Below are 114153 nucleotides of genomic sequence, written 5' to 3' on the forward strand. Positions count from 1 at the left end.
CTTGATGATGCAGCAGCCGCTGCTGGTCGCTGCGCTGCTCACGCACGCGGAACGCCATCACGGCGAACAGGAAATCGTGTCGCGACGCGTGGAAGGGGACATCCATCGCTATTCGTATCGGCACCTCGCACAGCGCGCGCGCCGCATGGCCAACGCGCTGTCGACGCTCGGCGTCGCTCAGGGCGAGCGCGTCGCGACGCTGGCGTGGAACGGCTATCGCCACATGGAGCTGTATTTCGCGGTGTCGGGCTCCGGGGCCGTGCTGCATACGCTGAACCCGCGTCTGCACGTCGACCAGCTGGCGTACATCATCGAGCACGCTGAAGACCGCGTGGTGTTCTTCGACCTGACGTTCCTGCCGCTGATCGAGAGCGTCGCGCCGCGGGTGAAGAGCCCCAAGGTGTTCGTGGCGATGACCGATCGCGCGCACATGCCGCAAGGCCACGATCTGAACGGCATGCTGATGTGCTACGAGGACCTGCTCGAACTTCACGACGACGTGTTCGAGTGGCCGCTGCTCGACGAGAACAGCGCTTCGTCGCTGTGCTACACGTCGGGTACCACCGGCAATCCGAAAGGCGTGCTGTATAGCCATCGCTCGACCGTGCTGCACACCTATGCGGCGGCGCTGCCCGATTCGCTGAACTGCTCCGCACGCGACGTGATCCTGCCGGTCGTGCCGATGTTCCATGTGAACGCGTGGGGCCTGCCGTACGTGGCCTGCATGGTCGGCGCGAAGCTGGTGTTTCCGGGCCCGGCGCTCGACGGCAAGTCGCTCTACGAACTGATCGAAACCGAACACGTGACGCTGTCGGCCGGTGTGCCGACCGTGTGGCAAGGACTGCTTGCGCATGTCGATGCCATGGGCGAGACCTTCTCGTCGATGCGGCGCACGGTGATCGGCGGCGCGCCGTGTCCGACCGCGATGACCGAGGCGTTCCAGAAACGCCATCGGGTCGAGGTCCTGCACGCGTGGGGCATGACCGAATTGAGCCCGATCGGCACGGTATGCAGCTTCAAGACTCACCAGCAGTCGCTGCCGATCGCGGAGCAGTACGCGGTTCAGGCGAAGCAGGGACGTGCGCTGTTCGGCATCGATATGAGAATCGTCGGCCCGCAAGGCCATGAATTGCCGTGGGACGGCGAGACGGCCGGCGATCTGCAGGTGCGCGGCCACTGGGTCACGCAGGAGTACTTCGGCGGTGACGATGCGTCGCCGCTCGCCGACGGCTGGTTTCCGACCGGCGACATCGCCACGATCGACCGGCACGGCTTCATGCAGATCACCGATCGCAGCAAGGACGTGATCAAGTCCGGCGGCGAATGGATCAGTTCGGCGGCCATCGAAAACGTCGCGTATCTGCATCCGGAAGTCTCGACGGCCGTCTGTATCGCCGCGCGGCACCCGAAGTGGGACGAACGGCCGCTGCTGCTGGTCGTGAAGAAGCCCGGCAGCGAGCTGGCGAGCGACGAACTGCTGTCGTTCTTCAACGGCCGCGTCGCGCGCTGGTGGACACCCGATGCCGTGGTGTTCGTCGACACGGTTCCGCTCGGTGCAACGGGCAAGGTACTCAAGAACCAGTTACGCGATCAGTTCGGGCGCTACTACCTGCCGGCCTGATCCAACGCTTTCGCAGCAACGTAGTTTGATTCACGCAACACGGCGTTCGGGGGAGTCCGGCGCTCACATAACCACCAACCATCTTGAAGCGACCGCAGCAAGGGCTTTTGCGCCAACGCCGGTACGCGTAGGAGACACCATGAAGTTGAAGTCAAGCAGTGCCATCGTGTTGGCAATTTTCGCCACCGCGGCTCATGCGCAATCATCAGTAACGCTGTATGGCGTTGTCGATTCCGGTGTGCTGTATCAAAGCACCAACGCGGCCAATTTCTCGGGTACCGCGAAAAACCTGGGCAGTGTCTGGCAACTCAAGGATGGCGGCATCTATTCCAGCATCTGGGGTATGAAGGGGTCCGAGGACATCGGCGGCGGCTACAAGATCAATTTCAAGCTGCAAGGGTCGTTCACCTCGAACAACGGCAAGACGGGTCTGGCCGACACGCCGGGCGCGTCCGCGGTCTTCAACCAGTTCACCACCATTGGTGGATCGGGTCCGTTCGGTTCGATCGACATGGGCCGGCAGATCATCCCGATGATCTACGCGATGTCGGACACCGATGTGCGCGGCGCGCAGTACTTCGGCAGTATCCTGACCGCGTGGCTGGGTCTGAATCAGGCGGCAGGCTGGCCGGGCACCAGCACGAACGCGCCGATCGGCGCGCTCTATGACAGCAATGCGATCGTCTATAACTCGCCGAAATTCTATGGCGTGTCACTGGCGCTCGAGTACGCGCCGGGCGGCGTGCCGGGGCAGTTCCAGGGCGGCACGCGCGAGTCGGCCGTGCTCAAGTACTCGAACTACGGCCTGAACCTGGCCGGGGTCTACTACAACGGCCACGACACCAACCCGTTCCCGGGCAACTATCCGGCCGCTCCGGCCGCGCCGGCAACCGGTCGCAACAACAACAACTTCTACTATGTCGGCGGGATGTACACGATCAGCGGATTCTCGTTTTCCGCCTCGTTCGCCTCGGCCAACTCGCAGAGCCTGCTGAGCAAGGCGACCTACAACTTCGAAATGATCTCGGGCGGCATCGGCTACCAGTTCACGCCGGCTTTCAAGATCACCTCGGGCTATTACTATCTGAAGGATCGCAACAATTCGGCGAATCACTCGGATGAAGTCGCCGTGGGAGCGGAATACAACATCTCCAAGGCGACCAAGGCCTACGCGCAAGTGGGCTATGTCGCCAACAAGGGGACCATGAACCAGACGATCATCTATGGCGCGCCCGTTGCACCGGGCATGTCGACCACGGCAGCGATGGTCGGCCTCCGTCACGCCTTCTAATTACGTCACCTATAACGACTGGAGTATTCGATGAAAAACATTCAGGCACGCGCATTGGTGATCGCCACCTTGATTCTCGCCGCGTCCAGCGGCGCATGGGCGCAGCCGGGCCAGACGGCCAGTGCGGCTTCCGGCGCCCCGGGTGCCACCGGGATGGAAGCTAGCGCAGCTGCACCCGCCAACACGAGAAAAGCCAATCGCGCGTTGCGCCGGCAGATCTATGCCGCGATCGGCAAGCACAAGGAGATCGACGCCGGCAATATCGGCATCACCGCGAGAGGCGGCGCGGTGACGTTGAACGGCACGGTCACGGACGCTTCGCAGATCAACCTGGTCGCGGAGATCGCGAAGGGTGTTCCGGGGGTGACCTCGGTGACCAACAAGCTGACCGTGCAGAAGCCGTTTGGCGGGATGTAAAAAGCTCACGCATCGGGGAAGTCAGCGCGAGGAGACCACGATAACAACGGGCTACCTGTCGAACAGCGCCGTGTAACGGCGCTGCATCTCGTCAGGGGTGAGCGCCTCGATCTGCGCGCCGAGCATCCATTCGTGGCCGAACGGATCGCGCACGGTCGCCGAGCGCTCGCCATAGAAATGATCGGTGAGCGGGCGGACCACGGTCGCGCCCGCTTTGACCGCTTGCGCGAAGAGCTGGTCGACATCGTCGCAGTGGATGTGCAGCAGCACGCCCGGCCGATTGTCGCCGGTCGGTCCGAGCATGCCGTGCTCGGGATATTCGTCGGACAGCATCACGGTCGCTGGACCGATCTTCACTTCGGCATGGCCGATGCGCCCGCCTGGCTCGGTCAGGCGGAACTGCTCGACGCCGCCGAATGCCTGCGCGTAGAACTCGATGGCCTGTGCGGCGTTGCTCACGCGCAGATACGGAAAGACCTCATGAATGGCGTTCATCGTCAGCTCCTGGCGGTGGGCGAATCATTGGCGCAAAACGCGCTGATTCGCGAGGTTTTCATATTTTCAGCTTGCCGCCAAGGTGTGACACGCCGGCGAACGCGAGCAAACTCTTCAGGTGCCTGGTGGTTCGACCGTGCGCCAGCCGCGAATCCGAAGCGAGACTACAATGGCCGCATTGCTACGTCATCCTATCGGTTCGACCCCACCCCATGAACGCATCCGAACGTATCGATGAACTGATCGCAGGACTCACCGACTGGCGTGGCGCGACCTTTGCTCGCATTCGTCAATGCGTGCTCGCGGCGGACCCGGACATCGTCGAGGAATTCAAGTGGATGGGTAGCCCGGTCTGGTCGCGCGACGGCATGATCGCGGTTGCCAACGCGCACAAGGGCAAGGTCAAGCTGACCTTCGCGCATGGGGCGGGCTTGAGCGACCCGGACGGCCTGTTCAACGCGGGCCTCGAAGGCAACGCGCGGCGGGCGATCGACTTTCTCGAAGGCGACAAGGTCGACCAGCGCGCACTGAAAGCGTTGGTGCGCGCCGCGATCGACTACAACCGGAACCATCTGAAGAAGAATGCGCGCGGTGCGCAACCGAAGGCAAACGGTAAGAAGGCGGCCGGCCAGGCGAATAGCGGTGACGCATGAAGCCAGCACGGTCCGCTCGCCAGGCCATCGTGCAAAGCCCGCCGCAGCGCTACACCGTCGGCCCCGGCGGCTCGATACCAGAACTGATATCGATATCGCCAAAAATATAATTGGAAAGATATCAACCCGGTCCGTACACTTCACCATCCCTGGACACTGAGCGGCCGCCCGCGCCGTAGCGCCGGGCACGCCGCTTCAGTCAAATTGGCCGGTGAGGGCCCCGGCACATGCATCAAGGACCTAGCATGTCGGAAAAAAAGCGGAAATTGCGCTCGGCCGAGTGGTTCGGCACAGCTGACAAGAACGGCTTCATGTATCGAAGCTGGATGAAGAATCAGGGCATTCCCGATCACGAATTCGACGGGCGTCCGGTGATCGGCATCTGCAATACGTGGTCCGAGCTGACGCCGTGCAACGCTCACTTTCGCAAGCTCGCCGAGCACGTGAAGCGCGGTGTCTACGAGGCGGGCGGCTTCCCGGTCGAGTTCCCGGTGTTTTCGAACGGCGAATCGAACCTGCGGCCGACCGCGATGCTCACGCGCAATCTCGCGGCGATGGACGTCGAGGAGGCGATCCGCGGCAATCCGATCGACGCGGTCGTGCTGCTGACTGGTTGCGACAAGACGACCCCGGCGCTACTGATGGGCGCGGCGAGCTGCGACGTGCCGGCGATCGTCGTGACCGGCGGCCCGATGCTGAACGGCAAGCTCGACGGCAAGAACATCGGCTCGGGCACCGCGGTCTGGCAGCTGCACGAATCGCTGAAGGCGGGCGAGATCGATCTGCATCAGTTTCTGTCGGCCGAAGCGGGCATGTCGCGCTCGGCGGGCACCTGCAACACGATGGGCACCGCCTCGACGATGGCCTGCATGGCCGAGGCGCTCGGCACCTCGCTGCCGCACAACGCGGCGATTCCGGCGGTCGACTCGCGCCGCTACGTGCTCGCGCATATGTCGGGCATCCGGATCGTCGAGATGGCGCTCGAAGACCTGAAGCTGTCGAAGATCCTCACGCGCGAAGCGTTCACGAACGCGATTCGCGTCAATGCGGCGATTGGCGGCTCGACCAATGCGGTGATTCATCTGAAGGCGATCGCGGGGCGCATCGGTGTCGATCTCGAACTCGAGGACTGGGTGCGCATCGGCCGCGATACGCCGACGATCGTCGACCTGATGCCGTCGGGCCGCTTCCTGATGGAAGAGTTTTACTACGCGGGCGGCTTGCCGGCCGTGCTGCGCCGGCTCGGCGAAGCGAACCTGCTGCCGCACCCGGACGCGTTGACGGTCAACGGCAGATCGCTGTGGGACAACGTGAAGGATGCGCCCAACACCAACGACGAAGTGATTCGTCCGCTCGACAAGCCGCTCGTCGCCGATGGCGGCATCCGCGTGCTGCGCGGCAATCTCGCGCCGCGGGGCGCGGTGCTGAAGCCGTCGGCGGCGACGGCTGAGTTGCTCAAACATCGCGGACGCGCGGTCGTGTTCGAGAACTTCGAGCACTACAAGGCGCGCATCGTCGACGAAACGCTCGACGTCGACGCGAATTCGGTTCTCGTGATGAAGAACTGCGGCCCGAAGGGTTATCCCGGCATGGCCGAGGTCGGCAACATGGGCTTGCCGCCGAAGCTGCTGAAGCAGGGCGTCAAGGACATGGTGCGCATTTCCGATGCGCGCATGAGCGGCACTGCGTACGGCACCGTGGTGCTGCACGTGACACCGGAAGCGGCGGCCGGCGGCCCGCTCGCCGCGGTGCAGGACGGCGACTGGATCGAGCTCGATTGCGACGCGGGCACGCTGCACCTCGACATCAGCGACGCGGAACTCGAGCGCCGTCTCGCGCAGCATGTGCCGCCGCAGCCGCCGGAAGGTGGCGGCTACCGGCGACTGTATATCGATCACGTGCTGCAGGCCGATGAGGGTTGCGACCTCGACTTCCTGGTGGGATGCCGAGGTTCCGCGGTGCCGCGACACTCGCACTGATCCGCCGTTGCTACGGCAACCGCCTGAGCGATAACGATGCGGGCGATGCATTCATGCATCGCCCGCATTTTTTGTGGCCTCGCTTATCGGCTCGGCTTGTCGAGCGCGTCGAGCACGAGCCCGAAGAACTCGTTGGCCGCGGCCGGATTCAGCCAGCGCACGATCACCGTCATACGCCGCTCCGGTTCGATCCACGTGAACGAGCTGCCCGCGCCGACGCCGAAATAGCTCGACTCCGGCACGTTCGGAAACACCTTGCGACCGGTATTGAGCCACACGAGATAGCCATAGAACGGCGCGATCGCGCACGGCGTGCGCATGCGCGCGATCCATTCGGACGACAGCACGCGCTGGCCGTTCGCGACGCCGTCATTGAGCAGCATCTGCGCGACCTTCAACTGATCGTTCGCGCTGACCGACATGCCGCCGCCCCAGTGCGTGCCGCCCGGCACCGACTGCATGCGGCGGCCGTCGATCTCGACCCAGGCATTGTCGTAGCCGACCCATTGCCAGTTTTCGCTCGCGCCCGCAGGCCGCATGATCGCTTCGCGAAACACCTCGGGCAGCGGCCGGCGGAATAGATGCAGCAGCGCGAGCGAGAGCTGGTTGATGCGTACGTCGTTGTATTCCCAGTAGGTGCCCGGCCGTTGCAGCGGACGCAGGTCGCCCTTCCTGCCATCGGGCGGCGCGGCGAAATTGACCGCGCGGTAGTGATCCGCCTGATCCGATAGACCGAAGTACGAGCCTTGCCATTCGCTCGTTTGCTGCAGCAGATGCGCCCAGGTGATCGGCGCATTGTGTTCGTCGTCGAAGCCGATGTCGGGTACGCGCACGCGCACCGGCTCGTCGACGTCGGGCAAGAGGCCACGATCGTGCGCGACACCGGCGACGAGCGCGAGGTACATCTTCGCGACGCTGAAGGTCAGATCGGCGCGATCCGGTTCGCCCCAACTCGTCAGCACGCGGCCGTCGACGGCGATCGCGCCGGACACCGGCCCACGATCGTGAACGGGACCGAGCAGCTTGTTCCATGGCGGCGGGTCATTGACGTGCACACCCCACGCGCCACCCACGTGGCGGTCCCAAAGCGATTCATGATCCACCGCGAACTGCACGGCTTGCTGCAAACGGTCTTGCATGGATAAGGTCCTGTCGGTTTCAACGAGGTCCGTGAGGCAGAGGCTTAGCGTACATGCAGTCGCACGCGCGCCCACATCACGGTGAAAAGGCTGAGCACGGCCGCGAGCATCAGATAGAGGCCGGGTGCGAGATTATTGCCGGTCGCCGCGATCAGCGCGGCGACGGCGAGCGGCGTGAAGCCGCCGAATATCGTGGTGCCGATGTTGTAGCCGAACGCCATGCCGGTCGTGCGCGTGCGGGTCGGGAACAGCTCGGACATCATGGCCGGAATCGGCGCGAAGTAGGTTGCCTTCAACAACGCGACCCACGTGACCGCGGCCAGCAACGAGCCGAGCGACGGATGCGCGTTCATCAGCATGAAGGCCGGATAGACGGTCGCGAAGAACAGCACGCCGGCGCCGAGCATGATGCGCACGCGGCCCACCTTGTCGGACAGATGACCGACGATCGGCGTGAGCACCATCATGATCAGACCGGCCGCGAGCGTCGCGATGAAGCCCGACGACGGCGCAAGCCCGAGCTGCCGCGCCGCGTAGGTCGGCATGTAGAGCAGCATGTAGTTGGCCGTGGTGGTCAGCACGAGCGCGCCGATCGACACGAGCACCTGCTCCTTTTGCGTGGCGAGCAGTTCGCGCACCGGCGCGGCGGATTTTTCGGCGCGCTCGAACTCGGGCGTTTCGTCGATACGGCGGCGAATGTAGAACCCCACCGGACCGATCAGCATGCCGAACAGGAACGGAATGCGCCAGCCCCAGCCTTCGAGTTGCTCGGCCGTCAGCGTGCTCGTCAACACCGCGCCGAACAGCGAGGCGAGCAGCGTGCTCGCACCCTGGCTCGAGAACTGCCAGCTCGCCATGAAGCCTTTGCGCTCCGGCGCATGTTCGATCAGAAACGCGGTCGAGCTGCCAAACTCGCCGCCCGCCGAAAATCCCTGCAACAACCGCGACGCGAAGACGCCGATCGGCGCGAGCACGCCGATCGCCGCATACGACGGCATCAGCGCGATCATGCCGGTGCCGAGCGTCATCATGGCGATCGATAAAGTCAGTGACGCCTTACGCCCCTTGCGGTCGCTGAACGAGCCGAGCGCGAGCGCGCCGATCGGGCGCGCGAGATACGACAGCGCGAAGGTGCCGAGCGTGAGCAGCAGCGATACGGTGCGGTCGTGCACCGGAAAGAACGTGCGCGACAGCACGGCCGCGAAGTAGCCGTACACGACCAGATCGTAGAACTCCAACGCATTGCCGATCGAGGTCGCGAGTATCAGCCGCGATACGCTCGAACTCGAGGCGGGCTGCGCGAGCGCGTCGGCGGTGGTGGTGGAGTTCATGCTCATGACGAAGTCCTCTGACGGCGTGTGGGGGCGCAGTGCGGGCGCGGGAATCGAAGCCTGTGTCGCGATCTTGGGGTCGACGATATTTATAGACAATTACAATATTTGGCAGATATCGTTGCCGAAACGGCAAAGCAGAATGGCAATGACCCAGATCGATAACACAGCACTGCGCTATTTCCTCGAGGTCGTGCGCAGCGGCTCGCTCAGCAAGGCGTCGGGGAATCTGTATGTCGCGGTGTCGGCCCTGAGCCGGCAGATCGCGAAGCTGGAAGAGGAGGTCGGCGCGGCCCTGTTCGAGCGGCGTCCGCGCGGGATGGTGCTCAGCGACGCGGGGCGCCTATTGGCCGATTACGCGCGCCGCAGCCTGCTCGATGCGGAACGCGTGACCGAGGAGATTCGCGGCTTGAGCAACGGCGGTCGCGCGACCATTCGCGTCGCGAGCTCGGAGGGTGTCGCGCCGCATTTTCTGCCGCGGGTATTCGCACGTTTTCTGTCCACCCACCCGGCCACGCATTTTCAGCTCGACGTGTCCGCGCCGTCGGTCGCGACGCAGCGCGTGCGCGACGGCAGCGTCGATATCGCGGTGTGCTTCAGCATGGCGCCCGAGCGGGATATCAACGTGGTGCATTCGCAGCGCGCGCCGATCTTCGCGCTGGTGCGGCGCGATCATCCGCTGGCGACACGCGAATCGGTCGCGCTCGCCGATCTGCAACCGTGGCCGCTCGCGATCAATGGCCCGGGCGTCACCATTCGGCAACTGTTCGATATCGCGTGCAGTCTCGAAGGCCTCGTGTTCGATCCGGTGTTCGTCAGCAACTATCACGCGGCGCTGCACAGTTTCGTGCTGCAAACCGATGCGGTCACGATCACCGGCTTGCTGACCGTGCGGGGCAGGCTCGCGGCGGATGGCTTTGCCGCGATCCCGATCAGCAATCCCGAGCTTCATCAGCGCTCGTTGCAGGTGCAGACGATGGCAGGGCGCACGTTGCCGCGCGTGATGCAGGCATTCGTCGAATTGCTGACGGGTGCGATCGAGAATCCGGCGTTGCTCGACTGATTGCGCGGCGCAAAAGAAAAAACGCCCACGTGGGGCGTTTTCCATCGATTCAAGCCGGCGGGGAACGCACGTGCTCCCCGCCGCGAACCGTCTGCTTAGAACTTGTGACGCAGACCGACGCGGAACGCGAGCTGGTTGTCGGCACCGACGCCCGACGTGCTGAAGTAGCTCGTGCTCGAACCGATCTGTGCCTGCAGATCCTGCGTGCCGTTGCGGCCCGACGCGATCTGATAGATGCCCAGCACGTACACGTCCGTGCGCTTCGACAACGCGTAGTCGCCGCTCAGGTTCACCTGGTTCCAGTGACCGACGTTCGCGCCGCTCAGGTGCATGTACGTGTAGCCCGCGCCTGCCGTGATAGCCGGCGTGAACGCGTACTTCGCGCCTGCTTCGTACGCGGCGAACGTGGTCGACTCACCCGAGATCGGTGCGAGGCGCGTGTTCGTGTACAGGGCCCACAGCGTCGCCGCGCCGAATGCGTAGCGGCCGCCAACGCCGACCGTGCGCAGATCCTGGATCTGGCCGTTGCCGACCGTCGGGAAGCTCACGTTGGCCAGCGAGGTCGAGAAGGCCGGCGAGGCCTGACCCGGGTAACGGATGTCCGTGTACGCTGCGCCGATACCGAACGGACCGTTCGCGTAGTTCGCGCCGAAGCTGTACGCGCGCGACGAACCCGCCACCGGGGCAGCCGTCGTGCCCGTGCCCGGCGTGCCGGCGAAGCCGCCCGCCGTGTTCGAGAAGCCGTACATCGCGCCGAAGGTCAGGCCGGCGAAGTTCGCGCTGCTGTACTTGACCGAGTTGTTGATACGGCTCGACGTGAGCTGGTCGACGTCGTTGATGTGATAGGCGTAGTTACCCGCGACGGTCTGGCCGCCGGTCGCGTAGTTGGAGCCGAGGTAGTCGGTCGAGAACGAGTACTGGCGGCCGAACGTCAGCGAGCCGATGTTGTTCTGCGACAGACCAACGAAAGCCTGGCGGCCGAACATCGCGCCACCCTGGCCGGCGGTGCCGTTCGCGCTGCTGAAGCCGTTTTCCAACAGGAAGATCGCCTTCAGGCCGTTGCCGAGATCTTCCGAGCCACGCAGGCCCCAACGGCTGCCGTTCGCGACGCCGTCATCGTACTTGGTCAGGCTGCTGTGGCCGGTGGCCGTTTTCGAGTTGTTCACGTAGCTGATACCGGCGTCGATCAGGCCATACAGCGTGACGCTGCTTTGTGCGTGAGCGGCGGAGGCGAAGACGGCAAAAGTAGCGGCGGTCAGGATTTTTTTGTTCAAGGAACTTCTCCGGTTAGCAAAATTAAGCGATCGCGACGCGCTGCTCTACGGCAATGTCGCGCGATGGCCGGCAATTTAAGGGAACGCTGAGTAAGGTCTGTGACAGTGAAAATCTTTTTTCACGGTGTCGTGCCGGCGCGACACTTTCAGGGCGTGTCGGTGGCGGAGGGCGGTGGCGGGGTGGGTCGGCCGACCCTGGGAGAGGCGTGGGAACGCACGATAGCGGATCGCCCGCCGGGCGGCGGGCGATCGATTACTTCAGCGCGTGCGTGAAAATGCAGTTACATGGCCGGCCGCAACACGGGGTCGCGGCGGTTTTGAAGGTCAGTTGCTGAGCAACGAGCCACTACGGAACGGCGTCGCGCCGGCGATGCGCGCGAACTCGAGTCCGGCCGTCGCGAAGCGCGCCTGATGCCGCGCGTACAGCACGCCGGCCACGGTGTTTTTGATCGTGACGACGCGGTCGGTCAGCGGATCGATGATGTCCGCGATTTCGTGGCCCACGTCCACCCACGTGCCGACTTCACAGCGATACACGAGCACGCCGCTGAGCGGCGCGACGAGCGGCTCGGCGCCCGCGAGCGGCGTCGCCGCGAATTCGAGCGGCGGCAGCGGCGCCGGCTCGCCCTCGACCACGCCGCGCGAGGTCAGATATTCGATGATCGCCTGTGCGTCCTTTTCCGCGTACTCGTACGACACGTCGCGTTGGCCGCGCAGCTCGATCGTGACCGAGATGCCGCCGTTCGGAATCGGGAAGCGCTCGCCGAAACGGCCGCGCAGATCCGACCAGCAGAAGCTGTGAATCTCGTCGAACGGATTGCCGACCGAGTTCAGCGCGAGCAGCGACGCCTTCGCGTCCAGGTAGCGCGCGAGCGGTTCGACCTCGGGCCACAGGTCCGGATTGGTGTAAAGGTGCATCGCGGCTTCCCAGTCGCAATGCAGATCGAGCACGACGTCCGCGTCGTAGGAGAGCTTTTGCAGCGCAAGGCGTTGCGAACCGAGCTCGGTGGTCGGATGCTGCGCCTCGAGCGCTTCACGCATCGCCGTGCGGATGGCCGCGCGGTTCGCGTCGATGTCGCCGGACAGGCGCGACTCGATGACCGGCAGCACGAGCTCGGCGAGGTCGTAGAAGTTGCGGTTGAAGTTCTGCGCGCTGCCGGTTTCGAAGCGGCCGAGCATCTGGCCGAGCAGATGCTGGTTCAGGCCGATCGGATTCGGCACCGGCACGATCACGACTTCGCCGCGCAGCTTGCCCGCGGCTTCGAGCGCGGCCAGCTTGCCGCGCAGCGACCATGACACCAGCATGCCGGGCAACTCGTCCGCATGCAGCGACGACTGGATATAGATCTTCTGTCCGCCGCCGGGACCGTAGTGGAAACTCGTCAGTTCGCGGGCGGTGCCAAGCGACGGGGCAATCAGCGGATGGGTTTGGGTTTGCATGGTTTTGACTTCGCGGTCCGCTCGAGCGAGCCGCGCTAGGTAGTTGATTGCAAGGGGGAAAATGCGCGGCGCTGCGCGCGGGGTCCACGTGCGCGGACTGCGGCCACCTGTCTCACGGAAGCCGCGTATCGCACGATCTTAGCCGATCTGTCACGCGATGTGGCTTGATGTGGCTCGATGTGGCGGCGCAAAAGAAAACGGGCTCCGCGTTGCGGAGCCCGTTTCGGCTACGACCGGCCAGCGCGGCGTGCGGCGCGCGTGGGCGGTTTAGCTGCCGTACACGTCGAAGTCGAAGTACTTCTTCTCGATCTTCTTGTAGGTGCCGTCCTTGATCATGTCGGCGATTGCCTTGTCGACCTTCACCTTCAGATCCGTGTCTTCCTTGCGCATGCCGATGCCGGCGCCGTTGCCGAGGATCTTCGGATCGTTGATGTCTTTGCCGACGAACGCGAAGCCCTTGCCGCGCGGGGTCTTCAGGAAGCCGATTTCAGCCTGCACCGCGTCCTGCAGTGCTGCGTCCAGACGGCCCGAAATCAGGTCGGCGTAGACCTGGTCCTGGTTCTGGTACGGCACGACTTTCGCGCCTGCCGGTTCCCAGTAGGTCTTTGCGTAGGTTTCCTGGATCGTGCCCTGTTCGACGCCCACCGTCTTGCCCTTCAGCGATTCGGCGGTCGGCAGGATCCCCGAGCCTTCCTTGGCGACGAGGCGCGTCGGCGTGTTGAACAGCTTCGCCGAGAAGGCGATCTGTTCAGCACGTTGCGGCGTCATCGACATCGACGACAGCACGCCGTCGAACTTCTTCGCCTTCAGTGCCGGGATCATGCCGTCGAAGTCGTTTTCCACCCACACGCACTTCGCACCCACGCGCTTGCAGATTTCGTTGCCGAGGTCGATATCGAAGCCAACGAGCTTGCCGTCCGTGCCTTTCGACTCGAACGGGGGATAGCTGGCATCAACGCCAAAACGGATCGTCGACCAATCTTTAGCGTGTGCGCCGATCGAGACGGTGGCAATCAGAGCAACCGTCAAAGCCGCTAGCAGTTTTTTCACTGTTTATACTCCTCGGTGTAGTTCAATACGTCCCGCGGCGGTTGTGCCGCCTTGGGACGCCCGGCGCGACTCGCGGCCGGGCTTCTGGTCAGGCTGCAAGCCGGGGTGGCCTGCAACGCGCGCCAAGCTTATCAGTTCAAAAATATCGGGAAGCTAGTAAAACACCGGATGGCGCAGGAGGCGCTCCTCTAGAGCAACGCCGGCGCGCAAGCCAGTGTGACTGGATCGTACTCCGTTGGTGGGGGTGGCGTAATCTGCGTGTAATGAAACGACGCTATCGAATCGCATTTACAGCGGTTTTCTCGCGAGTTTGCCGAACGGGTTTGAAACGCGGACCGAGCGTTAAAGATCTCGCCTGCATTTGCCGTTAATTGAAAGCACCGTCGCGAGAACCACGCATTACACGTTATTACCCGCCCCCGATATTTTTTCGCCCTCGTTTCGATCCGGTGCAAAAACGAAGGCTTTGGCGCTATCATCGATGCTCCCTGCGTCGGAAGCCGACCACCGCGCAGGCGGGGATCGCTGTGTAGCAGTCGCCGGACAGCCGTCAAGATTTAAATGCCGCGCGTTTTGCGCTCGCTCAAAGGCCTTTCTGCTCAACGGTGTTATTCATGCACACGATGTTCACAGCGGATCAAACAGGCTGTTGTAAACAGACTTTTAAGCGACATATCGCGGGCGTTGTCGCGGGAGCTCGCGCGGCTTTATTGCAGCGCCGTTTTTGCGGCGGGTTTTTGTCGAGCGTTTCATCGAGATTTTCGGCACCTGGCGCAGCGGGATTCTGGTCCGCCGTTGTTTCCGGTTTTCTGCCTTTTCTGATTGGCGCATTCCTGTGCGCGGGGTTCGGCGCGACGACGCCCGCCTCGGCCGCCGACAAAGTGCTGCGGGTGCTCGCGTGGCCCGGCTACGCGGACCCGGACGTCGTGAAGGCGTTCGAAACGCGTTACGACGCGAAGGTCGAGGTGACGCTCGTCGATTCCGACGAGGCGTTGTGGGCACAGATGCACAGTACGGACACGCCGCCGTTCGACGTGCTCGCCGCCAACACCGCCGAAATCCGCCGCTATACGCAGGCGAATCTGCTTGCGCCGCTCGATCTTGCGAGTCTGCCGAACACGAAGAAGCAGTTGCCGCGCTTCCAGGCGCTCGGCTCGATCGAAGGCCTCACGTCGGCGCGCAAGGTGTACGCGATTCCGTTTACGTACTCGTCGATGGGGCTCATCTACGATCGCCAGCAGATTCCCGTCGCGCCGCATTCGATGCTCGAACTGTGGAACCCGCGCTATCGCGGCAAGGTGCTCGACTTCAATAGCGCGCAGCACAACTTCTCGTTCACCGCGCTCGCGCTGGGCTATCCGCATCCGTTTCAACTCGACGCCGCGCAGATGCGCACGATCGCGCACAAGCTCGTCGATCTGCGCCGCAACCTGCTGACCTATTACACGCTGCCCGAGGAGGCGACCGCGTTCTTCATCCAGCACAAGGTCGCGCTGATGTTCGGCAACTACGGCACGCAGCAGGTGCAGTTGCTGCGCCGCGCGGGCGCCGACGTCGGCTACGTGGTGCCGGACGAAGGCGCGCTCGCGTGGCTCGATTGCTGGTCGATGACGCGCGCGGCGAGCGACAAGCCGCTCGCGCTGGCGTGGATCAACTACATGCTCGAACCCAGTGTGAGCGCGTTGCTCACGCAGCGCCAGGGGCTCGCGAATACGCTCTCCGAGCCCGCGGAAGGCAACCCCAACGCGCACATCGTCTGGATCAGCCCGGTCGAGGATATCGACAGGCGCGAGCAGCTGTGGGCGCGGATCGTCTCGGGCGACCGGTCGGAGCGCTTCTGATGCTGCACCGCGGCCTGACCTTCAAGCTATCCGTGCTGCTCGCGTGCATCGGCGTGCTGGCGTCGGGCGCGACCGGCTATTACGCGTATCGCGCGAATCGCACGATGCTCGTCAACGAAGCGGAGCACAGCCTGCAGACGTCGACGGAGCTGCTCGGCCAGCGCATCGCCGTGTCGATCGACGACGTGGCGGCCGACGCGCTCGTGCTCGCGACGATGCCGTCGTCGGTGAGCGTCGCGCAGAGCGATGACGGCATCGGCACGAACCTCGGCCGCGAGCGGCTCGCGCAGGTGTATGCGAGCTTCATGCTGCATCACCCGGAGTATCTGCAGGTACGGCTGATCACGCGACAGCATCACGGCCTGGAGCTGATCCGTTTCGATCGCGACAGCGACGGCCTCGTGCGCGTTCAGGGCGACGATCTGCAGGAAAAAGCTCAGTTTCCCTATGTATTCGAAACGCTCGCGTTTTCGCCGGGCCGCATCTACACGTCGCCGATCGCGGTCAATCACGAGTACGGCACACACGCGGCCCAGGGCAAACCGACGCTGCGCCTCGGCACGCCGATCGCGGACGTGCGCGGCGCGGTGGTGGGCGTCGTCGTGATCGATATCGATCTGGCCGGCATGTTGCGGCGTTTGCAGAGCGATTTGCCAAGCGACTATCAGGTCTATCTGGCAAACGAGTGGGGCGACTTCCTGGTTCATCCCGACCCGTCCAAGACCTTCGGCTTCGACCGCGGCCGGCGCGTGCTGATGCAGGACAGCTTCCCGGTCACGAAGCCGCTGTTCGAGCAACGGCAAAGCGAGGCGCTCGTCAACGGTCTCGCGGGCTCCGGCGAGGCGGCCGGCCGCGTGCTGGCATTCGTGCGGCGGCCGTTCGGCGGCTCGGAGGGCAACCGCTTCATCGTGCTCGGTCTCGCGAAGCCGCTCGAAGACGTGCTGGCCGGCGCGAACCAGCTCGGCACCCGGATCATTCGCATGGTGCTGGTGTTCAGCGCCTTGTCGGTCTTGCTGGCGATTCTGTTCGCGCGGGCGCTGACCAAGCCGCTGCATCTGCTCGCGCATGCGGCCACCCATCTGTTCGCCGAGCACGCGATGCATACGCTGCCGCTCAAGCGCACCGACGAGATCGGCGTGCTCGCACGCTGCTTCGAGCGTTTGCGCCGCGAGATCCGCGCGCAGATGGATGCGCTGCACAGCAAGCAGAGCGAACTCGTGCATCTGGCCTCGCACGATGTGCTGACGAGCCTGCCGAACCGCATGCTGTTCATGCAGAAGCTCGAAATCGCGATCGAGGAGGCGAAGTTCCGCAAGGAAGGGCTCGCCGTGCTGTTCGTCGACCTCGACCGCTTCAAGCAGATCAACGATCAGTTCGGCCACTCGGTCGGCGACAAGGTGCTGGTCGCCGTCGCGCGCCGCCTGAAGGACGTGCTGTATGCCGGCGACGTGGTCGCGCGGCTCGGCGGCGACGAATTCATCGTGCTGATCGAAGGCGCGCGCGCGGCCGAGGTCACACCCACGATTGCCGCACGCATCATGGATGCGCTGAACGAAACGCTGACCATCGACGGCAATAGCCTGACGGTTGGCGCGAGCATCGGCATCAGCGAATTCCCGCACGACAGCGGCAATGCCGAGGAACTGTTGCTGAACGCCGACGCCGCGATGTATGCGGCGAAATCGGGCGGACGTTGCGCGTATCTGCGCTACCGGGATCTGCTCGCGGCGCGGCTCGAGGAGCAGGCCGAGAGGGCGAGGGAGCTTGCCAATGCCCAGCTCGAGCAGACCCGCGCTCCGCGCGATGCGATCGAGGGGCGTGAGGCGGAGCCCACTGCGTGACGCGGTGTTAGCCGTGTCGCTGACCCGCCTCAAGCACCCCCCTCAAACGATCCGCACTCCGCCGCGATACGTCGCGCGCGGCACCGGCAGCTTGTCGAGCATCGTCACGCGCACGAGGTCCGCGCGCAGCCCCGGCTCGATCGCGCCGCGGTCCGTGAGGCCCGCGGTGCGCGCCGGTTCGGCCGAGACCGTCGCCATCGCGCGCGGCAGCGTCCAGCCCGCTTTTTCGACCAGATCGAACACCGCGGTCAGCAAGCTCGACGGCACGTAATCCGACGAGAGGATGTCGAGCAGATCCGCGCGCGCGAGGTCCAGCGCCGACACGTTGCCCGAATGCGAGCCGCCGCGCACGATGTTCGGCGCGCCCATGATCGTCGCGATGCCGTGTTCGCGCGCGGCTTGCGCGGCGACGCGCGTGGTCGGGAATTCGGCGAGCACGATGCCCTCGGCCTTGGCCTGCTCGACGTGCTCGATCAGCGTGTCGTCGTGACTCGCGACCGGAATGCCGAGCCGGCCGCAACGCTCGACGATCTCGCGGCGGTGCGCATCCGCGTAACGTTCCTGTTCGACCGCGAGCTCGGCGAGCGCGGTCGCGACGCGCTCGTCGCTCATCTTGCCGTTGCGCTCCTGGAAGCGGCGCCATTGCTCGCGGTCATGCCATTGGCGCTGGCCCGGTGTATGGTCCATCACCGACGCGAGCCGCAGCAGCGGATGCGCGCAGAGCGAATCGAATACCTCGAGCACGTCGGCGGTCGCGATCTCGCAGCGCAGATGCAGAAAGTGCTCGGCGCGCAGCAGTCGGCGCGTGGACAGCCGCAACAGCGACTCCGCGCATTGCGTCTGCAGCGCGCGGCCGCGCAGTCCGGCGTTGACGCGCGAGCCGATCGCGAGCGCGTCGAACACCGTCGTGATGCCGGCGGCGGCGACCTGCGCGTCGTGGATCACGAAGGCCGCGTCGGTATTCCATTCGACGCCGGGGCGCGGCACGAGGTGCTTCTCCAGGTTATCGGTATGCAGTTCGATCAGACCGGGCAGCAGATAATCGCCGTCCCAGTCTTCGGCGTCGCGCGCCGAACTCGCGCCGCGTTCGACGTCGCGAATCACACCGTCTTCGACGCGCACGGCGCCAATGAATACTTCGTCTCGCGTCACGACGCGAGCGTTGCTGATCAACATCGACTTGCTCCGTAGTCAGTCGGGACTTGTTCCAGTTTAATGCCGCAGCGGCGGGCGCAGTTCCAGGCGGCGCGTCGCGACCTTGTTGCGGGTCTCTTCATCATGAAAGATACCCACGATCGCCGCGCCGCGCTCGCGCGCCTCGACGATCAGATCGGCCACAACGTCGCGGTTTTCCGCATCGAGCGACGCCGTGGGTTCGTCGAGCAGCAGCAGCGGATGCTCGGCGATCAAACCGCGCGCGATGTTGACACGCTGCTGCTCGCCGCCCGAAAACGTCGCCGGCGCGAGCGACCACAGACGCTCCGGCACGTTCAGCCGCGCGAGCAGTTCGGCCGCGCGCGCACTGGCCTCGTGTTCGGCGACGCCGTGCAGCACCAGCGGCTCGGCGACGAGCGCGAGCGTGGGCACGCGCGGAATCACGCGCAAAAACTGGCTCACGTAGCCGACCACGCCGCGGCGCAGACGCAGCACGTCGCGCGGCTCGGCGCCGGTGATCGTGATGGGCTGGCCCCGAGCGCTGGTGTCGCGAATCGCGATCGAGCCGGTGCTCGCCAGATAGTTGCCGTACAGACAGCGCAGCAGCGTACTCTTGCCCGCGCCCGACGGTCCCACCAGCACCACGCATTCGCCGCGCTCGACCTCGAGCGAAACATCCGCGAGCGCTTCGATTTGCACGCCGCCCTGGCCGTGCAGCGTGAAGGTTTTGCCGATGCCGGCGGCGCGCAGCATCAGCGCCGCGTTGTCGGCGAAAGCGCGCTCGCCCTGGCGTGCATCGCTACCTGCGTCAATTGCTACCTCAGTGGATCGCATCGTGAACCTCAAACCGGCAGAACCGAGGAAACCAGCGTTTGCGTATAGGGGTGCTGCGGATCGTCGAGCACCTGATCGGTCAGGCCGGCCTCGACGACTTCGCCCGCCTGCATCACCATCAGCCGATGCGCGAGCAGACGCGCGACGCCGATATCGTGCGTGACGATCAGCAGCGACAGATGCAGCGTCGAGGTCAGCGTGCGCAGCAGATCGAGCAGACGCGCCTGCACGGACACGTCGAGTCCGGCGGTCGGTTCGTCCATGAACACGAGACGCGGACCGGTGACGAGATTGCGCGCGATCTGCAGACGCTGCTGCATGCCGCCCGAAAACGCGGCAGGGAATTCGTCGATGCGCGTGGCGTCGAGTTCGACGCGCTCCATCCATTGCGTGGCCGTGCGACGAATCTCGCCGTAGTGGCGCGCACCGACCGCCATCAACGGCTCGCCGATGTTGGCGCCGGCCGATACGCCGCTGCGCAGGCCGTCGCGCGGATTCTGCTGCACGAAGCCCCACTCGGTGCGCATCAGCAATCGGCGGCGCGGCTCGGACAGCGCGAGCAGATCGAGCGAATCGCCATGCGAGGCGGTGTAGTGCAGCGAGCCGCTATCGGCCTCGGTCTTCAGCGCCAGCGTGTTGAGCAGGGTGGTCTTGCCGGAGCCCGATTCGCCGACGATGCACAGCACCTCGCCCGGATACAGATCGAAGCTCACGTTACGGCAACCGTTGCGGCCGCCATACTGTTTGGTGAGCGCGCGTGCGCTCAGAAGCGGCGTCATACGGATTCTCCTTCGCGCGTGGCGCGCGTCAGCGGCGCTGGCGGTTCGATGTCGCCGTCGCCGCGCCGCTCGTGGCAGTAGTCGCTATCGGAGCAGACGAACATGCGCGTGCCCGCATCGTCGACGATCATCTCGTCGAGAAAGCTCTCCTTCGATCCGCACAGCGCGCAGGCGTGCTGCCACTTCTGCACTTCGAACGGATGATCGTCGAAGTCGAGGCTGCGCACCGGCGTATAAGGCGGGATCGCATGAATGCGGCGCTCGCGGCCGGCGCCGAACAGTTGCAGCGCGGCGTTCATATGCATCTTCGGATTGTCGAACTTCGGGATCGGCGAGGGCGAGCTCAGATAGCGATGGTTGACGATCACCGGGTAGTCGTACGTGGTCGCGATGCTGCCGTGATGCACGATGTCCTCGTACAGCTTCACGCTGATCAGCCCGTAATCGGCGAGCGCATGCAGCTTTTTGCATTCGGCGACGCGCGGTTCGAGCCGGTACAGCGGCTCGGGCATCGGCACCTGATAGACGAGGATCTGGCGCTCGGTCAGCGGCGTTTCGGGAATCCGGTGCCGGGTCTGGATGATCGTCGCTTCGCTGGTGTGCCGCGTGGTCGCGACACCCGTGGTGCGCGCGAAGAAGCGCCGGATGTTGACCGCGTTGGTGGTTTCGTCTGAGCCCTGGTCGATGACTTTCAGCGTATCGGTTTTGCCGATGATCGCGGCCGTCACCTGGATGCCGCCGGTGCCCCAGCCATACGGCAACGGCATTTCGCGCGACGCGAACGGCACCTGATAGCCCGGTACGGCGACCGCCTTCAGCAAGGCGCGGCGCAGCATGCGCTTGGTCTGCTCGTCGAGATACGCGAAGTTGTAGCCGTGCGCGGCGCTGTCGTATGACGCGTTTGCAACCGCGGTGTCGGGCGCGTTCATGCTGCTTGCTCCTTGTCGGTGGCGTGGCGGGTTTCATCGTTGCTTCGATGCTGTGCGCGCAGACGCCGCACCAGTTCCAGCTCCGCCTGGAAGTCGACGTAATGCGGCAGCTTCAGGTGCTGCACGAAGCCCGACGCCTCGACGTTATCGCTGTGCGACAGCATGAACTCGATGTCCTGCGTCGGTGACGCGAGCGTCTCGCCGAGTTCTTCCGCGCGCAACGCGCGGTCGACGAGCGCCATCGCCATCGCCTTGCGCTCGGAGTGGCCGAATGCCAGACCGTAGCCTTGCGTGAAGGTGGGCGGCACCTCGCCGCTGCCGGCGAACTGGTTGATCATCTGACATTCGGTGATGTCGATGTCGCCGATATCGACCGCTTCGCCGAGTTCGTCGAGGTCCATCTCGATCGCGATGGTGCCGAAGCGGATCTCGCCCGCGAACGGATGCGAGTGCGCGTAGCCGCGTTGTGTCGCGTAGCCCATCGCGAGCAGAAAACCTTCGTCGCCGCGCGCGAGATTCTGCAGACGTGTCGCGCGGCTCGCCGGAAACGCGAGCGGCTCGCGCGACAGATCGCCGGGTTCCTCGCCGTGCGGTGTGGGGCGTTCCTGCTCGATCAGTCCTTCCTTGTCGAGCAGGGACACGACGCGCGGCATCGGTTCCGGCGCGGGAGGTTCTTGCGAAGCCGGCCTGCCGATTCGCGTTGCGTCCTCGCGTGCGCTATCGCCATCACCTTCGGCGAGCAACGCGAAATCGAGCAGACGCTGGGTGTAGTCATAGGTCGCGCCGAGCAGCTGGCCGCCGGGCAAGTCCTTGAAGGTCGCCGAGATACGGCGCTCGACCTGCATCGTTTCGGTATCGATGGCGCGCGTATAGCCAAAGCGCGGCAGCGTGGTGCGATACGCGCGCAGCAGGAAGATCGCTTCGACCAGATCGCCGGCCGCCTGCTTGATCGCGAGCGCGGCGAGCTCTTCGTCGTAGACCGAGCCTTCGGTCATCACGCGCGCGACCGCGAGCCGCAATTGCTCGCGAATCTGCGGGACGCTCAGTTCGGCGATCTGTGTATCGCCGCGGCGCGCTTTGTCGAGCAGACGCCACGACGCTTCGATCGCGCGTTCTCCACCTTTGACGGCAACGTACATCAGTTCACCTTCGCTTCAGTTGTACGCGGCAGGCCGATCACGCGCGGGCCGCAGACCAGATAACAATCGATGCCGCAAGGAAACAGCGGCGCGAGCAGCGCGCGTTCGTGCCAGAACCGCGCGGGCAGACCGACTGGCGAAATTGTTTCGGCGTCCAGAATGCCGGGACCGCTCAGCGTGACCGGCGCGCCGCCCGTCAGCGCGTCGACGCGGATCAGCAGCGTGGCCGACTGTTCGGGCGACTCGGCGCTGCCGGGGGCGAAGCTTTCGAGCGGCGGCAGGGCGTCGGCATCGTGCAGATACACGAATGCGGCCTCGCCGGGCGCATCGACGAGCGGCGCGCCAGTATGAAAACGCAACGCCGACCCGAGCGCGATATCGGGCTGCGCGAGCCAGACCGGCGTCGCGTAATCGCAGAGCGTCAGCAGCGCGGCGAACGCGGCGGGTTCGACCGGCGTGTTGCGCAACTCGGGCAGCACGTCGCCGATCACGCCGATCGTGCCGGGCCGCGACAACGCGTCGAGCAGCGTGCGAAACACGGCCTGGGTATCGTGGACCGGATCCGCGAAACCTGGCGTCAGCGTCGCCAACGCAAGCGGTGGATGTTCCATCAGTCGCCTCGCACCATCGTGAAGAATTCGACCCGCGTCGCCGCGGTGTCCTGTCGTTGTTGCGCGCGCCGGGCTTGCTGCTGCGCGGCGAACGGCTCGATCAGCAAGCGCTGCAGGCTGTCGTGATGCTCGGGCATTTGCAGCAGCGCATCGGCGAGCGCGGCGAGTTCGGCGCGCCGGCGGTCGCGTCCCAGATGACAGGCGACACCGACGGTGGCTTCGGCGTCGCCGCTGGCGTGCAGACGCAGCGTGGCGCGCGTGACCGTCGCTTCGCCGAGATTGAACGGATCGCCGCTGCCGCCGATGCGCCCGCGCACCATCGCGAGGCCGATTTCAGGAGGGCGCAGCCAGTCGTAGGCGGGCGAGGGGCGGCCTTGCAGCGCGCGCTGCAGCGCGGCTTCGAGGTCGGCGCGCGGGGTGCGCGCCAGCACGGCCATCCAGGCGCGCCGTGCCGCCGCCGACACGGCCGGCAACGGCGAAGAGGGTGGAGTGGAACTCGGGCTCATCGGATTTCCTGTCGATCCAGCGAGTGGACATTGGAGCATCTATTCATCTAAACGTCTAGACGTTTACAAGCGTAGTCGTCTGGACTCTCGTGCGCGGCGGACGTTTCATATTTCCATCACGGCTCGCGCACTACAATGCACGTCATGGCGATCATTTGAACCGAAGGGAATGACAGCACCATGACATCGAACGACAGCGCGGCGCCGACCACGACGCTCGAACGCGGCGCGGGCGTGGCGGTCTGGAGACAGATCGAACAGATTCTAGCCGCCGAGATCGCGGCGAGTGGATTCGGGGAAGAAGGGCGGCTGCCGAGCGAGGGCGAGCTGGCGAAACGCTTCGACGTCAACCGACACACGGTGCGTCGCGCGATGCTCGGCCTCGCCGCGCTCGGCCTCGTCAGCGTCGAGCAGGGACGCGGCACGTTCGTGCAACCGGGCGCGATCGACTATTCGATCGGCCGCCGTACGCGCTTCACCGAGAACCTGCGTCAGCAGCATCACTCGCCCGCGGGCACGATGCTGTCGGCCGCGCGCGTGAAGGCCGAGCCCAGTGTTTCGAAGGCGTTGGGTCTGCGCGCGGGCGCGGCGGTGTATCGCATCGAGTCGCTGAACGCGTCCGACGGCGTGCCGCTCACGTTCGCGCGTAGCTGGTATCCGGCCGCGCGTTTCCCGGAGCTGCCGGAGGTGGTGCAGCGCCTCGGCGGCACGACGAAGGCGCTGGCCGAATTCGGCGTCGACGATTATCTGCGCAAGTGGAGCCGCATCGGCAGCGTGCTGCCCGAGCCGGAGGTCGCGCGGCGGCTGAACATCAACCGTCAGCAGCCGGTGCTGTGGGTCGAGAACGTCGACGTCGATTTGCAAGGCACGCCGGTCAAATACGGCTTCACGCATTTCGCGGCCGACCGCGTGCAACTGCTCGTGGAGCATGACCTGTGAGCGGCGCCGCATGGAGTGCCGAAGCGCGCTTTGCGCTCTACTACGCGCCGTCGCGTGAATCCGCGTGGTGGCAGGCCGGCTCGACATGGCTCGGCCGCGATGCGCAAAGCGGCGAGCGCTGCGCGCAACCGCAGCCGCCGGGTCTCGCGCGCCCGCTCGCGGCCTTGACCGACGCGCCGCGCCGCTACGGCTGGCATGGCACGCTGGTCGCGCCGTTCCGGCTCGGCGCCGGCCTCACGCAGCACGACCTGCTCGCGGCCGCGCGCGCCTGGGCGCTCGCGCAGCAGGCGTTCGCGCTACCGGTGGAAGCGGCCACGCTGGGCGATTTCGTCGCGTTGCGTCCCGCCGATGCAGAGGGCGAGGCGCGCATCCGCGAGCTGGCGTCGAGCGCGCTGCAGTCGCTCGATGGGCTGCGCACGCAACCGTCGGCGGCCGATCTCGAGCGCCGGCTCGCCGCGCCGCTCAGCGAGCGGCAACGTGCGTTGCTGCTGCAATGGGGCTATCCGTACGTGTTCGACGAATTCCGTTTTCATATGACGTTGTCCAGTTCGCTCGCCGATGCCGACGAGCGCGCGACGCTGCTCGCATGGTGGCGTGAACGCGCGCCCGCGCTCGGGCCGCTCGCGATCGATCGGGCCGCGCTCTTCGTCGAGCCGGCGCCGGGCGAGCCGTTCGTGCTGTGGCAGGCGCTGCCGTTCAGCCACGGCACGCCATGCGGCGATCGCAAGGACACGCAGCATGACGAAGTGAGCAGCCAATGACAGGGCGTTTGATCTATGTGATGGGGCCGTCGGGCGCAGGTAAGGATTCGCTGCTGCAATTCGCGCGCAAGCGGCTCGCGGGTGAGCCGGTCGTGTTCGCGCATCGTTACATCACGCGGCCGAGCGGCCATGGCGAGGTGCATGTCGCATTGAGCGTCGAGGAGTTCGCCGCGCGTTCGGTGCTGGGCCTGTTCGCGCTCGAATGGTCGAGCCATTCACTGCGCTATGGCATCGGCATCGAACTCGATGCGTGGCTCGCGCGCGGCTGCACGGTGGTCGTCAATGGCTCCCGGCAATACCTGCAGCATGCGCTCTTGCGCTATCCGCGTGCCGAAGTGGTGCACGTGAGCGCCGCGCCGCATATTCTCGAAGCGCGGCTCGGCGCGCGGGCGCGCGAATCGGCGGAGCAGGTCGCGGCACGGCTCGCGCGGCGCGCGCCGTTTGCGCTGCCGGCCGGCGTGCGCTGCACGACGATCGACAACTCCGGCACGCTCGAAGAAGCTGGGCACGCGTTGATCGCGGCGCTCACGGAGCACGCGAGCGCGTAGCGCCAGCGGCTTATTGCACGGCCCCCATCCGCTCCCGCGTGACCTGACGCAAACAGGCGACGAACTGCTGCACGGCCGGGGTCGGCAGCAGATCGCGGCGCGAGATGATGCTCAGATCGTAGTTCGGCAGCGCGTCTTCGATCTGCGCGACACGAATGCCGAGCGGCGCGACCTTCTGCGCGAGCGGCCGCGTGAAGCAGCTGATCACGTCGGTTTGCGACACCAACCCGAGCGTCACCGCAAACGACGACGGCGCGCGCAGCAAGCGCTTCGGCACCGGCAGGCCGTGCGCGTTGAACATCGCCATCATCACGCTATGCGGGAAGTGATCGGCGCCGACCGTCACGATCCACTCGGCGTCGAGCAGTTCAGAGAGCCGCGTCACGTTCGCGAGCGGATGCCCGGCGCGCATCGTGACGACGAACTGCGTCGAGTACAGCGGGACCTGCACCAGATCGCTATCGAGAGCCTGCACGTGATGGATCGCCGCGAGATCGAGCGCGCCGTTGCGCAGACGCGCGAGCGCATCGGGCACCGTCACTTCCTCCAGATGCAGATTCACGAGCGGCATCTTCTCGCGAAAGCTCGACACCGCATGCGGCAGCACCGTCAGCGCGAGCGACGGCATCGTGCCGATGCTGACCTTGCCGGCCAGTTCTCCCTTCACCTGTTCGACGGCCTCGACGGTGCGGCGCATGTCGCCCAGCAACTGCTCGGCGCGCGGCAGCAGCGCGAGCCCGCACGCGGTCAGCTCGATGCCGCGCACGCTGCGCACCATCAACTCCGCATTCAGCGCGCTTTCCAGTTCGCGAATCGTGTGCGTGACGGCCGGCTGCGTGACGCCAAGCTCGCGCGCGGCGGCGCGCAAACTGCGGTGATGCGCGGCGGCGACGAAGGCCTGCAACTGCTGCAGCTTCATAAGGGTAACCCCGTATATAAGGCGCGTTAATCAGGGTGAAAAAAATAGCATCTTATTCGAACAAAACGGCATGGCTATAGTGCGAGGCTACCCACTGGAGCCACACAGACTATGAACGAGACCACGCGTTTGACCGAAGTGTCCGATCTGGAGCCCGCCACCGCGAGCCTGCGCGAGATTCGCCATCACATTCACCACCATCCCGAACTCGCGTACGAAGAAGTGCAGACCTCGGCGCTCGTGGCCGACAAGCTCGAACAGTGGGGCTGGCAGGTCACGCGCGGGGTCGGCAAGACCGGCGTGGTCGGTACGCTGAGCGTGGGCGACGGCAAGCGCAGCATCGGCATTCGCGCGGACATGGACGCGCTGCCGATCATCGAGCAAACCGGTCTGCCGTACGCGAGCGGCACGCACGGCAAGATGCACGCGTGCGGCCATGATGGCCACACGACGATCCTGCTCGGCGCCGCGCAGCGGCTCGCGGCCACGCGCAATTTCTCGGGCACCGTGCATCTGTATTTCCAGCCGGCCGAGGAAAGCGGCATCGACAGCGGCGCGCTGAAGATGATCAACGACGGTCTGTTCGAGCGCTTCCCGTGCGATGCCGTGTTCGGCCTGCACAACCATCCGGGCGCGGAGCCGGGCGTGCTGCTGTTCCGCAAGGGGCCGTTCATGTCGGCGGGCGACAAGGCGATCATCACGATCGAAGGCGTCGGCGGCCATGCGGCGCGTCCACACCTGACCGTCGATCCGGTCGTGGTCGCCGCGAGCATCGTGATGGCGCTGCAGACGATCGTCGCGCGCAACGTCGATCCGTCGCAGCCGGCCGTGGTGACCGTCGGCTCGATGCACGCGGGCACCGCTAACAATGTGATTTCGAGCAGCGCGCGACTCGAGCTGAGCGTGCGCTCGTTCAGCCCGGAGGTACGCGCGTTGCTGAAGAAGCGCATCACCGAGCTGGCCGAGACGCAGGCCGCGAGTTATGGCGGCAAGGCGAAGGTCGAGTACATCGAAGGCTATCCGGTCGTCATCAATACGGATGCGGAAACGGATTTCGCGGTGCAGGTCGCGCGCGAGCTGGTCGGTGACGACAAGGTGGTCGAGCAGACCGAGATCCTGATGGGCAGCGAAGACTTCGCGTTCATGCTGCAGAAGCGGCCGGGCACGTTCCTGCGGATCGGCAACGGCGTCGGCGAGGATGGCTGCATGGTCCACAACCCGCACTACGATTTCAACGACCATAGCCTGCCGATCGGCGCGGCATTCTGGGCGCGGCTGGTGGAGCGTTATCTCGCGCAGTGAGCGTGGTTTCGCGCGCCCGCGCTGGGCGCGCGTACGTTAGCCGCGCCGGGCGACCATCTCCGAGACCGTCTGCGCGGCTTGCTGCAGCGGTTCCAGAAACGCCTTCACCATCTGTTTGGCCGAATTGCGCTGCGCGTTGCCGCTGATGTTCATCGCGGCGATCACCCGACCCTGGCGATTGCGAATCGGCGCGGACAACGAAATCAAGCCGCCTTCGAGCTCCTGATCGACGATCGCCCACCCCTGGCGGCGCACCTGCTCGATCAGCTTTTTCAACTCGTCCTTGTCGGTGACGGTGCGTGGCGTGTGCGCGTAAAGCGGCGTCGAGTTCAGCGTCGCGTCGAGCGTTTCGTCGTCGAGCGAGGCGAGCAGCACGCGGCCCATCGACGTGCAGTAAGCAGGCAGGCGGCTGCCGATCGACAGGTTGATCGTCATGATCTTGTGGGTCGGCACGCGCAGCACATAAACGATCTCGGTGCGATCGAGCACGGCCGCCGAGCAGCTTTCGTGCACTTGCGCCGACAGACTTTCCATCACCGGTTCGGCGAGATTCCAGAACGGCATCGAGGTCAGGTACGCGAAGCCGAGGTCGAGAATCTTCGGCGTCAGACGGAACAGGCGCCCCTCGGCTTCCACGTAGCCGAGCGTTTGCAGCGTCAGCAGAATCCGGCGCGCGCCGGCGCGCGTCAGACCGGTCGCCGCCGCAACGTCGGTGAGCGTCTGTTCGGGGCGCTTCGCGTCGAACGCGCGGATGACCGCGAGACCGCGCGCGAACGACTGCACGTACGAGTCGCCCGGTTTTTCCGGGGGCGGTTCAACGGTGGCGGGCGCGACGGAAGACGGCGGCAGGGCTTTGCTCATGGACCTTGATCGTGGTTTCGGAAAAGTGCGCAGGCGGGACGCACGACGGGCGTTCGTGTCGACGCGCCGCCGCGTTTCGCGTTGCGGCACAAAGGCGAGACGATAGCTTAAGCCTTCTGTTTCGCCAAATGACGCCGCGCCGTTCAAAAAAGCCAGGGTTTGCGTGGATGCGATCTGTGGTTCAAATTTGTATGATGACCCGATAACCCGATCACCTCGCGGCATCCGACCCAACCGATACGCCATGTTCGACAAGATCCCCGCTCGCGCATTGAGTGACACCGTCGCGCAGCAACTGCTGAAGCAGATCGACAAGGGCACCTTCGCGCGCGGTGCCAAGCTACCGACCGAGGCTGTGCTCGCGGAACAATTCGGCGTGAGCCGTACGGTGATTCGCGAAGCGCTGTCGCGGCTGAAGAACGAGGGCGTGGTCGAGCCGCGCCAGGGCAGCGGCGTGTTCGTCGCCGGGCACGGGGCGATCCGGCCGCTGCGGATCGATTACGCGGAAGCCGTCGAGCCGGGCTCGGTCGTGCAGATCCTCGCGCTGCGCCGCGCGATCGAGGCGGAGGTCGCGTCGGAAGCCGCGATGCGCCGCAGCGATGCCGACATGGCCGCGATCGACGCCGCGCTCGCGCGCATCGCGCAGGCGGTCGCCGACGGCGAAGACGGCGTCGCCGAAGACGTCGCGTTTCATCGCGCGATCGCGGCGGCGACCGGCAATCCGTATTTCCTGAAGACGCTGACATTCCTCAATCAATACCTCGAAGCGGGCACGGTCGTCACACGCCGCAACGAGGCGCTGCGCGAGGACTTCTCGCGGCAGGTGCGCGAGGAGCACGCGGCGATTGCCGCGGCGATTCGCGCGGGCGATCCGATGGCGGCGCGCAACGCCGCGCAGACGCATCTGTATAACGCGGCGCGGCGGCTTGCCGAGGCGGGCATCAGCTGATACGCGCGATGCACAAACGCAGCACCCATCCTTAGAGGTCATGCATGTCGAGAAATGTCGGTGTGATTGGTTTGGGGGCCATGGGGCTCGGCGTCGCACGCTCGCTGTTGCGCGCGGGCTTCAAGGTCCACGCGTGCGACTTGCGGCGCGAGGTGCTGCAGGCGTTCGTCGCTGAAGGCGGGGTTGGCTGCGCGACGCCCGCCGAGCTCGGCGCGCACTGCGAGGTCGTGATCACGCTGGTCGTGAATGCCGCGCAAACCGAGACCGTCCTGTTCGGCGAGCGAGGCGACGATGGCGCGCTCGCGGCGATGAAGCCGGGCGGCGTCGTGATCGCGAGTGCCACGGTCGCGCCGGAGTTCGCAGTCGAACTCGGCAAGCGTGTCGAGGCGGCCGGTTTGAAGATGCTCGATGCGCCGGTGTCGGGTGGCGCGGCGCGCGCGGCGTCGGGCGAGATGACGATGATGACCTCCGGTCCCGCGGCCGCTTACGCCGCTTGCGAGGACGTGCTCGCCGCGATCGCCGGCAAGGTCTACCGGCTCGGCGCGACGCACGGCGTGGGCTCGAAGGTGAAGATCATCAACCAGTTGCTGGCGGGCGTGCACATCGCGGCGGCCGCCGAGGCGCTGGCGCTCGGCTTGCGCGAAGGCGTCGAGCCCAACGCGCTGTACGAGGTGATCACGCACAGCGCGGGCAATTCGTGGATGTTCGAGAACCGCGTGCCGCATATTCTCGCGGGCGACTACACGCCGCTGTCGGCGGTCGATATTTTCGTCAAGGATTTGGGGCTCGTGCTCGATACCGCGCGTCGCACGAAGTTTCCGTTGCCGCTGTCAGCGGCCGCGCATCAGATGTTCATGATGGCGTCGACGGCAGGCCACGGCGGCGAAGACGACTCGGCCGTCGTGAAGATTTTCCCCGGCATCGAATTGCCGGCGAAACAATAAGCGAGGGGCAGCTCATGACGGCTCAATCGAAACCCGCGCTGCTCGGCTGCATCGCCGACGATTTTACCGGCGCCACCGATCTCGCCAACATGCTCGTGCGCGGCGGCATGCGCACGGTGCAGACGATCGGCGTGCCCGCATCCAGCGAGTCACTCGACGCCGACGCGCTCGTCGTCGCACTGAAGTCGCGCACGATCCCCGCGGCCGATGCGGTCGCGCAATCGCTCGCCGCGCTCGACTGGCTGCGCGCCCAAGGCTGCCGGCAATTCTTCTTCAAGTACTGTTCGACCTTCGATTCGACCGATGCGGGCAACATCGGCCCGGTGACCGACGCGTTGCTCGATGCGCTGTCCCCCGCGTTCGCCGAGGGCGCGTCGTTCACGATCGCATGCCCCGCGTTTCCCGAGAACGGCCGCACGATCTTCCGCGGTCATCTGTTCGTCGGCGACACGCTGCTCAACGAGTCGGGCATGGAGAACCATCCGCTCACGCCGATGCGCGACGCGAATCTCGTGCGCGTGTTGCAGCGGCAAACTCGCTCGAAGGTCGGGCTCGTGCGTTACGACACGCTTGCGCAAGGCGACGCGGCCGTGCGCGCAGCGTTCGGCGCGTTGCGCGCCGACGGCGTGCGGATCGCGATTGCCGATGCGGTGTCCGACGCCGATCTGCACACGCTCGGCGCGGCCTGCTCGGACCTCGCGCTGATCACCGGCGGCTCCGGCGTCGCGCTCGGCTTGCCGGCCAACTTCCGGCGCGCGGGCCTGCTCGGCGAGCAGGCCGATGCCGCGCAATTGCCGCGTGTCGAAGGTTTATCGGCGGTGCTTGCGGGCAGCGCGTCCAAAGCGACCAACGCGCAGGTCGCCGCCTGGTGCGCGACGCGGCCCGCGTTCCGCATCGATCCGCTCGCGGCGGCACGCGGCGAGGACGTCATCGGCGAGGCGCTCGAGTTCGCGCAACAGCGCTTCGTGCACGCGGAGCCGGCGCTGATCTATGCGACCGCATCGCCCGACGACGTGAAGGCCGTGCAGCGCGAACTCGGCGTCAACGAGGCCGGGCATCTGGTGGAGAAGACGTTGGCATCGATTGCACGCGGCTTGCGTGAGCGCGGCGTGCGCAAGTTCGTCGTCGCCGGCGGCGAGACCTCGGGCGCGGTCGTGCAGGCGCTCGACGTGCGCACGCTGCGCATCGGCGCGCAGATCGATCCGGGCGTGCCGGCCACCGCGACGACCGATGCCGACCCGCTCGCGCTCGCGTTGAAGTCGGGCAACTTCGGTACGACCGATTTCTTCGACAAGGCGCTGCGCCATCTCGACGGAGCCGCGCGATGAGTCACACGCCGGCACTTCACACCTCCACCGAAGCGCGAGTGCGCGAAGAAATCTGCACGGTCGGCGCGAGTCTCTATCAGCGCGGCTATACGGTCGGCAGCGCCGGCAACATCAGCGCGCGGCTCGACGACGGCTGGCTGATCACGCCGACCGACGCGTGCCTCGGCCGCCTCGATCCCGCCGACATCGCGAAGGTCGACGCGGAGGGTCGCGCGGTGTCGGGCGGCAAGCCGTCGAAAACGCTCGCGCTGCATCGCGGCATCTACGCGCGCAACGGCGACGCGCGCGGCATCGTTCATACCCATTCGACGCATCTGGTCGCGCTGACGCTCGCGGGCGTGTGGACCGAAGCGGACGTCTTGCCGCCGATCACCCCGTACTACGTGATGAAAGTGGGACATGTACCGCTGATTCGCTATCGACGCCCAGGCGACCCGCAAGTGGCCGCGCAGATCGCCGCGCTGGCCGATCGCGTGCGCGCGGTGCTGCTCGAACGTCTGGGGCCGGTGGTATGGGAGCGCTCGGTCGCGCAGGCCTCGTATGTGCTGGAAGAACTCGAAGAAACCGCGCGCCTGTGGCTGATGACGAATCCGCGGCCCGCACCGCTCGACGCCGCCGCCATCGAAGAACTGTGCGCCGCGTTCGGCGCGCGGTGGTAGCGGGGCGCATGATTCTCGAACGCCGGTCACCCTATCGCATTGTCTTGAAGGAGCTGTCGCCATGCCTCGCTTCGCCGCCAATCTGACGATGATGTACAACGAGCACGGGTTCCTCGATCGATTCGCCGCCGCCGCGCGCGACGGCTTCAACGCGGTCGAGTTCCTGTTTCCCTACGAGTTCCGCGCGGGCGAGCTGAAGGCGCGGCTCGACGCGCACGGCCTCACGCAGGTGCTATTCAATGCGCCGCCGGGCGACTGGAGCGGCGGCGAGCGTGGCCTGGCTTCCTTGCCGGGACGCGAGGACGAGTTCCGCCGCAGTATCGACACGGCGCTCGAGTACGTGCGCGTGCTCGGCAATCGCAAGCTGCATGTGATGGCGGGTTTGCTCGCCGGCGATCAACCCGGCCAACCGGGTGACAAGCAGCGTAAAGCCCAACGCGACGTGTACCTGAACAATCTCGCTTATGCCGCGCGGGCCGCGCAAGCCGAACAGATCACGATCGTCATCGAGCCGATCAACACACGCGACATGCCCGGCTATTTCCTCAATCGACAGGACGACGCGCAGGCGATCTGCGCCGAAGTCGGCGCGCCGAATCTGAAGGTGCAGTTCGATTGCTATCACTGCCAGATCGTCGAGGGCGATCTCGCGACGAAGCTCAAACGCGATATGGCCGGCATCGGCCACATCCAGGTCGCGGGTGTGCCGGAGCGGCACGAGCCCGACATCGGCGAGCTGAACTACCCGTACCTGTTCGATCTGATCGATGCGCTCGGCTACGACGGCTACATCGGCTGCGAATACCGGCCGCGCGCGGGGACGACGGCGGGGCTCGGCTGGCTGAAGCCTTACCTCGGCGCGGGGCGCTGAGTTTTTCGACATCCACTGACGGACACGCAACCATGAAAGTACTGATCACCGGCGGCGCGGGTTTTCTCGGCCAGCGCCTCGCGCGCGAACTGCTTGTGCGTGGCGCGCTGAAGGACGCGCATGGCGCACCGCAAGCGGTCACCGAATTGATTCTGCTCGACGTCGCGCGCGCCCACGATTTCGGCGATGCGCGCGTGCGCACCGAAGTCGGCGATATCGCGGAGCGCGGCGTGCTCGAGCGCGTCATCGACGGGGAAACCTCGGCGATCTTTCATCTGGCCGCGATCGTCAGCGGCCAGGCCGAGGCGGACTTCGAGCTCGGCATGCGCATCAATCTCGATGCGTCGCGGCTGCTGCTCGAGATCTGCCGCGAGCGCGGACACCAGCCGCGCGTCGTGTTCACCAGTTCGGTCGCGGTCTATGGCGGTGATCTGCCCGCGCTCGTGCGGGACGATACCGCGCTCAATCCGCAGTCGTCGTATGGCGCGCAGAAGGCGATCGCGGAATTGCTGCTCAATGACTATTCGCGGCGCGGTTTCGTCGACGGCCGCGTGCTGCGGCTGCCTACCATCAGCGTACGGCCGGGGCGGCCGAACGCGGCGGCGTCGTCGTTTGCGAGCGGCATCATCCGTGAGCCGCTCAATGGCGAAGAGGCCCTGTGCCCGGTTGCCGGTTCGACGCGGCTGTGGCTGCTGTCGCCGCGCAAGGCGATCGAAAGCCTGATCGCGGGCCTCGAACTCGATGGCGCCGCGCTCGGCAAGCAGCGCGTGCTGAACCTACCGGGTCTGTCAGTCAGCGTCGACGAAATGATCGCGGCCCTGCGCGAGGTCGCGGGCGACGCGGTCGCCGACCGCATCGTGCGGCAGCCCGACGAGCGTATCGAGAAGATCGTCGGCAGCTGGCCGGGCGCGTGGGATACCTCGCGTGCCGAACGGCTGGGGCTCGCAGCCGAGCACAGCTTTGCCGACGTGATCCGCGCCTACATCGCCGATGAAGGCATCGAAGTTCGCTGAAGTCCCTCCGCGTATTCCCTGATCTCCCCTGGCACGGCTGCGGCCGTGCTTGACACGCTTTCGCGCCCACGCCTATTATCGAGTCTGTTTTGTTCGATATATGACCGTGTGTTCGTATATAGAACATATGGCCGGGCTAGAAAGGCGCAGCAGCCGTATCCGTCGTCGATCCCAAGCCCATCGTTCACGATCCTGCGCTAAGCTGCTCCGACGTGACGGCCGCCGCGCCGTCGCTGATCTGCAGCTTCTCGTCCGTGGCCGTCGATTGCCGATGCCTCGGCACATCGAACCGGCGTTACCGGAGCAAAACCGGCCGCGGCGCAGCGCACGCAGCATCTCAACTGGAGACATCACATGACCGAAGCATTCCTGTGCGACGCGATTCGCACCCCCATTGGCCGCTATGCGGGTTCGCTGTCGTCGGTGCGCGCCGACGACCTGGGCGCGGTGCCGCTCAAGGCGCTGATGGAGCGCAACAAGAACGTCGACTGGACCGCGATCGACGACGTGATCTACGGCTGCGCGAACCAGGCCGGTGACGACAACCGCAACGTCGCGCGTATGTCGCTGCTGCTCGCGGGTCTGCCCAAGGACGTGCCGGGCTCGACGGTCAACCGTCTGTGCGGCTCGGGCATGGACGCGGTCGGTATCGCCGCGCGCGCGATCAAGTCGGGCGAGGCTGCGCTGATGGTGGCGGGCGGCGTCGAAAGCATGAGCCGCGCGCCGTTCGTGATGCCCAAGGCGACCAGCGCGTTCTCGCGTCAGAACGAGGTCTACGACACGACGATCGGCTGGCGCTTCGTGAACCCGCTGATGAAGAAGCTATACGGTGTCGACTCGATGCCGGAAACCGGCGAAAACGTGGCGACCGACTACAACATCAGCCGCGCCGACCAGGACGCGTTCGCGCTGCGCAGCCAGCAGAAGGCCGCGCGCGCGCAACGCGACGGCACGCTCGCGCAGGAAATCGTCGGCGTGACGATCGCGCAGAAGAAGGGCGATCCGATCACGGTCACGCAAGACGAGCATCCGCGCGAAACGAGCCTCGAAACGCTCGCGAAGCTGAAGGGCGTCGTGCGTCCGGACGGCACGGTCACGGCCGGTAACGCATCGGGCGTGAACGACGGCGCGGCCGCGTTGCTGCTCGCCAACGAAGAAACCGCGAGGCGCTTCGGCCTCACGCCGCGCGCCCGCGTGCTCGGCGTGGCGACCGCCGGCGTCGATCCGCGCGTCATGGGCATCGGCCCGGCGCCCGCCACCCAGAAGCTGCTCGCGCGTCTGGGCATGACGATCGACCAGTTCGACGTGATCGAGCTGAACGAAGCGTTCGCGTCGCAAGGCATCGCGGTGCTGCGCGCGCTCGGCGTCGCCGACGACGATCCCCGCGTGAACCCGAACGGCGGCGCGATCGCGCTGGGCCACCCGCTCGGCATGAGCGGCGCGCGTCTGGTGACAACGGCGACGTATCAGCTGCAACGCACGCAGGGCCGCTTCGCGCTGTGCACGATGTGTATCGGCGTCGGCCAGGGTATCGCGATCGCGATCGAGCGCGTGTAAGACGTTAGCTGATCTGGCGAAGAGTAAAAGCAGAAGGGCCGGCGTGTCGTCGAGACACGCCGGCCCTTTGTTTTGATTGCGCCTTGCTTCGCCGGGCGCGGATGTTACGACGCCGCTTCGACGGTCAGATGCATGACCTCATGCACCGGCGCGAGCCGCGCGCGAATGGTCTCGGCCGAGACGCCGCCGCGCGTGCGCACGCTGACGATCGCCGCTCGTGCCTGCGGGCCGATCTGCCAGACGTGCAGGTCGGCGATCTCGGCGTCGCCGTGCGCATCCAGGATTTCGCGGATTTCGTCGGCCACATGCTCGTCGGTTTTATCGAGCAGCACGCCGCCGGTGTCGCGCATCAGCGTCCAGGCCCAGCGCGCGATGACGATCGAACCGACGATGCCCATCAGCGGGTCCAGCCAGATCCACCCGAGATAGCGGCCGGCTAGCAGGGCCACGATCGCCAGCACCGAGGTCAGCGCATCGGCGAGCACGTGCACATAGGCGGAGCGCAGGTTGTTGTCGGACCCGTGCGCATGGCCGTGATGATGGTGATGATGATGATGGCCGTGATCGTGATGCCCATGCTCCGCATGACCGCCCGACAGCAGCAGCGCGCTGACGACGTTCACGACGAGCCCGATCGCGGCAATCACTGCTGCCTGCCCGAACGCCACGCCGGTAGGATGAACGAGCCGGAACGCCGACTCGATGCCGATGCCGAGCGACACCAGCGCGAGAATCAACGCCGAAGCAAAGCCGGCGAGTTCGCCCACTTTTCCGGTTCCGAAGCTGAAAGCGCGGTTGCCCGAGTTGCGTTTCGCGAAGCCATACGCGAGCGCCGCAATCCCCAGCGCGCCGGCGTGCGTCGCCATGTGGAAGCCGTCGGCGAGCAGCGCCATCGAGCCGGTGATATAACCGGCCGCGATCTCGCCGACCATCATCACCAGGGTCAGTGCGACGACGGAACGGGTCCGGCGCGCGTTTTCGTCGTGCGAGCTGCCGAGGAACGAGTGCTCGTGTGTGCGAATCATGTTGTCAGTCATAGGAAATCTACTTCGAATAGCGGCGGATCGCGCCGAGTAATGCGTCCACTCCCTTCTTGCGCTGGTTGGCCGTCAGGTCGGGGTGCGCCACGTGTTCGCGCGCGTGCGCCTCGACGATCTCCTCGAGCAGGCCGTTCATCGCGCCGCGTGTCGCGGCAACCAGATGCAGAACTTTTTCGCAATCGGCGTCCGACTCCAAGGAACGCTCGATAGCCTGAACCTGCCCCGCGATGCGGCGAACGCGCTTCAATAACTCATCTTTGTGTGTGCTTAGATGTGACATAGCTATACCCCCTATGGGTATGCATGATAGCACGGCAATGACATGGCGCTTTGCCGGCGAGCGGCAGGGCACGTCCGATGCGTGCGCCGCCAGATCGTTCGCGTCATACTGTTTGCCGTGGTTGTCCGTTGCGTCGGGCATGGATGCTGCGTAGCACGAAGCGATCTCGCCGCAAACATGACCGATCGTCCAGACGTATTTCAACCTTGCTCGAGGAGAATGCGAATGAAGACAGCGAAGCTAGCCGCAGCGTTGATGCTCGCGGCCGTGGCCACAACGCAGCCGGCGCACGCGCAGGACGATATGGCGAGCACCGCCCAGGCGGTGCTCAGCGCGGCGCAGCCGGTGCATATGACGGCGGAGATCGTCGGCATCGACGCGGGCAACCGTGCGCTGACGCTGAAGGGATCGGGCGGCAACATCGCGATCGTGCTCGTCAGCCAGCAGGTCGCCACCTTCGATCAACTGAAGATCGGCGACCACGTCGACGTGCTCTACAAGAATGCGCTGCTCACGAAGGCCGAAAAGGTCAGCGGGGCGGGCAAGGGGATTCGGGAGCGGGTCGACAAGCAGAGCTATACGCCCGCGTCGGGCGGCTACGAATCGGCGCGACAGACCGAGGTGCTCGCGACCGTGATGAAGATCGATCGCAAGCAGCGCCTCGTGACGCTGCGCGGCGCGTATCAGACGCAGACGTTCGAAGCCGCGCCCGATGTCGACCTCAGCGACGTGAACGTCGGCGATACCTTGCATGCGGTCTTCGTGTCGGCCGCCGCGGTGCAGGTGACGCCGGTCGGGCAGTGAGCGGCTGGGATTGCGGCCTCGTTTCCGAGGCCGCATTTGTTTCGCAAACTATGTCGAATTATGTCGCGCTGCCGGCCGGATGCCCGCAAACCCTTGTCTGGCGGGCCTGCGCCGTGGTGAAACAGCGCGACATATCTTCCGTGATGATTTCCGCGGTGTGTCCTTCTATAGTCCGTTCGTCGCCACACGGCAGTGACGCAAGTGGCCCGAATCCAGCAAGGACATACCGTGAAAAATCGTTCATTCGCAGGTTCCGACCAACTCGCCGCCAACGTCGCGCGCGGCGCGTTGCGCAAAGTCGTGCTCGGCGCGGCCGCCGCCGTATTCGCGCTCGGTAGCGCATCGGCGTTCGCGTGGTCGGGGCACGGCACCGCGTACACGTCGCGCGGCGTCTATAACGGCTCGCACTACGGCTCGTGTGGCGGCGGCAGTTGCTCGCATGCGGGCGGCGTCTCTGGCCCGTATGGCGGTTTCGCCAGCAACACCGGCACGGTCACGCGCACGGCGCCCGGCCAGTTCTCGAACTCGGGTACCGCGACCGGCCGCTACGGCAACACGGTGCAGCACTCGGGCGACACCAGCTGCGCGGGCGGCTCCTGCTCGCACACCGGCACGCTGACCGGCTCGGACGGCAAAACCGCGACGACCTCGGGCAACGTGACGCGCACCGCGCCGGGCCAGTATTCGTCGTCGGGCACGATCACGGGTTCGAACGGCAATACCGTCAATCATTCGGCGTCGACGAATTGCGCCGGTTCGACCTGTGCGCGCTCTGGCACGGTGACGGGTCCGGACAACAACAGCGTCTACCACTCGGGCACCGCGACGCAGGTCGCGCCCGGGGTCGTGACGACCTCGACGAGCGTGACCGGCACGCAGGGCCACACGGTGACCACGAGCGGCACGGTGGTGACCGGTGGCGTGGTGGTCGCCGGTGGGACGACGACCACTGGTACGACTGTGGTCGTCGCGCCGAAGCCGGTGGTGGTCGCGCCGCCGCCCCCGCCAGTGGTGGTCGCGCCGGCGCCCCAGCCGGTGGTCGTCGTGCCGCCGCCGGCGGTCTACGTGCCGCCCAAGCCGGTCGTGGTGGTGCCGCCGCCGGCCTATGTCCCGCCCCCGCGCGTCGTGTACGTGGCGCCGCCCCCGCCGCCGGCCGTGTACGTCGCGCCGCGTCCCGTGTATGTCGCGCCGCGGGCTGCCGTGTGGGTGCCGGGCCATTGGATCGGGCGCGTGTGGGTGCCGGCCCATTGGGCCTGACGATGAACGCGGCGATGCGAATCAAAGCCCGCGGTCCGCTGTGCAAAGCAGCCGCGCTCGCGACGATCGTCGTAGGGACGTTGCTGGCGCTCAATGCGGTGATCGATGCCAGCGACGCCAGCGACCAGCTTCGCGCCCATCCCGCCGCGAGCGCGGCGAAAGACTGTTCCGCGCGCTACGCCGCGTTGCTCGACCTCGCGGAACTCGCGCGGCGCGACGGCAAATCGTCCGAGGTGGTCGTGCGTGGCTTGAGCGAGCAGAACGGCGCGATGAGCGCGTGCCTGCCGGTCAGCCGCGCCAGGGCCGCACCGTCATTACATTGAAGGCCGCCGCGTCAGATCGCATTCGAGATAGATTGCCCCGGGGATCGGATTGAACACGTAGGCGTCGATCGGCTCGAAACCCAGCGATGCATACAGGCCGAGCGCTGCCTGCATCGTCGGCAATGTGTCGAGACGGATCCGGTGATAGCCCGCTTCTTTCGCCGTCGCGCAGATCCGCGTGGCGAGCTGCCGTCCCACCTGCAGGCCGCGTGCCGCCGGGCGCACATATAGGCGCTTCATTTCACAGGTGGTGTCGTCGATCGGACGCATCGCGACGCAGCCGACGATGCTGCCGGCCCCGTCGCCCCCGTCGTCACCCCGACCATTGCTCGCGAGCAGCACGCTGCCGCGCGGCGCCGCGAATTTGCCTGGCAGGCTGGCGAGTTCGTCATCGAATTGCTGGAAGCAAAGATCGATGCCGAGACTGTCCGCGTATTCGCGGAAGAGGGTTCGTACGACCTGGAGCTGTTCGGGAAAGCGGGCAGTGTGCAGATGGATCATGCGAAAGATCAGGTTATTGGACGCGCAGCGGAAAGCGGATCTCGAAGGTCGTCCCCACGCCCTCGCGCGACGCAAATTCTATCTGCCCATCGAGCACGCGGCATAGCTCCCTGACGATCGCTAGGCCGAGCCCCGTGCCCGGAATATCGTCGCCGGCCGCGCGCTCGAACTCGTCGAACACGCGATCCGCATCGGCCGGCGCGATCCCGACACCGGTATCGGACACGCGCATCGTCCAGTGCCCGGCGTCTAGCGTCGCGAAGCGGAGTTCGACCTGTCCCGACTTCGTGTACTTGATCGCGTTGGTCAGCAGATTGACCGCGATCTGCTTGAGCTTCAGCCGGTTCGACGTGACGACCGGCAGCGCCGCGTCGAACACGCTGCGCAATGCCAGCCCCTTCGCCTCGATCGACGGTCCCGTCGACGCGACGAGCTCGTCGAACAGCTCGCGCAGATCGACGGGTTCGAGCACGAGCGGCGCCGAGTCGCCAAGCACGACCGAGTACTCGACCATCTGGTCGACCAGTTGCTTCATGTCGGCGGCCTGGCGGTTCGCGAGCGCCAACGCGGTATCGGTTTTCGACGGTGCTCGCTCGATCAGTTGCAGCGCGATCGAAAACGCATTGAGAAAATTGCGCAGATCGTGCACGACGCTGCGCGTGATCTGCATCCGCGATTCGTGCAGATCGCCGACCAGCCGGTGCTCGCGCGTCAACTCCTGATTCGCGCTTTCGAGCCGCCCCGTGTATTCGTCGATCGTGCGATCGCGTTCGGCGACCACTTCCTTGATCGACGCATACGTGACCACGCTGAATGCCTCGGCGATCAGCCGCCGCGCGCGGCTCTCGTGGCGGCGCGTGCAGGTCTTGTCGCGCTCGATGAACTCTTCGAGCGCCTCGACGAGCACCTGCTGAAAGAGGTCCAGTTCGCGCACCAGCTCTTCGATCCGGTAGCCCTGGCGCCAACGGACATTGCCGTGTTTCTTCGCGTCGCGTTCGATCGACGTTTCGACGCGCTCCAGATCTTCCGCATCGAGCGCGACGCACAGCTCGTCGAGAATTTCCGGCAGATGGTCGACCAGTTGCTGATAGGTAAGCTTGTCCGCTTCCACGAGATCGGCCTCGATGGAGACGGCATGCATCCATTGGCGCGTCAGGCGGCCCCGTTCAGCTCGGATGAAGTTGGCGAAATTACGCAGTGGGCTCACACGTCTGTCGGTCATGATGGATACCGGAATGAAGTTTCTACAACATGCAAACCTGCGAACGGGCCCGATTACCTCGATTTGTGCAGCCCCTGCGGACCTGTTTCGCTGTCGATCGGCCAGGCGACCCGATGCGCACCGGCAATCCGCGTCATTATCCGCGTAATTGCCGCTGGTGGAACACGGCTTGCGGGTATCTCGTCAGACAAAGAAGCGAATTTCGTCTGGGAACCAAGATGTATTCGATCCTCCTGATAGACGACGAGCCGGAAATTCTGGCAGCGTGGCGGCTGATTCTGGAAAGCGAAGGGTATGAGGTGACTTGCGCGAGCAATGGCGCCGAAGCACTCAAGTGTGTCGGCGCGCATGTTCCCGACCTGATTATTACCGACTGGATGATGCCGGTCATGGGCGGCGCCGAGCTGTGCCGCCGGTTGAAGTCGACCCCTGATCTCGTCGACGTACCGATTCTGGTGCATACCGCGGTGCCACCCTCGAACAGTGACGCGCACTACTGGAACCAGTGCCTGATGAAGCCGATCGACGCCGACCTCTTTCTGACGACGATCGCGCAACTGTGCGCGGCGCGGTGCTGATACCTGATACCTGATACGGTGCGAGTCGTCGCCATTGCATTAGCGGGATGTCACGTCATCGTTCAGGAGGCCTGCCGAATCGGCCTTGAGGAAATCGACGAACGCGCGCAGTGGCGCAGGTACATGACGATGGCCGGGATAGTACAGAAATGGCCCTGAAAAGCGCTGCCACCACGGTTCGAGAATCGCTTTGAGGGCGCCGCTGTGCAGATGCGGGCGCAGCATGTCTTCGAACAGATGAACGATGCCGAGGCCCGCGATCGCGCCGCTGACCGCGAGGTCGATCGCGGCGCCGGGCCGCACCAGCAGTGGGCCGGTCGGATTCAATTGCAGCAGTTCGCCATCGCGCTCGAAGTACCACGTCGGCATCGCGCCGCTCGCGAATTGCCCGCGCAGGCACGCATGCGTCAGCAGTTCGCCGGGATGCTCGGGGCGTCCGTGCGCGTCGAGATAGGCGGGTGACGCGGCGGTCGCGAAGCGCTGCACGCGCGCGCCGATCGGCACCGCGATCATGTCCTGTTCGAGGCGTTCGTCGTAGCGGATGCCCGCATCGCAGCCGATCGACAGCACATCGACGAAACCATCCTCGACCACCACTTCGACGCGAATATCCGGGTACTGCTTCAGAAAGCGCGCGAGCACGTCGGGCAGCACGATGCGCGCGACGCTCGACGGCACGTTCAGCTTCAGCGTGCCGGTCGGCTTGTCGCGAAAGCCGTTCAGCACATCGAGCGCCGCCTCCATTTCGCCGAACAGCGGCGTCAGCTTCTCGATCAGACGCAGCCCGGCTTCGGTCGGCGCGACGCTGCGCGTGGTGCGGTTCAGGAGCCGCAGGCCGAGCTTCATTTCGAGGCGCCGCACCGCGACGCTCAAACTCGACGCCGACACGCCGCTCACGCGCGCCGCGTCGCGAAAGCCGCCCGCGCGAGCGACCGAAACGAAGGCGGCCAGATCGTTCAGTTCCATAGGATTGTGCAGATTTTTGAACAACCCGTACACGTTAGACCGGTTTATTCAACAACGCAATTCCGGCGATACTGCCGCTCATCACTTCACAAGGAGATCGTGATGCCGAACTTCAGCTCCATCGACACTTTCGCGCTCGCCGGCCGCCCGGTGCGGCGCATGGGTTATGGCGCGATGCAACTGGCCGGACCCGGCGTGTTCGGTCCGCCGAAAGACCGCGACGCGGCGCTCGCGGTGTTGCGCGAGGCGATCGCAGAGGGCGTCGATCACATCGATACCAGCGATTTTTACGGGCCGCACGTGACCAACCAGATCATCCGCGAGGCGCTGCACCCGTATCCGCACGATCTGACGATCGTCACGAAGGTGGGCGCGGTGCGCGATAGCGCTGGCGCGTGGCTGCCGGCGCAGGAGCCCGCCGATCTCGAGCGCGCGGTGCACGACAATCTGCGCAACCTCGGGCTCGACGCGCTCGAGGTGGTCAACATGCGTGTGATGGGCAACGTGCACGCGCCGAGCGAAGGCTCGATCGAAAAGCAGGTCACGGCGCTCGCCGAACTGCAGCGGCGCGGGCTTGTGCGTCATGTCGGCCTGAGCAACGTGACGGCCACGCAGATTGCCGAGGCGCAGCGCATCACGAAGGTCGTCTGCGTACAGAACCACTACAACCTCGTGCATCGCGACGACGATGCGTTGATCGACGCGCTCGCGGAGCAGGGCATTGCCTACGTGCCGTTTTTTCCGTTGGGCGGCTTCACGCCGATTCAATCGTCGGCGCTGTCGGACCTGGCGGGCAAGCTCGGTGCGACGCCGATGCAGGTCGCGCTCGCGTGGTTGTTGCATCGGGCGCCCAACATTCTGCTGATTCCGGGCACGTCGTCGGTGGGACATCTGCGCGAAAACCTGCAGGCGGCGCACTTGAAGCTGAGCGACGAGGTGCTCGATCAGTTGAATGCGATCGGCGCTGAGATGGGCTGAGGCTCGGCATCACGGCACGCGCTGCTTGCCGCGGCTTATGGCCGATAACGCAGCGCGTCGATCAACACCGCGAGCGCGCGCGACGATTGTCGCCGGCTCGCGTAATACAGGTGATAGCCCGGAAACGTCGGGCACCAGTCTCTGAGCACCTGCTTCAACTGTCCAGCCGCGATATACGGCCGCGCCAGATCTTCGGGCACGTACGCAAGACCGCCACCCGCGAGCGCCGCGGTCAGCATCTGTCCGGTGCCATTGAACACGAGCTGACCTTCGACGCGCACGTTCAGCTCGTGTCCATCTTTCTCGAACTCCCAGGCGAACAGACCGCCGTGAGTCGGCAGGCGCAGATTGATGCAGTTGTGCCCCGTCAGGTCCTGCGGCAAGCGCGGGCGCTTCTGCTTCGCAAAATATCCCGGTGCGCCGACCACCGCCATGCGCAGGTCCGGCGCAATGCGCACCGCGATCATGTCTTTCGCGACCTGATCGCCGAGACGAATGCCGACGTCATAGCGTTGCGCGACGATATCGATCAGACCGAAATCGACGACGACTTCGACCTTGATGTCCGGGTACTCGGGCAGCAGTTGCGCGAGCTTCGGCTGCAGGATCGTGTTCGCCGCATGTTCGTCGGTCGTGATGCGGATCGTGCCGGCGGGTTTGTCGCGTAGCTCGCTCAGCGCCGCGAGCTCTTCCTCGATTTCATTGAAGCGCGGTGCGACGCTGTTCAGCAGGCGCTCGCCGGCTGGCGTGGGCGATACGCTGCGCGTGGTGCGCGTGAGCAGACGGATGCCGAGCCGCGTTTCGAGACCGCGCATCGTATGGCTCAGCGCCGATTGCGACACGCCGAGCTGCGCGGCCGCTTTCGTGAAGCTGCGTTCGCGGGCGACCGCGATGAACGCGAGCAGGTCGTTGAAGTTTTCGCGCGGCATTCATGAATCTCACTCATGGGTGTTTGCCGATTCTACCGTCTAGTCGCATCAGCGCGCAGCGATTAAATTCGACTGCTCGCAGAGTAGATCAAGTAGGAGAGAGGCCATGACGAATCAAGCGGAAACAAACTCGAAAGCACAGGCGGAGCCCACCGTCGCGCGCAACGCATTCGGCGATGTCGCACCGGCACTTGCCGACTACACCGACCGGATTCTGTTCGGCGAAGTATGGGCGCGCCCCGGGCTGTCGCCGCGCGAGCGCAGCCTGATTACGGTAGCGAGCCTCGTCGCGCTCTATCGCGGCAACGAGTTGCCGTTTCATCTCGGCAAGGCGCTCGACAACGGTGTATCGCGCGACGAGCTGATCGAGCTGATTACGCACCTCGCGTTTTATTCGGGCTGGCCGACCGCGAGTACCGCGCTCGCAGTGGCGCGCCAGGTTTTTGCAAGCCGCGATGCCTGAGTAGGTAAAGGAGACTCACGAATGGATTACCGCTATCTGGGCCAAAGCGCCCTCAAAGTGTCGCCGTTGTGCCTCGGCGCGATGATGTTCGGCGGCGAGACCGATGAGGCGACGTCGGCTCGCATCATCGACAAGGCCTACGATCAGGGCATCAATTTCATCGACACCGCCGACGTCTATCACGCGGGCCGCTCCGAAGAAATCGTCGGACGCGCGATCGCGCCGCGCCGCGACGATTGGGTCGTCGCGACGAAGTTCGGCTTTCCGGCCACACCGGGACCGAACCGGCAGGGGCAGTCGCGCAAATGGATCATGCAGTCCGTCGAGGCGAGCTTGAAGCGCCTCGGCACCGACTATCTCGACATCCTGTACTTTCACCGCGCGCTCGACGATGCGCCGCTCGAAGAGGGTGTGCGCGCGATCGCCGATCTGATCCGCCAGGGCAAGGTCCGTTATTTCGGCGTATCGAATTTTCGCGGCTGGCGCATCGCCGAGATCGCCCATCTGGCCGATCAGTGCGGGATCGACAGACCCGTCGCGAGCGAGCCGCTGTACAACCTCGTCGACCGTACCGCCGAAGTCGAACAATTGCCGGCCGCGCGGCACTACGGGCTCGGCGTGGTGTCGTATAGCCCGCTCGCGCGTGGCGTGCTGAGCGGCAAATACGCGCTCGATGCGCCGCCGCCCGCCGACTCGCGCGCCGGCCGCGGCGACAAGCGCATTCAGCAAACGGAGTGGCGTCCCGAGTCGCTGCGGATCGCGCGGACCATCGCCGACCATGCGGCGCGGCGCGGCACCAACTCGATCGCGTTCGCGCTGGCGTGGGTGCTGCACAACCGCCTCGTGAGCAGCACGATTGCCGGGCCGCGGACGGAAGCGCAGTGGAACAGCTACATGGAAGCGTTGCAGTTGCAGCTCGGTCCGGACGACGAGAACCTCGTCGACGGTCTCGTTGCGCCAGGTCATGCCTCGACGCATGGTTATACCGATCCGGGCTATCCGGTAACGGGGCGTCGCGTCGCGTGAAACCCGCGCGCCACGATGAACGGGGCCATTGCGGCAACGCCTCAAACCGATGCCGCGATGAACTCCCGCAACCATTGATGCGCGGGATCGCGATGCACGCGCTCGTGCCATAGCATCGCCATCTCGTAGCCTGGCACCTCGACGGGTGGCTCGACCATCCGCAACGCGTCCGAGCCGCGCACGAGGCGCGCGGGCAGCATCCCCACGAGGTCGGTGCTCGCGAGCACTGATTGCACAAGCGGTCGCGCTGTCTCATGCCTCGACACGCATTCCTGCGACAACGCCACGCTCCTCATCACTGCGCTGCGTGATCGCGAACAGCAGAGCTGGCCTTTTCCCGCGCTGGATCCACTTCCGCCGCCTGTGCGCCACCAGGCGATCTGCGCCGGCTATCACCTAACTCCATCCCAAAAAATGATAGGAATCCAGATTTGTCGCTATTTGACAAATACGTTGGACTTTCCAGACGCCGGTTAGCCAGGCCGATTGACCTGTTTGCGTTGCGGCCCTAGATTGTTCCGCTCGCGGCAGTTTCAATCGCGACGACAATGATTCCGCTTCGTTTCAGTCAGGCGGACAGGGAGAGGGATGGTGTATGAACGCGCTGACAAAGAACTTCACAGATGTGCTGCGCCACCCGAGCGCGCGACTCACCCAGCATCTCAGGATCTGGATCGGCAAGCGGGCGCTTGATCTCGATGTGCTTGACTTCAGGGTGCGCGGCGGGCTCTGCAAGGACTACAAGGTCGATATCACGGTCACTTCTTCGTGCCTGGATCTCGACGGCAAGGACTATGTGGGCCGGCGCGCCGGCCTGCAAGTCGACGAGCGGGCATCGGTGCCCTCGGCGAGCTGGACCAGTCCCGTCGACCATGCGGCGGCCACCTTCAATGGCGTGGCGACGCGCTGGAAGCGAGTCCGCACGAGCCGCGACGAGGCTGCTTACCAGCTGCGTATCGAGCCGCGCTTTGCCGCCCTGTGCAAGCGGATCATCAGATCCGACGTGATGAAGAATGTCACGTTCGAGGAGATGGTCCGCCAGCTGATGGTCGACGGCCAGAACTTCGACGCCTTCGACATTGAGTTCAATCTCGAAGGGCCGCAGGAGAAGATGGAGCAGGTCGTGATGTACGAGGAGTCCGTGTGGAACCTCATCACCCGGCATGCGAAACGCAAGGGCATTTTCTGGTTCTACCGGCAAGAGCGCGGCGAGAACGGACTGCTCGACATCCTCGTTTTCGCGGACAACCCGCGTGCCTACATCCGGTCGGTCAACCTGCCGCTGCTGGCTGAGTCGGGCCTGCACAGCAGCTCGCACGAGGCGGCGCAGGCGGTCCACGAGCAGCGCGAACTGGTGGCGGCAACCATCGAGGTATGGGAGCGCAACTACCGCACGCCGGAGGATCCGCTGCGGGCTACGGCAAACGTCTCCGACGAGGCGGATGACCGCTCGGTGTTTGGCCAGATCAGTTGCAGCACGGAGTTTCACCTGACGCAGGCGCAGGGCGAGGCGCTCGCGCAGACGCGGCGTGACGGGCAGATCGCCCGTCAGGTGACGCTCGCGGGCGAGACCGACGCGAAAGGGATTGCTTCGGGCGTGGTGGTCAAGCTGACCAACACGACGATGCCCAGCGCGGAATATGGGTTCGTGGTGACCTCGTTCAGGATGGAGGGCAGTCGCACGAAGCCTGCCTATACACGGTTCAAGGCGATGCCCGCGCACCTGACCTACCGGCCCCGCTTTGACTTCGAGCGCGATTGGCGTTTTCTGGGTGGCCCCGTCGTTGGTGTCGTTGGTACCTTGGACTCGACGCCGTATGCCTACCTGGATGAATTTGGTCGCTACCCGGTTCTGCCGAAGTTCCTGCAGGGCTCGGGCAACGCCGATAACAGGCTGCTGAACCTGCGCCTGCTGCGTCCTTCGTCATCGTACCAGGGCGGCTTCCATTCGCCCCTGCTGCCGGGAACCGAAGTGATGCTCGAGGCGGCCCATGGAGACGTGGATCGCCTGCATATCAGCGGTGCGCTGCACGACTATTCCCATCAGGATCTGGTGCGTGGCTCGGATTCGTTGTTCAGTTACTCGATCTGGCGCGCGCCGCTGCTCGGCGCAGAGGTCGTGTTCAACGATCTGCAGGGCAAGGAAAGCGCGCGCATCGCGACGGTGTACAGCCAGACTGCGTTCAATCAGGGCTATCTGCTCAACAGCAAAAAGCTCCCTCGCGGAGAGGGCTTCGAGGCGACCACGAAATCGTGGGGGACGATGCGCGCGGCGAAGGGTCTGTTCTTCTCGGCGGACGCCGCAGCCGGAGGCGATACGCCACATCTCGAGATGCCTGCCGCCGTCGCACAGCTCAAGGCGGCATTGCAGCGCGTGACGGACCTCGCGGCGGCGACGACGCAGGCCGGGGTCGACCCTGCCGACCGCGCAACGCAGGCGGCACTTCTCGACGGGCTGAACCAGCTACGCGACGCGGGGCTGCTGGCGAGCGCGCCGGGCGGCATGGCATTCGCCACGCCGAAGTCGGTACAGCATTCGGCGGGTGAAAACGTGATCGTCACCGCAGGCCAGAACATGGACGTCAGCATTACCAGGCGGTTACGCATGGTAGCAGGCGAGCTGATTTCGCTATGCGCGCACAAACTTGGCATCAACCTCAGCGCGGCGAAGGGAAAAGTCTCGGTTGCAGCGTTGACGGACGGCATGGACCTGTTCGCACAGAAGCAGTTGCGTGTCGCGAGCGAAAGCGCGGACGTGCAGGTTGCAGCGAAGTCGAAGATAACGCTCAACAGTGGCGGGGCTTCGCTCGTGATCGAGAACGGCAACATGACATTCCACTGTCCCGGCGTGTTCACCATCAAGGCGGCATCGTTCTCGTTCCAGGGCCCGGACAACGCTCCTACGCCGCTGCCGTCGTTGCCGAAGGCTAGTCTGAAGATCTCCGACCAATACTCTTCGTCTCATTAAAGTCATGATTATCAGCCCCCCGTTCCTGCCCGAATCAGGCCTCACGTCTGACGACCCGACAAAACCGGACCCCATGACGGATGCTGTCGATCAGTTCGAGATCGGTCATCACGGAGTCTGGCCGGTCACCTTCGATCGGCGTTCTCATTGTGGCATCCATCTGAACCCGGGCGAGCAGCCGGAGCCTGTTCGCGCAATCGCCGATGGGGACGTTGTCGTGTACCGGGTCTGTAAAAACGCAATTTCGGACGGCACGCCCGATTCGACGACCGGGCAACCTGCGCTGAATTCAAATGCCGGTTTTGTCCTGCTCAAACATACAACTGACACTGGTGACGGGCGGACCATCACGTATTATTCGCTCTATATGCATCTGCTGGACATGACGAATCAGGAGCACATTGCCCCTCAGTCTGCCCCTCAGTCAAACGGCCAGCCGCAGACCGGCTCGGCGAATGCGCTGCCCGCGTGGCTGCTCAATACGGGGGACGGCAATGACGGCAAAGTTCAACAAGGCGGCGGGAAGAAGGTGTATCGCAAGGACATCCTCGGGTACGTCGGCCAGCATCAGGGCGTGGCGCATCTGCACTTCGAAATATTCATGTCGAGCAAGGACTTTACGGCCTGGTTTGATCAGGCCGGCCACAAGGTTCAGCTAGGCGAGAAAAGCCCTGTTCAGCCTAAATCGAGTGACTATTGGGGGCATACCTATTTCGTCATCCAGGGCCCCATGACCTTTGTAAAGCAGCCGGCAGGGAAGCCGGCAGCATGGTTTCCCCAGGTTCCGGGCGGATCAATAGCTACGGGCGACACACTTTATGTCGAGGCCTGGTTTAATCTGGGGCGACGCTATACACGTGCGTGGATTGATCGCGGTAACAGCGGTAAGGTGACACTGCTTACACGTGATGCCATCGCAGACCCCTATGACAACCTCAACGACAGCCGCAACAGGCCAAAGCGTTATGAATACGATCTGTATGATCGTGCGATGGCGCTCTATCCAACATGCCCGAGCGACGGCTATGAGATGCTGCGGTTTGGGCGCATTCTCTCGGCTAACCCTACGTTGGCAGGTACGGATCGCGCTACCTGGGTTGCTGTACCGTTCGACGAGAACGGAACGCTAGGCTATGTTGACATCGCCCCGGACGCGATCATCAAGCTGTCCGACGCTGACTTTCCGTTCTTTACGGGGTGGCAAAACGTGGGTGACGACAACACGCCGTTTACCGACGCCGGACGATGCGACTACGCCAGTCTTTGTGGGTTAACCGGAATTCAGGATTCGCTGCCACCGGCACAGCCGCTCGAAGCTGATCCAAACAACAACGACGACGCCAATCTACAGCTGGCCAGCTATATACAGAATACGGATGGCGTGGGTGAGAAGCTTAAGGGAATGGTGTTCAAGGCGCTAAGCGAGTGGGACCCGTCGACCAATAAAGACCGGTACAAGGACCTGAACGACCCTTATGGCTTCTTTGGTCAGCAAAAGGATACGAACCCTGACGGGTATACCAATTTCACCAATTTTCTGAGCAAGTTCCAATTTCTGGACCAGACTCCGCTTTCCGGGCAGGAGCTATGGTTTTTCCATCCGCTGGCGTTTATTCGCCACTTCAGGAAGTGCGAGTGGCTGTCCGCAACTGAAATTGCGCAATGTGTTCCCCGTAAGATGCTTTCGCTGCATGGTACTCAATTCCGTCAGGTCACTCATCCGTGGACTGATGCTGCTCCACAAGGGAGTGCTTGGGAGTCGGATCTCAACGCGGCGTTACGAAAGTACCGAATCAGCTCGACAAAAGAAAGAGCCACCCATTTTCTTGCTCAATTGATGGAGGAGTCTGGATGGCTTACGGCCGTGCGTGAATTTCACGGAGAGCTGGCGACATACAATCCATGGTTTGGGCGCGGTTTGATTCAGCTCACAAAAAAGCCAAATTACGATGCATATGGACGTTTCAAAAAATTTCCGATCGATCCTGCTGTTCCTGCAAGATTCGGCGATCTCACGTGGAATCCCGAGGTGCAGTTGGCGAACACAAACTCGGTGTTCAATCGGCACAACTGTGCCGATAGTGCAGGTATGTATTGGCAATGTAGAGTAATGACCGCTGTAGGGACAAATACCCTTAAGGCGACCGACGAAGGTGGGTTGAAAATTGAAACGGCAATCATGGCGTCAAAATCCACTAATGGCAACGTGGTTAATCAAAATATAAATGGATTGGAGCATCGGTTGCAATCATTTGTATATATAAAATATATCTTGCTCGATTTGATTGAAAAGGGATCATCGGAAGAACTTTCGTTTGTTTGGCGCCGAAATACGGCACAGGAACCGGTGCTTGACCCGAATGGTCAGCCTGTGTTAAATCCGCATACGCACCATCCAAAAAAGGCGTATATGCCGACTACTCACGTTATTCAGGTATCTTTGGAGAAGCAGTATCCATGAAAAAAATATTTATTTTGGTTGTGTTGTTTATTTTTTCTGGGCTGACGTTCGCTTGTGGATCTGATATTCAGCGTGAAAAAATGGCTGAGAAGTTGTACGCAGATGATGATATGCGGAAATTTGCTTGCGCTGCCGATTCATGTTCAAAACAAGAATTCGAACAGGCATTGCAGTTTAATCGGTATGAACAATCGTTTCATGGGAAGAAGTTGCAGGTGTGTTTGGTTGAGCCAACTTTGAGTGCTACTAATTCGTATACCGGAGTATTTGTGACTCAGGGTAATGACTTTGAATTTCAGTTTATCTCCTATGGGACTGGTGTCAAGGTCGGCGTTAATAAGGTCGGGGTGCCTATGATTATTGAGGGGGGCTTTAGTGATCCGGATAATCCGGATAATTCTGTAAATCAATATCTATGGAATGGATCGGCATTTATTTTTTCTCGCAATGTGCCGCGACGTAATTAAAAATTAGTGAGGATTTAGGCTGATCTATGCAATCCCCCATCCGCAAAGGCGACAAACTGGAGCACGGCGGAGAAGTCACCGGCGGCTCCCCGTGGACCGAATTCATGGGCCGGCCACTCGCCCGCAAGGGCGACGATGCAATCTGCGACCTGCACGGACCAACCACGATTGACGAGGGCTACGACAAGTTTCCCGACCGTGATGGCAAGCCGGTCGCCATGCATCACTACCACTGCGCCTGCGGTTGCCGGATGATCTCGTCGCTTGAAAACGTCGACATCGCATAATGCCCATCGACCTTTCTCCCGCAGGACGCCCCAGCGCGTATCCCCGGCGGATGCGTTTCTGGCCGTGGGCGTTGACCCGGTTCGTCTGTAATGTGTTCGGTCCTTTGATCGTTCTGTGCCTGGCCGAAAGGTCAGCCGGCAAGTGGCCTCAATTTCTGGAGTTGGATTGTCGGGACACCGAACTTCTGGACAAGACGTCGCTCGGCGGCCAGAAGCTCTGGTATTTCCACCCGCTGGCGTTTATCCGACATTTCAGGAGGTGTGGATGGTTAAGCGCGAAAGAACTGGCCCGATGTTTGCCTCGGTCATCTGCGTCCGTGAGTCTTTCATGGGAACTTGCACAACAGAGGGCATTGACACACTATCGATTCATAAGTCGTGTCAATCTCAAATATTTGAATAGCAGACCACTTCGCTTGCTCCATTTTCTTGCGCAAACGTATATTGAAACAGGCGGTCTTCGAACGATCACGGAGGACTCGCTTGGTCATGGTCACGCGTATGGACCATTTTACGGACGTGGATATCTTCAATTGACTTGGCCGAAGAACTACGAAGCTTATAAGAATTACCAACACATTCCGGACCACGGTTTTTCTCCGTACACCGACCCTCGCATAACGTCGACCTCGACGCATCCGTGGGCGGATGGAGACGATGCAAAGCGTTGGGCACCACTTTACGATCCAGAAGTTATCGCCAGAGACCTTGTCCACGCTGCCGAATCGTCGGGAATGTATTGGCTGGCCAAATCATTTCGAGGAACCTACAACATTAACCGCGCGGCAGACCTCGGCGCATCGCCCGCCCTGGTCGGGTTCATCAGTTGGCTCATCAACGGGGGGGCAACGGTTACGCCGATCGGCAGCAGTTCGCGGTATTACTTGATCACGCACTACTGGATGGAGTGGGGTATGTTTCTCATGAAATACTGAGATATCCGCCACTGTCGCCTCCCTCACATCCAACGCTGTGTGTGACTTTCCCTCCGGCAACTATTCCGTTCTCTCAAAGTGTAACGATCAACTATGTACCACAAGTTCCTTAGTCTTTTTTGCGCAGCTATCTTAAGTCCAGCGTTTGCCAGCGAGGTTTCGGGATTGCCTGATGCATGGATCGGCACGCACTATGGAACGTGCTATGGCTCAGTTGAAGAAGGAATGTCTGATTCTTATGGGCCTGACTACGACACTGACGACAATATCGGCACAAAGCATTTGACCTATGGTGCAGACGAGATGGTCGTTTCGGTTGATCGTACATCGGGTACCAATGCACCTCGAACCATCTTCGAAAAACGTGCGGGAGGCAAGTGGTGTGTCGTCCTGACATCTCCGCCGGTCGCGAGCTTGGCTCCGATCATACAAGACGGGATTGATTCTAAACCGCTGCAATGGGTCACGCTTACTCAAGCTGCTCCGGGCTATTCCGAGACGAAAATTGTTTATACGTGGAACAAGCAGGAATTTATATATTTTCCAAGCCATTGCTATCACCTTGGCAGGCAGGGGGTGAAAGAGTTTGATTGCAAAAATGCCTATAAGGAATAGCTGTGCAATCTATCTTTCCCCAGTGCCGCTTTGTCATCAACAATCAGTCGGCATAAGCGCGTTATCACGCTTGGCTTGGGTCTAAAACTACATTGGGGTTGGAAATGCAATCTCCCATCCGCAAAGGTGACAAACTGGAGCGCGGTGCCGAAGTCACGGGCGGCTCCCCATGGACTGAATTCATGGGCAGGCCGCTCGCCCGCAAGGGCGACGACGCGATCTGCGATCTGCACGGACCGACCACGATTGACGAGGGCTACGACAAGTTTCCCGACCGTGATGGCAAGCCGGTCGCCATGCGTCACTACCACTGCGCCTGCGGTTGCCGGCTGATCTCGTCGCTTGAAAACGTCGACATCGCATAATGCCCGTCGACCTTTCTCCCGCAGGACGCCCCAGCGCGTATCCCCGGCGGATGCGTTTCTGGCCGTGGGCGTTTACCTGGTTCGTCTGCAATGTGTTCGGTCCTGTGATCGTTCTGCTTGTCTGGCCGAAAGGTCAGCCGGCAAGTGGCCTCAAATTCTGGAGCTGGATTGTCGGGACACCGAACGGGCTGTTCCTGGTCCTGCTTGGGTTTGCCCGCGCGGGGTACGAGGTGCTGTGGTATCGCGCGTATTGGCGCAACCATCATCGTGACCGCTGGCTTGGGGAGAAAGTCCGGTTCGCGCAGCGACCGCTGCACGTACTCGACGCAGGTTGTTGTCTGCCGCTTGGAGGTAAATCCCTGGCCGACGTTCTGGAAGGCAAAAGGTCGATCCTGAAGGCGCAGGCACCGCGGCACGGTCCGGGGAAGGTTTTGTGCAACCGCTTTGAGGACGATGACCCGTTACTGGCAGGGTTGCCCATGGCCGGTGAAGAGGAAAGCGAGGGCGACGACGCAGACGTGCTGTCGGAGGCCGCTCCCGCTGTCCAGATGATCCGTGTTGCGCTTGAACCGCTGGCCGGAACCATCCACGCGCTGACCCGATACGAAAAGACGTACTGGCCGCAGGTGCGAGTACTCGTCGGGCCGGAAGCTTCAGACCTGCGTGTTGCGCAGGTGCGGGAGGCGTTGCAAGTGGCGGCGCTGCCGCCACTTGAGGTTCAGGCCGTCCCCGCCGCCGAAGGGCTGCTGGTGGTTGATGGCTGGCTCGATGCACGCGAGCACCGCCCGCTTCTCGCCGTCGCCGCGACGTGGTACGACGATGCCATCGACGAAGGCTGTACCGAAGGATGCGCTGCTGTGCTGTTCGACGCAGGCTACTTCAGGCTCCCGCAGGAAGTCAGCCACAAGGCTGCGCTGCACCGGCCCGTCCAGGGCAGCGACGGTGAGGCCGAGTACGGCTTCGCGAATGCTGCGATCTGGGGCAAGGTCAAAGCCGCGGCGGTGACGCGCGCGTGGATCACTCGACCGGTCGAGTACTGCGACCGAGCCCTGGTCGCCGCCGGATTTCAGGCAGCGTCGAAGGACGCCGCACAGTGCCGGCTCGATCGTATCGTCGGCAACGCGGGCGCGGCAAACGGCCTGCTGGCGATTGCTGCTGCCGTCGAGGCCGGTGCGGCAGACGGTCCCCAACTGATTGTCGATGGCCTGCGGTCGGCCATCCTCCATGTCATACCCGCAAAACAGACAAACGCTTCCACGCATGACGACTCCTAAAAATAACCTGCAGAACATGGAGCCTGAAGCCGTCGCCAGCAGACCGGCTCCAGGCCGCGCGGTGATCTGGGGCATGCCCCTTGCCGCGCTCGTCCTGGCCACTGCCGCACTTGTGCTGGTCTGGTTCGGGAACAATCGTCTCGATATCCCGGATGGCGCACCCCGGACGCAGCTTTTGATCGGCATCCCGATCGTGCTGGTCATCGTCGTGATCGCTCACCTGTTCGCAGTATCGACCGGCGCATATGGTGGTGCGGCGAGACTGTTCCGTTTCGAAACCGGCGAGCGTAACAAGGCGGCGAAACCACTCAAGCGCGACGCTCGTCTGCAACGCATCTACGAGGAGCTGCGCGTCTCGCACGGCTGGTTCTGGCGTCGCCGCCTGCGCTGGCTGCTGGTGAACGGTACGGACGAACGCATTGATCAGGTCGCGCCCGGGCTCAAGCAGGCGGGCGTCATGCACGTAGGCGAAACCGTCCTCGTGCACGCATCGCCAGACGGCATCGACGCGGCGAAATGGCTCGGTCAGCTGCGGCAGTTGCGCCGCCGCTGCCCGGTTGATGGCGTCGTTCACGTCGCGCGCGCGGACGATACGGATACCGAACTGCCTCGCGCACTCTCGGGCATTGCAACCACGCTCGGCTGGGCCGCGCCCGTTACCTTCCTGCACCCAGTCGAGGCGAAGGATAGCCCGTCCGAACGCTTCGATGCGGTCGGCGCGTTCATGCCGAACGATTCGCGCAGGCAGGCGCAGGAGGCCGTCGCCAGACTGCCGGATCTGCTGAACGAAGTCGAACAGAGGTCTGCGGATGAGGGCGTGCACCTTTGCACCGGGAATAACCTTCGGGTGACCTGGCTGATGGAAATCTCGAAGTATGTTGGCGACCATTGCGGGCGGATGGTCGATGGCCTGCGGACGCTGGCTGAGTCGAACTGGCTGCGCTCGCCGCTCGCGGGCGTCATGTTCGCGCCGGTCTTTCCGGGGCCGACCGTCGTGCCGGTGCCGGTCACCAACGGCGACGGGATGCCCGGCGAGCCTGTCGACACGCCACCGGCTGTAACGGTCACGCGCGTGCAGCCCGCTGCGCTGCTGCCGGTGTGGCGCGAGATCGCGGCGGGGTCGCCCAACTACCGGGGCAGGCGCGTCGGCTTCTACTGGCCCAATGCGCTCGCCACGCTCGTGATCGCCGCGGCGATCGCCTGGTGTGTGTGGATGACGGTCTCCTTCATCGGCAACCGGCAACTGGTGCGCGAGGCAGACCAGACCGCGCAGACCGCCGTCGAGACAAAACCGCAAACGGCCGAATCCTGGCCGTTATCCGTTCTTCGACACGCAGGCCGATGCATCCTTCGCCGAACTTGGGCGCTTCGTGCGCCCCGACACCGGCCTGATCGCACGCTTCATGTCGACGCAACTGGCGGGCATGCTGAAGCTCGAAGGCGATCACTGGACGCCGAACGAACTCGCGCCGCAGGCATTGCAGTTCGATCCGAAATTCCTTGCCGGCCTGCGCCAGCTGTCGACCGTTGGCGCGCAACTCTATCTCAAGGGCGATGCAGACGAACGCTTCGAGATGATGGCGTTGCCGACGCCGGACGTGACGCGCTCGGAACTGTCGGTCGATGGCAAACAGATCGTCTACTTCAACCAGCAGGAAAGCTGGACGCCGCTGGCATGGCCCGGCGATGGCCTGAACGGCCATGCGGGTCTGACGTGGCAGACGCTCAACGCGGGCTTGCGGCAGGCGTTCGATTCGACGGGCGACTGGGCGTTCCTGCGGCTGCTGGCGAAAGCCGATGTGAAGCAGCTCGACAGTACCCGCTACCAGCTCACGTGGAGCGCGGAGAACGGCGAGCCGTTGCGCTACGTGCTGCGCACCCAGGTCGGTGCCGGTCCGCTCGAACTGCTGAAGCTGCGTGGTTTCCAGATGCCCGAACGTATCTTCGTCGTCGGCAAGGGTGGCGCCGCACCGATGCTTCCGCCCCTGCCACCGGAGTTAATGCCATGACGGCACCGTGGAAAGAGTTCCAGCAGGACGGCGGCAATCCGTTCCTGCGATATTTCGACGCCGAGATGCGCTACCTGCGCGAGGCTGGCCGCGAGTTCGTACGCGACCAGCCCGAGGCCGCGCGGCGCCTGAGCATGCAGTATGGCCAGGAGAACGATCAGGTCCGGGCGGTCAACGAAGCCTTTGCGTTCCTCATGGCACGGCTGCGCATGAAGCTCGACGACGCCATGCCGGAGGTGACCGAGGGCCTGCTCGACAACCTCTATGAGCACATGGCACGGGCGATCCCGTCGCTGTCGGTCATCGAATGCACGCCCCTGAACCGCAGGAATACGGCGACGGCGCAGATTCCCGCAGGGGCCGTGGTGCGCTCGGCGCCCATCGGTCCCGATGGGGTGCAGTGCCCATTCCGCACGACGCAGGCGGTCGACCTGCTGCCGCTGTCGGTCGAGGACGCGGAGGTGGCGGTGCGCGCAGACGGGCGCACGGTCATCCGCCTGACGTTCGGCCTCTGGTTCGGGGACCAGCGCGAGCACGTGGACCTGTCGCGCATCCGCCTGTACCTGGATGGCGAGCGGCCCGCAGCCGCCGCCCTGTATGCGGCGCTCACGCGCCAGATTGCGGGAATCAATCTTCGCCTGCCGTCGGTGCGCAACGGCGAACTGCGGCGGCTCGAAGACGTGCGTTTCGAGACGGCGGGGTTCGGTCCGTCGACACGGCTATGGCCGGTGACGAACCCGGAGCGCAACCAGCAGCTCGACCGCGAGCAGACGCTGCTGGAATATTTCGTGTTCCCGCAGAAGTTCCACTTCGTCGACCTGTGCGGCTTCGATAGCACGCTGGTGCCGGCGGGGGAAACGCGGATGACCTTCGAGATTGAGCTGCATGGGCGCATGCCCGGTGACCAGCCGGTGGGGCGGGAGAGCTTTCGCCTCTTCTGCACGCCCGTGATCAACCTGTTCGAGGTCGACGCACTGCCGCTGCAGCCTGCGGACTGGCACGATACAGAGCACCGCGTGCGGGTGCAGGCCGCTGTGGAGGATCACGTCGAGCCCTACGACATGCTTTCGGTGACCGCTGCCGATCCGGAGGGCAGCGCACGGCATCCCTACCAGGCGTTCACGAGCTTCCGGCATCGCGGCTGGATGCTGCGCTACGAGAAGCCGGAGCGGTATTTCCATACCGCGATGCGCTACGGGGTGCTCGGCCGGGAGGTGTGGGTGACGCTCGCGGGGCAACTCTGGGCGGGGACATATCGCTATGCCGGGGATGACGAGGACCGCCCGCAGCCGGACCGTCATGTGACGGTCCGTGCCCTCGCGAACAACGGACGCCTGCCGCGCCTGGCGCTCTCGGAGGCGACGATTACCGAGGCGGTATCGGGCTTCACCGGCATTGCGTCGGTGCGCAACCTGACGGGGCCGAGCCTGCCGCAGTATCCGCCGCGTTATTTCCCGGGCTACGAGTGGCGCTCGCTGGGCCATTTCACCGCGAACGGCATGAACGAATTCAACCAGGTGCTCGTGGAAGGCGCGTCGGCACTGCGCGAGGTGCTCGAACTCTACGACTGGACGGTGGACGACGCGGTGCCCCAGCGCATCGACGCGATCCAGACGGTGCACTTCTCCGAGGACCAGGTCCTGCTGCGAGGCTACGTGCTGCGGGTCGTGCGTATCCACGTCGGACTCGACGCGGACGGCTTCAGCGGGCCGGGAGACGCCGTGCTGTTCGGCGACGTGCTGAACCACTTCCTGGGGCGCTACGCGGGCACGCAGGTTTCGATGCAGTTGGTACTGGACATCGATGGCCAGGAGATGGTCTATCCGCGTACCGATTTCACGGGAGCGCCATTCTGATGCGTACCGGAATCATGCGGGGTGCGGCAGGCGTCGCCCTCGCGCTGACGCTCAGCGCGTGCGGCACGTGGCAATCGGTGAAGGACGGCACCGTGAGCGCAACGAAAGCGGTGTTCGAGACCAAGGTCAAGGAGATGAACCTCTCGATCACCGCACGCGCAGCACTGAACCAGGATGCGCAAGGTGCATCGCTTCCGGTCGTGCTGCGCATCTACCAGCTCAGGGAGGATAAGCCCTTCGCGACGGCGACCTATGCGCAACTGCTCGAGGGCAGTGATGCGCTGAAGGCGGCGACCCTCTGGAGCCAGGAGGTGACGCTGGGGCCGGGGCAGACGCTGAAGATCTCGGAGCCGATCGATGACGCAGCGAACTACGTGGGCGTGGCGGCGTTCTTCCACGATACGGCCAATAGCGAATGGTCGGTGCTCGTGCCGAAATCACAGTGGAAGAAGACTGATCCGGTGAGGCTGGTGGCAGCCGATCGCACGCTGGAAATCGATCTGGATCACAAATGAACATGAAGAGACGATTCTCGTGTCTGGTAGCGGCAGCGGCAGCGCTGATTGCCGGCCCGCGGACGGAAGCGCAGTGGGACAGCTACATGGAAGCGTTGCAGTTGCAGCTCGGTCCCGATGACGAAAAACTCGTCGACGCTCTCGTTGCGCCAGGTCACGCCTCGACGCATGGTTATACCGATCCGGGCTATCCGGTAACGGGGCGTCGCGTCGCGTGACGCGCGCGCGAAGCGATGAACGCAGCCATTGCGGCAACGCCTCAAACCGAAGCCGCGATGAACTCCCGCAACCATTGATGCGCGGGATCGCGATGCACGCGCTCGTGCCATAGCATCGCCATCTCGTAGCCCGGCACCTCGACGGGCGGCTCGACCATGCGCAGCGCGTCCGAGCCGCGCGCGAGGCGCGCGGGCAGCATCCCCACGAGGTCGGTGCTCGCGAGCACTGATTGCATGAACAGAAAGTGCGGCACCGACAGCACCACCTTGCGCGCGAGTCCCACCTTCGCGAGGGTTTCGTCGGTGACGCCGAAAAACCCGCCGCCATCCGGCGACACGATCACGTGTTCGAGCTTGCAGAACTGCGCGAGGGTGGGCCGGCGCTTGAGCTTCGGATGACCCGCGCGACCGACCAGCACATAGCGCTCGGCAAACAGCACGCGGCGGCGCAAACCCTCCGGCGCGCCTTCGCTGGTGTGAAAGCCGATATCGATGTCGCCCTGTTCGGCCTGGCGCGCGAGCCGCGGAGGCACCGCCTCGACGATCGCGAGACGCGTGCCGGGCGCCGCCGCGCGCAGACCGGCCAGCATCGGCAGGATGATCGTCGACTCCGCGTAGTCCGTTGCGGCGATGCGCCAGGTGTGCGTCGCCGCGGCTGGATCGAACGGGCTCGCGGGTGCGACCGCGCGCTGCAGCGCGTCGAGCGCTTCGCGCAACGGCTCGCGCAGTGCCTGTGCTTTCGCGGTGGGCCGCATGCCGCGCGGTCCGGGCAGCAGCAGCGGATCGCCGAATATGTCGCGCAGTTTCGCCAGATGCACGCTGACCGACGGTTGCGAGAAGTTCAGCCGCTCGGCGGCGCGGGTCACGTTGTGCTTTTCGAGCAGCACGTCGAGCGTGACCAGCAGGTTGAGGTCGAGTCTTCTGAGATTAACCACGGCAATACCTGACATATTGGGAATTCATTTCCAATATACCTCGGCGACACCTATCGTGACTGTTTTCAGCCACGAAGGTCCCATCATGAACGTTCTTATCGTCTATGCGCATCCCGAACCGAAATCGTTGAACGGTTCGCTGAAGGACTTTACTGTCCGGCATCTCGAACGCGCCGGTCATACCGTGCAGGTTTCCGATCTGTACGCGATGAACTGGAAAGCGTCGCTCGATGCCGATGACAGCCGCGAGCGCCACAGCAGCGAGCGCTTCTTTGCGTCGCTCGAATCGAAACACGCGTTCGAGAATGGCTTGCAGAGCGAGGACATCGCGCGCGAGCAGGACAAGCTGAAGTGGGCCGATGCCGTGATCCTGCAGTTTCCGCTGTGGTGGTTCTCGATGCCGGCGATCATGAAGGGCTGGGTGGAGCGCGTCTATGCGTACGGTCTCGCCTACGGCGTCGGCGAGCATTCCGACGCGCGCTGGGGCGAGCGCTACGGCGAGGGCCGTTTCGCGGGCAAGCGCGCGATGCTGGTCGTCACGACCGGTGGCTGGGAGTCGCACTACAGCGCACGCGGCGTCAATGGTCCGATCGACGACGTACTGTTCCCGATCCAGCATGGCGTGTTGTATTACCCCGGCTTCGAGGTGCTGCCGCCGTTCGTCGTCTATCGCACGAGCCGCGTCGACGAGGCGAAATACGCGGAGGTGAGCCAGGCGCTCGGGCGACGTCTCGACGCGCTGTGGACCACCGCGCCGATCGCGTTCCGGCCGCAGAACGGCGGTGCATACACGATTCCGGCGCTCACCTTGCGGGACGATGTCGCGCCGGGACAAGTTGGCTTTGCCGCGCACGTCGAAGAGCCGGGAGCGCAAACATCGACTGAAGCGGCCGAAGCCGCCGAAGCCTGACGGTGCGGATATCGCGCTGAAATATGGTTGTAAGTCGCCATTGCTAGAGTCGTCCACGACATAGACCGAGGCATGTCGTGGCGCTTCCCTTCGGATGCCTGACGAAGGTAAGCAGCCGCACGAATGCGCAAGCAAACGGGAGGGCGACCCACCATGAATGCAATGCGTACGTTCTGGCTCGTTTTGATGCTGATTGGATCGCCGGCGTGGGCGTTCCAGTCGCGCGTCGTCACGATTCCGAGCGCGGCGATGCATCGCTCGTTCGATGCAACCGTCGTGCTGCCCGATCAGTATGTGCACGGCGACCCGACGAAGCGTTTTCCGGTCGTCTACGTGCTGCACGGCTCGGGCGGCGACTACACGGACTGGACCGCGAATTCGCATATCGGCAAGCTCGCCGACCGTTATCACGTGATTCTCGTGATGCCCGACGGCGGCCACGAGAGCTGGTACATCGACAGTCCCGTCGATCCGCGCAGCCGCTACGAAACCTATGTGGGCACCGAAGTGGTGGGCTATATCGACAGCCGGTTCCGCACGATCGCGACGAAGCAGGCGCGCGCGATCACCGGCTTGAGCATGGGCGGGTTCGGCGCGCTGCGCATTGCGCTCGACCGGCCCGACGCGTTCGGCGCGGCGGGCAGCATCAGCGGCGCGGTGGACCCGCGCGGCAGCGAGGACGAGCCGGGCATCGAGCGGGTGTTCGGCGACCCGTCGCAACACGCGGAGTTCTGGAATAGCGAAGCGATCGTCGCCAGTGCGGAGGATTTCGGCCGCGACCATATCGCGCTGACGATCGATTGCGGCGTGAACGACTCGCTCGTGCAGTCGAACCGGCTACTGCACGAGCGGCTCGTCGAACTCGGCGTGCCGCACGATTACGCCGAGCGGCCCGGCGGCCATACGTGGAAGTACTGGTCGAACGCGGTCAAATATCAAGTGCTGTTCTTTGCCGGCACGTTCAGGCAGGCGGCGCGCGAAATGCGTGACGGGCGCGCCGCGGTCTGATTCGCGGAAAACGCTCCGCCTCAGTCGATCCCGTGAAACACCGCGTCGTCCGGGCCGAGGTAGACGGGCGGGCGCCATGCGGCGTCGCGCATCGAATGCTGGACCAGTTTGTCGACGCCGAGCAGCACCGCGAAAATCGCCATGCGCACCGGAATGCCGTTGTCGGTCTGGCGGAAAATCGCGAGCCGCGAATCGTGATTGAGGTCGGTGCTCAGGTCGTTCGCGCCGGGGCGGCTGTCGCGCGGCAGCGGGTGCATGATCAGCGTGTCGGTGCCGCACACGCTATCGACGAGCGCCTGGTTGATCTGAAAGTCGGGCGTGTAGCCCTCGAACGATTCGTCGGCGAAGCGCTCCTTCTGAATGCGCGTCGCGTACACGACGTCGGCGCCAGCGAGGCCGGTGCGCAGGTCGTGCGTCTGTTCGATCACGTGATCGTTGCGCGCGATCTGCTCGATGATATAGCCCGGCATTTCGAGCATCGGCGGCGAAATCAGCGTGAACTTGATGCCGCGATACAGCGCCAGCAGCTTCACGAGCGAATGCACGGTACGCCCGTACTTGAGGTCGCCGACCAGCGCGATGTGCGCACCGTCGACGATCTTGCCGAGGCGCGAGAACTCGCGCTGGATCGTGTACAGATCGAGCAGCGCCTGGCTCGGGTGCTCGCCGGGGCCGTCGCCGCCGTTGATCACCGGCACGTTGGTCGCGCGCGCGAATTCGGCCACCGAGCCTTGCTCGGGATGGCGGATCACCAGCGCGTCGACGTAGCCGCTCATCACGCGGCTCGTGTCGTAGATCGATTCACCCTTGGCCATCGACGAAAACGTGAAGCCGGTGGTGTCGCACACCGAACCGCCGAGCCGGCAGAACGCCGCGCCGAAGCTCACGCGGGTCCGCGTGCTCGCCTCGAAGAACAGATTGCCGAGCACCGCGCCTTCGAGCACGCGCGAGATTTTGCGGCGCCGGGCGATCGGCTGCATGATGTCCGCGACGCGAAAGAGCGCCTCGACCGAGTCGCGCGAAAACTGGTCGACCGACAGCAGTTGCGGCTTGCCCTCGAACAGAATCTGGCTCGCGAGCGATTGCGAGTCTACGCTTTGCGTATATCCTTCACCCGGCTCGGTATTCGCGACGATCTCCGACACGAAACGCTCGACGATTTCCGGCATCGCCCGCGATTCCTGCGAGTCGTCCGGCAGCAGCCACGTGTCGAGCGCCCGGCGCGACACGCCGATGCGGTTTGCGAACGTATCGCGCGTCATGTTCAGGCGACGCATCGCATCGCGTAGGAAGGCTTGTTGCGGAACGCTCATGAGGGCACCTGTCGCAAAAGAGGGGTCGGCGGGGAGTGAGGCAGCGAAACGCGTAGATGTACGCGGTGCGTATATTAGTTTCCCGGGCGTAGAAGTCAAGCGTTTTTCTCCGCGAGCGGTTTCGCGAAGCGCGCAAGGCTGCCCGCGGCGCGGGTTTCGCGGTTACACTGCGGTCCATGCACTCCGGCCCCACGTTCCGACTCCGTTCGTCGCTCATCGTCCGCATCGCTCAGTCGAGCGCGGCGTTTGCGCGCGCGAACGGTGGTTCGCGCAACGTCGGCGCCAAAGCCAAAAAACAGCCGCTCATCTGACCGGAGCACGCTGTTCCGTCGTCAGATGTGCGACGGAACGACCGGTCGACCGCCCGCCTGCGGCCTTCTCCTGTGTTCTCCCTCGCACCGCTGACCCGGAATCGATACGGTCGTCATCGAGGTAGAAAACATGTCTGATTTCTCGGGTATCTGGATTCCACTGATCACGCCGTTCGCCGACGGCGCCGTCGATCACGCCGCCTTGCGCGCGCTGGTGAATCGCTACGCGGACGCCGGCGTGGCCGGGCTGGTCGCGCTCGGCACGACCGGCGAGCCGGCCACGCTCGACGCCGCCGAACAGAACGCCGTGCTCGCGACGATTCTCGACGCGGTGCAAGCCGCCGCCGGCGCGTCACCGCAGCGGCGCGCGCTACCCGTGCTGGTCGGCGTGTCGGGCAATCACACGGCGAGCATGCGCGAGCGGATCGCGCAGCTCAATCGGTTGCCGATTGCCGGCATGCTGATCGCCGCGCCGTACTACACGCGGCCCGCGCAGGAGGGCATCGTCGCGCATTTCAGCGCGCTCGCCGACGCCAGCGCGCATCCGGTCGTGCTCTACGACATTCCGCAGCGGACCGGCGTGCGGCTCGAACTCGACACGCTGCTGACGCTCGCCGCGCATCCGCGGATTCAGGCGATCAAGGATTGCGCCGGTTCGCTCGACACGACGCTCGCGCTGATTCGCGACGGCCGTTTGCAGGTGCTCGCGGGCAACGACCTCGAGATCTTCACGACGGTGTGCGCAGGCGGGAGCGGGGCGATCGCGGCCTCGGCGCATTGGCGGCCCGAGCGGTTCGTCGCGCTGTATCGCGCGTTGACGGAAGGCAGGCTCGAAGAAGGACGGCGCATTTTTCACGCGCTCGCGCCGCAGATCCAGCTCGCGTTCGCGGAACCGAATCCCGCGCCGATCAAGGCGTTGCTGGCGGGCAGCGGATGGGTGCGCAACGAATTGCGTCTGCCGATGACGCGCGCGAGCGAGGCGTTGACCGAACGGCTCGCGGCGCTAGGGGAGGCGCGTTAGGGGGAGGGCTGCAAGGCGCGCGTGGCTCACGCGGCCATCATTCTGCCGCGGAGCATTTTGCCGAAGTCGTCGGCGTTGACCGGTCTGCCGAGCAGGAAGCCCTGCATTTCGTCGCACATCATCGAGCGCAGCTTGTCGAGTTGCGATTGCGTTTCGACGCCTTCGGCGACCACGTCCATTTCGAGCGAGTGCGCGAGCGCGATGATCGCCGAGACGATCGCGCTGCCCGCCGCGCCGTTCGCGTCGAGACCGTTGGTGAAGAAGCGGTCGATCTTCAGTTGCTTCACCTGAAAGCGTTGCAGATAGGCGAGGCTCGAATAGCCGGTGCCGAAGTCGTCGATCGAGATGTCGAAGCCGCTCGCCTGGAACGTGCGGATCACTTCGACCGTGCGCGCGGCGTCCTGCATCGCGACGGTTTCGGTGATCTCGAACATGATCTGCTCGCACGCGACGCCCTCGGTCCTGACGATGTCGAGCATCGTTTCGACGAGGTCCGGCTGCAGCAGTTGACGCGGTGACAGGTTGATCGCCACCTTGGTCGCCGGCAGGCCCTGTTCGATCCAGCCGCGAATGCGCCGGCAGGTTTCGCGCACGACCCAGTAGCCGATCTGCACGATCTGCCCGGAGCGCTCGGCGACCGGGATGAATTCGAGCGGCGTCAGCGCGCCCATCTGCGGATCCTGCAGACGGATCAGCGCTTCGGCGCCCGCGAGCGCGTCGCCGCTGCCCTGAAACTTCGGCTGGAACTCGAGCGAGAAGCGATCGTTCAGGAAGGCCTCGTGCAGCGCCTGCTGGATCTGCAGCGTGCGGGTGGCGGCCTCGTTCATGCTGCGCTCGAAGAAGCGGTAGGTGCCGCGGCCCGCGCGCTTCGCTTCGTACATCGCGGCGTCCGCGTGCTTGAGCAGCGTCTCGACGCTGTCGCCATCGCGCGGATAGAGCGCAATGCCGATGCTCGGCATCACCTGCAGCGGTTGCTCGTCGCTCCAGGTGCCGAGGCGCATCCGGTCGAGCACGCCGTCGGCGAGCGTGGCCGCGTCGTCGCCGCTCGCGAGGTGTTCCGCGAGCACCACGAACTCGTCGCCGCCGAGCCGCGCCACGGTGTCGTTCGAACGCACGCATTGCTGCAGACGCTGCGCGAACGCCGACAGCACCGCATCGCCGGCCGAGTGGCCCAGCGAATCGTTGATCGTCTTGAAGCCGTCGAGATCCATGAACAGCACCGCGAACGACGTGCGGTGGCGGCGCGCGCCGCTGATCGCGCGTTCGATCCGCTCGGTCAGCGTCGCGCGGTTCGGCAGGCCCGTCAGTGCGTCGATCGTCGCGAGTCGAACGATCTGGCTGTTCAGCTTCGACACCGCGCCGAGCAGGAACGTGGTGCGCACGTCGAAGCGCGACAGCATCAGCGTGACGATCAGGACCGCGAACGTGAGCACGATCACCGAGGTGGCGAGCCATGTCGCGTCGACGTCGTTGGCCGCGCCGCAGATCGCGTTGGGTGCGAAGCCGGCGGCGCCCATCGCCGTGTAGTGCATGCCGCTGATCGCGACGGCCATCACCAGCGCCGCGGCGAGACGTTTGCCCGCGACGTGGCGCGCGTGTTCGTCGCTGAGTGCGCGCGCCATCCACAGCGCGGCGCTCGACGCGCCGATCGCGATCGCGAGCGAGGCCGCGAACCACAGCGGCTGGTACTGGATCGCGGGCGTCATGCGCAGCGCCGCCATCCCGGTGTAATGCATGCCGGCGATACCGATTCCCATCAGTACGCCGCCCGCGAGCAGCCGGCCCGGCGTCAGGCGCTCCTGGGTCGTCATGGACAGCGCCAGATACGATGCGCCGATCGCGAGCGCGAGCGAGCAGGCGGTGGTCGCGAGATCGTAGCCGAGCGGGATCGGCAGCGAGAACGCGAGCATCGCGACGAAGTGCATCGACCAGATGCCGACCCCGAGCGCCAGCGCGCCGCCGAGCCGCCATACCTGCCGCCGGCGCGCCGAGGCGAGCAGGAAGATGCGGCCGGTCAGGTCGAGCGCGGTGTACGACGCGAGCGTCGCGACCGCGAACGAAATCGCCACGAGCCAGAAATTGTATGAACTCTGCATATTGGGTCCGCCGCGAGGAAGGCGGCTGGACTTGTTATCGGCACTTTGCCGACTTTATTTAGCTTATTTTCGGGTGGCTTACGGTGCTGGAAGTGTCATGGCGGCTCAGCGCGAAGCCCTCGTCGAGCCAGCCGGTGAGCCCGCCCGCCATCAGCTTGACCGGCCGACCAAGCTGGGCGAGCCGCAGCGCCCCGCGCGCCGCGCCATTGCAGTGCGGGCCCGCGCAGTAAGTGACGAACAGCGTGTCCGGCGCATAGGCCGCGAGCTTCGACGCGACGATCTTGCCGTGCGGTAGATTCAGCGCGCCCGGCACATGGCCCTGCGCGAACAGCGTGGGACTGCGCACGTCGAGCAGCACGAAGCCGGGCGCGCCGCTCGCGAGCGCGGCGTGGACGTCGGCGCAATCGGTTTCGAAGCGCAGCGACGCGTGGAAGTGCTCGAGCGCGGCGGCGCTGTCGGCGGCGGGAATCGCGGTGACGGCATTGGGGGCAGCGGCGGTGAGGTGGTCGTGGGTCATGGCGTTGAATTAGACGAGTTGATCGGGTTGTCCTGTCGCGTGCTTGTCAGGCGCTTCAGGCACGGTCGATTGTGCCCGGCGCCGGGTCACCGGATAAGTGGCGTGATCGTCAATCTCCGGTAACATCGCGCCATGCACAATCATCTCGTCGTCGCGCTGGCCTACGACCGGCTCTGTACCTTCGAATTCGGCTGCGTGACCGAACTGTTCGCGCTCGAGCGTCCGGAACTCGGCGTGCCGTGGTATCGCTTCGCGGTCTGCGCGGGCGAGCCCGGTCCGATCCGCGCGGCGGGGGGCATCACGCTGGCCGCGCCGTACACGCTGAAGCTGCTCGCGAGCGCGGACACGATCGTGATTCCCGGTTGGCGCGATGCCGACGAAGTGCCGCCGGCCGCGCTGCTGCGCCGGATTCGCGCGGCCTACGAGCGCGGTGCGCGGCTCTGCTCGATCTGCTCGGGCGTGTTCGTGCTCGCGGCGGCTGGCGTGCTCGACGGCAAGACCGTGACCACCCACTGGCGCTACGCGGACAAGTTGCAGCAACGCTATCCGCAGCTGCGCGTGCAGCCCGACGCGCTGTATGTCGACGAAGGGCAGGTGATCACCTCGGCGGGATCGGCCGCCGGGCTCGACATGCTGCTGCATCTGGTGCGGCGCGATCATGGCGGCGCGGTCGCCAATCGCGTCGCGCAACGGCTGGTGGTGCCGCCGCATCGCGAGGGCGGCCAGGCGCAATTCGTACCGCGTCCGATGCCGCAAGACGAAAGCGGCCGCATCGCGAAGCTGATGGACTGGCTGCGCAGCCATGCGGCCGAGCCGCATACGCTGCGCTCGCTCGCCGCACGCGCGGCGATGAGCCCGCGCACGCTGCAACGGCAGTTCCACGATGCGACCGGCATGGCGCCTTACGAGTGGCTCCTCAGGGAACGCGTCGCGATCGCGCGTGAGTTGCTCGAAGCCTCGACGCCGCTGCCGATGGCACGCGTCGCCGACCTGGCGGGGTTCGGGTCGGAGGAGTCGTTGCGGCGGCATTTTCGGCGTATCGCATTGACGAGTCCGGCGGCCTATCGGCGCAGGTTCGGGGGCGAGGGGTAAGCGTAATCCGCGTTTTTCTGTCAGCATCACGACGCAGTGCCGTTGCAGGCGAGTCATGCCGTCCATGCTTCGCCACACTCGATCGTCCTGGGTTCATGAACATCAAACTGTCTGCCGTCCTTGCCGCGTCAGTCGTCTCCCTTGCCGTGCCGCTGGTTGCCGTGCTGCCGAGCCCATCGGCCGATGCGCAGACGGCGACCCCGGCCCAGCAGTCGCACACCGACTCGCGCGCCGAACTCTATCGACGCCAACTGCTCGCCGGCAAAGACGTGCCGTGCCGCACGAATGCATCGTGCGCGGCGCTCGGCGTGGCTGCGCTCGAGGCCGGGCGCGTCGAGGACGCACAAACGCTGGTCGCGACCGAGTCGGCGCTCGCCGAGGCGAACGCGTTGCAGGCCGATGAAAGCGATTCGCCGAAAGCAGCGAGTTCGGCGCGCTCGCGCATGGCAATGGCGCTCGTGCATCAAGGCGACGTGCAGTTGAAGCTCGGGGCGTGGTCGAACGCGCGCGCGTATTACCGCACCGCGATCGCGCGCGGCGACGACTATCCGCACGACGCGCTGCTCGGGCGCGCGGTGGCCGCCGCGCGCGAACGGCTCGAATCGATCGCGCACAAGGAGGTGGTGACTGGCTTGCCGGCCGAAGGCGCGCGGTTTCGCCGTCACATGTTTTTCGGCGCATGGGAGAGCGTCGACGTGAAGCCGGTGAAAGGGCGCCACGGCGTCTACCGCATCGACGGCGACTTCGTCTATCCGATGATCGATGCGCACGGCGAGCCGAGCGCGAACCTCGGCGAGCTGTCCGCGACCGTGCGTTTCTTCGACGGCGTCGCTCGCGTGCCGATGACCCACCCCAGCGGCGCTACGAGCGGCGCTGCCCCAATCGACGCCACCACGAAGATCAGCAATCTCGCGCCCTACGATCAGCACGATGACCAGTGCCTGATCGAGTTCAGTCTCGTCGCACCGGAAACGCTGGACGTGCGCACGCACGGCTCGCCGCAGGCCTGCGGCTTCGGCCACAACGTCAGCGCCGACGGACGTTACTTTCTGATGACGGGTTCCTGACGCGAAGCTGGCGACCCGGCCACGCACCTTCGACGTCCCGGGTTGCCCCGCCTGGCCGCGAGCGGCCCGCGCCCCTTATCATGCGGGCGGTGACGGATTGATTGCCGCCACCATCCGTCAGCGTTCCCGTCCATCACCAGAAGAAAAACCGCGCCCCATGCCAAACATTCTCAATCATGCCGAGCTCGTGTTCGTCCTGTCGTTCGTATTGATGTGGCTGGCGGCGCGCATCGGCGCGACGCTCCTGCGGCGCTTCAGAAAAATCGCCGACGATGCCCACGACGACTTCAGCGTGATACAGACCGCGACGCTGACGCTGCTCGCGCTGATCATCGGCTTTACGTTTTCGATGGCGGTCGGCCGCTACGACTTGCGCGAGCATTACGAGGAAGAAGAGGCGAGCGCGATCAGTACCGCCTACGTGCGCGCCGACCTGCTGCCCGCCGCCGAGGCGGCCGTGGTCCGCAGATTGCTCGTCGACTATCTCGACGTGCGCATGCTGTTCTACACGACGCGCGATACGCGCGAACTCGATCGGGTCAACGCGGACACCTCACGCCTGCAGCAGGACATGTGGACGGCCGTCAGGAATTCGGCGGCCGCGCAGCCGACGCCGATCGCGGCGCTCGTCGTCACCGCGGTCAACGACGTGCTCAACGCGCAGGGTTATGCGCAGGCCGCGTGGTGGAACCGCATCCCGTACCCGGCGTGGGGCTTGATGGCCGTGATGGCGATCTGCGCGAATCTGCTGGTCGGCTATGGCGCGCGGGCGCTGAAGGCTGGCACGGGCTTGTTGCTGGTCGTGCCGCTCGTGGTGGCGCTGGCCTTTGCGCTGATCGCGGATATCGACAGCCCGCGTGGCGGCATGATTCATGTGCGCCCGTTCAATCTGCAGGCGCTGGTGACTTCTCTGCATCCGGGTTGACGCAGCATTGAATTCACGGCGCACACCGAGGTCACACCAGGCTGTGAACTCACCGCGCGCTTGCGCTCATACAACGGAACCGCTATGTCCGACATCGCCAGCATCATCGCCAGTTTCAATGCCGGCCGCGACCCCGAACGGCTCGCTATGAAATACCGCGCCATGCGCGGCTCGCCGTTCGTGTTTCTGCGTGGCACCTGTCATCTGTTCTACCAGCGTCTGCCGCGCGCGAAGGTGCTCGACGACGCGCCGCATGGGTGGATCTGCGGCGACATGCATCTGGAAAATTTCGGCAGCTACAAGGCCGACAATCGCCTCGTCTACTTCGACAACAACGATTTCGACGAAGCCTGTCTTGCGCCGGTGCCTTATGAACTCGTGCGTCTGTTGACGAGCGTGCTGGTCGGCGCGGCCGACCTGAAGCTGAGCCGCGCCCAGGCACTCGCGCTGTGTCACACCGCGCTCGATGCCTACGGCGCCGCGCTCGCTTTCGGCAAGTCGCGCTGGATCGAAGCGGAGACCGCGACGGGCATGGTGCGCGATCTGTTCGACGCGCTCGCGAGCCGCACGCGCGCGGCGCATCTGGACCGGCGCACGGTGCTCAAGGGCAAGACGCGCACGCTGAAGGTGGACGGCAAGAAAGCGCTGCCCGCGAGCGACGAACAGCGTGCGGCCGTCACGCAATTCATGCAGCGCTTCGCCGCGACAGAGCCGAATCCCGCGTTCTACCGCACGCTCGATGTCGCGCGGCGGATTGCGGGGACGGGCAGCCTCGGGGTCGATCGCTACGTGATTCTGGTCGAGGGCAAGGGCTCGCCGGATGGCAACTATCTGATCGATCTGAAAGAGGCGCTGCCGTCGTCGGTCAGTGCGCACGTGAGCGCGGCGCAGCCGACGTGGCAGACCGAGGCGCAGCGTGTCGTCGAAGTGCAACGGCGCAATCAGGCGGTCTCGCAGGCGTTTTTGCACGCGGTCGACTTCAACGATCGCTCCTATGTGCTGCGCAGTTTGCAGCCGTCGGAAGATCGCGTCGCGCTCGCCGCCTGGGACGGCAAGCTGCCGCGGCTCGAGGCCGTGATCAACAGCATGGCCGAGTTGAGTGCCTGGGCGCATCTGCGCAGCGGCGGGCGCCAGAAGTCGGCGATTGCGGATGATCTGATCGCGTTTGGGAATCGGCGCGATTGGCAACTGCCGTTGATCGATCTCGCGACGCAGTGCGAGGCGCAGGTCGCGGCGGATTGGAAGGCCTTTTGTGAAGCCTATGATCGAGGCGTGTTCGAGGCGAGCGGCTCGGATCGATGAGGCGTTGAATCAACCAGCCCCTTCAGGCAGGCGATAAGCATTGCGTCGTTGGTCGAAACCTTGCGCGTCGGGTTGTCGTCGCGCGAGGACACCTTCAAGGTTGAGCAGCAGGGAACGGGTTGCGGCCGGAGTAGTGCTGAGGCCGGGCATCGACAGCGCCGGTCTGGCGACGCCGCCCGCTGCGATCGCGCCGAGTAGCCAAGGCAGCTCGGCGACCTGAATCCATGGAAGTATGTGTGCGGCGTTGGTGGACTATCGCGTCAATGTGATGAAAAGATAGCCCAGATAGAGCAATCCGTTCATCAACAAAGCCCGGACCGCCAGGCCGCCTGCTCTCACGTTCAAGCGCAGCCAGGCAGCAGCAATCAGCGTGATGATGACGCCCGTCAGCACCTCCACACGCGGCTCCCACGGTGTGAGCATGATGCCGATGGCGGGTAACAGAGTGCCCTGAAACACCATGGCCCCGGTGATGTTGCCGAAGGCGAGCGTGTCCTTTCTGCGCCGAATCCACAGGATGCTGTTCACCTTCTCAGGCAGTTCCGTCGCAATCGGAATGATGATGAGCGACAGCAGCAGAGCCGAGATACCAAGGGCATGTGACACGCCTTCCACGCCGTGAATGAAGCCTTTTGCGCCGCCGACAAGCAACGCCACGCCGACTGCCAGTTGCACGATGATGGTCAGGAGATTTGTCGGAACTCCCAGTCGCGACAGAAACATGGTGCCCAGCGCTTCAGTGCCATGTCCGCTTTCGACAAGCTTCTCCGACGCCCGGAATGTCATCACCACATAAAGCGCGTAGATACCGACCAGTCCGACGCTGAATAGCGCGCGCACGTACCACTGGTTGTGCGGCACGAACATCGCCAGAGCCGCGAGGCCAAATGCCGCAAGAAAATAGTTCATGTCGCGCACGAACCCGGTTCGCTCCGGCGCAATGGTCCCGTGCACACCGCGCGTACGAACGACGGCAAGCGTCATCAGGAACGTCGTCAGTGTGGCCAGCATCAGCGGTGCGCCGAGGATGGCGCCAACGCCGATTTCTTCGTTGACGCTTTGGCTCGATGTGCCACCCGCCAGGGCCAGCAGCGGCACCATCGTCTCGGGCAGTGCGGTCCCCACGGCAGCAAAGAGCGAACCGGTCACGCCTTCGGAGATTTTGAGGCGTTCGCCCAGATGTTCCAGCGCGTTCGTGAATACCTCGGCTGCGACCAGGATGACGGCCAGCATGAGTGCCAGTTCTAAAAACAGCTGGGTCATGCGGTACCTCCGCCTGAGCGGTTAGGCGCGAGCGCAAGTCGGGTTGGCTTGAAGCGGGAAGTTGAGAAGCACATGGGCCCTCCGTGGTCGGACGTCGACGAACCATGGCGCATCCGCCGCCGTCCGACCAGGAACGACGCAATGCACCCATGGTCTCGCCAAACCGAACCGGTCGAGCGCGCCACGGCCAGAGGCCGAGTATGTTGACGCGCTCTCCTTCCGCGGCGGAAGGAAGGCTACTCCCCAAAAGACGAAGCCGAGTCTAACGCAATCGCATTCTTTCAACAATCTTTCCATTGCGATGAATCGCTGTATACCCACGGGACCTCGGAGGTCATCAATGAACCACACCATTACGGTACGCCGGCAAGGGAACGCAAAAATTCCTGGAAACTGGCTAAAATAGCCTCGCTATATAATCCCAGCCATGAAATTTCTTCGGACCTTGCTCCTCCTGTTGCTCTGCGCTGCGCTTCCCATCAGTGGGCTGGCGGCGAGCGGCTTGACTGGAGAATGTCCGATGCAGATGAGCATGGGCTACGACGACAGTAGCGCGATGTCTTCGGACATGCCTGGCTGTGAAACGATGCAATCCTCGCAACCGGGAAAAGCCAAAGGCTTCTTCTGCAAGGTGACGGCGCAATGCCAGCTTGGTAGCCTGTATCACCCGGTATCCAGTACTGAAGTAACGCGTCCCGCCGGGCTGTCTACTCCCATCGTATTCCACTACGCACAGTCGCTCACCGTCCGTGAACCGGCCAGTCTCTGGCGACCTCCTCGCGCCATCTAATCCCTTTCTGACAGGTTCACCGCGTCTGCGGTGAGGTCGTCCTGCGTCCAGGACGTGGATTCCCTATGGAGTCCGCCGTTGGGGTTAGAACATGCCTTTAACTATTGGCACGCCGTCATGCCGGCGTGCACCACTGTGCGCGCATTCATTTTTTGCCGCGCTAATTGTCGCGAGCGTCGCTGCGCACGCTCAGGAAGCACCCGTCACGCTTGATGCGGCGCTCCAATCCGCTACCGACCGCTCCGCTGCCATGGGGGCTGCGCAGGCATCAGTGCGTGCCAGTTCAGAAGCTTCGATCCGCGCAGGGCAGTTGCCCGACCCGATGCTCAAGGCCGGCGTCGACAACCTGCCTGTTACCGGGCCGCAGAAATTCACTATCGGCCAGGATTTCATGACGATGCGCCGTATCGGCATCGAGCAGGAATGGGTGTCGGGTGACAAGCGGCGGCTGCGGTCCGCATTGGCGAACGACGTTGTAGACCGCGAGCGGGCCGGCTACCTCGCCCAGCTCGCGAATACGCGTCAGCAAACGGCCACCGCGTGGCTGAACGCGGTCTATGCGAAAAAAGCTGTCTCGTTGCAGCAGGAGCTCGTTGGCCACATGACCCATGAGCTGGACGCGACGAAAGCCTCATATCGCGGAGCGAAAGCGACTGCGGCCGATGTGATGCAGGCCCAGGCGATGCTGGCGCAGACCCAGGACCAGTTGCTCAAGTCCCAGCAGACGTTGCAGACCGCGCTTATCGGCCTGTCCCGCTGGACGGCAACACCCGTTTCTGATGTGACGGGCGAGCCGCCGGCGCCTCAGTCGTATGTGTCATCGCTGCCGCCGGAGGAACTGAGTCAAGTGCAGCCGGTGCTCGTCGCAGCATCGCGGGACATCGCCGTCGCCGACGCCGATACCGCCGTCGCGAACAGTAACCGCAGTCCCAATTGGACATGGGAGGTCGCCTACCAGCAGCGCGGAGGCGGATTCTCGAACATGGTTTCGGTTGGTGTCAGCATCCCGCTGCCCATCCATCGCAAGGACTCTCAGGACCGGGACGCGGCGGAAAAAGCTGAACTGGGCACCAGGGCGCGCCTGATGTACGAGGACGCGCAGCGTCAGGTCGAAGCGGATATCCGTACGCAGTCAGCCACCCTCGCAAGCGGTCGCGAGCGCATTACCAATCTCACTCACTCGCTGCTGCCAGCAGCCGACCAGCGCGTGCAACTGGCGGCTGCCGCATACAGGGCAGGCACGGGCTCGCTCGCCGATACGTTCGCGGCCAGGCGTGCGCAGCTCGACGCGGAACTTCAGGTTCTCGACCTTCAGCGCGATGTGTCACAAACCTGGGCCCAACTGGAATACCAGGTGGTGCCCGCCTCGATGTCCGCGAGTCAGTGAGGGAGAACAACATGCAGAAGAAACAACTGGCACGCGCGGCTCTTATGGTGTTTGCCGCAGCGGCATTGCTGGGTGCCGGCTACGTCGCCGGTATGCATCGTTCAACGATGGGCAACGAGGGCATTGTTGCGGCGACACCGTCCACCGACAGAACCGACCCGAAGAACGGCCGGAAGGTGCTGTACTGGCACGACCCGATGGTGCCGAACCAGCATTTCGACAAGCCGGGCAAGTCGCCTTTCATGAACATGCAGCTGGAGCCGGTCTACGCCGATGAAGGCGGCTCGAACGGCATCAAGATCGATCCCGGGTTGCAGCAGAACCTGGGGATTCGATACGCAACGGTACGTCGACAGGAGACATCGGAAGGATTCGACGCGGTAGGCACGACGCAGTTCGATGAGTCGAAAGCGGATGTCGTCCAGTCGCGGGTGACCGGCTATATCGACCATCTTTACGCCAGCGCCCCGATGCAACGCGTAACGAAGGGCGCGCCGATTGCGTCCCTGTTCGTTCCAGATTGGCTTGCGCCGCAGGAAGAGTATCTGGCACTGAAACGTGGCGGCATGGATGACGGCATGCTTGCGGCATCGCGTGCGCGCATGCGGGCGATGTCCATTCCGGACGCTGTGATTGCAAGTCTCGACCGCACCGGCAAGGCGCAGACACACATCACGCTATCCGCGCCGGAAACGGGTGTGCTGACCGAACTGAACGTTCGTGATGGCGCGATGGTGTCGCCCGGTCAGACGCTTGCGAAGGTTTCCGGGCTCGACAGGCTTTGGCTCGTGGTCGAGGTGCCCGAAGCACTGGCGCTTCAGGTCCGACCGGGTATGAGCGTGGACGCCGTGTTTGCCGGTGACCCCGCGCAACATTTCACGGGACACATCCGCGAAATCCTGCCGGGCATCAGCACGACCAGCCGCACGCTTCAGGCTCGCCTCGAAATCGACAACGCGGACTTCAGGTTGACGCCGGGGATGCTGATGCGGGCGCGCGTTGGTGCCGCGAAAAAAGTATCGCGGTTGCTGGTTCCCTCGGAAGCCGTTATCACGACGGGTAAGCGGTCGGTGGTCATCGTCAAGAATCCGGACGGCAGGTTACAACCCGTCCCGGTCACCGTTGGCAACGATGCCGGTGACGATACGGAGGTGACCAACGGGCTGACCGAAGGCCAGCAGGTCGTCGCATCCGGCCAGTTCCTGATTGACTCGGAAGCGAGCCTCAAATCCGTTCTGCCAAAGCTCGAAGCAACCGCACCGGCAGGTCCGAGCGCGGCTGCTCCAGCACCTGCCGCAGCCGCACCGCAGACCTACGACACCACAGGTAAGGTCGAACAGGTAACGGCCGGAGACATTACGTTTTCACATCAGCCCGTTCCAGCGCTAGGCTGGGGCGCGATGACAATGTCATTCGGCAAACCGTCGCCGACGGCGTTTCCGGACGTGAAGCCCGGCCAGACAGTCCACTTCGTCTTCAAACAGTCGGACGACGGGTACCAACTGACAAAGGTCGAACCAGTAGGAGACGCCAAATGATTGCGCGTCTTATCCGCTGGTCCATTCATAACCGGTTCCTGGTATTGCTTGCGACCGTGCTCGTCACGGCATGGGGCGTCTACTCGCTCAAGGAGACACCACTCGACGCGCTACCGGACCTCTCCGACACGCAAGTCATCATCAAGGCGTCGTATCCGGGCAAGGCACCCCAGGTCGTTGAGGACCAGGTGACGTATCCGCTGACGACGACATTGCTTGGTGTCCCGGGGGCGAAGACTATCCGGGCGTACTCGTCGTTTGGCGACGCGTTTGTCTATGTGTTGTTCGATGACAAGACCGACCAATACTGGGCCCGCTCGCGGGTACTCGAATACCTGAACCAGGTCCAGAGTCGCCTTCCACAAGGCGCGACGGTTTCGCTCGGCCCCGACGCGACGGGAGTGGGCTGGGTCTATGAGTACGCGCTGGTCGACAAAACCGGGCAGCACGACCTCGGGCAGTTGCGCGCGCTTAATGACTGGCTCCTGAAGTTCGAACTGAAGTCAGTGCCAGACGTCTCCGAAGTCGCAAGCATCGGCGGGATGGTGCGCCAGTATCAGGTCGTGCTCGACCCGGACAAACTGCGCGCGTTCGGTATGACCCAGGCGGTGGTGGCTGACGCGCTGGGCAAGGCCAACCAAGAATCGGGCGGTTCAGTGGTTGAGATGGCCGAGTCCGAATATATGGTCCGGTCGTCCGGCTATCTGCATTCCCTCGATGACTTTCGCAACGTCGTGCTACGGACCAACGACACAGGCACGCCCGTGCTACTGGGTGATGTCGCGCGCATTCAGATTGGACCTGAGATGCGGCGGGGTATCGCCGAGCTGAACGGCCAGGGCGAAGTCGCGGGTGGTGTCATCGTCATGCGGTCCGGCAAGAATGCGCTGACGACTATCGATGCAGTCAAAGCGAAACTGGCTGACCTGAAGCGTTCACTGCCGGCCGGTGTGGAGGTCGTGACGACCTACGACCGCTCGCAGCTCATCGAACGCGCCGTGGACAACCTCAAGGACAAGCTCATCGAGGAATTCATCATCGTTGGGCTGGTCTGTGCGGTGTTCCTGTTTCATCTGCGCAGCGCGTTCGTGGCGATTCTGTCACTGCCGCTGGGCGTGCTGGCCGCCTTCATTGTCATGCGCTATCAGGGGGTGAACGCAAATCTGATGTCGCTCGGCGGCATCGCCATTGCAATCGGGGCGATGATTGACGCAGCCATCGTGATGATCGAGAACGCTCACAAGCATCTCGAAGCGTACGACCACGAGCATCCGGGCGAACCCATCACGACGGCACAGCGCTGGGAACTGATCGCGACATCCGCAGCCGAGGTGGGACCGGCGCTGTTCTTCTCGCTTCTCATCATCACGCTGTCGTTCATCCCCGTGTTCTCGCTCGAGGGTCAGGAGGGGAAGCTGTTCTCACCGCTGGCCTTCACCAAGACTTACACGATTGCCGCTGCTGCCGGATTGTCGGTGACGCTCGTCCCGGTATTGATGGGCTATCTGATTCGAGGTCGCATTCCTCATGAAAGCTCGAACCCCATCAATCGCGTGCTGATTCGAGTTTATCGACCGTTGCTGGAAGCGACGCTGCGGCGGCCATGGGTTGCCATTGGTCTGGCGGTCATTGCACTGGCCGCTTCGGTGATTCCACTGTCTCAGCTCGGCGGCGAATTCATGCCACCACTCGATGAAGGTGACCTGCTGTATATGCCGACCGCGCTTCCGGGAATTTCGGCCGAGAAAGCCAGCGAGCTGCTGCAGCAGACGGACCGGCTCATCAAGACGGTTCCGGAGGTGCAGACTGTGTTCGGCAAATCGGGCCGGGCCGACACCGCCACAGACCCAGCACCGCTCGAAATGTTCGAGACCACGATTCAGTTCAAGCCACGCAGCCAGTGGCGGCCGGGCATAACACCGGAGAAGCTGGTCGACGAACTGGACCAGACGGTCAAGGTGCCGGGGCTATCGAACGTGTGGGTACCGCCCATCCGTAATCGTCTGGATATGCTGTCTACCGGCATCAAGACGCCGGTCGGCGTCAAGATATCGGGCAGCGACCTCTCGCAAATCGACCGGATTGCGGCGCAGGTCGAAACAGCGGTCAGGAATGTGCCGGGCGTCATGTCTGCGCTGGCCGAGCGCCTGAACGGCGGCCGGTACATCGACATCGACATCGACCGTCAGGCGGCGGCACGGTACGGGCTTTCCGTCGGCGATGTCCAGTCTGTCATTTCTTCGGCTGTCGGCGGGGAAAACGTGGGCGAAGTGATTGCTGGCCGCGAGCGATTTCCCATCAACATCCGCTATCCGCGCGAAATCCGCGATTCGCTCGAGAAGCTGCGACAGTTGCCTGTCGTCACGGACCGTGGTGCGCAAATCCAGCTCGGCGATGTTGCGCACGTCACGATTGCCGATGGTCCCCCGATGATCCGCAGCGAGAACGCGCGCCTCTCCGGCTACGTCTATGTCGATATCCGCAATACGGACCTTCAGTCAGCGGTCGAGGCAATGCAGCGCGTGGTAGCGGAGAAGGTGACGCTGCCGCCGGGCTATTCGATTGCCTGGTCCGGGCAGTTCGAATATCTCGAGCGTGCAGCGGCAAAGTTACGCACGGTCATTCCGGTGACGCTCGTTGTTATCTTCGTGCTGCTCTTCCTGACCTTCAACTCCGCGGCCGATGCACTGCTGCTGATGTCGACGGTGCCATTCGCTCTGGTCGGCGGGTTCTGGCTCATCTGGATTCTGGGTCACGCGGTGTCTGTCGCAACCGCAGTCGGATTTATCGCCCTCGCTGGTGTCGCAGCCGAATTCGGCGTCGTGATGCTGCTCTACCTGAAGGGGGCGCTCAATCGCCGGCTGGAAGAGGGCGAACCACTAACCGAGGCGCTTCTGTTCGATGCGATTCGCGAAGGTGCCGTGTTGCGCGTGCGACCGAAAGCGATGACGGTTGCTGTCGTGCTGGCTGGTCTCATCCCCATCATGGTCGGACATGGTGCCGGGTCGGAAGTCATGCAGCGCATTGCCGCGCCCATGGTAGGCGGCATGGTCACGGCGCCAATTCTCTCGATGTTCGTTATTCCTGCCGCCTGGTTTCTGCTGCAACGCCGCCGTGCGCGCAAGCAGGCAGGCGCAGGATTCCCCCGCGCAGTACCTTCCGGCATGAAAGTGCCATCTACTCAACCTGGAGAAGTTCAATGAAGAAGTTGATTGTTGCGTCTGTTGCTCTTGCAGCCATCGTTGCTGCGCCCGCGTTCGCTGGTGATGACATGGCCGGCATGAACATGTCCAAGCCGTCGGCATCGAAGACGTCATCGAACACCGCGCTCACCGATGCGGAGGTCAGGAAGGTGGACGCTGCGACCGGCATGGTGACGCTGAAGCACGGCGCGCTGGAGAACGTCGGGATGCCGCCGATGACGATGGCGTTCAAGGCGAAGGATGCTGCGATGGTCAAGCAGGTTCACGAGGGCGACAAGGTCAAGGTCCGTGTCGAAAACGTCAACGGCACCCTGACCATCGTGAAGCTGGAAAAGCAGTCGTGATGGGAGGTTGACATCGCGCTCGCAGGCTCGCCGCTTGACAGCGGGCCTGCGAGCGCGTCTATGCTCACATCTTGTGAGTAGAGGCACTGCAACGAAAATTGGGCGCCGCTCACATCCATGGCGTGACGGTTACCACAGTGCGAGGATTCGGCGTGCGTCCGAATGCGACGCTGGAGCACCACGACGACGCGCCTGAAGCCGCGACGCTTCAGGCGACCGAATAGCCCCCGTCGGCGACCAGAGCGTGACCGGAAACGTAGCTCGAATCGTCGGAAGCGAGAAACGCCACGATCGTCGCCATCTCTTCGGCCGAGCCCCAGCGGCCGGCCGGCGTGCCCGTGACGAACTGCTGTTGCGCTTCGACCGACGGCCAGATGCCACGATGATGGAACGGCGTCTCGATCAAACCCGGACACAGCGCGTTCACGCGCACGCCTTTCCTGAACCATTCGATCGATGCCGTTTTCGTCATGCCCACCACCGCGTGCTTGCTGGCGATATACACCGACGCGTTCTCAAAGCCGATCAGGCCGCCCATCGAGGCGTTGTTGATGATGCTTCCGGAGCCCTGCTTAAGCATCACTTCGGCTTCGTACTTCATCGAGTTCAGCACGCCCCGCACATTCGGATCGAAGACCTTGTCGAAGCTCTCATCGTTCTGCTCGAGGAGCGGCGCGAACATGCCCTCGGTTCCGGCATTGTTGAAGGCGATGTCGAGGCGTCCATAGGTCTTGACCGTGTAGTCGACGAGACCCCTGATGTCGGCTTCCTTCGAAACGTCGGCGGCGAATGCCGATGCGTCGCCACCCCCGGCGGCGATCTGCTGCACGAGCTGGTCGAGCTCGTCCTTGCGACGGGCCGCTACGACCACCTTCGCGCCGCGGCGTGCAAGTTCAATGGCCGAAGCGCGGCCGATACCGGAGCTCGCGCCGGTTACCAGCGCAATCTTGCCTTCGAGCTGTCGTGGTGTGCTGATCGTGTTCATGATGTCGTCCTTTGGATCGGTGGCAATGCTGCCGGGTGGATGATCTGGCGTGCTGCGCACAGCCTGGTTGCCTCACGTCTCGAACCCAGTATGGAGATTCGCCCCGCGCAAGTGAATGGAATAGTCACGCATTCACAATTCCTGTTTTAGGAATAGTCAAGCGCGGGTCGAAATGGAATACTCAAGCATTCGTCATGCTCGATGCGGGAATAATCGTGCTCAACCGACTCGACCTCCTGAAGATCTTCCTCGCCGCGGCGTCGAGTGCGAGCTTTCGCGAAGCCGCCACGCGACTCGGTGTTTCGCCCCAAGTGGTCACGCGCGCGGTTCGCGAGCTGGAAGAGCAACTGAAAGAGACCCTGTTTCATCGCAACACGCGGCGCGTGCTGATCACGACCTTCGGCCAGTCGCTGGTTGTCAACGCGCAGGCGGCATTGGCCGAGGTCGACGCCCTGTTCGGGCTGGCATCCACGCGCGACGACGCAACGGGCGTCGTGCGCATTACCGCGCCGTCGGGGCTTGGTCGCCACTATGTACAGCCGATCCTGCTGGAATTGATGGCGCGTCACCCCGGTCTCATTCCCGATCTCAGACTGGCGGATGCGCCCTCGGCGGTGGTGGACGAGCAGATCGACATCGGCGTGCGGGTGGGGGCCATTGGCGACAACCGGTTCGTCGCGCGCGCGATCGGTCCACTACCCATCTGGACAGTCGCTTCACCGGCATTGATCGAAAGGGTGGGAGAGCCGCGCAATCTGAAGGAGCTCGAAGCTCGGCCTGTGACCTGCCTGATCGATCCCGCGAGCGGTCGTCCGTGGCCATGGGTGTTTCGCGGAGAGCGTCACTTTCAGCCCGCGTCGCCGGCGTTCGTGACCAATGACACATCGGTGGAAATCGAGGCCGCGTGCGCGGGCGTTGGATTCAGCCAGTCCACGGAATATCTGATCCGCGCTTACGTTCAGCGCGGCCAACTCGTGCGGGTCTTACCTCGACTCGATCCCGAGCCGTGGAAACTCTACGTTTACCGTCCGCAACGCGGACCGGTAGCGAGGCGAGTTCGCGTCGTCTTCGACGAGCTGGTTGCAAAACTCCCCATGGCAACACTGCGGACATAGTCGGCGCGCCGGCGCCGAGTCGCTCACACATGCCCCAGCACCTTCCACCAGAGCGGCGCGACGACCAGCCAGACGAGCATGTAAAAGAGGCTCATCAAAAAGCCCGCCTTCCACCATTCGCCCTGGGTCACGTAGCCGGCGCCGAACATGACCGGCCCCGAGCCGATGCCGTATTGCGTGAGGCAGCCGTTGATATTGCTCAGAATCCCGAGGGCGACCGCGGCGACGAAGGGCGGTACGCCGGAGGCGACCATCAGCGCCATCGAGAGCGGAAACAGCGCGCTGATATGCGCGGTGGCGCTGGCGAAAAAGTAGTGGATATAAACGTAGACCACCGCCACCAGCATATAGACCGCCAGCATCGGAAAGCCCACGAGGTGCTGGCCGAATTCCTTGCCGAACCAGGTCACCATGCCGTATTCGTTGAGCTTGGAGGCCAGCATGATCAGCAGGCCGATCCAGATCATGGTGTCCCACGCGGATTTCTCGTTCAGTGCGTCCTGCCAGGTCAGCACGCCGCTGATGAACAGCAACGACACGCCGATCGCGGCCGCGAGCGTGGCACCCACGCCGAGATCGTCGCCGAACACCCAGAGCACCAGCAAGCCGATGAAAATGCCCGCCATGATGATTTCTTTTGCCGAGATGGGGCCCATGGTGTTGAGCTCTCTCTGCGCGAGGTCGGTGGCATCGGGGGTTCGTTTGACTTGCGGCGGGACGATCCACAACATCGCGATCGGAATGACGGCGAGACACAGCAGACCGGGAACGGACGCCGCCAGCGCCCATTCGAGCCAGCTGATCGAGACGCCCTGGTCCGCGGCCAGCCTGACCGCAAGCGGATTGCCCGCCATCGCCGTGATGAACATGCCCGCCGTGATGATGTTCGCGTGAAAAGCACAGAGAATCAGGTAGCGTCCCACCTTCTTGCGCGATTCCGGGTCGTCGGCATGACTGCCCAGCACTTCGGAAATCGCTCGCGTGATCGGCAGCATTACGCCGCCCGCGCGCGCGGTGATGCTCGGCATGGCGGGGGAGATCACGAGTTCGGTCAGCACGAGACCGTAGCCGAGTCCCGTGGTTCGCTTGCCCAGCAAGCGCATGAACAGCAGCGCGATGCGACGGCCCAGGCCGGTCTTGATCACGCCGCGCGAAATGAAGAACGCCAGCATCACGAGCCATACCAGGTCGGTGCCGGTGGATTTCGTGACGTCGGCAAAGGAGATCACGCCGACGAGCACGCCCACGGTCGAGCCGATGAGGGCAACCGCCGACATCGGCAGCGGGGCGGTCATGATCCCGGCGATCGTGGCGACGAACACGGCGAACACATGCCACGCCTTCATCTGAAGGCCGGCGGGCGCGGGCACGAACCACAGCGCGACGCCGATGGCGACCGGTACGAGATATTTCCAGAGGCTGGCCGGCAGCCCGACCGAGGGCTTGGGCGTGGTCGGTGGGGAACTGGTGGGCGGTGAAGCCTTGGCAGGTGTGGGCGCCATGAGGGACCTCCTCGTGCCGGCGTTGCAGGGTAGTTTGGGCGTGCGCGGGAAAGCGTCACCGTCCGGGAAGCACGCTTTGCGTCGTCTCCTTGACGGTGCGCGCGCTGCTTCGCAGTGCTTCGCGCTCGCCAGGGTCCAGTTCAGGATAGGCGATCAGGCGCGCGCCCGCGCCATTGACGACCATCGGCAGCGACACGCACACGTCCGGCACGCCTTCCACTTCGCCGTGGACGATGCCGACGGTGAGGATCAGATCGGTGTCGTGGACGATGGCCTCGCAGATTCTTCCTATCGCGCTGGCGATGCCGTAATGGGTGGCGCCTTTGCCTTCCTTGATCAGCTTCGCCGCCTCGTGTACCGAGCGCAGGATCAGATCCCTGCTGGCAGGGCCCAGCTCCTTGCCGTTCCTCGTCAGGAAGGTTTCGAGCGGCATGCCGCAGACCGTCGCGCCAGACCACTGGATCAAGGCCGATTCGCCGTGCTCGCCGAGCACATAGGCGTGAATCGCGGACGCCACCACGCCGAGCCGCTCGGATAGCAGCGAGCGCAGCCGGCCGGTGTCGAGCGAGGTGCCGGTGCTGATCACGCGCTCGCGCGCGCCACGCAGATGGTCGTAGACGGAGCCGGTCAGCACGTCACAGGGATTGGTCGCGATCAGATAGATCGCTTCGGGCGCGAGCGGCGCGATGCGCCCGACAATGCCGACAGCGATGTCCGTATTGGTCTTCGCAAGGTGCAGGCGAGTCTCGCCGGGTTTGACACCGGCCCCAGCCGTGATCACGACGATGTCGGCGTCGCGCGCGTCTTCGAAATCGCCCGCCTTGAAACGGCTGTGCCCCCAGAATGCCGCGGCATGGGCCAGATCCAGAACCTGTCCTTCGGCGCGCACCCGCGCGACGTCGATGATGACGACCTTCGCGCTCGGAATGGCCTGCGCCACGAATAGCGCCGCCGATCCCCCAACCAGTCCCGCCCCGACGATAACGATCTTGACCTGCCGCATCGCAAACCCCGGTCAGTTCGGACTTCAGCCCTCGGCGTCATGGTCGCACGCGCGCATTTCGCAACAATCGGACCTTGGTCTTACACGGCCGCGGCGCGTTTTTTACGTCATCGGCTCGACCCACTGACGCCGCCAATCCGGTGCCTCGAACGGGTCCGCAAAATACTGAGTCTCGTGGACGACCTTGCCGTCGCGGAACTCCATCACGCTGATCGTGTAAGCGATGCGCCCCTGATAGCTGATGGTGTACTCGGTGATCCACAGATTGCCATTGCCTTGAATCCGCCTGATATCGAAGCCGGATGGCTTGCCGGGATGATGACCGCGCAATGCCTGCAAATTGGCTCGGCCGTGGATTCGCTCTCCGGATTGGGGGTAGTCGCAGATCGCATCGTCAGCGTAGATAGCGTGCTCGGCGTCGAGATCGCCGGCCGCCGACGCCCGCCAGTGTGCGTCCAGGGCTTCTCGTAAGGCTGCTTCGTTCATGGCGTGCCTCCAGGTCCGGGGGTTTCGGTCGACCCGTCGCGCGGTCGTCGCGATCACATTGTCGCCTCGAGCGACACCGTTTGCGACACAAAGATACCGGGTTCGATACTTGCTACATGTTCTGCCCCAAGCGTGTAAAAATGGCCGCCGGTGACACGAGCGCACACACTCGACTCGGTCCCGAAAGCCGGGAAGCGACCCTTGAAACGTGGACGGGAGGGCCGGGATGGACCTGAATGTGGAAAGCGAGAACAACGACAGCTCGATGACACGGCTAGTCAGTGAGTTTGACTGGTCTTCTACCGATTTAGGCTCTCCGTCGAACTGGTCAGCCAGCCTGAGCATGATCGTACGCTTCGTGCTCGCGAACCGGATTCCCATGCTTCTTTGGTGGGGACCGGATTACATCCAGATTTACAACGATGCTTACGCGCCCATTCTCGGCGTCAAGCATCCGCGCCAGGCGCTCGGGCAACCGTTCAGGGAATGCTGGAACGAAGTGTTCGACGTGCTGGGGCCGCTGGTCGACGTGCCGTTCAACGGCGGCGAGGCCACCTACATCGACGACATCGAGCTGGTGGTCCATCGTCATGGCTTCGACGAGGAAAGTCATTTCACGATCGCGTACAGCCCGGTACCTGACGATAGCGCGCCGCGCGGCATCGGCGGTGTCCTCGCGACCGTCCTGGAGATCACGGAAAAGGTGTTCAGCGAGCGCCGGCTCAAGATTCTGAGCGATCTCGGCTCGCATGCGACCGAGGCCAAAACAGCCGTCGAAGCATGCCGGCGCGCCGCGGACATTCTCGCGGCACACGCGAAGGACATTCCGTACGCACTGTTCTACCTGTGCGACGAGGCGGCAGGCGTGATGCGCGTCGCTGGATCGAGCGGATTGGATGGGCAGGCCGAGCCTCCCGCGGAAATCAGTATCGCGTCACCGCCGGATGGATTCGGCGCACTGCTGGCCGAGGCCATGCACACCGGCAGGATCGCGTTGCACGACGGCTTGAAGGGCATGTCGCGCTGGATCTCGCCGAGCGCCGCGCATAGCTCCGCGGATCGGCTGGCCATCGTGCCGATGAGGTCGAACCTGGTCAATCGCTGCGCGGGTGTCCTCGTGGTCGGCATCAGCGCTTACATCCGCCCCGATGCGGCGTACGTCAGCTTCCTCGAACTCGTCGCGAGCCAGGTTGCCTCCGCGGTGACGAGCGCCCACGCGTACGAGGAGGAGCGCAGGCGGGCGGAGGCATTGGCCCAGATCGACCGGGCGAAGACGGCTTTCTTCTCCAATGTCAGCCATGAATTTCGTACGCCCTTGACGCTGATGCTGGGCCCATTAGCCGATGCGCTCGCCTCGGTGGGGGTGCCCGCGCCGGTGCTGACGCAGCTCGACGTTGCCCAGCGCAATGCGCAGCGTCTGCTGAAGCTCGTCAACTCGCTGCTCGATTTCGCCCGCATCGAGGCGGGTCGCGCCGAAGCGTCCTACGCACCGGTCGATCTGGCCGCGCTCACGCGAGATCTCGCGAGTTCGTTCCGTTCCGCGCTGGAGCGCGCCGGCCTTTCTTTCGAGGTCGACTGCGACCCGCTCGACGGGCCGGTCTACGTCGATCGCACGCTCTGGGAAAAGATCGTCCTGAATCTGATCTCCAACGCGTTCAAGTTCACCTTCGACGGCGGGGTGCGCGTGACCCTCAGGCAAGACGACGACCATGCCGTTCTCGAAGTCAGCGACACCGGCGTGGGGGTGCCGCCCCAGGAGTTGCCGAAGCTGTTCGACCGATTCCACCGCGTCGAGGGAGCGCGCTCGCGAACGGAAGAGGGCTCGGGCATCGGCCTCGCGCTCGTGCAGGAGAGCGTGCGGCTTCATGGCGGAACGATCGAGGTCGAAAGCAAACTGGGCGTCGGCAGCACCTTCCGCGTTTCGATTCCTTTCGGCACCGCGCACATTCCGGCGCAGCATCTGCGGGCATCGAACGGGACGCCGCCGGCCATGAGCGCAACGCAAGCTTACGTCGACGAAGCGTTGCGCTGGCTGCCTGACGAGGAGGAGTGGCAGGGCACACCGGCACGTGCCGATACGCCGCCGGTTCAGGTGCCCGGTATCAACGGCCGGTTCGCCCGCACCTACGGCTCGCGCATCCTGCTCGCGGACGACAACGCCGACATGCGTTCGTATCTGCGCAATCTGCTGGAGCCGTACTACGTCGTGGATCTGGTCCGCGACGGTCAGGATGCGCTGTCGCGGGCCGCCGAAGTCCGGCCGGACCTGGTGCTGACGGATGTCATGATGCCGCGGCTCGACGGCTTCGAACTGATCGCGCGGCTGCGTGAGGACGCCGGCTTGCGCGATGTTCCCGTGATCCTGATCTCCGCGCGTGCCGGAGACGAGTCGCGCATCGAGGGACTCGCGGCCGGCGCGGACGACTACATCGTCAAGCCGTTCATTGCACGCGAACTGCTGACCCGCGTCGGCTCGCTGCTCGAGCTCGTGCATTTGCGGCGCGAAGGCGAGGCGCGCTTTCGCGCCTATGTGCAGGCAACGAACGACGCGGTCTATCGCATGAGCCCGGACTGGCGCGAGATGCGCCAGCTCCAGGGGCGTAACTTCATTCCGGACGAAGCGGGTCCGAACCAGACGTGGCTGGACAAATATGTCCGTCCCGAAGACCAGCCGCGCGTGCTGGCGGCGATCGAACACGCGGTCCGTACCCGCACTCCATTCGAACTCGAGCACCCGGTGATCCGCGTCGATGGCACGCTCGGATGGACGTCTTCGCGGGCGGTCCCGTTGTTCGACGAGCACGAGAACATCGTCGAATGGTTTGGCGCGGCGACGGACATCACCGAGCGGCGCGAGTCGCAAGAAGCGTTGCAACGCCAGAGGCTCGCGCTCGTCGAAGCGGATCGGCAGAAGAACGAATTCCTCGCGATGCTCGCGCACGAGTTGCGCAATCCGCTCGCGCCGCTGCGCAGCGCCGCCGAGTTGCTGCAGCGCCTGCTCGCGGAGCCGACGAAGGCGCGGCGGGCCGTGGACATCGTCGAGCGTCAGGTCACCCTGCTCACCCGGCTCGTCGACGATCTGCTCGATATCTCCCGCATCACGCAGGGCAAAATCGAACTGCGACGCGCGCCGCAGCGGCTCGACCATCTGATCAGCAACTCGCTCGAGACCGCGGAAATCCTGCTGCGCGAAAAGGGCCACTCGATCGTGATCCACCCCGGCCCCGGCACGTTGACGGTGATGGGCGATCCGCAGCGTCTCGTGCAATGCTTTGGCAACGTGCTCGCCAATGCCGCGAAGTACACGCCGCCAGGGGGCGAGATCCGCGTCAGAACGCGCCGCGAAGGCAACGAGGCAGTCGTGACGATCAGCGACAACGGCAGCGGCATCTCGGCCGAGATGTTGCCCAGGGTGTTCGATCTGTTTGCGCAGGGCGAGCGTCTGCTCGACCGCTCACAAGGCGGCCTCGGGATCGGCCTCGCGGTCGTCAAGCGTCTGGTCGAGATGCACGGCGGTTCGGTCGCGGTTCATAGCGATGGCGCCGATCAGGGCGCTTCCTTTGAAATCAGGCTGCCGCTGGCGGATCGCGACACGACGCTCGGCGCGCCCGAAAAGCCCATTCCGGTGGCCGCGCGTCGGATTCTCGTCGTCGATGACAATCGCGATGCCGCCGATGTGTTGTCGACGCTCCTGCAAGACGACGGCCACGAGGTCGAGACCGCCTATTCGAGCCGGGACGCGCTTGCGTTGCTGCAACGCTTTGAACCGGACGTCGTTCTGCTCGATATCGGTCTGCCGGAAATCGACGGATTCGAACTGGCGCGACGCATCCGCGAAAAGGCGGCCCTGCAGCATGTGCGTCTGATCGCGCTGACAGGCTACGGTCAGGAAGAGATCAAGGCACGCGCCAGTTCAGTCGGGTTTGCCGCGCACCTTCTGAAGCCGGTGGAATTCTCGCGCCTGCAGAAATTGCTGGCCGAGTAAGTCGGTCATGCGGAGCGCGGGCCCGCGCGTGAAGGTTGAGACGACCGCTTGCCGTCTGCTTCTTTGCGGCGTCGCTGAAGAGAAGGCGAGCGTTCGGTGAGTGCCGGCGACATCTCGTCTTCCGCACGCCGCGCGAGCGCGAACTGCTGCCTGAATTCGACCGGTGTCATGTCCTTGGCGGCTTTGAACTGGCGATTGAAATTCGCCACGTTCGGAAATCCGGAGCGCGTCGCAATGACGGAAATCGGCGCGTGCGTATCCGTCAACATCCGACACGCGTGACCGATTCGCACACGCGTCACGTAATGCCCGACGCTTTCGCCGAGATGCTGCGTGAAATGCCGCGTCAACGAGCGCTCGGACAACCCCGACGCCTTGGCCAGCGCGGAAAGCCGAAGCGGATGCGCGAACTGTGTCTCGATCAACGCGAGCACGCGATTGATCCGGTCGGGTTCGTGGCCAGTCGGCGCACCGGCCCGCGCAGCGAATGCGCTGGGGGAGGCGAGCGGCGTGGCGGGCAGTTCCGACAGCAGGTCCAGCACGTCGAGCGCGGCCTGCAAGCGTTCGCGCGGCTTGTCGGACAGCAGGCGGTCGAGGTGTTCGCGCATGCGGCTGCCGGCACCGTGTTCGAACGCGAGGCCGCAGGCCGCTCGGCGCAACAGGTCGCATAGGCCGTTGTATTCGGGGCAGACGTCGGCGAGCCGCCGCAGCCACGCGCCGTCGAACCATACGACGATCGCGACTTGCGGATGCGCCGCGTCGATCGACCGGTTCGAGGCCCACGTGTGCGGCAGATGCGGAGGAACCAGCACCAGATCGTCCGCGCCGTAACTCGCGACGCAGTCTCCGATGTACCGCTTGCCCTGACTGTTCATCGTCAGCGTCAGCTCGTACTCGGGATGGTGGTGCCACTCGAAAGGGATGCGCGCCAGCCGGCGGTGGTAAACCCTGACCGAACAGTCCCGGCCAAAATCCACATGTTCGAAAGCGGCTTTCATGTCCTGAATCGTCAAATCTTTGACCGGATAGTATCACTCAGGGAAGGTTCGTTCACGTACGCTGCATGCATCGGAAAACCCATGGAGACGATGCAATGGCTTTGCAAATCGACGATCTGCCGGCAGCCATCCGTAACGCGAAGCGCGAGCTGCGCGAGAGGCTGCCGAACTACCGCGAAGTGTTCGCCGACGTCGAAGCGGCGATGACGAAGGAGGCGGAACACATCGCCACGCTGCGTGAGCGCGGCGAGCCGGTGATTCCGGAAATCCCGTTCGCGGACATCGTGACGAATCGCGTCACCGACGAGCAGATCGCGCTCGTCAAGTCTCGCGGCGCCTGCGTGATCCGCAAGGTGTTCGAGCAGTCGCTCGTCGAGCAATGGGATAGCGACATCGCCGCTTATGTCGAGCGCAACGACCTCGACGCCAGGCTGCAGAACCGCGCCGAGGACAAGTACTTCGGTCAGCTCGCCTCGAGCAAGCCGCAAATCTACGGTGTGTACTGGTCGAAACCGCAAGTGCTCGCGCGCCAGTCGAGCGAACTCACGCAGGCCCGCGTGTTTCTGAACCGGCTGTGGCGCAGCGAAAGCGAAGGGCGCGTGCACTTCGATCCGAACCAGGTGCCGGTGTATGCGGACCGCCTGCGTCGCCGGCCGCCGGGCTCGGAATCGCTCGGCTTGTCGGCGCATTGCGATGGCGGTTCGGTCGAGCGCTGGATCGAGTCGAACTTCCGCAAGGTCTATCGCCATGTGTTTTCGGGCCACTGGCGCGACTACGATCCGTTCGACGCCGCATGGCGAACCGAGGTCGAGGAGATCGCCTCGCCCGCTGTCTGCTCGATGTTCCGCACGTTTCAAGGCTGGACCGCGCTGACGCCGCAAGGCCCCGGCGACGGCACGCTGCAATTGGTGCCGATGGCGAATTCGATGGCCTACATCCTGTTGCGCGCGCTGCAGGACGATGTCGCCGACGACGATCTGTGCGGCGCGATGCCAGGTCGCGCGCTGTCGATCAAAGCCGAATATCACGCGCCGCTGTTCCATGCGCTGTCGTCGATTCCGTTGATGCAAGCGGGCGACACGGTCTTCTGGCATAGCGACGTCATTCACGCGGTCGAGGACGCGCATCGCGGCAAGGGCTATAGCAACGTGATGTATATCGCCTCGCTGCCAGCCTGCGCGAAGAACGATGCCTACCTGAAGCGGCAACTGCCGAGCTTCCTCGAAGGCGCGAGCCCGCCGGATTTTCCGGCGGATCATTTCGAAGTGGATTTCGTCGGCCGCGCGACGGCGGACGATCTCACTGCGCTGGGCCGGTCGCAACTGGGCTTTGATTTGTGAGTGGGTAGTGGAGGGCAAGCCTTCGCCCGATCAGACGCGGCAGGCCGATGAGCGCTCCACCCGCGCGCATGCCGATGCGGTCGCGGGGCAGGCGGCGGTGCGCGCATCGGTGGCAAGCATCGAGCGCATCGAGCAACGTTCAATACGAATCCTCGGGGTCGCGGATACCTAGCGCCTGCGATGTGTACAACCATGCGCGCATCTGGGCCTCTGTCCACTCATAGGGGTATGGGTGGACATAGCGAACTGAAAGAAGAAACAACCCGATAAACAGCGCGACCTTGAACAGCCTACGGACAAGTGTTGCCATAAGTGATGACCTCAATTGTTCCGTATGCCTTTTTTGCGCTGGTAGTGCCGCCATAGCCCCATGATCACCACATAGGCGAGCGTCGCCACAAGCAGATCAGCCAACAGCATCAGCGGGATGTACAAATCATCCGGGTCACGAATGCCGAGCCGATTTGCAGCATGTAACCACGCACGCGCCTGACTTTCTGGCATCGGTATCGGGTACGTGTGGACGTACGGCACAGCGAGACAGAACAGGCCGACGAACAGTGCGACCTTGAACAGCCTACGGACAAGTGTTGCCATACGTGATGACCTCGATTGTTCCGTAGGCGCGAAGCCCCGAACTTCCGGCAGGAATTGTCATGGTGTGTAGCAGCGCGTTACGGATTCTCAGGAAATCTGTGCGGCTTGGCAGCGTAATGCAACCGAGCGAGACGCCCTGGCCACCTGCCGGATGCAACCGGAATTGTCCACGCTTCACGCCATTCACCCATGTTGTGTCGTCAATCGCGCCATCATCCCGATACAGCGCGAACCATTCGCCATGATTTACCGCGCTCCCGATCGCTGAATTAACCGTGTCCTTTATAGACGCCCACGCTTGAGACCCGATACCGCCTTTGGGACGATCTACGATCCAGTATTTACCGGCAGGAATCGGCCCATTGTCAGGCACCGCCGTGCAGCCGCCACGATTGCGAAATTGCTCGTTACCCGAATACGCGTCGAACGTTCCCAAGCCATTAATGGAAAGGGGTGAGAGGAATTTGTTATCCACCAGAAATCTACCGAAATAAGGCATTGTGACTCCCGTCTATCCGCGTTCATTCCATGAATCGGTGTATTTGATATTGCCATCAAGGTAGTGCCATGTGATGCGGTCATACATCATGGAGACCGATTCAACATGATTGAGCGTGGATGCCTGCGCGAGCTTGCTATTAGCCATGCCGGGATTAATGCCGCAGACCTTTACGCCTTCCAGCAACATCACGAAATACACTTCCTCCTTTCCTGCATCGTTGATGCGATACCACTTGATTTCGGCCGATTGCAACGTTTGGCCCTTCGCCACGGCTTTATAAAGATAGGGCGTTGCGGAATCAAACTCCTTTTCGAACGAGACCGGCGAGTGCGCGCGCGCCGGTAATCTTCCCGTTGGCAGCATCGACCGGCAGATTCACCGCGTGACCGAAACTGATAATTTCAATGCTTCCCTCGCGATCCTGAACGGTTGACGAACCCTTGATGTCTGCGCCGCCATCATCTTTCAGCCACATATGTGCAGGAATAGGCATTTCTAACTTGTCCTTGATTGGCTGAACGAGCGCTGCATAGTGGCGACCTTGCTTTTAATGAGATACGCAATATGCGAACGGACAATTTTTTTACCCGATAAACCAATAGTTAGCAATCCTTGGACTATGCGGCATTCATAATTTGACGTTCCTTTGCAAAGTACACACGCGAAAAAGACTTGCTCGATGCGGGTCCGGTGGGATGCCGATGCGAAAGGCGGAAGCCAAAAAGGAGATTGACGAATGACTACCACCGAACTTCAGGAAGTGCAGTCCGAGCGCTTCATCATCACGCCGACGCTGCTTCAGCAGGTCGATCATCTGGCTGACATGATGAGCAACGGCGGCGTCGCGGTGCCGGATCATCTGCGCGGGAAGAAAGGCGCATGTTTCGCGCTGGTGATGCAGGCTCTGCAAGCGGCTGATTCGGTGGACTTGCTGGACGTCGCCGCTGATCTGATCCGCGCCGTTCCCGAGCAGGGCCAACGTGACGAGCTGGAGGAATTCTACGTTGACAAGCGCCGCAAGCTGGAACGGAACCAGTCATGAACGAACTGACGCATCCTTGATGCGTGGACCGACTTCGCGGCCAGAATCATTCCGCTTGATGCGTCAGAGGTGCAACCGATTGAAATGCGGCGTGCGTTCTACTTTGGCGCGGTCACGATCCTGCACTACACCGAGGCAATAGCGGACATGCCGGATGACTTCGCAGGCATCCGCCTGAGCATGCCCACGCTTGACCCAGTCAGCGAAGTGGCCGTGTTGCTGCGCGACGTCGCGCGTTCGAGCAGCGAGCAAACCGCCGGGCTGCAGGAGATCGCTCAGGCGGTCGAGGTGCTGGATGGCATCACCCAGCGCAACGGCCAGATGGTCGGCGGCGCGGTGGAAACGGCGAGCCTGATGCAGGCCCGTGCCGATCGGCTCAGCGATGGGGTGAAAACGATCCGGCTGCGCCAGGGCTGCGCCGAGGAAGCCAGGGCCATGGCCGAGCGTGCGGCTCGAGTGGCCGACACCGAAGGGCCGGAGAGCGCGGTGCGCCGGTTTCACCACCCGAACGGCGAGTTTCGCTATCGCGATCTGTACATCGTCGTGGCCGACCGCAACGACTATTTCCGGGCCTTCGGCTCCGATCCGGGCAAGGCGGGCAAGCTGCGCCAGGAAGCCTTGCCGGGCGACGACCAGTCCGCGATCCGTGAAGCCAACTGGCGCGCAGTCGATCAAGGCGGCGGCTGGATCGAATTCAACGGACGGCATCCCGTCACGAAGCAACTGGTGGAAAAGATCGGCTACATTGCGCCCGCGCTCGGTGGCCGCTGGGCCGTTCAGTGCAGCGTCAATCGTGGCGACGGGCTGATGCCTTCGCGAAGCGCATGAGTGCGGCGCGCGCGTGCGCCGCTACAACTGCCTCTCGATCGCGGCCTTATCGATGACCGACCAGACCCGCTGAATCTTGTCGCCGCCGAACTCGTAGAACACGTTTTCGGAAAACGCGACCTGCTGTCCGTGCACGGGCAGGCCGAGAAAAGTGCCGATAGGCGTGCAGTCGAAATGCAAGCGGCTCGCTATATGCGGCGGCTCGCAAACGAGCAACTGGATCTCGAAGCGCAGGTCCGGAATTTCGCGGAAATCTCTCTCCAGCATCGCGCGATAGCCCGACAAGCCAATGCGTCGGCCGTTGTAGGTCACGTCCTCGCCGACGAAATCGCGCAGCTTCGGCCAGTCCTGCCGGTTCAGACAGGCGATATAGCCGCGGTACAGATCCGAAAGATTGAATTCGCTCATCGCAATCGTCGTCCATGTTTCGGCGGATGAGGTGATTGTCGGCCAACTGCGAGTTTGCGTCGAACCGCTGCTGCGCCACCAGCATGCAACTCGCATCACCGTCGCAAGCGTGCCAGAAGCCCCTCCAGACAAACCCGGATTGCTGTAGCGATCTGCGCGCTCTATCTTTCGCTGGACAGTGTGGAAGCGCTTCCACTTCAGCGTTCGACTCAAGCTCGAACGGCGGCGCCTCAAGTTCCACCACACCCGGTTCAACGACCTCATGGCAGGAGAGAATCCGTGGAAAACGACGCATCCGCAGTCATCGACGCCGCCCATCCATCCGCGCACGGCGACCCGCACACCGACCCGTTCACGCCGCCGGCCGATTCGTCGCTATGGCGCCAGGACTTTCTGCTCGGCGCGGCCACCGCGTCGTATCAGATCGAAGGCGCGGTCAACGAAGACGGCCGTCTGCCGTCGATCTGGGACACGTTCTCGGCCACGCCGGGCAAGGTGCTGGCGGGCGACACCGGCGCCGTCGCGTGCGATCACTACCATCGCTGGGAACAGGACGTCGATCTGCTCGCCGGGCTTGGCCTCGAAGCTTACCGGCTCTCGACCGCGTGGCCGCGCGTGATGGACGAAAACGGCGCGCCGAACCGCAAGGGGCTCGACTTCTACAAGCGCCTGCTCGGTCGGCTCAAAGAGAAGAACATCACGACCTTCGTCACGCTGTATCACTGGGATCTGCCGCAGCATCTCGAGGATCGCGGCGGCTGGCTCAATCGCGACACCGCGTACCGTTTCGCCGATTACGCGGACCTGATGAGCCGCGAGCTGCATGGCCTCGTCGATGCCTGGGCGACGCTGAACGAGCCGTGGTGTTCGGCCTATCTCGGCTACGGCAATGGCCATCACGCGCCGGGACTGTCGAACGTGCGTTTCGCCACCCAGGCGATGCATCATCTGCTGCTCGCGCATGGTCTGGCGGTTCCGGTGCTGCGCGCGAACGATCCGCGCTCGCACAAGGGCATCGTCGCGAACGTCGGACGCGGCACGCCCAATAGCGACAGCGCCGCCGACCGTCGCGCGGCCGAGCTGTTCGAAGTGCAGCACAACGCGTGGATTCTCGATCCACTGTTCAAGGGCGAGTATCCGCAAGACCTGTTCGAGCTGTGGCCGGGCAGCGAGCCGCTCGTGCTCGACGGCGACCTGCAGACGATCAATACGCCGCTCGATTTCCTCGGCATCAACTATTATTTCCGCACGAATGTAGCGAGCGACGGCGGCCACGGCTTCAGGGACGTGCCGCTCGCGGGTGTGGAGCGCACGCAGATGGGCTGGGAGGTTTACCCGGACGGTCTGCGCGATCTGCTGACCGGTTTCAAGGACACCTATGTCAATCTGCCGCCGATCTACATCACCGAGAACGGCATGGCATCGAACGACAAGGTGGTCGACGGCCGCGTCGAGGACACGCAGCGCATCTCGTTCCTGAAGCGCCATCTCGCCGCGGTCGATCAGGCGATCAAGGCGGGTGTCGATGTACGCGGCTATTTCCTGTGGTCGCTGATGGACAACTTCGAGTGGGCATTCGGCTACGAGCGGCGTTTCGGCATCGTGCATGTCGACTACGACACGCAGCAGCGCACGATCAAGCGCAGCGCCGAACTGGTGTCGAAATTCCTCAAAGATCGCAACACGCAGGTGCAATAAACACAATTAAAAACGACGCAACAACGATGTAGAACCGGGTGGAGCTGGGTGGTATTTCGACTTGACACACGGGCGCGGAGCCCGGAGGAGACGGAATGAACAGCAACAGAATGGTCTTGCGAGGCGTAGTTGCGGCACTGGCGCTGTATGGCGTCGTCGCCCACGCTGAGCCGCTCAAGGCCAACGTGATTCACTGGTGGACCTCGGGCGGCGAATCGGCCGCGATTCGCCAGTTTGCCGACGCGTACGACAAGGCCGGCGGCCAATGGGTCGACAACGCGGTCGCCGGCGCCGATCAGGCGCGCTCCACCGCGATCAACCGGATCGTCGGCGGTGATCCACCCACCGCCGCCCAGTTCAATACGTCGAAGCAGTTCCACGATCTGATCGACCAGGGACTCCTGAATAACGTTGACGACGTCGCCTCGAAAGAAAACTGGAGCGGCATTTTCCCGCAATCGATTCTCGACAGCATCCGCGTGAAGGGCCATTACTACGCGGCGCCGGTCGACATCCACATGCCGGCCTGGTTCTTCTACTCGAAGCCGGTGTTCCAGAAAGCCGGCATCGCGAGCGAGCCGAAAAGCTACGACGAGTTCATCGCCGATCTCGGCAAGCTGAAGAGCGCGGGCGTGATTCCGCTCGCGTTCGGCGGCCAGCCGTGGCAGGAGAAGATCACGTTCGACGCGGTGCTCGCCGACGTGGGCGGCGCGGACCTGTATATGAAGGTCTATCGCGATCACGATCAGAACGCGGTGAAATCGGATGCGTTCAAGAAGGTGCTCGTGTCGTTCAAGCGGCTGCACGATTTCGTCGATCCGGGCTCGCCTGGGCGCAACTGGAACGACGCCACGGCACTCGTAACCTCGGGCAAGGCCGGCGTGCAGATCATGGGCGACTGGGCCAAGGGCGAGTTCGTCGCGGCGAATCAGACCGCGGGCAAGGACTTCGGCTGCTTCCCGGGCTTCGGTCCGCGCTCGCCGTATCTGGTCGCGGGCGACGTGTTCGTGTTCCCGAAGACCGACAACGCATCGGCGATCAAGGCGCAGAATCTGCTCGCCACGGTGATGACCTCGCCGTCCGCGCAGGTCGCCTTCAGCGCGAAGAAGGGCTCGATTCCGATCCGGCCCGACGTGGACGGCAGCAGTCTCGACGTCTGTGCGAAGGAGGGCATCGCGATCATGAAGGACAAGTCGCGCCAGTTGCCGAATCCGGAAATGCTGCTGTCGCCGGATGAGCAGGGCGCGCTGACCGACGTCGTGACGAACTTCTGGAACAAGAACGAGTCCGTCGACGATGCGCAGAAAGCGTTCGCCAGCGCGTTGAAGGGCTAGGCCTCGCCATGCACGCGCTCAAGCTGCCAGCCGAGGGTTCGAAGCCACGCGGCGGGTCTCATCCGAACTCGCAACCCAGGCCGCGACATAAACCGCTGAAACGGCGGTTTTCGATCGCGGTCTGGCTGGCCTTGCTGCCGATGCTCCTGACCGTCGTGTTCGCGTACCTGGGCACGATGGTCTGGACCGCGCGCGTGTCGCTCAGCAATTCGCACACGTTCCCGTCGAACGACTTCGCGGGCCTCACGCAGTACGTGCGGCTGTTCCACAACGACCGCTGGCTCGGGTCGCTGCAGAACATCGTGATCTACGGCGCGTGCTTTATCGTCGCGTGCATGGTGATCGGTCTGCTGCTCGCGATCTTCATCGATCAGCGCGTGGTCGCGGAAGGCGCGTTGCGCACGGTGTTTCTGTATCCGTACGCGATGTCGTTCGTCGCTACCGGGCTCGTGTGGCAGTGGATCCTGAATCCCTCGCTCGGCGCGCAGGAAGTGCTGCACAGGATCGGCTTCACGCATGCCCGCTTCGACTGGATCGTCGATCAGGACTATGTCATCTACACGATCGTGATCGCGACCGTGTGGCAGGCCTCGGGGCTCGTGATGGCGCTGATGCTGGCGGGCCTGCGCGGCATCGACGAGGAGCTGTGGAAGGCCGCGCGCATCGACGGTATTCCGCGCTGGCGCGTCTACGCGAGCATCGTGGTGCCGATGCTCGGCCCGTCGATCTCGACCGCGTTCGTGCTGCTGTTCGTGATGGTCGTGAAGCTGTACGACGCGGTCGTCGCGATGACCCAGGGCGGTCCCGGCACAGCGAGCGAAGTGCCGGCCAAATTCATCATGGACTATCTGTTCGGACGCGCCAACATCGGCCTCGCGTCGGCGGCATCGATCGTGCTGCTCGCGACGGTGCTCGCGATTCTCGCGCCGTTCTTCTATGCACGCAGCCGCGCGGCGCTGCGCGGGGAGAGAGGATGAACACGCTCGATTCCACGCTCAAAGGCGGCATGCCGCCGCGCGCGCACGCGCGGCCGCGCCGCTCGGCATTCTCGCCGGCCCGGCTCGGCATCTACGCGTTCCTGCTCACCGCGGCGGCGTTTTTCCTGCTGCCGCTGTACGTGATGCTGGTGACCTCGGTGAAGCCGATGAGCGAGATCCGCCTCGGCAATCTGCTCGGCTTGCCGATGCATTTCACACTCGCCGCGTGGGGCGATGCGTGGCAGTCGGCCTGCACCGGGCTCGATTGCAACGGCATTCGCGTCGGCTTCTGGAACTCGGTGCGCATCGTCGTGCCGAGCACGGTGCTGTCGATCATGGTCGGCGCGGTGAACGGCTACGCGTTGAGTTTCTGGCGGCCGCGCGGCGCGGGGCTGCTGTTCGGCGTGCTGCTGGTCGGCGCGTTCATTCCGATTCAGGTGATGGTCTATCCGCTCGTGCGCGTGCTCGCCAGCGTGCATCTGTTCAGCTCGCTGCCCGGCATCGTGCTGATCCATACGATCTTCGGCATGCCGGTGATGACGCTGCTGTTCCGCAACTACTACGCGTCGATTCCGCAGGAGCTGTTCAAGGCCGCGCGCATCGACGGCGGCAGCTTCTGGCGCATCTTCCTTCAACTGATGCTGCCGATGTCGACACCGATCATCGTCGTCGCGCTGATCATGCAGGTCACGAACATCTGGAACGACTACATTCTGGGCCTCGTGTTCGCCGGCACGAAGAATCTGCCGATGACGGTGCAACTGAACAACATCATCAACACGACGACCGGCGAGCGGCTCTACAACGTCAACATGGCGGCGACCATTCTGACCTCGATGGTGCCGCTCGCGGTCTATTTCGTTTCGGGCCGCTGGTTCGTGCGCGGCATTGCGTCGGGCGCCGTCAAGGGGTAGGGCATGACAAACATGGCAAATACGATCGACGCGGCCGGCGTGCCGGGCGCAAGCGCGGACGCCAACTCGGACGCTGACCTGGACACTGCGGCGCTCACGCATCCCGCCAACGTGGCGATCCGCAATCTGACGATTCGCCTCGGCGCGAACACGGTGATCGAAAACCTCGATCTCGACGTGCTCGCCGGCGAGTTCGTCGTGCTGCTCGGGCCGTCGGGCTGCGGCAAGTCCACGCTGCTGCACAGCATCGCGGGCTTGATCGACGTCAGCGACGGCAGCATCGAGATCGCGGGCGAAGACATGACGTGGGCTGATCCGAAGGATCGTCGCATCGCGCTCGTGTTCCAGTCGTACGCGCTGTATCCGACGATGAGCGTCGAGCGCAACCTGTCGTTCGCGTTGCGCATCAACGGCACGCCGAAGGCGGAAATCGCGCGGCGCGTCGGGCGCGCCTCGGAGATGCTGCAACTCGGGCCGCTGCTCAAGCGCAAGCCCTCGCAGCTGTCGGGTGGGCAGCGGCAGCGTGTCGCGATCGGCCGCGCGATCGTGCGCGAAGCCGACGTGTTCCTGTTCGACGAACCGCTGTCGAACCTCGACGCCAAGCTGCGCACCGAGCTGCGCCGCGAACTGAAGCAACTGCATCAGCGCCTCGGCGCGACGATGATCTACGTGACGCACGACCAGGTCGAGGCGATGACGCTCGCCACGCGCATGGCCGTGATGCGCGGCGGCGTGATCCAGCAGTTCGGTACACCGGCCGAAGTCTATGCGCGGCCGAACAATCTGTTCGTCGCGACCTTCCTCGGCTCGCCGGCGATGAATCTGCTGAAGGGCACGCTCGAGACGCGCGACGGCGCGCGCTTCTTTTGCACCGCGCAGGTGCGGCTCGACGTCTCGGCGTACCCGTTCAAGGAAGCGCCCTCGCACGGCGCGCCCTGCGTGCTCGGCGTGCGGGCCGAAGACGTGCATATCACGGAAAGCGCGAGCGAGCACGCAAAAGTTTCGCTGATGGAGCCGATGGGCAACCACCGCGTGATTTGGCTCGACTATCATGGCGAACAGATCGCGTCGATCGATCAGACAAAAGCGCCATTTTCGGAGGGTGACACCGTGGCGTTCTCGTTCGACGCCGCGCATGTCTCGCTGTTCGACGAAGCGAGCGGCGCGCGCTTATAACGCCGCAGCGCGTCACGCGCGAAGCGGCTCGTCGAGACAGGCTTGATGGAGAACCGCGTGGCAACACTCAAGGACGTCGCGGAACTGGCCGGCGTGGGCATGTCGACCGCCTCACGAGCCATTTCCGGCAAGGGACCGATTTCCGCCGACGCCGCGGCGCGCGTGAAGGCGGCGATCGAGGCGCTGAACTTCCGCCCGTCGTCGATCGGCCGGGCGATGGCGACGCAGCAGCTCGGCATCATCGGCATCTTCGTGCCGACCTTTTTCGGCTCCTACTACGGCACGATTCTGAAGCAGACCGACACCGAGCTGCGCGCGGTAGGGCGGCATGTCGTGGTCGCGACCGGCTGCGGAGATTTATCGCCGCGCGACCAGGCGATTGAGGCGGTGCGCTTTCTGATCGGCCGCGATTGCGATGGCGTGGTCGTGATCAGCCACGATCTGCACGACGAAGACCTGATCATGCTGCATGGCATGCATCCGAAGATGGTGTTCCTCAATCGCGCGTTCGAGCGCTTGCCGGAAGCGTCGTTCAGCGCCGATCACCGGCGCGGCGGCGAACTCGCGGCGCGCACGCTGCTCGATCACGGGCATCGCGACATCGCGGTGATTTCCGGGCCCGCTACCGCGTCGGACAACGTGATGCGGATCGAAGGCTTTTTCGCTGAACTCGCGCAAGCCGGCATCGCGCGCGACGACGTCACGCTGATCGAATCCGATTTCTCGCCCGAAGGCGGCTACGCGGCCGCGCAGAAGCTGCTCGACACGAAGCGGCACGTAACAGGCCTCTTTTGCGCGAACGACACGATGGCGGTCAGCGTGCTCGCGCGCTTTCACCACGCGGGCATTTCGGTGCCGAACGATATTTCCGTGATCAGCTACGACGACGACTACTCGGCCGCGTATGCGGCACCGGGGCTCACGTCGGTGCATATCCCGACTGCGGAGCTGACGCAAAACGCGGTGCGCTGGCTGATCAACCAGTGTTACGGCACCGCTTGGGAGATCTTCCGCGAGTTTCCGGTCAGCGTGACGGTGCGCGAATCGGTCGGGCCGGCGCCGATGGTGAAGAACAAGGCACGCTGAGGGCGGACTAGAAGGGTTTGCCTAATTGCGTGGCGTGACTGACGCCTGAGGTGAGCGCGGGTCTGCGATCACGCTCGGACGCAGCATTCGCGGGGTTTTTCACTCGCCAGAGCTTCCGTAGATTCGCGTTTTCACTTACATATGCGAGGGTCGTTTTAAGACCTTAGTAATACTTCGCAATAGAGCTTTGCGGTTTTCCCTCATAAAACTTACTGCAAATTTCTCTAAACTTGCCGGTAACAATTTGTTACGGGGTGAGTGCGATGTTGGCCATCTTTCTGATCGCCTGTCCGATCTGCATCGCCGCGCTGTTTGGTTTTGCGCGCCATGTGGATCCGGAGACAGGGCATTTCAAACGTTAATTCTTCAGGCGTTTTTACCGCGGTGGGGCCGTGGTGATTTTCGCTTGGCGACTATTGTTTTGTTAGTTCGTTGTCAGTTTGAAATCGGCAATCGTTTGCTGTCTTTCGGATTGCTTTCTCTTTTTCGTTTGCCTCAATAGCCCGTTACACCTTTCATCAAGTCTTGCCTTTGTGTGCCGGTTCGCGGCACGATGCGCGATTACCTTCGGTTTGGGGCGGCATCGCGTATGCAAGAATCTCTGCAAAAAATGGCGGCACGTGCCAGCGTGCTGAAGGGCGTTCTTCCTTTGAGCCGGATCGCGGCGGCGCGTGATGCGCTGGCCGGTGTGCAGCTTGCGTCGATGGATATCCCGCAGGTGCTCGGCTACGCGCGCATTGCCGGCATGCCGGCCGTGACCGGGCTCTATACGGTGTTCCTGCCGCTCGTCGCGTTCGCGTTTTTCGGCGCGTCGCGGCATCTGGTCGTCGCGGCCGATTCGGCCACCGCAACGATCTTCGCGAGCCGTCTGTCGACGATGGCGCCGGCATCGAGCGCCGAATACGCGGCGCTCGCGGCGATGGTCGCGTTGCTGACGGCGGCGTTGCTGCTCGTCGCGCGCATCTTCAAGCTCGGCTTTCTCGCCGATTTCCTCTCGCGCACGGTGCTGGTGGGCTTTCTCGCCGGCGTCGGCGTGCAGGTCGGCATCGCGATGCTCGGCGACATGTTCGGCGTGCCCGGACATGCGGCGACCAGCGTGAATCAACTGCTGCTCGTCCTGCGCGAGGCCGCGCAGATCAACCGGCCGACGCTCGCGATCTCGGTGCTCGTGGTGGCCGCGATTCTCGTCTGCAAACGTTTCTGGCCGCGCTTGCCGGTGCCGTTGATCGTGGTCGTCGCCGGCATTGCCGCGAGCGACGTGTTCGGCTTCGCCGCACACGGTATCTCGATCCTCGGACCGGTGGAGGGCGGATTGCCGCCGCTGCGGATTCCGTCGGTGACGTGGCAGCAGATGCTCGATCTGGTGCCGGTCGCCGCGTCGTGCTTCGTGATGATCGTCGCGCAAAGCGCCGCCGCGAGCCGCGTGTACGCCGAGCAATATCACGAGCCGGTCGATAACAACGCGGACCTGCTCGGCATCGCGGCCGCCAACGCGGCGGCGGCGTTTACCGGCGCGTTCGTCGTCAACGGCAGCCCGACGCAGACCGCGATGGGCGATCGCGCCGGCACGCGCAGCCAGTTCGCGCAGCTCGTGTTCGCGGCGGTCGTGGTGGTCGTGCTGCTGTTTTTCAGCCGCTATCTGCAGTATCTGCCGCACTGCATTCTCGCGAGCATCGTGTTTACGATCGCGGTCGGGCTGGTCAACGTGCAGTCGCTGTTTTCGATTCGTCGCGAAAGTCCCGGCGAATTCAGGCTGGCGGTGTTCACGGCGGCGGCGGTCGTCCTGATCGGCGTCGAGCACGGCATTCTGGTCGCGGTCGCGGTGTCGTTGCTGCGTCACGTGCGACACAGCTATCGCCCGCACACGATGATGCTCGCGCCCAACGGCGACGGCCAGTGGGTGCCGGTGCCGGCGGTGCCCGGCATGGAGACCGTGCCCGGGCTGATCGTCTATCGCTTCGGCGCCGATCTGTTCTACGCGAACGATCATTTTTTCGTCGACGATACGCGCCGCCTGGTCGATCACGCACCGAACCCGGTGCGCTGGTTCGTCGTGGATGCGAGCGCGATTACGGATGTCGATTATTCGGCGGCGCGCTCGGTCGGCGAGCTGTGCGCGGCGCTCAAGAGTAGCGGGATCGAAGTGATCTTCGCGCGCGTGAATCGCTATTTGCGTTCGGATATGGATCGGCATGGCATCACGCCGATCGTCGAGGAGCGCTGCATATTCGGCACGCTGCACGAGGCGCTGACGATGGCGGGCGTGGAGAAGCCGCATGAGCAGGTGAAGGGGGCGCTGTAACGGGTCATGCCCGGCGCAAGGCGATCAGCGACGGCCGGCGGACCCTAGCGGCCGGAATCCGCCGGAGCGCACACCTTGCTTTTGCGTTTGGCGACCGCGACCGCAAAGTCCTCGGAGAACGCCCGCTGCGCGAAGCAGGGCGCCGAGCTCGCGAGCAGTGCATCGACTTGCGCGAACTGTTTGTCGACTACCCATGGTCGGCGTGCGAGCGTGCGGTCGTTGAGCCAGTAGGGACTCCAGTCCCGGGTCGTTTCGATGACCTCGCGCGCGAATTGCGGCCCGTATTCGAGCGCGCCCTCGATCACGACATCGATGTACGACTCGACGAGCGGATATTTCGCGTCGGGCAGCGGAAGCCCTTCGCCCGGCGCCTTGCCTTCGACCTTCGGCACGTAGACCCAGACTGTTCCCTGCGCCGGCAGCGGCTGCCACGACACCGCCTCGATCAACGCGCGCGGCACCTCGACGCGCACATAGCCCTTCTCACGCTGGTCGAACGCGGACATGTCATTGCCGGCAACGGGATAGATCACCCCGTTGATCGTCATCGGTGCCTCGCCCTCGAATGGATGCCGCAGGCCGAGCGCCGTGAACCCCGAGGTCGCACGGTCGTTCCAGCTGCGCACATAGCCGAACGCCGCCGCGACGCGCACCGGAATCGCCGGAACCGGCTTGCCCGCCGTGTCGGCGCGCGATGGCGAGTTGATCAGCGAGCCGTAGCCGAAAATGAACTGCGTCGGCTGATCGGGAAGACGCGTTCCCCAGTAGTCGGCGGTTTGCGCGTGCGCCGCCGGGCCAACGAGCGCGAACGCCACGATCAAGGTTCGAATCTTTGCCATTGCCGCCATCGTCGGATCTCCGTCCTATGTATTGCCGCAGATGATCGCCTCAGCCGGGGCGCCTTGCAACTGCGCGCGCAGTGGGGTTTTGCTCCTGCGGCCCGATTCCATTGCCTAAGATCAAGTTACGCGAAACCCGTTCTCGCGCGACTTTTCCACCAGGAGGTGACGATGAAAGCAGACGACAAGGGCGACGTGCGCGCTTTCGTGCAAACGGCCGAGCAGGGTGGCGAGCATGTCTGGGTCATCACGCTGGTCGACTTCGCGGCTCGCGAGGTCAAACGCTCCCTCGTTTCCGACGAGACCTATGCGACCCACGCCGCTGCCAAAGATGCCGGGGAGGCCCATCTGAAGGCGCTGGCGGAGGATCGCTAGACGCGCTCACTTGTGCCTTGGTTTCGCAGGCGAACGTACTAACGTTGCACTATAGATAAATGGGCGGCAAACGGGGCGGAAGAGGCAAGGTGATGGCCAGTACGCAAGGAACCACCGGATCGCCGTTTGCGGCGTCCGTCGAGCCGGGCAGCTTTCGCGTCACGCGCCCGCAGAACGCGAGCGATGTGACCGACCTGCTGCGACAGCACGATATTCAGATCGTCGATCTGAAGTTCACCGATCTGCCCGGCCTCTGGCAGCACTTCTCGATCACGCTCCCCGAAGTTCACGATGACCTGTTCAACGCCGGCATCGGCTTCGACGGTTCATCGATCCGCGGCTTTCAGGAGATCCACGAGTCGGACATGCTGCTCAGGCCCGACCCGACAACGGCCTTCGTCGACCCGGCTTGCGACACACCGACCCTGTCGATGATTTGCGACGTCGTCGATCCGGTGCTGCGGCAGCCGTACTCGCGCGATCCGCGCTACGTGGCGAAAAAAGCCGAGAACTATCTGCGCCAGACGGGCATCGCGACGACGTGTTATTTCGGCCCGGAATTGGAATTCTTCATCTTCGACTCGATCCGCTATGGTCAGGATCAGCATTGCGGCTACTACTACGTCGAGTCGGGCGAGGGCGACTGGACCAGCGGTCGGGACGAGGGCGCATACGGCGGCGGCAACCTTGGCTACAAGCAGCGCTACAAGGAAGGCTATTTCCCGGTGCCGCCCCATGACACGTTGCAGGAAATCCGCTCGGAAATCGTGCTGAGGCTTCAGCAGGCAGGCGTACAGATCGAAGTGCATCACCACGAAGTCGCGACGGCGGGACAGAACGAGATCGATATGCGCTTTGCGACGCTCACCCGCATGGCCGACAACGTGATGATCTACAAGTACATCTGCAAGAACGTCGCACGCCGGCACGGCAAGGTGGCAACTTTCATGCCGAAACCGCTCTTCGCCGACAACGCGAGCGGCATGCACTGTCACCAGAGCCTGTGGAACGACGACCAGAACCTCTTTTACGACGCGGGCGGCTGGGCGCTGACTTCCGATATGTGCCGCTGGTACATCGGCGGATTGCTTCAGCATGCGCCCGCGCTGATGGCGTTCTGCGCGCCGACGACGAATTCCTACAAACGCCTGGTGCCGGGCTATGAGGCGCCCGTCAATCTGGCCATGTCACAGCGGAACCGTTCGGCCGCGGCGCGCATCCCGATGTATTCCGATTCGCCCAATGCGCGGCGCGTCGAATTCCGCTGTCCCGACCCGTCGGCCAATGCCTATCTTGCTTTCGCGGCGATGCTGATGGCCGGCCTCGACGGCATCGAAAACAAGACCGATCCTGGCGCGCCGCTCGACCGCAACATCTACGATCTGCCACCCGAAGAAGCCCGCAACGTGCGCCAGGTGCCGGGTTCCCTCGACGAGGCGCTGGCCGCGCTCGAAACCGATAACACGTTCCTGCGCAAAGGCGATGTCTTCACCGACGACGTCATCGAAACCTGGATCGACTACAAGCGCACACGCGAGATCGACACGATCAAACTGCGTCCGCATCCCTGGGAGTTTTATCTGTACTTCGATACCTAGAAAGCAGGGGACGACAGGCCCCGCGAGCTCAAAGCAGGATAGGCGCGCAAATCAGAAGAAACACCGCGATGTAGACGACGCCGAAGATCAGCCCGAGTCTCCAGAAGTCGCCCGCGGGCAGATACCCGCTGCCGAAGTACACCGGGCTCGGACCCGATCCATAAGGCGTCAGGATCCCCATGATCCCCAACGTCAATGACAGCATCAGCGCGAACGCCTCCATCGGCATGCCTGGAACGGTCGAGCCCACCGCCAGCATGACCGGCAGCATCGCCGTCGCATGGGCGGTCACGCTCGCGAACATGTAATGCGTGAAGAAAAAGATCAGCACGAGTACGATCGCCGCCGTCGTCGGTGGAAAGCCGCTCATATGCGTCGAGATCGTCGCGGCGAACCATTTGACGAAGCCAGTCCTGCTGAGTCCATCGGCGAGGGTGACGAGCGTCGCGAACCACGCAAGGGTATTCCAGGCCTGTTTGTTGGCGAGCATGTCGTCCCAGCTCACCACGCCCGTGACCAGCATCAGCGCGATCACCATCAGCGCCGCGGTCGTGGCGTTGACGTAGTCGTCCGCAAAGACCCACAGCGCCAGCGCGATCACGACCAGCACGGCGAGCGTGATTTCCCGCCGGCTGAGCGGCCCCATCTCCTTGAGCTGCTGGGCGGCCCAGGCTGGCACTTCGGCGCTCTGCTTCACCTGCGGCGGATAGATCACATAAGTGAGCAGCGGCACGGCCAGCAGCAGCAGGATGCCCGCGGGCGCGAAGGCGAGAAACCACTGCGTCCATTCAAGGTCGACGTTGACCATTTTCTTGACGAGTTCGACGGCGAGCAGATTGGGCGCGAGCCCGGTGAGGAACATCGAACTCGTCACGCAGGTCGTGGCGATCGCGATCCACATGATGTACGAACCGATGCGCCGTGCCGACGGATCGTTCGGCTTCGAGTCGTACAGCGGCGGCAAACTGCGAATCACCGGGAAGATCGTGCCGCCGCTGCGGGCCGTGTTGGAAGGGGTGAAGGGCGCGAGCACGGCGTCCGCCACCATCACCGCATAGCCGAGCGTCAGAGTGCGGCGGCCCAGCGCCCGCACGAGCATCAGTGCAATGCGCCGGCCGAGCCCGGTTTTCTCGTAGCCGAGCGCGAACATGAAGGCGCCGAAGATCAGCCACACGGTGCCGTTGGAGAAACCGGAAAGGGCCCAGCTGAGCCCCGCATTCGCCACATTGAAGCCGGGTTTGGCGAGTTGTTCGGGACTGAAGAACACCCACTCGCTGAACACGGCGACGAGCGTCACGGCGATCAGACCGATCGCGGCGCCTGGAATGGGCTCCAGCATCAACCCGACGATCACGCCCACGAAAATCGCGAAGTAATACCACGTGTGCTGCTCCAGGCCGGCGGGAGTGGGAATCAGTGCGATCACGATCGCCACGATCAGCGGGGCGACGGCCTTCCAGAAAGTTTTCATACGATGCCCCTTCCCATAACCTTTCGTGTGCTAAGGTTTATATGACCTTTTTCACGCGTTCGCCAGTGCAGTGTTTGCGGCGCGCAAGGAGAGTGCGAGGCTATGGTTCGCGTGAGTATCGAAGGGCGCGAGATTCAGGCGCCGGCCAACTGCTCGATCCTGCAGGCCATGGGGCATGCGGGGCAGACGCTCGTCGAGGGTGTCGGCTGCATGTCCCAGGGTGTGTGCGGCTCATGCCGTGTGATGGTGCGGCGTAGCGGCGAGCAGGAAGTCAAAACTGCGCTCGCCTGCGAGACCCTCGTCGAAGACGGCATGCAGGTCGCCTTCCTCGATTACTTCACCGAATCGGTACGTCACTTCTATCGCATCGAGGAGATCGGCGATAGCTGGCAGACGCTGCGCCAGATCGCCGAGATCTTCCCGGAAGCATCGCATTGCCGGCATTGCAGCGGCTGCGACCGGGCCTGTCCAAAGGGGCTCGAAGTGCAGCGCGGCGTGAACCTGGCGGTGGAGGGGAGTCTGGCCGCGGCGGGCCAGGTCTTCGACGAATGCGTGATGTGCAATCTGTGTACGCTCGCATGCCCCGAGCATATCCGGCCCAACCATCTAGGGGTATTCGTGCGCCGCATGATCGCATCGCTTTCGCTGCGTCCGGCCAATCTGATGCGACGGCTGCAGCAGATCGAGAGCGGCGAAATGACGATCGACTTCGATGCGCCCGGCGCGCAACCGCCGCGCTGAGCGGAGGGAAACATCATGTCCGCCGGCATACCTTACGATGACGCGCGCCAGCGCTACCGCCCCGGGATGGCGGCGACGGTCCGCAGCGATGACGTCCCGGTCGATGAACTCCTGAAGGCTTATCACCCTGACCACGGGCCGCATGCGCGCGTCGCGCTGAGCGTCGGGGTCAATCGCGGCGAACCCTGCCAGCCCGATCTCGCGCGCCATCTGCAGGCCAACGCGCTGATCGACGATGTCGATATCGCCGGAGCGCAGTTGATGACGACCGATGTGCTGGTGATCGGCGGCGGCGGTGGCGGATGTGCCGCGGCGCTCACGGCGGCGAAGCAGGGCGCGCGGGTGATCCTCGCCACCAAGCTGCGCCTCGGCGACAGCAATACCGTGATGGCCGAAGGCGGAATCCAGGCAGCCGTCGGCGAAGATGACAGTCCGCAACTGCACTTCGAAGACACGCTGCGCGCCGGGCACTTCTGCGGCGAACCCGAACTCGTGGCGCAGATGGTGATGGACGGCCCCGATGTGATTCGCTGGCTGATCCAGCTCGGCATGATGTTCGATCTGGAGGAGGACCAGCCGATCGGCGGCAATCTGCTGCGCAAGAAACCCGGTGGCGCATCGGCCGCGCGCATTCTGTCGTATCGGGACTATACCGGCCTCGAAATGATGCGCGTGCTGCGCGAAGCGGTGGACCTCGACCCCGGCATCGAGCTGTGGAATCGCTGCCCGCTGGTCGAGCTGCTGTCCGACGAGCGCGGCGGCTGCGCCGGCGCCGTGATCTACAACCTCGAATGGCGCACCTTCGTACTGGTGCGCGCGCGTGCCGTGATCCTTGCCACGGGCGGCGCCGGGCGTTTGCACCTGAATGCTTTCCCGACTTCCAACCACTACGGCGCCACCGCCGACGGCCTCGTTCTCGCCTACCGGATCGGCGCGCGTCTGCGCGAGCTCGACTCGTTCCAGTACCATCCGACCGGCATCGCCCACCCGCACCATCTGGCGGGCGGCCTGATTTCGGAGGCGGCGCGATCCGCGGGGGCGAGACTGCTGAACGGCGAAGGCGAACGTTTCGTCGACGAGCTCAAGCCGCGCGACGTGGTCGCCTCGGCGATCCTGCGCGAATGCGCGCAGGGGCGCGGCATCGAGCGCGACGGCCAGATCGGTGTGTTCCTCGATACACCGACGCTCGAAATCGAGCATCCCGGCATCCTGGAGAAGCGTCTCGTCACGCTGCGTCATCTCGCGCACAAGTGCGGCATCGATGCCGCGCAGGAGCCGTTCCTCGTGTATCCGACGCTGCACTATCAGAACGGCGGCGTCGCCATCGACAAGGACGGCGCCACCAACGTCCCAGGCCTTTTCTGTGTCGGCGAGGTGACGGGCGGCATCCACGGTCGCAACCGGTTGATGGGCAACGCGCTGCTCGACATTCTCAGCATGGGGCGCCGTGCCGGCGCGAAGGCGGCGCAATCGAGGGAGTGGGTCATGGCGAGCCGCGCCGGAATCGGTCACGTGCACGCGTGGCAGAGAGAGCTGACACTGGCGGGACTGCCGCTTCACGTGAAGGCGCCGCAGCTCTTTCCCGCTTATGCCCATTTCGATCTGCGCGTCGACGCGGGCTTGCGCTCGGGCGCGCGCGGGCGCGTGATGGGCGGCATCCGCTGAGGCGAACCACGGAGCACGCGATGCAAACGCTGAATCAGTGCTTGATGAGGGACGATTTCCGTGTCGGCGCCGACCTCGATGCGTGGTTCGCGCGCGGCGGTGGGGAGGGGCTCGCCAAGGCGCTCGACGACCCGGCAGCGATCATCGCCGAAATTGCCCAGGCCGATTTGCGCGGGATGGGCGGTGCCGGCTTTCCCGCGCATCGAAAGTGGGCGCCGGTCGCGGCCGCCCCCGACGGCGACAAGTACGTCATCTGCAATGGCAACGAAGACGAGCCCGGCACCTTCAAGGATCGCTTTCTGCTCGAACACACACCGCACCAGGTGATCGAGGGCGCGCTGATTGCCGCGCTGGCGACGCGCGCCAACCATGTCGTTCTGTATGTCAATCCGCACCAGAGCGTGTCCCTCGCGGTGGCTCGCGAGGCGGTGAAGCAGTGGTCGGGTCACGCGCAAGTTGCCGCGATCGAAAAGTGGATTGGCGCACCCTTGTCGCTTGGTGTCGTCCCTAGCTCGGGGCTGTACATTGGCGGAGAGGAAACGGCGGTGATCGCGAGCGTCGAAGGTGGTTTTCCGTTTCCGCGGCGCAAACCGCCTTTCCCGGCCGAGCACGGTGTGCATGGCGCGCCGACCATCGTCAACAACATCGAAACATTGGCACACGTACCGGGGATTTTGCGCCACGGCGCGCAGTGGTACCGCGATCTGGGTTTAGGGAACGCGGCCGGCACCAAGCTTTATTCGCTTTCCGGCGATGTACTGCGTCCCGGTCTGTACGAACTGCCGATGGGCACGACGCTGGAGACGCTGGTGTTCCAGCACGGCGCCGGCATGCTGCAGGGCAAGGAATTCAAGGCGGTCTTTACGGGCGGACCCTCCAACACGCTCCTGACGAAGCGCGACCTCGACGTCGCACTCGACTTCGACTCGGTGCGCCAACGCCGCTCGCGTCTGGGGACGGGTGCGATGATCGTGGTCTCGGAAGGCACGAGCATCGTGCGCAAGGTCGCGGACTACGTGAGCTTCTTCGCACAGGGTTCGTGCGGGCAGTGTCCGCCGTGCAAGGGCGGAACGTTTCAGATGATGCGGCTTCTGAACCGGCTCGACACAGGGCGCGGTGTGCCGGCCGATCTGGAAGCACTGGAGAACCTGTGCTCGGTTCTTCCCGGCAGCGGGCGGTGCGGTTTGATCGACGGTGCGGTGACGGTGGTGGAGAGTTCGATCAATCAGTTCCGCGAGGAATATGAGGCGCTGTTGATGGCGTAGGTCTTATATCTCCACCCGCGCCCCCACTTCGATCACGCGATTGGCCGGCAGCTTGAAAAACGCCGCGATATTGCCCACGTTGTGCAGCATCACCGCGAAGAGCCGTTCGCGCCACAACGCCATGCCGTGCCCGCGTTTGGGCACGACGGCCGCGCGGCTCAGGAACCACGATGCGTCGTTCGGATCGAACGCAAAATCTGCCGATTTGTAGTCGGCCAGCGTCCGCGGCAAGTCCACTTCGTCCTTGAATCCGTAGTTCACCGTTGCGTGCCAACAGCCCGAGCACAGCGGCTTGATCTGCACGCGCTCGCTTTCGGCCACCCACGGCACGCTTTTCGTCATCACGCTCAGGAAAACCGTGCGCTCATGTAGCACGCGGTTGTGCCGCAGGTTGTTGACGAGCGCGTGCGGCACCGCGTTGGCATCCGGCGTGAGGAAGATCGCCGTGCCGCCCACGCGCGTCGGCGATTTTTCGAGCAGCGTAGTGAGGTATTGTTTGAGCGGCGTCTTGCCCGCCCGTACG

104 protein-coding genes, 5 pseudogenes and 1 riboswitch (3 of these 110 cut by a window edge) are annotated in these 114153 nt (G+C 64.0%); of the genes and pseudogenes, 68 read left to right on the plus strand and 41 right to left on the minus strand.

Going from position 1 to position 114153, the window contains the following annotated elements; translation table 11 throughout:
* On the plus strand, positions 1 to 5 hold the end of the coding sequence (locus tag CI15_RS30015) for a Rieske (2Fe-2S) protein (protein ID WP_062136275.1). It extends 376 nt beyond the left edge of the window; the window shows 5 of its 381 coding nt (coding positions 377-381); its start codon lies beyond the left edge, outside the window; its stop codon occupies positions 3 to 5.
* Positions 1 to 1621 carry the 3' portion of a 3-(methylthio)propionyl-CoA ligase gene (locus CI15_RS30020; RefSeq protein WP_062135618.1) on the plus strand. It extends 8 nt beyond the left edge of the window, so 1621 of the gene's 1629 nt are visible here — the last part of the coding sequence; its start codon lies beyond the left edge, outside the window; the stop codon is at positions 1619 to 1621. Before CI15_RS30015 ends, CI15_RS30020 begins: the two co-directional genes overlap by 13 nt.
* A 139-nt stretch (positions 1622 to 1760) precedes the next feature.
* Positions 1761 to 2912, plus strand: a complete 1152-nt coding sequence (locus tag CI15_RS30025) for a porin (protein WP_062135620.1) — start codon at positions 1761 to 1763, stop codon at positions 2910 to 2912.
* Between the two features lie 30 nt (positions 2913 to 2942).
* The gene (locus tag CI15_RS30030; RefSeq protein WP_062135623.1) at positions 2943 to 3329 is read left to right on the plus strand and encodes a BON domain-containing protein; all 387 of its coding nucleotides are present in this window, start codon (positions 2943 to 2945) and stop codon (positions 3327 to 3329) included.
* 51 nt (positions 3330 to 3380) lie between these two features.
* Here CI15_RS30030 and CI15_RS30035 read toward each other — a convergent pair whose 3' ends face one another.
* Complete coding sequence (locus tag CI15_RS30035; RefSeq protein WP_062135626.1) at positions 3381 to 3824, minus strand: VOC family protein; 444 nt, start codon at positions 3822 to 3824, stop codon at positions 3381 to 3383.
* 212 nt (positions 3825 to 4036) lie between these two features.
* Here CI15_RS30035 and CI15_RS30040 point away from each other — a divergent pair, with 212 nt between their 5' ends.
* On the plus strand, positions 4037 to 4477 hold the full coding sequence (locus tag CI15_RS30040; protein ID WP_062135629.1) for a DUF1801 domain-containing protein: 441 nt from the start codon (positions 4037 to 4039) through the stop codon (positions 4475 to 4477).
* Between the two features lie 245 nt (positions 4478 to 4722).
* Entirely contained in the window at positions 4723 to 6456 is a 1734-nt protein-coding gene (locus tag CI15_RS30045) for an IlvD/Edd family dehydratase (RefSeq protein ID WP_062135632.1), read from the plus strand.
* A gap of 83 nt (positions 6457 to 6539) precedes the next feature.
* Here CI15_RS30045 and CI15_RS30050 read toward each other — a convergent pair whose 3' ends face one another.
* Entirely contained in the window at positions 6540 to 7595 is a 1056-nt protein-coding gene (locus CI15_RS30050; RefSeq protein WP_062135635.1) for a serine hydrolase domain-containing protein, read from the minus strand.
* A 44-nt stretch (positions 7596 to 7639) separates the two neighbouring features.
* Positions 7640 to 8932 carry an MFS transporter gene (locus CI15_RS30055; protein ID WP_062135638.1) on the minus strand — a complete coding sequence of 431 codons (1293 nt, stop codon included), beginning with the start codon at positions 8930 to 8932 and terminating at the stop codon, positions 7640 to 7642.
* A gap of 151 nt (positions 8933 to 9083) precedes the next feature.
* Between CI15_RS30055 and CI15_RS30060 the strand changes: the two genes are divergently transcribed.
* Positions 9084 to 9989, plus strand: coding sequence for a LysR substrate-binding domain-containing protein (locus tag CI15_RS30060; protein ID WP_082814343.1), 906 nt, complete (start codon positions 9084 to 9086; stop codon positions 9987 to 9989).
* A 95-nt stretch (positions 9990 to 10084) separates the two neighbouring features.
* On the opposite strand, the gene CI15_RS30065 is transcribed toward CI15_RS30060, so the two are convergent.
* The 3 genes from CI15_RS30065 to CI15_RS30075 form a co-directional block, all read right to left on the minus strand.
* Positions 10085 to 11263 carry a porin gene (locus tag CI15_RS30065; protein ID WP_062135644.1) on the minus strand — a complete coding sequence of 393 codons (1179 nt, stop codon included), beginning with the start codon at positions 11261 to 11263 and terminating at the stop codon, positions 10085 to 10087.
* A 324-nt stretch (positions 11264 to 11587) separates the two neighbouring features.
* Entirely contained in the window at positions 11588 to 12703 is a 1116-nt protein-coding gene (locus CI15_RS30070; RefSeq protein WP_062135649.1) for a succinylglutamate desuccinylase/aspartoacylase family protein, read from the minus strand.
* A 267-nt stretch (positions 12704 to 12970) separates the two neighbouring features.
* Complete coding sequence (locus CI15_RS30075) at positions 12971 to 13753, minus strand: ABC transporter substrate-binding protein (RefSeq protein WP_062135651.1); 783 nt, start codon at positions 13751 to 13753, stop codon at positions 12971 to 12973.
* A gap of 614 nt (positions 13754 to 14367) precedes the next feature.
* Here CI15_RS30075 and CI15_RS30080 point away from each other — a divergent pair.
* The gene (locus CI15_RS30080) at positions 14368 to 15594 is read left to right on the plus strand and encodes an ABC transporter substrate-binding protein (protein ID WP_420915888.1); all 1227 of its coding nucleotides are present in this window, start codon (positions 14368 to 14370) and stop codon (positions 15592 to 15594) included.
* The gene (locus CI15_RS30085; protein WP_062136277.1) at positions 15594 to 17435 is read left to right on the plus strand and encodes a diguanylate cyclase domain-containing protein; all 1842 of its coding nucleotides are present in this window, start codon (positions 15594 to 15596) and stop codon (positions 17433 to 17435) included. The genes CI15_RS30080 and CI15_RS30085 overlap by 1 nt, the downstream gene beginning before the upstream one ends.
* A 42-nt stretch (positions 17436 to 17477) precedes the next feature.
* On the opposite strand, the gene CI15_RS30090 is transcribed toward CI15_RS30085, so the two are convergent.
* Genes CI15_RS30090 through phnG form a run of 7 tightly spaced genes read right to left on the minus strand, consistent with a single transcriptional unit; the run spans position 17478 to position 23388 of the window.
* Positions 17478 to 18611, minus strand: coding sequence for an alpha-D-ribose 1-methylphosphonate 5-triphosphate diphosphatase (locus CI15_RS30090; protein WP_062135654.1), 1134 nt, complete (start codon positions 18609 to 18611; stop codon positions 17478 to 17480).
* A gap of 36 nt (positions 18612 to 18647) precedes the next feature.
* The gene (phnL, locus tag CI15_RS30095) at positions 18648 to 19424 is read right to left on the minus strand and encodes a phosphonate C-P lyase system protein PhnL (protein ID WP_062135657.1); all 777 of its coding nucleotides are present in this window, start codon (positions 19422 to 19424) and stop codon (positions 18648 to 18650) included.
* 8 nt (positions 19425 to 19432) lie between these two features.
* Positions 19433 to 20203, minus strand: a complete 771-nt coding sequence (gene phnK, locus CI15_RS30100) for a phosphonate C-P lyase system protein PhnK (protein ID WP_062135660.1) — start codon at positions 20201 to 20203, stop codon at positions 19433 to 19435.
* Positions 20200 to 21132, minus strand: a complete 933-nt coding sequence (locus CI15_RS30105; protein ID WP_062135662.1) for an alpha-D-ribose 1-methylphosphonate 5-phosphate C-P-lyase PhnJ — start codon at positions 21130 to 21132, stop codon at positions 20200 to 20202. The genes phnK and CI15_RS30105 overlap by 4 nt, the downstream gene beginning before the upstream one ends.
* Positions 21129 to 22271, minus strand: coding sequence for a carbon-phosphorus lyase complex subunit (locus tag CI15_RS30110; protein WP_062135664.1), 1143 nt, complete (start codon positions 22269 to 22271; stop codon positions 21129 to 21131). Before CI15_RS30110 ends, CI15_RS30105 begins: the two co-directional genes overlap by 4 nt.
* Positions 22271 to 22882 carry a phosphonate C-P lyase system protein PhnH gene (phnH, locus tag CI15_RS30115; RefSeq protein WP_062135666.1) on the minus strand — a complete coding sequence of 204 codons (612 nt, stop codon included), beginning with the start codon at positions 22880 to 22882 and terminating at the stop codon, positions 22271 to 22273. Before phnH ends, CI15_RS30110 begins: the two co-directional genes overlap by 1 nt.
* A complete protein-coding gene (gene phnG / locus CI15_RS30120) occupies positions 22882 to 23388 on the minus strand; it encodes a phosphonate C-P lyase system protein PhnG (RefSeq protein WP_062135670.1) in 507 nt (168 codons plus the stop codon). The genes phnH and phnG overlap by 1 nt, the downstream gene beginning before the upstream one ends.
* A 180-nt stretch (positions 23389 to 23568) precedes the next feature.
* Between phnG and phnF the strand changes: the two genes are divergently transcribed.
* The 3 genes from phnF to phnN are packed head-to-tail and all read left to right on the plus strand — an operon-like array spanning position 23569 to position 25636.
* Positions 23569 to 24327, plus strand: a complete 759-nt coding sequence (gene phnF, locus CI15_RS30125) for a phosphonate metabolism transcriptional regulator PhnF (RefSeq protein WP_062135673.1) — start codon at positions 23569 to 23571, stop codon at positions 24325 to 24327.
* Positions 24324 to 25088 (plus strand): DUF1045 domain-containing protein, encoded by a 765-nt coding sequence (locus CI15_RS30130; protein WP_062135676.1) that lies wholly within the window; start codon positions 24324 to 24326, stop codon positions 25086 to 25088. The genes phnF and CI15_RS30130 overlap by 4 nt, the downstream gene beginning before the upstream one ends.
* Positions 25085 to 25636, plus strand: coding sequence for a phosphonate metabolism protein/1,5-bisphosphokinase (PRPP-forming) PhnN (gene phnN, locus CI15_RS30135; RefSeq protein WP_062135679.1), 552 nt, complete (start codon positions 25085 to 25087; stop codon positions 25634 to 25636). Before CI15_RS30130 ends, phnN begins: the two co-directional genes overlap by 4 nt.
* 10 nt (positions 25637 to 25646) lie before the next feature.
* On the opposite strand, the gene CI15_RS30140 is transcribed toward phnN, so the two are convergent.
* Positions 25647 to 26555, minus strand: a complete 909-nt coding sequence (locus tag CI15_RS30140) for a LysR family transcriptional regulator (protein WP_062135682.1) — start codon at positions 26553 to 26555, stop codon at positions 25647 to 25649.
* Positions 26556 to 26666: 111 nt separating this feature from the next.
* On the opposite strand from CI15_RS30140, the gene CI15_RS30145 reads away from it, so the two are divergent.
* Positions 26667 to 27857, plus strand: coding sequence for a M20 aminoacylase family protein (locus tag CI15_RS30145; protein ID WP_062135684.1), 1191 nt, complete (start codon positions 26667 to 26669; stop codon positions 27855 to 27857).
* Between the two features lie 36 nt (positions 27858 to 27893).
* Here the strand turns inward: CI15_RS30145 and CI15_RS30150 are convergent, their stop codons facing one another.
* Positions 27894 to 28718, minus strand: coding sequence for an IclR family transcriptional regulator (locus tag CI15_RS30150; protein ID WP_062135687.1), 825 nt, complete (start codon positions 28716 to 28718; stop codon positions 27894 to 27896).
* A 244-nt stretch (positions 28719 to 28962) separates the two neighbouring features.
* Between CI15_RS30150 and CI15_RS30155 the strand changes: the two genes are divergently transcribed.
* The 7 genes from CI15_RS30155 (at position 28963) to pcaF (ending at position 36039) form a co-directional block, all read left to right on the plus strand.
* The gene (locus tag CI15_RS30155) at positions 28963 to 29667 is read left to right on the plus strand and encodes a FadR/GntR family transcriptional regulator (protein WP_062135689.1); all 705 of its coding nucleotides are present in this window, start codon (positions 28963 to 28965) and stop codon (positions 29665 to 29667) included.
* Between the two features lie 44 nt (positions 29668 to 29711).
* Positions 29712 to 30611, plus strand: a complete 900-nt coding sequence (ltnD, locus tag CI15_RS30160) for an L-threonate dehydrogenase (RefSeq protein ID WP_062135691.1) — start codon at positions 29712 to 29714, stop codon at positions 30609 to 30611.
* A gap of 14 nt (positions 30612 to 30625) precedes the next feature.
* Positions 30626 to 31939 (plus strand): 3-oxo-tetronate kinase, encoded by a 1314-nt coding sequence (otnK, locus tag CI15_RS30165; protein WP_062135694.1) that lies wholly within the window; start codon positions 30626 to 30628, stop codon positions 31937 to 31939.
* Positions 31936 to 32598, plus strand: coding sequence for a 3-oxo-tetronate 4-phosphate decarboxylase (otnC, locus tag CI15_RS30170; RefSeq protein WP_062135696.1), 663 nt, complete (start codon positions 31936 to 31938; stop codon positions 32596 to 32598). The genes otnK and otnC overlap by 4 nt, the downstream gene beginning before the upstream one ends.
* Positions 32599 to 32659: 61 nt before the next feature.
* Complete coding sequence (gene otnI, locus CI15_RS30175) at positions 32660 to 33469, plus strand: 2-oxo-tetronate isomerase (protein WP_062135699.1); 810 nt, start codon at positions 32660 to 32662, stop codon at positions 33467 to 33469.
* A 32-nt stretch (positions 33470 to 33501) separates the two neighbouring features.
* Positions 33502 to 34482, plus strand: a complete 981-nt coding sequence (gene denD, locus CI15_RS30180) for a D-erythronate dehydrogenase (RefSeq protein ID WP_062135703.1) — start codon at positions 33502 to 33504, stop codon at positions 34480 to 34482.
* Between the two features lie 354 nt (positions 34483 to 34836).
* Positions 34837 to 36039 (plus strand): 3-oxoadipyl-CoA thiolase, encoded by a 1203-nt coding sequence (gene pcaF, locus CI15_RS30185; RefSeq protein WP_062135707.1) that lies wholly within the window; start codon positions 34837 to 34839, stop codon positions 36037 to 36039.
* A gap of 104 nt (positions 36040 to 36143) precedes the next feature.
* Here the strand turns inward: pcaF and dmeF are convergent, their stop codons facing one another.
* Entirely contained in the window at positions 36144 to 37076 is a 933-nt protein-coding gene (dmeF, locus tag CI15_RS30190) for a CDF family Co(II)/Ni(II) efflux transporter DmeF (protein WP_062135711.1), read from the minus strand.
* 7 nt (positions 37077 to 37083) lie between these two features.
* Positions 37084 to 37563, minus strand: coding sequence for a metal/formaldehyde-sensitive transcriptional repressor (locus CI15_RS38380; protein ID WP_479494855.1), 480 nt, complete (start codon positions 37561 to 37563; stop codon positions 37084 to 37086).
* A 21-nt stretch (positions 37564 to 37584) separates the two neighbouring features.
* Here CI15_RS38380 and CI15_RS30200 point away from each other — a divergent pair, with 21 nt between their 5' ends.
* The 3 genes from CI15_RS30200 (at position 37585) to CI15_RS30210 (ending at position 39743) form a co-directional block, all read left to right on the plus strand.
* Positions 37585 to 38163, plus strand: coding sequence for a hypothetical protein (locus CI15_RS30200; RefSeq protein ID WP_062135714.1), 579 nt, complete (start codon positions 37585 to 37587; stop codon positions 38161 to 38163).
* A 228-nt stretch (positions 38164 to 38391) separates the two neighbouring features.
* Positions 38392 to 39420, plus strand: coding sequence for a hypothetical protein (locus CI15_RS30205; protein ID WP_062135717.1), 1029 nt, complete (start codon positions 38392 to 38394; stop codon positions 39418 to 39420).
* 14 nt (positions 39421 to 39434) lie between these two features.
* Positions 39435 to 39743 carry a hypothetical protein gene (locus tag CI15_RS30210; RefSeq protein ID WP_241495987.1) on the plus strand — a complete coding sequence of 103 codons (309 nt, stop codon included), beginning with the start codon at positions 39435 to 39437 and terminating at the stop codon, positions 39741 to 39743.
* Here CI15_RS30210 and CI15_RS30215 read toward each other — a convergent pair.
* Positions 39735 to 40244 (minus strand): GNAT family N-acetyltransferase, encoded by a 510-nt coding sequence (locus tag CI15_RS30215; protein ID WP_062135720.1) that lies wholly within the window; start codon positions 40242 to 40244, stop codon positions 39735 to 39737. The two genes, CI15_RS30210 and CI15_RS30215, sit on opposite strands and share 9 nt — an antisense overlap.
* A 13-nt stretch (positions 40245 to 40257) precedes the next feature.
* On the minus strand, positions 40258 to 41466 hold the full coding sequence (locus tag CI15_RS30220; RefSeq protein WP_062135722.1) for a sensor histidine kinase: 1209 nt from the start codon (positions 41464 to 41466) through the stop codon (positions 40258 to 40260).
* 113 nt (positions 41467 to 41579) lie between these two features.
* Between CI15_RS30220 and CI15_RS30225 the strand changes: the two genes are divergently transcribed.
* Positions 41580 to 42044 carry a response regulator gene (locus tag CI15_RS30225; protein WP_082814333.1) on the plus strand — a complete coding sequence of 155 codons (465 nt, stop codon included), beginning with the start codon at positions 41580 to 41582 and terminating at the stop codon, positions 42042 to 42044.
* 39 nt (positions 42045 to 42083) lie between these two features.
* On the opposite strand, the gene CI15_RS30230 is transcribed toward CI15_RS30225, so the two are convergent.
* Positions 42084 to 43010 (minus strand): LysR family transcriptional regulator, encoded by a 927-nt coding sequence (locus CI15_RS30230; RefSeq protein ID WP_062136293.1) that lies wholly within the window; start codon positions 43008 to 43010, stop codon positions 42084 to 42086.
* 102 nt (positions 43011 to 43112) lie between these two features.
* Between CI15_RS30230 and CI15_RS30235 the strand changes: the two genes are divergently transcribed.
* Positions 43113 to 43988 carry an aldo/keto reductase family oxidoreductase gene (locus CI15_RS30235; RefSeq protein WP_062135724.1) on the plus strand — a complete coding sequence of 292 codons (876 nt, stop codon included), beginning with the start codon at positions 43113 to 43115 and terminating at the stop codon, positions 43986 to 43988.
* A 35-nt stretch (positions 43989 to 44023) separates the two neighbouring features.
* Here the strand turns inward: CI15_RS30235 and CI15_RS30240 are convergent, their stop codons facing one another.
* The gene (locus tag CI15_RS30240; RefSeq protein ID WP_062135726.1) at positions 44024 to 44917 is read right to left on the minus strand and encodes a LysR family transcriptional regulator; all 894 of its coding nucleotides are present in this window, start codon (positions 44915 to 44917) and stop codon (positions 44024 to 44026) included.
* Between the two features lie 106 nt (positions 44918 to 45023).
* Between CI15_RS30240 and CI15_RS30245 the strand changes: the two genes are divergently transcribed.
* Both CI15_RS30245 and CI15_RS30250 read left to right on the plus strand, forming a co-directional pair.
* Positions 45024 to 45380, plus strand: a complete 357-nt coding sequence (locus tag CI15_RS30245) for a carboxymuconolactone decarboxylase family protein (RefSeq protein ID WP_062135728.1) — start codon at positions 45024 to 45026, stop codon at positions 45378 to 45380.
* Between the two features lie 21 nt (positions 45381 to 45401).
* Positions 45402 to 46406 carry an aldo/keto reductase gene (locus CI15_RS30250; protein ID WP_062135731.1) on the plus strand — a complete coding sequence of 335 codons (1005 nt, stop codon included), beginning with the start codon at positions 45402 to 45404 and terminating at the stop codon, positions 46404 to 46406.
* Positions 46407 to 46447: 41 nt separating this feature from the next.
* Here CI15_RS30250 and CI15_RS30255 read toward each other — a convergent pair.
* Positions 46448 to 46642 (minus strand): annotated as a pseudogene (locus tag CI15_RS30255) (LysR family transcriptional regulator); the annotation flags it as partial.
* Between the two features lie 359 nt (positions 46643 to 47001).
* Here CI15_RS30255 and vgrG point away from each other — a divergent pair.
* From vgrG to CI15_RS30285, 8 genes are all read left to right on the plus strand, one after another.
* Positions 47002 to 49374 (plus strand): type VI secretion system tip protein VgrG, encoded by a 2373-nt coding sequence (gene vgrG / locus CI15_RS30260; RefSeq protein WP_062135738.1) that lies wholly within the window; start codon positions 47002 to 47004, stop codon positions 49372 to 49374.
* Positions 49375 to 49378: 4 nt separating this feature from the next.
* Positions 49379 to 51835: a M23 family metallopeptidase gene (locus CI15_RS30265; RefSeq protein WP_062135741.1), complete on the plus strand. Its 2457-nt coding sequence runs from the start codon at positions 49379 to 49381 to the stop codon at positions 51833 to 51835.
* Entirely contained in the window at positions 51832 to 52302 is a 471-nt protein-coding gene (locus CI15_RS36850) for a hypothetical protein (protein ID WP_153041227.1), read from the plus strand. The genes CI15_RS30265 and CI15_RS36850 overlap by 4 nt, the downstream gene beginning before the upstream one ends.
* A gap of 26 nt (positions 52303 to 52328) precedes the next feature.
* Positions 52329 to 52589, plus strand: a complete 261-nt coding sequence (locus CI15_RS30270) for a PAAR domain-containing protein (protein ID WP_062135744.1) — start codon at positions 52329 to 52331, stop codon at positions 52587 to 52589.
* On the plus strand, positions 52589 to 53524 hold the full coding sequence (locus CI15_RS37490; RefSeq protein WP_153041228.1) for a hypothetical protein: 936 nt from the start codon (positions 52589 to 52591) through the stop codon (positions 53522 to 53524). The genes CI15_RS30270 and CI15_RS37490 overlap by 1 nt, the downstream gene beginning before the upstream one ends.
* Before the next feature lie 93 nt (positions 53525 to 53617).
* On the plus strand, positions 53618 to 54139 hold the full coding sequence (locus CI15_RS36860; protein WP_153041229.1) for a hypothetical protein: 522 nt from the start codon (positions 53618 to 53620) through the stop codon (positions 54137 to 54139).
* Positions 54140 to 54243: 104 nt separating this feature from the next.
* Positions 54244 to 54504, plus strand: a complete 261-nt coding sequence (locus tag CI15_RS30280) for a PAAR domain-containing protein (RefSeq protein ID WP_062135749.1) — start codon at positions 54244 to 54246, stop codon at positions 54502 to 54504.
* On the plus strand, positions 54504 to 55778 hold the full coding sequence (locus CI15_RS30285) for a hypothetical protein (RefSeq protein ID WP_062135752.1): 1275 nt from the start codon (positions 54504 to 54506) through the stop codon (positions 55776 to 55778). Before CI15_RS30280 ends, CI15_RS30285 begins: the two co-directional genes overlap by 1 nt.
* Here the strand turns inward: CI15_RS30285 and CI15_RS37925 are convergent.
* Positions 55732 to 57075 carry a hypothetical protein gene (locus tag CI15_RS37925; protein WP_241495988.1) on the minus strand — a complete coding sequence of 448 codons (1344 nt, stop codon included), beginning with the start codon at positions 57073 to 57075 and terminating at the stop codon, positions 55732 to 55734. The two genes, CI15_RS30285 and CI15_RS37925, sit on opposite strands and share 47 nt — an antisense overlap.
* A gap of 25 nt (positions 57076 to 57100) precedes the next feature.
* Between CI15_RS37925 and CI15_RS37930 the strand changes: the two are divergent.
* From CI15_RS37930 to CI15_RS30310, 4 genes and pseudogenes are all read left to right on the plus strand, one after another.
* Positions 57101 to 57787, plus strand: a pseudogene (locus CI15_RS37930) (type VI secretion IcmF C-terminal domain-containing protein); the annotation flags it as partial.
* Positions 57784 to 59643 carry a type VI secretion system baseplate subunit TssF gene (gene tssF, locus CI15_RS30300; protein ID WP_062135761.1) on the plus strand — a complete coding sequence of 620 codons (1860 nt, stop codon included), beginning with the start codon at positions 57784 to 57786 and terminating at the stop codon, positions 59641 to 59643. The pseudogene CI15_RS37930 and the gene tssF, both read left to right, overlap by 4 nt.
* Positions 59643 to 60158 carry a type VI secretion system lipoprotein TssJ gene (gene tssJ / locus CI15_RS30305; RefSeq protein ID WP_062135764.1) on the plus strand — a complete coding sequence of 172 codons (516 nt, stop codon included), beginning with the start codon at positions 59643 to 59645 and terminating at the stop codon, positions 60156 to 60158. The genes tssF and tssJ overlap by 1 nt, the downstream gene beginning before the upstream one ends.
* Before the next feature lie 44 nt (positions 60159 to 60202).
* Positions 60203 to 60376 (plus strand): annotated as a pseudogene (locus CI15_RS30310) (aldo/keto reductase); the annotation flags it as partial.
* 41 nt (positions 60377 to 60417) lie between these two features.
* Here the strand turns inward: CI15_RS30310 and CI15_RS30315 are convergent.
* Positions 60418 to 61326 (minus strand): LysR family transcriptional regulator, encoded by a 909-nt coding sequence (locus tag CI15_RS30315; protein WP_062135771.1) that lies wholly within the window; start codon positions 61324 to 61326, stop codon positions 60418 to 60420.
* 70 nt (positions 61327 to 61396) lie between these two features.
* On the opposite strand from CI15_RS30315, the gene CI15_RS30320 reads away from it, so the two are divergent.
* On the plus strand, positions 61397 to 62221 hold the full coding sequence (locus CI15_RS30320) for an NAD(P)H-dependent oxidoreductase (RefSeq protein WP_062135774.1): 825 nt from the start codon (positions 61397 to 61399) through the stop codon (positions 62219 to 62221).
* Positions 62222 to 62374: 153 nt separating this feature from the next.
* Positions 62375 to 63229 (plus strand): alpha/beta hydrolase, encoded by an 855-nt coding sequence (locus tag CI15_RS30325; RefSeq protein ID WP_062135777.1) that lies wholly within the window; start codon positions 62375 to 62377, stop codon positions 63227 to 63229.
* 20 nt (positions 63230 to 63249) lie between these two features.
* Here the strand turns inward: CI15_RS30325 and CI15_RS30330 are convergent, their stop codons facing one another.
* On the minus strand, positions 63250 to 64542 hold the full coding sequence (locus CI15_RS30330) for an aspartate carbamoyltransferase (protein ID WP_062135780.1): 1293 nt from the start codon (positions 64540 to 64542) through the stop codon (positions 63250 to 63252).
* Positions 64543 to 64983: 441 nt separating this feature from the next.
* Between CI15_RS30330 and dapA the strand changes: the two genes are divergently transcribed.
* On the plus strand, positions 64984 to 65874 hold the full coding sequence (dapA, locus tag CI15_RS30335) for a 4-hydroxy-tetrahydrodipicolinate synthase (RefSeq protein ID WP_062135784.1): 891 nt from the start codon (positions 64984 to 64986) through the stop codon (positions 65872 to 65874).
* A gap of 26 nt (positions 65875 to 65900) precedes the next feature.
* Here dapA and CI15_RS30340 read toward each other — a convergent pair whose 3' ends face one another.
* Complete coding sequence (locus tag CI15_RS30340) at positions 65901 to 67970, minus strand: putative bifunctional diguanylate cyclase/phosphodiesterase (RefSeq protein ID WP_062135787.1); 2070 nt, start codon at positions 67968 to 67970, stop codon at positions 65901 to 65903.
* 58 nt (positions 67971 to 68028) lie between these two features.
* On the minus strand, positions 68029 to 68487 hold the full coding sequence (locus CI15_RS30345; RefSeq protein WP_062135789.1) for a rhodanese-like domain-containing protein: 459 nt from the start codon (positions 68485 to 68487) through the stop codon (positions 68029 to 68031).
* Between the two features lie 132 nt (positions 68488 to 68619).
* Here CI15_RS30345 and ftrA point away from each other — a divergent pair, with 132 nt between their 5' ends.
* The 4 genes from ftrA to CI15_RS30365 all read left to right on the plus strand — a co-directional run bounded on the left by ftrA (position 68620) and on the right by CI15_RS30365 (position 72873).
* Positions 68620 to 69579, plus strand: a complete 960-nt coding sequence (ftrA, locus tag CI15_RS30350; RefSeq protein ID WP_062135791.1) for a transcriptional regulator FtrA — start codon at positions 68620 to 68622, stop codon at positions 69577 to 69579.
* Between the two features lie 95 nt (positions 69580 to 69674).
* Positions 69675 to 70646, plus strand: coding sequence for a hypothetical protein (locus tag CI15_RS30355; RefSeq protein ID WP_062135793.1), 972 nt, complete (start codon positions 69675 to 69677; stop codon positions 70644 to 70646).
* Between the two features lie 157 nt (positions 70647 to 70803).
* Positions 70804 to 71571 carry a bestrophin-like domain gene (locus CI15_RS30360; protein ID WP_062135795.1) on the plus strand — a complete coding sequence of 256 codons (768 nt, stop codon included), beginning with the start codon at positions 70804 to 70806 and terminating at the stop codon, positions 71569 to 71571.
* 84 nt (positions 71572 to 71655) lie between these two features.
* Positions 71656 to 72873 carry a DUF2252 domain-containing protein gene (locus CI15_RS30365; protein WP_062135797.1) on the plus strand — a complete coding sequence of 406 codons (1218 nt, stop codon included), beginning with the start codon at positions 71656 to 71658 and terminating at the stop codon, positions 72871 to 72873.
* A gap of 11 nt (positions 72874 to 72884) precedes the next feature.
* Here the strand turns inward: CI15_RS30365 and CI15_RS36230 are convergent.
* Positions 72885 to 73095: pseudogene (locus tag CI15_RS36230) on the minus strand (EamA family transporter); the annotation flags it as partial.
* Between the two features lie 30 nt (positions 73096 to 73125).
* Positions 73126 to 74136, minus strand: coding sequence for a sodium:calcium antiporter (locus CI15_RS30370; RefSeq protein WP_062135800.1), 1011 nt, complete (start codon positions 74134 to 74136; stop codon positions 73126 to 73128).
* 85 nt (positions 74137 to 74221) lie between these two features.
* Positions 74222 to 74383: riboswitch (yybP-ykoY riboswitch) on the minus strand.
* A 180-nt stretch (positions 74384 to 74563) separates the two neighbouring features.
* Between CI15_RS30370 and CI15_RS30375 the strand changes: the two genes are divergently transcribed.
* The 5 genes from CI15_RS30375 to CI15_RS30395 all read left to right on the plus strand — a co-directional run bounded on the left by CI15_RS30375 (position 74564) and on the right by CI15_RS30395 (position 81398).
* The gene (locus CI15_RS30375; protein WP_062135804.1) at positions 74564 to 74926 is read left to right on the plus strand and encodes a hypothetical protein; all 363 of its coding nucleotides are present in this window, start codon (positions 74564 to 74566) and stop codon (positions 74924 to 74926) included.
* Positions 74927 to 75017: 91 nt separating this feature from the next.
* Positions 75018 to 76313: a TolC family protein gene (locus CI15_RS30380; RefSeq protein WP_062135806.1), complete on the plus strand. Its 1296-nt coding sequence runs from the start codon at positions 75018 to 75020 to the stop codon at positions 76311 to 76313.
* 11 nt (positions 76314 to 76324) lie between these two features.
* Positions 76325 to 77851 carry an efflux RND transporter periplasmic adaptor subunit gene (locus tag CI15_RS30385; protein WP_062135808.1) on the plus strand — a complete coding sequence of 509 codons (1527 nt, stop codon included), beginning with the start codon at positions 76325 to 76327 and terminating at the stop codon, positions 77849 to 77851.
* A complete protein-coding gene (locus CI15_RS30390; RefSeq protein ID WP_062135811.1) occupies positions 77848 to 81054 on the plus strand; it encodes an efflux RND transporter permease subunit in 3207 nt (1068 codons plus the stop codon). Before CI15_RS30385 ends, CI15_RS30390 begins: the two co-directional genes overlap by 4 nt.
* Complete coding sequence (locus CI15_RS30395) at positions 81051 to 81398, plus strand: copper-binding protein (protein ID WP_062135813.1); 348 nt, start codon at positions 81051 to 81053, stop codon at positions 81396 to 81398. Before CI15_RS30390 ends, CI15_RS30395 begins: the two co-directional genes overlap by 4 nt.
* A gap of 208 nt (positions 81399 to 81606) precedes the next feature.
* Here CI15_RS30395 and CI15_RS30400 read toward each other — a convergent pair whose 3' ends face one another.
* Positions 81607 to 82383 carry an SDR family NAD(P)-dependent oxidoreductase gene (locus tag CI15_RS30400; protein WP_062135815.1) on the minus strand — a complete coding sequence of 259 codons (777 nt, stop codon included), beginning with the start codon at positions 82381 to 82383 and terminating at the stop codon, positions 81607 to 81609.
* 215 nt (positions 82384 to 82598) lie between these two features.
* On the opposite strand from CI15_RS30400, the gene CI15_RS30405 reads away from it, so the two are divergent.
* On the plus strand, positions 82599 to 83498 hold the full coding sequence (locus tag CI15_RS30405) for a LysR family transcriptional regulator (protein WP_062136296.1): 900 nt from the start codon (positions 82599 to 82601) through the stop codon (positions 83496 to 83498).
* 23 nt (positions 83499 to 83521) lie between these two features.
* Here CI15_RS30405 and CI15_RS30410 read toward each other — a convergent pair whose 3' ends face one another.
* The 3 genes from CI15_RS30410 to CI15_RS30420 form a co-directional block, all read right to left on the minus strand.
* Positions 83522 to 85000 carry a DASS family sodium-coupled anion symporter gene (locus CI15_RS30410; RefSeq protein ID WP_062135818.1) on the minus strand — a complete coding sequence of 493 codons (1479 nt, stop codon included), beginning with the start codon at positions 84998 to 85000 and terminating at the stop codon, positions 83522 to 83524.
* A gap of 55 nt (positions 85001 to 85055) precedes the next feature.
* Positions 85056 to 86003 carry a lactate/malate family dehydrogenase gene (locus CI15_RS30415; RefSeq protein WP_062135821.1) on the minus strand — a complete coding sequence of 316 codons (948 nt, stop codon included), beginning with the start codon at positions 86001 to 86003 and terminating at the stop codon, positions 85056 to 85058.
* Between the two features lie 102 nt (positions 86004 to 86105).
* Positions 86106 to 86489 carry a nuclear transport factor 2 family protein gene (locus CI15_RS30420; RefSeq protein WP_062135825.1) on the minus strand — a complete coding sequence of 128 codons (384 nt, stop codon included), beginning with the start codon at positions 86487 to 86489 and terminating at the stop codon, positions 86106 to 86108.
* A 343-nt stretch (positions 86490 to 86832) separates the two neighbouring features.
* Between CI15_RS30420 and CI15_RS30425 the strand changes: the two genes are divergently transcribed.
* Positions 86833 to 90474 carry an ATP-binding protein gene (locus CI15_RS30425; RefSeq protein WP_062135829.1) on the plus strand — a complete coding sequence of 1214 codons (3642 nt, stop codon included), beginning with the start codon at positions 86833 to 86835 and terminating at the stop codon, positions 90472 to 90474.
* 5 nt (positions 90475 to 90479) lie between these two features.
* Here CI15_RS30425 and CI15_RS30430 read toward each other — a convergent pair whose 3' ends face one another.
* Positions 90480 to 91472, minus strand: a complete 993-nt coding sequence (locus CI15_RS30430) for a helix-turn-helix domain-containing protein (protein WP_062136299.1) — start codon at positions 91470 to 91472, stop codon at positions 90480 to 90482.
* 95 nt (positions 91473 to 91567) lie between these two features.
* Between CI15_RS30430 and CI15_RS30435 the strand changes: the two genes are divergently transcribed.
* Positions 91568 to 92812 carry a DUF1479 domain-containing protein gene (locus tag CI15_RS30435; RefSeq protein ID WP_062135833.1) on the plus strand — a complete coding sequence of 415 codons (1245 nt, stop codon included), beginning with the start codon at positions 91568 to 91570 and terminating at the stop codon, positions 92810 to 92812.
* A 321-nt stretch (positions 92813 to 93133) separates the two neighbouring features.
* Here the strand turns inward: CI15_RS30435 and CI15_RS30440 are convergent, their stop codons facing one another.
* From CI15_RS30440 to CI15_RS30445, 3 genes and pseudogenes are all read right to left on the minus strand, one after another.
* Positions 93134 to 93409, minus strand: coding sequence for a hypothetical protein (locus CI15_RS30440; protein ID WP_062135835.1), 276 nt, complete (start codon positions 93407 to 93409; stop codon positions 93134 to 93136).
* Positions 93390 to 93908 carry a DUF2778 domain-containing protein gene (locus CI15_RS35875; protein WP_075643806.1) on the minus strand — a complete coding sequence of 173 codons (519 nt, stop codon included), beginning with the start codon at positions 93906 to 93908 and terminating at the stop codon, positions 93390 to 93392. The genes CI15_RS30440 and CI15_RS35875 overlap by 20 nt, the downstream gene beginning before the upstream one ends.
* A 12-nt stretch (positions 93909 to 93920) precedes the next feature.
* Positions 93921 to 94404: pseudogene (locus CI15_RS30445) on the minus strand (Hcp family type VI secretion system effector).
* A 243-nt stretch (positions 94405 to 94647) separates the two neighbouring features.
* Here CI15_RS30445 and CI15_RS30450 point away from each other — a divergent pair.
* Positions 94648 to 94953 (plus strand): hypothetical protein, encoded by a 306-nt coding sequence (locus CI15_RS30450; RefSeq protein ID WP_062135838.1) that lies wholly within the window; start codon positions 94648 to 94650, stop codon positions 94951 to 94953.
* Between the two features lie 84 nt (positions 94954 to 95037).
* A complete protein-coding gene (locus CI15_RS30455) occupies positions 95038 to 95781 on the plus strand; it encodes a cache domain-containing protein (RefSeq protein ID WP_062135841.1) in 744 nt (247 codons plus the stop codon).
* Between the two features lie 21 nt (positions 95782 to 95802).
* On the opposite strand, the gene CI15_RS30460 is transcribed toward CI15_RS30455, so the two are convergent.
* A complete protein-coding gene (locus CI15_RS30460; RefSeq protein ID WP_062135845.1) occupies positions 95803 to 96189 on the minus strand; it encodes an ester cyclase in 387 nt (128 codons plus the stop codon).
* 279 nt (positions 96190 to 96468) lie between these two features.
* Here CI15_RS30460 and CI15_RS30465 point away from each other — a divergent pair, with 279 nt between their 5' ends.
* From CI15_RS30465 to CI15_RS30495, 7 genes are all read left to right on the plus strand, one after another.
* Complete coding sequence (locus CI15_RS30465; RefSeq protein WP_153041230.1) at positions 96469 to 97887, plus strand: GH1 family beta-glucosidase; 1419 nt, start codon at positions 96469 to 96471, stop codon at positions 97885 to 97887.
* Positions 97888 to 97982: 95 nt separating this feature from the next.
* Positions 97983 to 99221, plus strand: a complete 1239-nt coding sequence (locus tag CI15_RS30470; RefSeq protein WP_062135848.1) for an ABC transporter substrate-binding protein — start codon at positions 97983 to 97985, stop codon at positions 99219 to 99221.
* 8 nt (positions 99222 to 99229) lie between these two features.
* Positions 99230 to 100198: a carbohydrate ABC transporter permease gene (locus CI15_RS30475; RefSeq protein ID WP_062135851.1), complete on the plus strand. Its 969-nt coding sequence runs from the start codon at positions 99230 to 99232 to the stop codon at positions 100196 to 100198.
* Positions 100195 to 101112 carry a carbohydrate ABC transporter permease gene (locus tag CI15_RS30480; RefSeq protein WP_062135853.1) on the plus strand — a complete coding sequence of 306 codons (918 nt, stop codon included), beginning with the start codon at positions 100195 to 100197 and terminating at the stop codon, positions 101110 to 101112. Before CI15_RS30475 ends, CI15_RS30480 begins: the two co-directional genes overlap by 4 nt.
* A gap of 3 nt (positions 101113 to 101115) precedes the next feature.
* The gene (locus tag CI15_RS30485; protein WP_062135856.1) at positions 101116 to 102288 is read left to right on the plus strand and encodes an ABC transporter ATP-binding protein; all 1173 of its coding nucleotides are present in this window, start codon (positions 101116 to 101118) and stop codon (positions 102286 to 102288) included.
* Between the two features lie 45 nt (positions 102289 to 102333).
* Positions 102334 to 103374, plus strand: a complete 1041-nt coding sequence (locus tag CI15_RS30490) for a LacI family DNA-binding transcriptional regulator (RefSeq protein WP_062135859.1) — start codon at positions 102334 to 102336, stop codon at positions 103372 to 103374.
* A gap of 589 nt (positions 103375 to 103963) precedes the next feature.
* Positions 103964 to 105676, plus strand: a complete 1713-nt coding sequence (locus CI15_RS30495) for a SulP family inorganic anion transporter (protein ID WP_062135862.1) — start codon at positions 103964 to 103966, stop codon at positions 105674 to 105676.
* A gap of 44 nt (positions 105677 to 105720) precedes the next feature.
* On the opposite strand, the gene CI15_RS30500 is transcribed toward CI15_RS30495, so the two are convergent.
* A complete protein-coding gene (locus CI15_RS30500; protein ID WP_062135865.1) occupies positions 105721 to 106524 on the minus strand; it encodes a gamma-glutamylcyclotransferase family protein in 804 nt (267 codons plus the stop codon).
* Between the two features lie 162 nt (positions 106525 to 106686).
* Here CI15_RS30500 and CI15_RS30505 point away from each other — a divergent pair, with 162 nt between their 5' ends.
* Both CI15_RS30505 and glnA read left to right on the plus strand, forming a co-directional pair.
* Positions 106687 to 106890: a hypothetical protein gene (locus tag CI15_RS30505; protein WP_008922850.1), complete on the plus strand. Its 204-nt coding sequence runs from the start codon at positions 106687 to 106689 to the stop codon at positions 106888 to 106890.
* 92 nt (positions 106891 to 106982) lie between these two features.
* On the plus strand, positions 106983 to 108488 hold the full coding sequence (gene glnA / locus CI15_RS30510; protein WP_062135868.1) for a type I glutamate--ammonia ligase: 1506 nt from the start codon (positions 106983 to 106985) through the stop codon (positions 108486 to 108488).
* Positions 108489 to 108516: 28 nt separating this feature from the next.
* Here the strand turns inward: glnA and CI15_RS30515 are convergent, their stop codons facing one another.
* Positions 108517 to 109959: an anion permease gene (locus CI15_RS30515; protein ID WP_062135871.1), complete on the minus strand. Its 1443-nt coding sequence runs from the start codon at positions 109957 to 109959 to the stop codon at positions 108517 to 108519.
* Positions 109960 to 110061: 102 nt separating this feature from the next.
* Between CI15_RS30515 and CI15_RS30520 the strand changes: the two genes are divergently transcribed.
* Genes CI15_RS30520 through CI15_RS30530 form a run of 3 tightly spaced genes read left to right on the plus strand, consistent with a single transcriptional unit; the run spans position 110062 to position 113630 of the window.
* Entirely contained in the window at positions 110062 to 110700 is a 639-nt protein-coding gene (locus tag CI15_RS30520) for a 2Fe-2S iron-sulfur cluster-binding protein (protein WP_062135874.1), read from the plus strand.
* A gap of 15 nt (positions 110701 to 110715) precedes the next feature.
* Positions 110716 to 112365: an FAD-binding protein gene (locus CI15_RS30525; RefSeq protein WP_062135878.1), complete on the plus strand. Its 1650-nt coding sequence runs from the start codon at positions 110716 to 110718 to the stop codon at positions 112363 to 112365.
* A 20-nt stretch (positions 112366 to 112385) separates the two neighbouring features.
* On the plus strand, positions 112386 to 113630 hold the full coding sequence (locus CI15_RS30530) for a complex I 51 kDa subunit family protein (RefSeq protein ID WP_062135880.1): 1245 nt from the start codon (positions 112386 to 112388) through the stop codon (positions 113628 to 113630).
* A 3-nt stretch (positions 113631 to 113633) separates the two neighbouring features.
* Here CI15_RS30530 and CI15_RS30535 read toward each other — a convergent pair whose 3' ends face one another.
* Positions 113634 to 114153, minus strand: the 3' portion of a protein-coding gene (locus CI15_RS30535; protein ID WP_062135884.1) for a potassium transporter Kup. Its footprint extends 1394 nt past the window's final position; the window shows 520 of its 1914 coding nt (coding positions 1395-1914); its start codon lies beyond the right edge, outside the window; it ends in the stop codon at positions 113634 to 113636.

This window comes from Paraburkholderia monticola (assembly GCF_001580545.1).
GTDB lineage: Bacteria > Pseudomonadota > Gammaproteobacteria > Burkholderiales > Burkholderiaceae > Paraburkholderia > Paraburkholderia monticola.

Bases quoted from the DNA above. Each gene is read 5' to 3' on its own strand.
- otnK (WP_062135694.1), top strand. From the start codon at position 30,626: ATGACGGCTCAATCGAAACCCGCGCTGCTCGGCTGCATCGCCGACGAT.
- CI15_RS30090 (WP_062135654.1), bottom strand. From the start codon at position 18,611: ATGTTGATCAGCAACGCTCGCGTCGTGACGCGAGACGAAGTATTCATT.
- dapA (WP_062135784.1), top strand. From the start codon at position 64,984: ATGTCTGATTTCTCGGGTATCTGGATTCCACTGATCACGCCGTTCGCC.
- pcaF (WP_062135707.1), top strand. From the start codon at position 34,837: ATGACCGAAGCATTCCTGTGCGACGCGATTCGCACCCCCATTGGCCGC.
- CI15_RS30490 (WP_062135859.1), top strand. From the start codon at position 102,334: ATGGAGAACCGCGTGGCAACACTCAAGGACGTCGCGGAACTGGCCGGC.
- CI15_RS30375 (WP_062135804.1), top strand. From the start codon at position 74,564: ATGAAATTTCTTCGGACCTTGCTCCTCCTGTTGCTCTGCGCTGCGCTT.
- CI15_RS30435 (WP_062135833.1), top strand. From the start codon at position 91,568: ATGGCTTTGCAAATCGACGATCTGCCGGCAGCCATCCGTAACGCGAAG.
- CI15_RS30395 (WP_062135813.1), top strand. From the start codon at position 81,051: ATGAAGAAGTTGATTGTTGCGTCTGTTGCTCTTGCAGCCATCGTTGCT.
- CI15_RS30520 (WP_062135874.1), top strand. From the start codon at position 110,062: ATGGTTCGCGTGAGTATCGAAGGGCGCGAGATTCAGGCGCCGGCCAAC.
- CI15_RS30280 (WP_062135749.1), top strand. From the start codon at position 54,244: ATGCAATCTCCCATCCGCAAAGGTGACAAACTGGAGCGCGGTGCCGAA.
- CI15_RS30485 (WP_062135856.1), top strand. From the start codon at position 101,116: ATGACAAACATGGCAAATACGATCGACGCGGCCGGCGTGCCGGGCGCA.
- CI15_RS30385 (WP_062135808.1), top strand. From the start codon at position 76,325: ATGCAGAAGAAACAACTGGCACGCGCGGCTCTTATGGTGTTTGCCGCA.
- CI15_RS30315 (WP_062135771.1), bottom strand. From the start codon at position 61,326: ATGTCAGGTATTGCCGTGGTTAATCTCAGAAGACTCGACCTCAACCTG.
- vgrG (WP_062135738.1), top strand. From the start codon at position 47,002: ATGAACGCGCTGACAAAGAACTTCACAGATGTGCTGCGCCACCCGAGC.
- otnC (WP_062135696.1), top strand. From the start codon at position 31,936: ATGAGTCACACGCCGGCACTTCACACCTCCACCGAAGCGCGAGTGCGC.
- CI15_RS30140 (WP_062135682.1), bottom strand. From the start codon at position 26,555: ATGAAGCTGCAGCAGTTGCAGGCCTTCGTCGCCGCCGCGCATCACCGC.
- glnA (WP_062135868.1), top strand. From the start codon at position 106,983: ATGGCCAGTACGCAAGGAACCACCGGATCGCCGTTTGCGGCGTCCGTC.
- CI15_RS35875 (WP_075643806.1), bottom strand. From the start codon at position 93,908: ATGCCTTATTTCGGTAGATTTCTGGTGGATAACAAATTCCTCTCACCC.
- CI15_RS30475 (WP_062135851.1), top strand. From the start codon at position 99,230: ATGCACGCGCTCAAGCTGCCAGCCGAGGGTTCGAAGCCACGCGGCGGG.
- CI15_RS30245 (WP_062135728.1), top strand. From the start codon at position 45,024: ATGACGAATCAAGCGGAAACAAACTCGAAAGCACAGGCGGAGCCCACC.
- CI15_RS30070 (WP_062135649.1), bottom strand. From the start codon at position 12,703: ATGCAAACCCAAACCCATCCGCTGATTGCCCCGTCGCTTGGCACCGCC.
- CI15_RS30325 (WP_062135777.1), top strand. From the start codon at position 62,375: ATGAATGCAATGCGTACGTTCTGGCTCGTTTTGATGCTGATTGGATCG.
- CI15_RS30025 (WP_062135620.1), top strand. From the start codon at position 1,761: ATGAAGTTGAAGTCAAGCAGTGCCATCGTGTTGGCAATTTTCGCCACC.
- CI15_RS30455 (WP_062135841.1), top strand. From the start codon at position 95,038: ATGCGGCGTGCGTTCTACTTTGGCGCGGTCACGATCCTGCACTACACC.
- CI15_RS36850 (WP_153041227.1), top strand. From the start codon at position 51,832: ATGAAAAAAATATTTATTTTGGTTGTGTTGTTTATTTTTTCTGGGCTG.
- dmeF (WP_062135711.1), bottom strand. From the start codon at position 37,076: ATGACTGACAACATGATTCGCACACACGAGCACTCGTTCCTCGGCAGC.
- CI15_RS30515 (WP_062135871.1), bottom strand. From the start codon at position 109,959: ATGAAAACTTTCTGGAAGGCCGTCGCCCCGCTGATCGTGGCGATCGTG.
- CI15_RS30035 (WP_062135626.1), bottom strand. From the start codon at position 3,824: ATGAACGCCATTCATGAGGTCTTTCCGTATCTGCGCGTGAGCAACGCC.
- tssF (WP_062135761.1), top strand. From the start codon at position 57,784: ATGACGGCACCGTGGAAAGAGTTCCAGCAGGACGGCGGCAATCCGTTC.
- CI15_RS30045 (WP_062135632.1), top strand. From the start codon at position 4,723: ATGTCGGAAAAAAAGCGGAAATTGCGCTCGGCCGAGTGGTTCGGCACA.
- CI15_RS30215 (WP_062135720.1), bottom strand. From the start codon at position 40,244: ATGATCCATCTGCACACTGCCCGCTTTCCCGAACAGCTCCAGGTCGTA.
- CI15_RS30480 (WP_062135853.1), top strand. From the start codon at position 100,195: ATGAACACGCTCGATTCCACGCTCAAAGGCGGCATGCCGCCGCGCGCG.
- CI15_RS30050 (WP_062135635.1), bottom strand. From the start codon at position 7,595: ATGCAAGACCGTTTGCAGCAAGCCGTGCAGTTCGCGGTGGATCATGAA.
- phnN (WP_062135679.1), top strand. From the start codon at position 25,085: ATGACAGGGCGTTTGATCTATGTGATGGGGCCGTCGGGCGCAGGTAAG.
- ftrA (WP_062135791.1), top strand. From the start codon at position 68,620: ATGCACAATCATCTCGTCGTCGCGCTGGCCTACGACCGGCTCTGTACC.
- CI15_RS30440 (WP_062135835.1), bottom strand. From the start codon at position 93,409: ATGGCAACACTTGTCCGTAGGCTGTTCAAGGTCGCACTGTTCGTCGGC.
- CI15_RS30030 (WP_062135623.1), top strand. From the start codon at position 2,943: ATGAAAAACATTCAGGCACGCGCATTGGTGATCGCCACCTTGATTCTC.
- CI15_RS30430 (WP_062136299.1), bottom strand. From the start codon at position 91,472: ATGAAAGCCGCTTTCGAACATGTGGATTTTGGCCGGGACTGTTCGGTC.
- CI15_RS30360 (WP_062135795.1), top strand. From the start codon at position 70,804: ATGCCAAACATTCTCAATCATGCCGAGCTCGTGTTCGTCCTGTCGTTC.
- CI15_RS30040 (WP_062135629.1), top strand. From the start codon at position 4,037: ATGAACGCATCCGAACGTATCGATGAACTGATCGCAGGACTCACCGAC.
- CI15_RS30355 (WP_062135793.1), top strand. From the start codon at position 69,675: ATGAACATCAAACTGTCTGCCGTCCTTGCCGCGTCAGTCGTCTCCCTT.
- CI15_RS30365 (WP_062135797.1), top strand. From the start codon at position 71,656: ATGTCCGACATCGCCAGCATCATCGCCAGTTTCAATGCCGGCCGCGAC.
- CI15_RS30500 (WP_062135865.1), bottom strand. From the start codon at position 106,524: ATGGCGGCAATGGCAAAGATTCGAACCTTGATCGTGGCGTTCGCGCTC.
- phnH (WP_062135666.1), bottom strand. From the start codon at position 22,882: ATGGAACATCCACCGCTTGCGTTGGCGACGCTGACGCCAGGTTTCGCG.
- phnK (WP_062135660.1), bottom strand. From the start codon at position 20,203: ATGACGCCGCTTCTGAGCGCACGCGCGCTCACCAAACAGTATGGCGGC.
- CI15_RS30105 (WP_062135662.1), bottom strand. From the start codon at position 21,132: ATGAACGCGCCCGACACCGCGGTTGCAAACGCGTCATACGACAGCGCC.
- CI15_RS30285 (WP_062135752.1), top strand. From the start codon at position 54,504: ATGCCCGTCGACCTTTCTCCCGCAGGACGCCCCAGCGCGTATCCCCGG.
- CI15_RS30085 (WP_062136277.1), top strand. From the start codon at position 15,594: ATGCTGCACCGCGGCCTGACCTTCAAGCTATCCGTGCTGCTCGCGTGC.
- CI15_RS30150 (WP_062135687.1), bottom strand. From the start codon at position 28,718: ATGAGCAAAGCCCTGCCGCCGTCTTCCGTCGCGCCCGCCACCGTTGAA.
- CI15_RS30340 (WP_062135787.1), bottom strand. From the start codon at position 67,970: ATGCAGAGTTCATACAATTTCTGGCTCGTGGCGATTTCGTTCGCGGTC.
- CI15_RS30410 (WP_062135818.1), bottom strand. From the start codon at position 85,000: ATGGCGCCCACACCTGCCAAGGCTTCACCGCCCACCAGTTCCCCACCG.
- CI15_RS37490 (WP_153041228.1), top strand. From the start codon at position 52,589: ATGCCCATCGACCTTTCTCCCGCAGGACGCCCCAGCGCGTATCCCCGG.
- CI15_RS30200 (WP_062135714.1), top strand. From the start codon at position 37,585: ATGAAGACAGCGAAGCTAGCCGCAGCGTTGATGCTCGCGGCCGTGGCC.
- CI15_RS36860 (WP_153041229.1), top strand. From the start codon at position 53,618: ATGTACCACAAGTTCCTTAGTCTTTTTTGCGCAGCTATCTTAAGTCCA.
- CI15_RS30055 (WP_062135638.1), bottom strand. From the start codon at position 8,932: ATGAGCATGAACTCCACCACCACCGCCGACGCGCTCGCGCAGCCCGCC.
- CI15_RS30230 (WP_062136293.1), bottom strand. From the start codon at position 43,010: ATGGAACTGAACGATCTGGCCGCCTTCGTTTCGGTCGCTCGCGCGGGC.
- tssJ (WP_062135764.1), top strand. From the start codon at position 59,643: ATGCGTACCGGAATCATGCGGGGTGCGGCAGGCGTCGCCCTCGCGCTG.
- CI15_RS30110 (WP_062135664.1), bottom strand. From the start codon at position 22,271: ATGTACGTTGCCGTCAAAGGTGGAGAACGCGCGATCGAAGCGTCGTGG.
- CI15_RS30415 (WP_062135821.1), bottom strand. From the start codon at position 86,003: ATGCGGCAGGTCAAGATCGTTATCGTCGGGGCGGGACTGGTTGGGGGA.
- CI15_RS30320 (WP_062135774.1), top strand. From the start codon at position 61,397: ATGAACGTTCTTATCGTCTATGCGCATCCCGAACCGAAATCGTTGAAC.
- CI15_RS30530 (WP_062135880.1), top strand. From the start codon at position 112,386: ATGCAAACGCTGAATCAGTGCTTGATGAGGGACGATTTCCGTGTCGGC.
- CI15_RS30425 (WP_062135829.1), top strand. From the start codon at position 86,833: ATGATCGTACGCTTCGTGCTCGCGAACCGGATTCCCATGCTTCTTTGG.
- CI15_RS30525 (WP_062135878.1), top strand. From the start codon at position 110,716: ATGTCCGCCGGCATACCTTACGATGACGCGCGCCAGCGCTACCGCCCC.
- CI15_RS30250 (WP_062135731.1), top strand. From the start codon at position 45,402: ATGGATTACCGCTATCTGGGCCAAAGCGCCCTCAAAGTGTCGCCGTTG.
- CI15_RS30380 (WP_062135806.1), top strand. From the start codon at position 75,018: ATGCCTTTAACTATTGGCACGCCGTCATGCCGGCGTGCACCACTGTGC.
- CI15_RS30330 (WP_062135780.1), bottom strand. From the start codon at position 64,542: ATGAGCGTTCCGCAACAAGCCTTCCTACGCGATGCGATGCGTCGCCTG.
- phnL (WP_062135657.1), bottom strand. From the start codon at position 19,424: ATGCGATCCACTGAGGTAGCAATTGACGCAGGTAGCGATGCACGCCAG.
- CI15_RS30270 (WP_062135744.1), top strand. From the start codon at position 52,329: ATGCAATCCCCCATCCGCAAAGGCGACAAACTGGAGCACGGCGGAGAA.
- CI15_RS30345 (WP_062135789.1), bottom strand. From the start codon at position 68,487: ATGACCCACGACCACCTCACCGCCGCTGCCCCCAATGCCGTCACCGCG.
- CI15_RS30505 (WP_008922850.1), top strand. From the start codon at position 106,687: ATGAAAGCAGACGACAAGGGCGACGTGCGCGCTTTCGTGCAAACGGCC.
- CI15_RS30420 (WP_062135825.1), bottom strand. From the start codon at position 86,489: ATGAACGAAGCAGCCTTACGAGAAGCCCTGGACGCACACTGGCGGGCG.
- CI15_RS30210 (WP_241495987.1), top strand. From the start codon at position 39,435: ATGCGAATCAAAGCCCGCGGTCCGCTGTGCAAAGCAGCCGCGCTCGCG.
- phnG (WP_062135670.1), bottom strand. From the start codon at position 23,388: ATGAGCCCGAGTTCCACTCCACCCTCTTCGCCGTTGCCGGCCGTGTCG.
- otnI (WP_062135699.1), top strand. From the start codon at position 32,660: ATGCCTCGCTTCGCCGCCAATCTGACGATGATGTACAACGAGCACGGG.
- CI15_RS30225 (WP_082814333.1), top strand. From the start codon at position 41,580: ATGCGCACCGGCAATCCGCGTCATTATCCGCGTAATTGCCGCTGGTGG.
- CI15_RS30265 (WP_062135741.1), top strand. From the start codon at position 49,379: ATGATTATCAGCCCCCCGTTCCTGCCCGAATCAGGCCTCACGTCTGAC.
- CI15_RS30370 (WP_062135800.1), bottom strand. From the start codon at position 74,136: ATGACCCAGCTGTTTTTAGAACTGGCACTCATGCTGGCCGTCATCCTG.
- CI15_RS30450 (WP_062135838.1), top strand. From the start codon at position 94,648: ATGACTACCACCGAACTTCAGGAAGTGCAGTCCGAGCGCTTCATCATC.
- CI15_RS30400 (WP_062135815.1), bottom strand. From the start codon at position 82,383: ATGAACACGATCAGCACACCACGACAGCTCGAAGGCAAGATTGCGCTG.
- CI15_RS30080 (WP_420915888.1), top strand. From the start codon at position 14,368: ATGCACACGATGTTCACAGCGGATCAAACAGGCTGTTGTAAACAGACT.
- ltnD (WP_062135691.1), top strand. From the start codon at position 29,712: ATGTCGAGAAATGTCGGTGTGATTGGTTTGGGGGCCATGGGGCTCGGC.
- CI15_RS30145 (WP_062135684.1), top strand. From the start codon at position 26,667: ATGAACGAGACCACGCGTTTGACCGAAGTGTCCGATCTGGAGCCCGCC.
- phnF (WP_062135673.1), top strand. From the start codon at position 23,569: ATGACATCGAACGACAGCGCGGCGCCGACCACGACGCTCGAACGCGGC.
- denD (WP_062135703.1), top strand. From the start codon at position 33,502: ATGAAAGTACTGATCACCGGCGGCGCGGGTTTTCTCGGCCAGCGCCTC.
- CI15_RS30240 (WP_062135726.1), bottom strand. From the start codon at position 44,917: ATGCCGCGCGAAAACTTCAACGACCTGCTCGCGTTCATCGCGGTCGCC.
- CI15_RS30495 (WP_062135862.1), top strand. From the start codon at position 103,964: ATGCAAGAATCTCTGCAAAAAATGGCGGCACGTGCCAGCGTGCTGAAG.
- CI15_RS30155 (WP_062135689.1), top strand. From the start codon at position 28,963: ATGTTCGACAAGATCCCCGCTCGCGCATTGAGTGACACCGTCGCGCAG.
- CI15_RS30220 (WP_062135722.1), bottom strand. From the start codon at position 41,466: ATGACCGACAGACGTGTGAGCCCACTGCGTAATTTCGCCAACTTCATC.
- CI15_RS30390 (WP_062135811.1), top strand. From the start codon at position 77,848: ATGATTGCGCGTCTTATCCGCTGGTCCATTCATAACCGGTTCCTGGTA.
- CI15_RS30235 (WP_062135724.1), top strand. From the start codon at position 43,113: ATGCCGAACTTCAGCTCCATCGACACTTTCGCGCTCGCCGGCCGCCCG.
- CI15_RS30460 (WP_062135845.1), bottom strand. From the start codon at position 96,189: ATGAGCGAATTCAATCTTTCGGATCTGTACCGCGGCTATATCGCCTGT.
- CI15_RS30470 (WP_062135848.1), top strand. From the start codon at position 97,983: ATGAACAGCAACAGAATGGTCTTGCGAGGCGTAGTTGCGGCACTGGCG.